We start from the raw sequence: 114,300 nt of genomic DNA on the forward strand, positions 1-114,300 counted from the left end.
TCGCCAACGATGTCACGGCCCGCGAGCAGCAGAAGGCCGACGGGCAGTGGACGCGAGCCAAGGGGCACGACACGTTCTGCCCGCTGGGCCCGTGGATCGAGACCAACCTCGACCCGTCGAACCTGGAGCTGCGCACCGAGCTGGACGGCGAGCTCAAGCAGGACGGCAACACCAGCGACCTGCTGCACGGCGTGGGCGAGATCCTGGAGTGGATCACCGCCGGCATGACGCTGCTGCCCGGTGACGTGGTGCTCACCGGCACGCCCGCCGGCGTCGGCCCGATGACCGACGGGCAGACCGTGTCGGTGTCCGTCGAAGGGATCGGCACACTCACCAACAAGGTTGCCGCCGTCTAGGCGCGTTGGCCCATGATCGAAGGGCCGGTCGGCGCAACTTCGCGCTGACCGGCCCTTCGGCGGCTTCCGCTGCTGAACCATGGCGTGCTATCCCGCGTTGAGCCGATTGCGAAACCAGTGAGGTCAGCAATCTGGCCCCGACCGGTTCGCCGCGGCGCAGCGGAGGTGATCGCATGGTGGTCCCCGACCCCGCAAGGGTGCTGCTGGTCGACGCCTCTCAGCTGATCACCGAGGGGCTGCGCGTCTGCTTGCAGCGCACCCAGCGTTTCCGGGTGGTGGGTGTGGCCCACACCTCGTCCGAGGCGCTGCGCTGCCTGCGCGGGCTGCTCGTCGACCTGGTCGTGACCGACCTGGCGGTGCCCGGCGCGGGAGCGCTGCGCACGGTTCGCGACGTGCGGGCGCAGCGCCCGTCGGCGACCACCGTGGTGGTCAGCGAGATGGACAGCCCGGAGTGGGCCAAGGCGGCGCTGAACCAGGGCGCCGCCGCGTACCTGCTGAAGACGACGCCGCTGCGGGAACTGCTCTCGGTGTTCAACGAGGTCCTCGCCGGCGCCACGCACGTGCTCGACCCCCGCCTGGGCGGGCAGGTGCAGCTGTCCGCCGACCTGCCGCCGCACGCCGTGCTGCCGCAGCTGTCCGCCCGCGAGTTCGACGTGCTGGCCGAGATGATCAAGGGCCTGGACAACCAGACCATCGCGCACCACCTGTTCATCAGCACGGACACCGTGAAGACGCACGTGAAGGCGATTCTGCGCAAACTCGGCGCCAAGGACCGCGCGCAAGTGGTGGCAATGGTCCTCAGTGGACGAGTGCCGCGGTGAATTGCCCCGCCTTCGGCGGGGCCTCGCAGTCTCCTGTGCCGGAGGAGGCGGGCCCCGCGCGGCAAAGGCACGGCATCAGCGGCGGGCGAATTCCGGCGCGTGTTCGGGACGGAAGCCGATCGCGACCAGATATGCCGGAATCAGTCCCAGCTTCGGGAACCGGTTCAGCAGTCGCAATGCGAGCGGCGTTCGCTTCGACAGGTCGATACGGCCGCTCAACGCGGGACCGACAGCGTTGTCATGCATCAGCCGCTGCATGCCCTGCGTGACGGTGGTCGCGGGGCCGCGACGGCGTTGCACCTTGGCCAGATCGGCGGTCGTGACCGTGCCTCGGCGCAGCGGCCCGGCCAGGATCCGTGCCGCCGCAACGGCATCCTGCACGGCCAGGTTGATGCCGACGCCGCCGACCGGTGACATGGCGTGCGCGGCGTCGCCGATGCACAGCAAACCGTCGCTGTACCAGGTAGTCAGCCGGTCCAGTTTCACGTCGAGCAGCTTGGCGTCGTCGAGCGACTCGATGGAGTCGACCCGATCCGCCAGCCACGGCACGAGCTCGGCGAGGCTGTCCCGGAACGACTGCAGGCCGGCCTCCCGCCACCGCGCGTCCGAGCCCTTCTCGATCAGGAAGGCCAGCTGGAAGTAGTCGCCGCGGTCGATGTACACCACCATGCGCTTGCTACCGATCATGCCGCCGAGGCCGCTCGGGTCGCCCTCGTGCCGCGGCACCCGCAGCCACCAGCAGTCCATCGGCACCCGCCAGCTGCGAATGCCCAGCCCCAGGGCGCTGCGCAGCACCGAACGCCGGCCGTCGCACGCGACGGTGAGGTCGGCGGCGATCTCACCGGTCTCGCCGTCCCTGGTGCGGTAGGTGATGCCGGTGACGCGGCCGTCCTTCGTGGTCAGGCCGGTTGCCTCGGTGTTCATCCGGAGGTGGAAGCTGGGCTCCTCGGCCGCGGCGTCGGCGATCATGTCGAGGAAGTCCCACTGCGGCACCATCGCGATGTGCTTGTGCGGGCCCGGTAGACCGGCCAGGTCGACGACCGCGGTGGTCCGCGGCCCCACCGGGAATCCAAGCCGCTTCACGAGCTGGTGCGGCACCTTGGCGAACCGCTCGGTCAGCCCCAGCTCGTCCAGCAACCGCAGCGTCGAAGCGTGCACCGTGTCGCCGCGGAAGTCCCGCAGGAAGTCGCCGTGCTTCTCCAGCACCGTCACGTCCACTCCGGCCCTGGCCAGCAGCAGTCCGAGCACCATGCCGGCCGGGCCGCCACCCACCACGCAGCACGTCGTCCGTTCCATCGTCACCCTCTTTTCAACGCTTGTTGAATAATCTCAGGATGCTCCCGGTGACCACCGCCGTCAAGGCGGTTCACCCGGACAGGTCGACGTGACGCGCGGCACCCTCACCCGATCGCGCGCCGTCACCGATGAGCCACGACTCGGAGAAACCGTTGGCGGGCACCGGGAAACGCGCCATATCGGACGCGCAGCGGAATCGGAGGACGGCGGAGAGTGACCGCATCAAGGGGCAGCTTCACCTTGATAGCCGAATCGCGGACATGGGATCCGCACCTAGCCTCTCCTGGTGACGCCAGTTCTCTCCGCATTCACCACCCGCAAGACCGTCGAAATCCGTGCGGTTTGCCTGGACATCGACGACACGCTGATTGACTACGACGGATCGGCGAGAACCGCGTTGACCGCCCTTGTCGGACACGACGACGCATGGCCCGCCTGGCAGCGCACCACCGACGAGCACGTCGCCCGCGCCATCTCCGGCGAGTTCGACTACGACACCATGCGCTGGGAGCGCACCAAGGCGTTCTTCGCCGTACTCGGCGAACACCTCGACGACGCCGAGGTGCGCCGGCGCGAGGACAGCCGCCTCGCCGTCATGGAACGGTCCTGGCGCGTCTTCGACGACACCCTGCCGCTGCTCGACTGGCTGCGCGCCAGCGGCATCAAGGTCGCCGCCGTGACCAACGCCTCAGGCGCCCGGCAGCGCGCCAAGATCGCCGCCGTCGGCCTGTCCGAATTCTTCGACGACGTTGTCATCGCAGGTGAACTGGGCGTCGCCAAGCCCGATCCCGTGATCTTCCACACCGCCTGCCTCGACCTCGACGTGCTGCCCGCCGAGACCGTGCACGTCGGTGACCGGCTCGACCTCGACGCCATCGGCGCCCGCGACGCCGGCATGCACGGCGTGTGGCTCAACCGCGACGGGGCCAGCGACCAGACCGCGCCCGCCGGTGTGTGGACCATCACCAGCCTCGCCGACCTGCCCGAGCTGCTCGTCTGCGAGCTCTCCACGCCCGGCGTCGATGCCCTCTGACCTGCGCGATCCGGTTGCGCCCGGGGGCGATTTCGTGATCCGGCCAGCCATGGTCTAGTATTCATTCCGGCAGGGCGGACAGCGGCCGGCAACACCAAAGCTGATCCAGAATGCCAATGGGGTATGGTGTAATTGGCAGCACGACTGATTCTGGTTCAGTTAGTCTAGGTTCGAGTCCTGGTACCCCAGCGAGAGGCACCCAAAGCGATGTGCTAGGGTACCTCCCAGCAAGAAAAACCAGTCCTGGCCCCGTCGTCTAGCGGCCTAGGACGCCGCCCTCTCAAGGCGGTAGCGCGGGTTCGAATCCCGTCGGGGCTACAGATCGGGAGATCCCTGTGCGTCTGAGGACGCACAGGGATCTTTCGCTTTGTCCTGTGGGGCTCTCGCCCCACACCCCAAGGCAGGAGGGGCTTCGCCCCCCTGCACCCCCCTTCGGGCTCGGCTTCGCCGTCGCCCTCGGATCGTGGTGGCTGGGTTGGGTGTGGTCGGCTCGGCTTCGCTTCGCTCGCCTGCGGGTGGCTTCGCTGCGCTTGCCTATCGGCGAGTCGCGCTCTCGGACACGGCGAGTTGCGTTCTCGGGCAGTTGAGTACCACTCAGTCGTGGCCGAGTCGCCATGGACTCGGCCACGAATCGGTGCTTGGGGTCAGAGGCGGTTTTGGAGGGCTTCGGCGGCGGCCAGGAGGTCGGCGGCCCAGCGGCCGCCGGGCCGGCGGCCAATGCGGTCCACGGGGCCGGAAACGGAGACCGCCGCGATGACGGTGCCGGAGGAATCGCGGACAGGGGCGGAGACGGAGGCGACACCGGGTTCGCGTTCGCCCACGGACTGGGCCCAGCCGCGACGGCGGACCTCCAGGAGGGTGCGTTCGCCGAAGAGGGCGTCCGTGAGAAGGGCGCGCTGGGTGGGGGAGTCGGCCCACGCGGCGAGGACCTTGGCGCCGGAGCCGGCAGTCATGGGAAGGCGGGCGCCGACGGGGACGGTGTCGCGAAGGCCGGAAGGAGGCTCGGCGGCGGCGACGCAGATGCGCTGCATGCCGTCACGGCGATAGAGCTGCACGGACTCGCCGGTGATGTCGCGAAGGCGAGGCAGGACGGACGAGGCCGCGTCGAGCAGGGGGTCGGTGGCGCCGCCGGCCAGTTCCGCCAGGGCAGCGCCGGGGCGCCAGCGGCCATCGGAACCGCGGCGCAGCAAGCGATGCACCTCAAGCCCCACGGCGAGGCGGTGCGCGGTGGCGCGAGGAAGACCCGTCCGGTTGCAGAGTTCGGCCAGACCGCAGGGGTCCTTCGCGACGGCACTGAGCACCGCCACAGCCTTGTCCAGAACGCCGATCCCGCTATGCTGTCCCACGTCGCGATACTAGCTTCCCGCGATGTGGGAAGTCCAGCCGCGCCAGCATCTGAGAAACCCGATCTGACACGACATCCCCGAAGGGGGAGGAGCCATGGGCCGCACGCTCGCGGAGAAAGTCTGGGACGCGCATCTGGTGCGCAAGGGCGACGGAGCCGAACCGGACCTCATCTACATCGACCTGCACCTGGTGCACGAAGTCACCAGCCCGCAGGCGTTCGACGGGCTGCGGCTCGCGGGTCGCCAGGTCCGTCGGCCGGACCTGACGATCGCCACCGAGGACCACAACGTTCCCACGGTGGACATCGAACTCCCGATCGCCGACCCGGTGTCCCGCACCCAGGTGGAGACGCTTCGCCGCAACTGCGCGGAGTTCGGCGTCCGCCTGCACCCGATGGGCGACGCCGAGCAGGGCATCGTGCACGTGGTGGGCCCGCAGCTCGGCCTGACGCAGCCCGGCATGACCGTCGTCTGCGGCGACAGCCACACCTCCACGCACGGCGCGTTCGGCTCGATCGCCTTCGGCATCGGCACCTCCGAGGTGGAGCACGTGCTCGCCACCCAGACACTGCCGCTCAAGCCGTTCAAGACGATGGCGGTCAACGTCAACGGCACGCTGCGCCCGGGCGTGACGGCCAAGGACGTGATCCTGGCGGTGATCGCGAAGATCGGAACCGGTGGCGGCCAGGGCTACATCCTGGAGTACCGCGGCGACGCCATCGAGGCGATGTCGATGGAAGCCCGGATGACGGTGTGCAACATGTCGATCGAGGCGGGCGCCCGCGCCGGCATGATCGCCCCGGACGACACGACCTTCGACTACATCAAGGGCCGCCCGCACGCGCCGAAGGGCGCGGACTGGGACGCCGCGGTCGAGTACTGGCGAACGCTCCGCACGGACGACGACGCCACCTTCGACACCGAGGTGGACATCGACGCGGACGCGCTGACGCCGTTCGTCACCTGGGGCACGAACCCGGGACAGGGCCTGCCCCTGGGCGACCGGGTGCCCGACCCGGAGGACTTCGGCGACGAGAACGCGAAGGTGGCGGCCGAGAAGGCGCTGGCCTACATGGGCCTGGAGCCGGGCACGCCGCTGCGTGAGATCCACGTGGACACCGTCTTCCTCGGCTCCTGCACCAACGGGCGCATCGAGGACCTCCGCGCGGCAGCGGACATCCTGCGCGGCCGCAAGGTCGCCTCCGACGTACGCATGCTGGTGGTGCCGGGTTCTATGCGGGTGCGGGCGCAGGCGGAGTCCGAGGGACTGGACAAGGTCTTCACGGAGGCCGGCGCCGAGTGGCGGTCCGCGGGCTGCTCCATGTGCCTGGGCATGAACCCCGATCAGCTCAAGCCGGGCGAGCGCAGCGCCTCCACCTCCAACCGCAACTTCGAGGGCCGCCAGGGCAAGGGCGGCCGCACCCACCTGGTGTCGCCGCTGGTCGCCGCGGCCACCGCGGTGCGCGGCACGCTGTCGTCGCCGGCCGACCTGGACTGAGAGAGCAGGGAAGAGGACCCATGGAACCGTTCACCAGCCACACCGGGGTCGGCGTCCCGCTGCGCCGGTCCAACGTGGACACCGACCAGATCATCCCGGCCGTCTACCTCAAGCGGGTCACCCGCACGGGATTCGAGGACGGCCTGTTCGCCGCCTGGCGCGCGGACGAGAACTTCATCCTCAACCACGAGCCCTTCCGCGGCGGCAGCGTTCTGGTCGCGGGCCCCGACTTCGGCACCGGCTCGTCCCGCGAGCACGCCGTCTGGGCGCTGATGGACTACGGCTTCCGGGTGGTGCTGTCGTCCCGGTTCGCCGACATCTTCCGCGGCAACGCCGGCAAGCAGGGCCTCGTGGCGGCGCAGTGTGAGCAGTCCGACATCGAACTGTTGTGGAAGCTGCTGGAGAACGAGCCCGGCACCGAGGTCACCGTCGACCTGTCCGCGAAGACGGTCCGCGCCAAGGACTTCTCGGCCCCCTTCCAGATCGACGACTACACCCGTTGGCGGCTGCTGGAAGGACTCGACGATATCGGCCTGACCTTGCGAAACGTCGACGCGATCGGGGAATTCGAGGCCGCCCGCCCGACTTGGCTGCCCACAACGAACCCCGTCGCCGCCGGCTGAACGCGGGGGCCGCCGGGACGGGATTCCGGCGGCCCCCGAACCCTCCCTCGCCGCTTCGAAAACCGGGCTTATGTCCCCCGGTGGGGCGGAACCAACGCGCCATCAACAAAAAAATGGGCGTGGCGCGTGGAAATTCTTGGCGCGTTGGCTTACCGTGTGCCAGAAGTGGCCCAACTACAGGGCCGATGGTGTCCTGGGAGGGACTGAAGTGAACAAGGCCCAACTCATTGAGGCTCTGGCCGAGCGTCTCGGCGACAAGAAGGCCGCGAGCTCGGCCGTCGACGGCATCGTCGACATCGTGGTCCGCACCGTCCAAAAGGGCGAGAAGGTCAACGTCACGGGCTTCGGTGTGTTCGAGAAGCGGGCTCGCGCGGCTCGCACCGCGCGCAACCCGCGCACGGGCGAGACCGTGAAGGTCAAGAAGACCAACGTTCCCGCCTTCCGTGCCGGCACGACGTTCAAGGACGTCATCAGCGGCGCCAAGAAGCTGCCGAAGGTTGCCGCCGCGAAGCCGGCCGCCGCCAAGGCGACCACGACCGCTGCCGCCGCCAAGCCGGCCACCACGCGCCGCACCGCGGCCGCGAAGGCGACCACCGCGGCTGCCGCGAAGCCGGCCACCACGCGTCGCACCGCTGCCGCCAAGCCGGCCGCTGCCGCCGCGAAGCCCGCCACCACGCGGAAGGCCGCGCCGAAGCGCACCACGGCCGCCGCCAAGCCGGCCGCCGCTGCCGCCACCACCGCTGCCGCGAAGCCGGCCGCGACCAAGGCCGCCCCGAAGAAGGCTGCCGCCACCGCGAAGAAGGCCGCGCCGAGGAAGGCCGCTGCCGCCAAGAAGTGACCATGCGCGGCCGAGTCACCCGCTCGGCCGGGCGTGATCCGACGAAGTGATACGAACCCGGTGCACGACCCGCGCGTACCGGATCGTTCGGAACTCGCGAGTGAGCGAGGTCTGCGCGCAGAGAGCGCGCAGACCTCGCTCGCGGCGTTTTCTGGGGGACACCCCCAGACCCCCGGCCCGCGCCATCGGCGCGGGCCCCTGATCCCGTTACGGGGCCTGAAGAGTAGGGAAAACCCCAGCGCCCCAGGGGGATGACCACAACCCCTGGGGGCCAACGGGTCTCGGTGACCCCAGAACTAGCGGCCGGACGGTTTCGGCAGCGGGCTGGGAAAGTAGTCGGCGGCGACCAGACGGGGCTCCCGCTCGCTGGTCGGCGGCAGGAACGACAGCACCCAGAAACTGCCCTTCTTGCTGGCGATCTCGTCCAGGCGAACGCCGTTCATGTCGGCCAGACGGGCGACAACGTCCGGGATGACACCGCCCTGGCTGCTCACCACCGGAGTGCCGCCGGCGGCCACGATGTCCAGCAGTCGCGCCACCCCCGCCGACGGGCTCACCCAGTAGCCCTCCTCGGACAGCAGCGGCTCGCTGCGGATCTCCAGGCCCAGCCCCGCCACCGTGTCCACGCACCGCGTACGCGGGGCCGCAAAGGCGCGATCAGCCCCGAACAGGGGCAGAACCCGGGCCAGTGCCTCGGCCTGCCGCCGCCCCGACGGGCTGAGCGGCCGCAGGTCGTCGTCGCCGTCCCACTCGTCGCGCTTGCCGGCCTTGGCGTGCCGTACCAGCAGCAACGTGCTCAAACGGGCCGGCAGCGCGGCGAACTCGGCCAGCACCACGCGGTCGTGCTGGTAGCGAAGGAGATCCCCGGCGGCATCGGGGGAAACCCATTTCAGCCGGTCCACCTCGTCGTTGGCCTCGAACTCGCCACTCGAGAAGCGCGCCGCGAAGTACTCGACGACCTTCCGACTGCCGTCCACCTTGTATTCGGCGGACGGCAGTCGACGGCCCAAGGCGATGGAGAAGCCGGTCTCCTCCAGCACTTCTCGAACCGCCGCGGCCGGCGTCGTTTCGTCAGCGTCCAATTTTCCCTTGGGCAGTGACCAATCGTCATATCGTGGTCGATGCACCACAGCGACTTCCACCTGGTCGGTCACACTGCTGGGACGCCACACAACGGCGCCGGCGGCTCGGATAGTCACACCTGCTGTTCCTTCGCACTGTGGAGTTTCATCAGTTCCACCTGGTGATCGCGAACCTGGGAACCGTCCGCCGGGGACGGATCCCAGTTCCCGCTGGGGGCCAGCACCCAACACCGGGTGGCCGGATCCATCGCCGAATCCAGCACGCTGTCCAACTGCGCGACCAGTTTCGGGTCGGTCACCTTCACGAGCACCTCGACCCGGCGGTCCAGATTGCGGTGCATCATGTCCGCGCTGCCGATCCACAGTTCGTCCGAACCGGCGAACCGCACGATCCGGGAGTGCTCCAGGAAACGTCCCAGGATCGACCGGACCTTGATGTTCTCGGACAGTCCGGGCACTCCCGGCTTGAGCGCGCAGATCCCGCGCACCACCACCTCGACCGGCACGCCGGCCTGCGACGCGCGATACATGGCGTCGATGACCTGTTCGTCCACGAGCGAGTTCACCTTGAGCCGGATACCCGACTTCCGGCCCGCCCGCGCGTGCTCGATCTCCTGCTCGATCCGCCGAACGATGCCGCGCCGCACGCCGTAGGGCGCGACCATCAGGCTGCGGTAGTTGTCCTGCCGGGCATAGCCGGTCAGCACGTTGAACAGGTCGGTGAGGTCCGCGCCGATCGCCGGCTCCGCGGTCAGGATGCCCACGTCCTCGTACAGCCGCGCGGTCTTCGGGTTGTAGTTGCCCGTGCCGATGTGGCAGTACCGCTTGATGGACGAGCCCTCCTGGCGGATCACCAGCGCCGTCTTGCAGTGCGTCTTCAGGCCGACGAGACCGTAGACCACGTGCACGCCGGCCTTCTCCAGCGCACGGGCCCACTTGATGTTGGCCTCCTCGTCGAACCGCGCCTTGAGTTCGACCAGTGCCACCACCTGCTTGCCCGCCTCGGCCGCGTCCATCAGCGCGTCGACGATCGGCGAGTCACCGGAGGTGCGGTACAGCGTCTGCTTGATGGCGAGCACGTTCGGGTCGGCGGCGGCCTGCTCGATGAAACGCTGCACGCTGGTGGAGAAGGAGTCGTACGGGTGGTGCACGAGCACGTCCCCGTCCCGCAGCGTCGCGAACACGCTGCGCGGCGTCTCCCGCTCGGCGAACGCGGGATGCGTCGCCGGCACGAACGGCGGGTCCTTGAGCTCCTTGCGGTCCACCCCGTACACCTGCCACAGGCAGGACAGATCCAGCAGGCCGGGAACCTCGACGACCTCGTCCGGCTCCACGTCCATCTCCCGCAGCAGCAGGCGAAGCACGTGGTCGGTCATGTCGTCGCCGACCTCGAGCCGCACCGGCGGGCCGAACCGGCGCCGGGCCAGTTCCCGTTCCAGCGCCTTGAGCAGGTCCTCGTCCTGGTCCTCCTCGACCTCCAGGTCGGCGTTGCGGGTGATGCGGAAGCTGTGGCACTCGATGATGTCCATGCCGGCGAACAGCTCGCCCAGGTGCGCGGCGATCAGTTCCTCCAACGGCAGGAACGTCGCGGTGCCGCTGCGCCGGTCGGCCTCGACGCGGATCAGCCGCGGCACGTTGTCCGGCACCTTCACCCGGGCGAACTGCTCGGGCCCGCCCTCGGGCGACCGCACCGTGACGGCGAGGTTCAGCGACAGCCCGGAGATATAAGGGAAGGGGTGCGCCGGGTCGACCGCGAGCGGCGTGAGCACCGGGAAGACCTGTTCGCTGAAGTAGTTGGACAGCCGCAGCTGGTCGGGCTCCTCCAGGTCCTGCCAGGACACGATGCGCACGCCGTGCTGCTCCAGTCCCGGGCGGATCTCGTTGAGGAACGCCTTGGCGTGCTGGTCGACCAGTTCCTGGGTGCGGGCGGCGATCCGGCTCAGCTGTTCGCTCGGCGCCAGGCCGTCGGCGCTGCGCACGGTCAGGCCGGTCTCCTCGCGGCGCTTCAGGCCGGCCACCCGCACCATGTAGAACTCGTCCAGGTTCGACGCGAAGATGGCGAGGAACTTGGCCCGCTCCAGCAGCGGCTGCGAGGCGTCCTCGGCCAGCGCCAGCACGCGGGCGTTGAAGTCCAGCCACGACAGCTCGCGGTTGAAGTAGCGGTCGTCGGGCAGGTCCGTCTCGTCGATCGGCTGCGTGACGGCCGGCGGCGTGATGACCCGGTGCGCCTGGGCGTCCGGACGCGGCCGCCGCGTGCGTTCAGCCGGCGGAACCGGCGTCACGATGGCGGTCTTGCCGTCGGTCAGCGGGACGGGGTCCGCCTTCGCTTCGACGACGGGCGGGGCCACTTCCACGACGGGCGGGGCCGGGGTGGCGCGGGTCCGTTGCGTTCGGGTCCTCGGCGCGGCCGTGTTGTCGGCCGGGGTCTTCGGCTGTGCCGTAGTGGTCTTGACGGCCGGCGACTTCGCGGCAGTCGTGTTGGCAGCCGCAGTTGTCTTCGTGGCCGAGGCCGCAGGTGTCTTCGGCGCTGCCGCGGCGGTCGTCTTTGCGGCCGGTGTCTTCGGGGCCGCCGCCGTCTTGGCCCGGCTGCGCGTCGCGCGCACCGGCTTCTCGGCCGCCGCCGGTTCCGTGTCCGCCTTGGCGGCGCGGCCGCGTGCGGCGCGAGGCTTCGTCGCCTGTTCGGCCGAGGGTTCCGCCTTCGCGGTGCTGCGCCGCCGGGTGGGCGCAGGAGTGTCCGCCGCGGCCTTGGCGGTGGCCGCGGTGCTACGGGTGCTCGTCCGCCTCGGGGTCGCTCGTGGCTGGCGCGTCCTGGCGGTGGCGGGCTGGGTCTGCTCGTCGTTGTCGTCCGTATGCACGCTGGCCATTGTTCCCCAGCGTGGCGGAAAAGGCGCAGCTCGCGAGGAACGACACGGTGAACACACAGAGCTACGACGTCGATCTTCCGTGGGGCGGCGACATCCCGACAACCACGCCGTTCTCCCGGCGCAGCGTCACCCGCTGCCCCGGCCGCGGCGCGCGCCAGCCGCCGGCCACAACCGCCGCCGCGGGCACGTCGACCAGCAGACCGTCGTCCCGGAGCACGGTCGCCGAGCCGTCTGATCCGACGGTGTGCACGGTGGCCTGCTCCATGGCACGCAGCCTAGCGCGGTCCACTGTGGATCAGGCCGACAGCCGGAACCGCTGCCGGGTGCGTGGCCCGAGACCGAGCCCGGCGGCGATGGCCAGATCCGCCTCCGTGTCCACGTCACAGCGCAGCGACGGCCAGTCCTCGGTGAGTTCGATCGCCCCGGACGCACGGTGCGCTTCGGCGGAGCCGACGCCGAACCGCGGGTCCAGCGGCTCGCCGGGGGCGCCGATCAGCAGCGTGGTGCCGGTGCCCTGGCGGTCGGCGACGAACGCCCGCCTGCCGTCGGCGGTCGCGACGGCGGCGGACAGGTCGGCCGACCGCAGCGCCGGCAGGTCCGCCTGCAGCGCCCCGACGTGCCGGCCGAGTAGCGAGGCCCCGTGCCGGTAGGCCTCGTTCAGGCCCGGCTCCGCCTCGGGCACGCACCGAATTCCCTCGGTCCGCAACACCGCCGTGAGCATGGCGTCGGACGTGACGACCACCACGTCCCCGACGCCGTCGGCGTTCGCCGCCGCGGTGATCGTGTCCAGCGCGAGCGCCACCACGAGGTCCGCGTGCGCCGCCCGGTCGCCGATGCCGCCGTCGGCCGCCCCGACCAGCCGGGACTTGGCCCGGTCCAGCCGCTTCACCGGCACCACGAGGTCGAGGTAGCTCCGCACATCTCCATCATGCAGACTCGGGCCGACGATTTCGAACGTGAGGGAGAGCGATGCGCAAGGAGAAGGGCGGGCCGTGGATCAGGATGTGCGCCATCGTCCTGTATCCGACGGTGAAGCTGCTGGCGCGCCGGGTGTCGACGGGCCCCAAGCTGCCCCGGCACGGCGGCGTGCTGCTGGTGATGAACCACGTCTCGCACCTCGACCCGGTGTTCGACGCCGTGCTCGTGCACAACAACGAACGGGTGCCGCGCTTCCTCGCCAAGAGCTCGCTGTGGAAGATCCCGGTGCTCGGCAAGATCATGGCCGGTGCCGGCCAGGTCCCGGTCTTCCGTGGCACGGCCGACGCCAAGGAGAGCCTGCGCGCCGCCAATGAGGGCCTGGAGCAGGGCAAGCTGCTGGTGATCTACCCGGAGGGCACGATCACCAAGGACCCGGACGGCTGGCCGATGGCCTCCCGCACCGGCGTGGCCCGGCTGGCGCTGGCCAACGACGTGCCGGTGATCCCGGCCGCGCGCTGGGGCACCCGGGCGATTCTGGACAAGTACAACAAGAAGTTCCGGCCGTTCCCGCGCAAGACCGTCACCACGATCTTCGGCGAGCCGATCGACCTGTCCGCCTATCGGGACCAGCCGGTCACCACGCAGGTGCTGCGCGAGGTGACGGACCTGCTGATGGAGCGGGTCAAGGAGCTGCTGGAGCAGGCGCGCGGCGAGCAGGCGCCCGCCGGCTTCTACTCCCCGGCCAGGGCCAAGCAGAACGGGGAGTGACATGGAGCTGCAGCGGATCGCGGTGCTGGGGGCCGGGTCGTGGGGGACCACGTTCGCGAAGGTGCTCGCCGACGCGGGCCGCGACGTCGTGCTGTGGGCGCGCCGGCCGGAGGTGGCCGACGAGATCACCAACCACAAGCTGAACACCGGTTATCTGCCGGGCATCCGGCTGCCGGAGACGCTGCGGGCGACCGCCGACCCGCTGCTCGCGCTGGATGGCGCCGAGGCCGTGGTGCTGGCGGTGCCGAGCCAGACGCTGCGGGCGAACCTGGCCGCCTGGCGGGAGTTGCTGCCGGAGGGAGCGACGCTGGTCAGCCTGGCCAAGGGCATCGAGTTGGGCACCGGCAAGCGGATGAGCGAGGTCGTCGCCGAGGTCGCTCAGGTGCCGGCGGAGCAGGTGGCGGTGGTGTCGGGGCCGAACCTGGCGCGGGAGATCGCCGCGCAGCAGCCGACCGCGACCGTCATCGCGTGCACGGACCACGAGCGTGCGGTGGCGGTGCAGCGCGCGAGCGCCAATGGCTACTTCCGGCCGTACACCATTACCGACGTCGTCGGCTGTGAGCTCGGCGGCGCGTGCAAGAACGTGATCGCCCTGGCCTGCGGCATCGCCCACGGGCTCGGCTTCGGCGACAACACGATGGCGTCGCTGATCACCCGTGGCCTGGCGGAGACCGCCCGGTTGGGCGCGGCGCTCGGCGCCGATCCGTTGACGTTCGCGGGGCTGGCGGGCCTCGGCGACCTGGTGGCCACCTGTGCCTCCCCGCTGTCCCGGAACCGCAGCTTCGGCGAGCGTCTGGGCAAGGGCGAAACGCTGGCGCAGGCGCAGGAGGCCACGCACGGGCAGGTGGCCGAGGGCGTGAAGTCGTGCTCGTCGATCCGGACCCTGGGCGAGCTGCACGGGGTGGACATGCCGATCACCGACGGGGTGCACCGGGTCTGCCACGACAGCCTGAACCCGCGGCAGATGGCGGCGGAACTGCTGGGGCGCGCCCAGAAGGCGGAGCGATGACAGAAGGCGGAGCGGCCATGGCCGAATGGGGCGACGGCACTCGGTGCGTGCACGCGGGTTCGGCCGAACCCGTTGCCGGGCAACCCTTCCTCGCGGGCCCGGTGCTGGCCGCCCCGTTCCACCTCGGCGCGGACGACTTCTACGGCCGCGCCGGCAATCCCACCTGGCGTGCGCTGGAGTCGGCGATCGGCGCGCTGGACGGCGGTCTGTGCACGGTGTTCCCGTCCGGCATGGCCGCGATCACCACGTTGCTGCGGACGCTGTTGTCGCCCGGGGACGTGCTCGTCGTGCCGTCCGACGGCTACTACCTGGTGCGAACGTTCCTCACCGGCATGGACGTCCGGGTCCGCGAGGTGCCGACCGTCGGCCCGTGGACGACGGAAGTCGTGGCGGGCGCGCGGCTGGTGCTGCTGGAGACGCCGTCCAACCCGGGCCTGGACGTCTGCGACATCAGGGCGATCGCCGAGTTGGCGCATGCCGCCGGCGCGCTTGTCGCCGTGGACAACACCACCGCGACGCCGCTGGGCCAGCGGCCGCTGGAGCTCGGCGCGGACGTGTCCGTGGCCAGCGACACCAAGGCGGTCGCCGGCCACAGCGATGTCCTTTTCGGACACATTTCCGTCACCGACGAGGCGCTGTGGACGGAGTTGCAGCGGCAGCGGACCGTCAGCGGCGCGATCCCCGGCCCGTTCGAGACGTGGATGGCGCACCGCGGGCTGGGCACGCTGGACGTGCGGCTGGCCCGGCAGGCGGAGAACGCCGCCGCGCTGGTGGAGAAGCTGCGCGGGCACGAGGGCGTGTCGAACGTGCGCTGGCCGGGATCGCCGGACGACCCGTCGTACGCCATCGCCTCCCGACAGATGCGCCGGTTCGGCGGCGTCTTCACGTTCGAGCTGGCGTCGGCCGAGCTGGTGACGCGGTTCGTCGAGGCGAGCCGGCTGGTGTCGGCGGCGACGAGCTTCGGCGGCCTGCACAGCACCGCGGACCGGCGGGCGCACTGGGGCGACCCGGTGCCGGAGGGTCTGATCCGGTTTTCGGCCGGCCTGGAGGATTCCCACGATCTGGTACACGACGTGACGGCCGCGCTTGACCGGGCGCTGGAGCTGCCGGTTCAATAGCGGCCATGTTGCTGCGTGCCATGACCGAACGGCGGGGTCACATCGACCTCTGCCGGGTCTGTGGCGCGCTGTGTCTTCCCCGGTGATCTGCCCGCGCACTCACCCGTACCCACAGGAAGACACAAGTTCATGTTCGCCGTTCCGGAAAACACCGTGCTGTCGGCCGTCCGCACCGCGCCGCAGCAGCCCACCAACATCCTCCGCGAGGTCGTCGCCGACCGCTCCAGCTGGGCGCACCTGCTGCGCTACGACCCGGTCGAGCGCTGGACCGCGCTGGTTCGGAGCACGTCCAGCTACGAGGTGTGGCTGATGAGCTGGCTGCCCGGGCAGGGCGCCGAGCTGCACGACCACGGCGGCGCCGAGGGCGCGTTCACCGTCGTCTCCGGCGTGCTGACCGAGCTGGTCGGCCGGCCCGGACACGCCGGCGAGGCGATGCACGTGCTGCACCCGGGCCAGTCCCGGGTGTTCGGGCCGAACTACGTGCACCAGATGCGCAACGCCGGGGTGGATCCGGCGGTGAGCATCCACGTGTTCGGCCCGACCCGTCAGCGCATGACGCCGTACCGTTTCGACCCGGTGCAGGGGCCCGTCACCGCTTGAGCACGTGCTCCGGCACGGGGAGCGGGGACGCCGACTCGGGCACGCCCCAGCCGGTGGTCACCGGCAGCACACCGGCCCAGGCGGTGTTGGCCTCGACGTCGAAGTCCTCGTCGTTGGGCGGCGCGTTGCGGATCTTCACCGATGCCTCGGTGAGGTCCAGCGCCAGCACGACGGTGGCCGCCAGCTCCTTCTTGTTGGGCAGCCGCGCGTGGCCCCAGGACCCGGGCGCGAGGTGCTCGGTGATGACCTCCAGGCCGCGCAGCTTCTCCTCGGGGTCGTCGACCAGCCGCGTGGTGCCCAGGACGACGGCACTGCGGTAGTTCATGGAGTGGTGCATGACCGACCGGGCGTAGATGATGCCGTCCACGATCGTCACAGTGACGCACACGGGGCCGGGGCCCATGCTCCGTGATCCGGTGGATCCGTGCAGGTAGAGGGTGTCGCCGTCGCGGCCGTAGCCGGTCGGCAGCACCACCGGCGCGCCGTCGAACAGCACGCCGAGGTGGCAGATGAGCGCGGAGTCGAGCACGTCGTCGAGCGCCGCGCGGTCGGTGGCGGCGCGCTCCCGATGTCGGTTGACGACGGTCCGTGGTGTCGGTGACAGTGGTGTTCGGCTCACGTCCACCAGCCTCGGGCGGCGAGTGGCATCATGGAAGTGCCACTACTTGCCGAAATAAGAAGGCCACTTTGCCGGAGTCGGACGACGCCCTGCTGATCACGCTGGACCGCGAGTCCCGCACCCCGCTCGCCGTGCAGCTGGCGGACGCCCTGCGCGCGGCGGCGGCCGCCGGGCAGCTGCGGGCCGGCGACCGGCTGCCGTCGACCCGCACCCTGGCCAGTCACCTCAAGGTCAGCCGGACCGTCACCGCGGCGGCCTACGACCAGCTGCTCGCCGAGGGGTGGATCGTCGGCAAGCACGGCTCCGGCACGTACGTGACGACCGCGCCGCCGGGATCCTCGCCGGTGCCGGCCGACCGTTCCCGCGCCGACGCGCCGGAACAGGACGTCGTCTCCCTGGAACTGGGCCGGCCCTGGGTCGGCGGGCTGGACCGGGCCGCCTGGCGCCGGGCCTGGCGGTCCGCCGCCGACTCGGACCCGTTGGTACGCCACCATCCCGCCGGGCTGCCGGAATACCGCGAGGCGGTGGCGGAACACCTGCTGCGGCACCGCGGCCTGACGATCCGAGGGGGCCTCGCGACCGAGGCGGTGCTGGCCACCGGCGGCACCAGCGCGGCCGTCGCCGAGCTGGCGGTCAGCGTGTTCCGGCCCGGCGACACCGTCGCCGTCGAGGAACCCGGCTACCAGCGGGCGGTCGAGGCACTGCGGGCCGCCGGCGTCCAGGTGCTGCCCGCGCCGCTCGACCGCGACGGCATCCTCGTCGACCAGATCCCGTCGGGCATCCGGGCCGTCTACTGCTCGCCGGCGCACCAGTACCCGCTGGGCAGCCGGCTGCCGGCGGCCCGTCGCGTCGCCCTCGTGGAACGCGCCCGCCGCGAGGGCTGGCTGATCATCGAGGACGACTACGACGGCGAACTCCGCTACGACGTGGCCCCGCTGCCGCTGCTCGCCGCGCTGGCGCCGGACGTCGTCGTGCATCTGGGCACCACGAGCAAGATTCTCACCCCGACGCTCGGCGCCGGCTGGCTCGTCGCGCCGCCGGAGGTCGCCGGCACGCTGCTGGCCTACCGGGAACGCACCGGCACCGGCCCCGCGCCGGCCGGGCAGCGGGTGCTGGTCGAGTTGGCCCGCAACGGAGATCTCGGCCGGCACCTGCGCCGGCTGCGCCGCGAGCTGTCCGAGCGGCGGGTGCTCGTGGTGGAAACCCTTCGGTCGGCCGGGATTCCGGTGCTCGGCGACGACGCCGGCTCGCACGTGGTGGTGCTGCTGCCGTCGGTGGAGAAGGAACGTGCGGCGGTGCGGCAGGCGACCCGGCTCGGCGTCCGAATGGACGGCCTGGAGCGGCACCACACCGGGCCGTCCCGCTGGCACGGCGTCGCGGTCGGCTACACGGCCTGCTCGCGGGACCAGTTGATCAGCGTCCTGCCGCCGCTCATCGACCTCTTGACCACGTAGCCGATCAGGAACAGCAGGCTCAGCGCCGGCATCGGGTAGCCCAGCGAGTAGCCGATGACCAGATCCGCCAACGGCACCAATGTGATCGCCGCGAAGACCCAGCCCGGAGCGGTCGGCAGCTTCGAGTACAGCGGCGTGCGCCCCCACGGCTTGGCCACGGAAACCCAGGCCTGGAAGGCGATCGCGCCGGCCATCAGCGCCGCGCCGATCGGCATCGACACGGTCGGATGCCCCTCACGCAGCGCGGGCGCCAGCACGAAGATGCCCAGGTACAGCTGGACGGTTGAGATCAGGAACTTGACCAGCACCCACCAGTGCTTGAAGAAACCCCACGCCGTCGCGGCGGCCAGCATGAAGCCCGTGAACGTGGACACGTTCGCCGCCTGCGCCAACAGGGTCATGTCGAGCCGGTTGGCCATCGCCACCGCCGCCGGCAGCTGGGCCGGCCGCGCCAACCCGAACGCGAGCAGGCTGACCAGCGCCAACGCCTGGGCCATCCAGCCGACGCCGGACACCACGTGCAGCCACAACGCGAGCTGCCGCCATCTTTTTGCCGTCATGGCAACAACTCTGGGACGCGGTGCGGCGTCAGACATCCGTGAGGGCCCTTAGGTGGGCGGGACCATCTGTCATACCCGGGAGGTAGCGGTCGGTATGAGTTCACCACTCACGGCCACCAGTTGGTGGCTCGGTGCCACCCTTCGGCCAGACGGGTATGGTCGCTGCCTATGAACCAGCCCAGGATTCGTGTCGCCGTCGTCTTCGGCGGCCGCAGCACCGAGCACGGCGTGTCGTGCGTGTCCGCCGGCAGCGTGCTCAAGCACCTGGACCGGGAGCGCTACGAGGTGGTCCCGGTCGGCATCACCACCGAGGGCACCTGGGTGCTGGGCTCGGCCGACCACCTCGCGGTGACCGACCGCAAGATGCCCGAGGTCGACTCGGGCGCGGAGCTGACGCTGGTCAACCACGGCCTGGTCGCGCTGGAGCCGTCGCGCGGCGGTGAGGTGCTGGCGCAGGTCGACGTCGTGTTCCCCGTGCTGCACGGCGCGTACGGCGAGGACGGCACCATCCAGGGGCTGCTGGAACTGGTCGACATCCCGTACGTCGGGCCGGGCGTGCTGTCCAGCGCGGTGGCGATGGACAAGGAGTACACCAAGAAGCTGCTCGTCGCCGAGGGGCTGCCGGTCGGCCCGTACGCGGTGGTTCGCCGTGGCCAGCAGACGTTGTCGCAGGCCGACCGGGACCGGCTCGGGCTGCCGGTGTTCGTGAAGCCGGCGCGGGCCGGGTCGTCCACCGGCATCACCAAGGTCAACTCCTGGGACGAGCTGGACTCGGCGATCGACTTCGCCCGCGCCGTCGACCCCAAGGTGCTGGTGGAGGCGGCCATCGTGGGCCGCGAGGTCGAGTGCGGCGTGCTGGAGTTCCCCGACGGCCGCGTCGAGGCCTCGCTGCCGGCGGAGATCCGGATGGTCAGCGACAAGGTCGACTGGTACGACTTCGACTCCAAGTACCTCGACACCGACGACGCCTGCGAGTTCGACATCCCGGCCAAGCTGGACGACGACGTCACCGAGCGGCTGCGGGAGATGGCCGTGCGGGCGTTCACCGCGCTGGACTGCCAGGGCCTGGCCCGGGTCGACTTCTTCGTCACCCCGGACAACGAGCTGGTGATCAACGAGCTGAACACCATGCCCGGCTTCACCAACGTGTCCATGTACCCGAAGATGTGGGCCGTCACCGGCGTCGACTACCCGACCCTGCTGACCACCCTCGTCGAAACCGCCATCGCCCGCGGCACCGGCCTCCGCTGACCTGTCAACCCCTTGACGTTCGGAACGGACCATTCCTCAACTCGGAGTTTAGGAATGGTCCGTTCCGAGCCTCGAACTCAGCCCGGGTTGGGGGAGACCGGTTGAGCGGGCAGCGTCGCCGTGACGGCCGCGGACACCGATTGCACCGGGCCGGTGCCGGCGTCCTTGGACTCGGTCAGCGCGACGTACACGGATCGGTCCACGACGTAGTGCGTGACCGTGCCGGCGTCGCCGACGACGTCCAGCCACTGCACGCCGTTGACGCTGCCCAGCTGCGCGGTCTGGACCAGCTCCGGCGGCTTGTTCATGCCGCAGCGCAGCACGATCGGCTCGTGCTGGGCGTCGCCCCAGGCCACGGTCGCCGGCGGCGCGGGCTTGGCCAGCTCGCGGCGGGGCACCTTCTCGCCGGCGTCGGTGATCTGCTGCGGCAGCGCCTTGATCAGGTCGGTGCACGCCTGCGTGCCGGCGCCGGGCGCGTCGATGGAGACCAGCGCCAGCGGGCCGGTCCTGTCGTCGCCGGGCGGGTTCTGCGGCACGCCGGTCGACCCGCCGGTCAGGCCGATCACCGCCACGACGACGGCGAGCAGCGCCGGCAGGCCGATCGCGACGGCCAGCACGGGCTTGGACGGGGTGACGCTCACCCCGCTACTCCATCACAGGTGCACAACCGGACAGGTCAGGGTCCGGGTGATGCCCTCCACGTTCTGGATCCGGGCCACCACCAGCTGTCCCAGCTGGTCGACGGTGTCGGCGTCGGCGCGCACGATCACGTCGTAGGGGCCGGTGACGTCCTCCGCCGTGGTGACGCCGGGTATGCCGGAGATCTCAGCTGCGACCGCAGCCGCCTTTCCGACCTCGGTTTGGATCAGGATGTACGCGTGGACCACGGCGCGCCCCTTCGTCTCGATCAGCCGGCACGGGGTAGGAACGTGGCCAGAACGTACCTCAGTCGGGGTTCCGACTGCTCATGATCGGAGGCAATTTTGCGCCCGGAGCCGCCCCCAGACGCGGACACGGTCGCCGGAGTGGGTGAGTTCGGTCTCATCAGGCGGGTGACGCGCGGCCGCGCGCAGCCGTCCTCGACCCTGCTCGGCCCCGGCGACGACGCCGCGGTGGTGGCCGCCCCCGACGGTCGGGTGGTGGCCAGCACGGACGTGCTCGTCGAGGGTGTCCACTTCCGACTGGACTGGTCGTCTCCCGAGCAGGTCGGACGCAAGGCGGCCGCGGTCAATCTCGCCGACGTCGCCGCCATGGGGGCCGCCCCGACGGCCCTGCTGGTGGGCATGGCGTGCCCCGCCGACACGCCCACTTCCCTCATCGACGGCATCACCAACGGGCTGTGGGAGGAGGCCCGGCGGGCCGGCGCCGGGGTGGTCGGCGGCGACATGGTCAGCTGCCCGACCGTAGTGATATCGATTACAGCCCTCGGTGACATGCGGGGACTGGCTCCGGTTACCCGTTCGGGCGCCGCGCCCGGCGACGTGCTGGCGGTGTGCGGGCGGCTCGGCTGGGCGGCCGCCGGTCTCGCGGTGCTCGGCCGCGGGTTCCGCTCACCGGTCGCGATCGTCGGCGCGCAGCAGGCGCCGCAGCCGCCGTACGAGGCCGGGCCGCAGGCGGCCGAGGCCGGCGCGTCGGCGATGTTGGACGTCTCCGACGGGCTGCTCAGTGACGTGGGACACATCGCGGACGCCTCCGGTGTGGCGATCGACATCCGCACCGACCTGCTCCCCGTGCACCAGCGGCTGATCGACGTCGGCTCGGCGCTCGGCGCGAACCCGCGGCACTGGGTGCTCACCGGCGGCGAGGACCACGCGCTGGCGGCCACCTTCCCCGAGCCGGCCGACGTGCCGGACGGCTGGGCCACGATCGGCACCGTCCGCCGCGGCGCCGGCGTGACCGTGGACGGCCGGCCGTACGAGGGCACCTCGGGCTGGGAGCACTGGCGTTGACCCCTGGCAGCAAAGAATCCCTGGCAGCAAAGGAAACCGTCCGTGGCGATCTACGCGTTGGGTGACAAGGTCCCGTCCATTCACCCGGATGCCTACGTGCACCCGGACGCCACCGTGATCGGCGCGGTGACCATCGGCGCCGAGTCCTCGGTGTGGCCGCAGGCGGTGCTGCGCGGCGACTACGGCCGGATCGAGGTCGGCGAGCGGACCAGCATCCAGGACGGCACGGTCCTGCACTGCACCCAGTTCCACGCCACGGTCATCGGCTCCGATTGCGTGATCGGGCACAACGCGCACGTCGAGGGCGCGACCGTCGGCGACGGCTGCCTGATCGCCTCGGGTTCGGTGGTGCTCAACGGTTCCGTCGTCGGCGACGGCGCGGTGGTGGGGGCGGGCGCGGTGGTGTCGTTCAACGGCGTCGTGCCGCCGCGGGCGATGGCTCTGGGCGTGCCGGCGCGGGTCCGCGAGGGGCACGAGGTCCCCGAGGACATGACGAAGGGCATCGTCGAGCTTTATGTCGGCAACGCGCGGGCGTATCGCCACGGTCTTCGCCGCCTCGACTAGTACCCTTCCGGGGGACACTGGAAAGGGGCGTTGTGGCCACCGCCGAGGACGACGCGTTACCAGATGAGCTGGTGTTGCCGGCGCGGTTCGACGCACCGCCGCCGATCACCCACTCCCGGGTGCCGCTGTGGTTACGTGTGGTCGGCTCGCTTGTCCTCATCGTGGTGTCCGGCTGGCTGCCGTTGTGGCTGGTGCTGGTCGGGTCGGCGGCCGCACTCGGCGCCACCGGTTGGTCCCTGATCCGCGGCGACAGCGCCCGTGAACCCCGCCGCAACGAGCTGATCTCGCTGGTCGCGCACCGCGAGCCGCGGCGCCGCGTCTACGCCCAGATGCGCTGGTACAGCCCGGGCGGCCCGGCGCTGCCGGAGATCTCCGTCGCCACCGAGCAGGGCGGCCACGTCGAGCAGTTGTTCGGGGTGCCGGAGGGTATCGACCTCGGTGGCCTGCGGGTGGACGGAGAGCCCGCGCCGGCGACGCTTCTCGGCGACGTCGACCACGGCCGGCACGGGGTGCTCGTGCTGGACGGCAACGAGCAGGTGCTGCCGTTGTCACTGCCGTACCAACCGAAGGGGCGCAAGTTCCTGCGCCCGCGACAGTTCGGTCACGTGTTCCAGGCGCCCGGTCCGACCGCGCCGCTGCTGGTGCCACTTCGGTTGCGCGGCAAGGCCGCCATGGCGGCGAAGTGGCTGCAGGACGGTCCTGATTGGACGGACGTGCGGCTGCTGCCGGTGCGCGGCGACTGGACCCGTGTCGTGCTGGCCGATCCCGACGACGGCGCCCTGCTCGCGCACGCCCGGCTGCCGTGGGCCGCGCGCCGGCTGGCCACCCGGCCGCTGGCCGCGCTGGTCGCCGTCCGGCAGAAGTGGCGCATGGACCCCGAAGCGCCCGGTAACGTCGAAGTACTTCTTTACGGCGCAGATTGGCCGGCCGTTGTGCTCACGCGGGTTAGTGGTCGGCTTCGCTGACACGCTGAGTAGACGTGAGAGTCACTCGGTTGGACTATGGTGACGCCGATCGGGCGCGTTTTACCGTGGGCATCGGGCCGTCGCCGTTGGCCGGTCCGGTGGTTGCGAAACCCATTCCGACCAATCGGTGTTCCACATCGCATACCGATTTTACCCAGGTTTTACGGTAGACATTTACAACTTTTCTTGCGCGCATGGTGGCGTGATGATAGGTACTGCAAAAGAGTGGCAACTGGCTACTGTGAGTGACGCTCACGTAGGATGTTTGCCCGATTGGACGCTGGTCGTCCGGATCTGCGGTCACTACCGTCGGCGGTGACGGTCAAGGTAATGTTCTCTTGACCTTCGCGGTTCGAATGCATCTCACTGTGGGGCAATGAGACGTCTTCGCTCATTCAAAGGGGCTTACGCATGACTTACGGCAGCGCTCTGCGCCGCGACGTGCAAAGCGACAGCATCACGCCACTGATCGGCGTGTTCGACATGTTCTCCGCGTCGCTGGCGGCACAGCACTATGGCGGCATGTTCGTCTCCGGTTTCGGTTTCGCGGCGTCCTACTACGGACTCCCGGACATCGGGTTCATCGCGTGGCCGGACATGGTCAACTTCGTGCAGCGGCTGCGGCTGGCGTTCCCGCAGCAGCACCTGCTCGTCGACATCGACGACGGCTACGTGGATCCCGAGGTGGCCTGCCACGTCGTGGAGAACCTGGAGCGCATCGGCGCGTCCGGCGTGATCCTGGAGGACCAGAAGCGGCCGCGCCGCTGCGGCCACGTCGACGGCAAGCAGATCCTCCCGCTCGAGGAGTACCTGGAGAAGCTCAACCTGGTCCTGGAGACCCGTCGCGACCTGGTCGTCGTCGCCCGCACCGACGCCACCGAGGAGTCGGAGATCCTGCGCCGCGCCGAGGCGCTCGCCGCCACCGACGCCGACGTGTTGCTGGTCGACGGCGTGCGCAGCGTCGACTGGATCAGCAAGGTTCGGGCCGTGATCGGCGACAAGCCGCTGCTGTTCAACCAGATCGCCGGCGGCAAGTCGCCGCGGCTGTCGCTGACCGAGCTGGAGAACCTCGGCGTCAACGTCGCGATCTACTCCACGCCGTGCCTGTTCGCCGCGCACACCGCGATCGACAACGCGCTGCTGGAGCTGCGGGCCAACGACGGCCGGCTGCCGGAGGTCAAGGCGGGTGACGTGGGCGTCGCCGCCTCGATCGAGCTGTTGGAGCGCAACATCTCCCGGCACCACCCCCGGCAGGACCGCGTCGATGTCACGGTTGCGGGTTGATCCGTACATCGTGGCGTTGCTGTTGACGGTGGCCGTCGCCTCGCTGCTCCCGGCGAGCGGGGCGGTGGCCACCGGCTTCGGTCACGCGACGACGATCGCCATCGGTCTGCTGTTCTTCCTCTACGGGGCAAGGCTTTCCACCCGTGAGGCGCTGGACGGGCTGAAGCACTGGCGGCTGCACGGCCTGGTGTTTCTCGCCACCTACGTGCTGTTTCCGTTGCTGGGCCTGCTGTGTCGGCTGCTCGTGCCGTGGGCGCTCACCCCGGAGCTGTGGACCGGGTTGATGTTCCTGTGCTGCCTGCCGTCGACCGTGCAGTCCTCGATCGCGTTCACCTCGATCGCCCGGGGCAACGTCGCCGCCGCGATCTGCAGCGCCTCCTTCTCCAACCTGGTCGGCATCGTGCTCACGCCGCTGCTGGTCACCGTGTTCCTCTTCACCGGCACCGGCGGGATGTCCCTCGGCGCCGTGCGGGACATCATGCTGCAGCTCTTGGCGCCTTTCGTGGCCGGGCAACTCCTCCGGCGCTGGGTCGGCGGTTTCGTCACCCGGCACAAGAAGATCCTCGGCTACGTCGACCGCGGTTCGATCCTGCTGGTGGTGTACGCCGCCTTCAGCGAGGGCGTCGTGGCCGGCATCTGGGGGCGGCTGTCCTGGGTGTCGCTGGTGGTCCTGCTCGCCGTCAACGCCGTTCTGTTGGCGGTGGTCATGCTCCTGACCACCTTCACCGCCCGCCGGCTTCGTTTCTCCACCGAAGACGAGATCGCCATCGTCTTCTGCGGTTCCAAGAAGTCCCTGGCCAGCGGCCTGCCCATGGGAACGGTCCTGTTCCCCGCCGCCACCGTGGGCCTGGCCGTGTTGCCGCTGATGCTTTTCCACCAGCTGCAACTCATGGTGTGCGCTTGGCTCGCACGACGGTACGGCGCCCGCAAGGATGCCGTCGTGCTCGCCGGCGCCTGAAAGTCGGGCGGGTGGTTCCACTGGTCCTGGGGCATCGCCCGCCCGGCCCCATTCCGGCGGCGCAGGCGGCTGCCGCGCCGCCGGGGCGCGGTTTTTCCGCACCTGAGTGGCTCACTTGCCTTCCGGGGGCAGGTGAGCCACTCAAGTGGCAGGCTCTTGCTCGTCCCGCACCCCCGCGCCCCGTCGGGAACTGTCAGTCCCGCCGGATACAGTTCGAGGCATGGTTTCCCGTCCGTTGAACGAAGTTGTCGAAGCCGGCTGGGCGCAGGCGTTGGAGCCGGTCGCCGACCGGATCGCCGCGATGGGCGACTTCCTGCGCGCCGAGGTGGCCGCGGGGCGCACCTACCTGCCGGCCGGTGAGAACGTGTTGCGCGCGTTCAAGCAGCCGTTCGCGGACGTCCGGGTGCTCATCGTCGGCCAGGACCCGTACCCGACGCCGGGGCACGCGGTGGGCCTGAGCTTCTCGGTGGCGCCGGAGGTGCGGCCGATTCCGCGCAGCCTGGCCAACATCTACCAGGAACTGGAGTCCGACCTCGGCCTGCCGAGGCCGTCGAACGGCGACCTGTCGCCCTGGGCGGAGCAGGGGGTGCTGCTGCTCAACAGGTCCCTGACGGTCGCGCCCGGCCGCCCCAACTCCCACAAGGGCAAGGGCTGGGAGGAAGTCACCGAGCAGGCCATCCGTGCGCTCGCGGCCCGCCGCACGCCGCTGGTGGCGATCCTGTGGGGCAGCAACGCCCGCAGCCTCGCGCCGCTGCTGTCGGGCGTGCCGTGCATCGAGTCCGCCCACCCCAGCCCGATGTCGGCCGACCGCGGCTTCTTCGGCTCACGCCCGTTCAGCCGCGCGAACGACCTGCTCACCCGCCAGGGCGCGCAGCCCATCGACTGGAAGCTGCCGTGACGGCGCGTTAGTGCTGGCCGCGGACCTCCAGGGACGACAGCAGCTCGGCGGTGGCCGCGGCGACGGCGTCGACGGCCTTGGCGAACGCCTCGGCGTTGTGCGCGGCGGGCTGGCGGAAGCCGGAGAGCTTGCGGACGTACTGCAGGGCGGCGGCGCGGATGTCGGCGTCGGTGACGTGGTCGGCGAACGGCGGGCGCAGCGTCTTGATGCTTCGGCACATGCCGGCCATTGTGCGCGAGGGGTCTGACTTATCACGTTTCGTGAACACAGTCAGAGCGGTTAGCGTGTTTCCGAATCGCTGTTCTGCATCGATCCTGGATGCATGCGTCGAATCGACCCCTACATCGTTGCCATCCTCTGCACGGTCGCGCTGGCCACTCTGCTGCCGGCGCGCGGGCTGTGGGTACCGGTGTTCGGCGACGCGACGACGGTGGCGATCGGCCTGCTGTTCTTCCTGTACGGCATCCGCCTGTCGCCGCAGGACGCGCTCGCCGGCATCAAGCACTGGCGGCTGCACGGCATCGTGTTCGCCGCCACCTTCGTGCTGTTCCCGCTGCTGGGGCTGGCCCTGCGGGTGCTGGTGCCCGGCGTGATCTCGCCGGAGCTCTACATCGGCCTGCTCTACGTGTGCTGCCTGCCCTCGACCGTGCAGTCCTCGATCGCGTTCACGTCCATCGCCCGCGGCAACGTCTCCGCGGCGATCTGCGCGGCCTCGTTCTCCAACCTGGTCGGCATCGTGCTCACGCCGCTGCTGGTCGGCGCGCTGATGACCACCCGCGGCGGCGGCTTCTCCGGTCACGCGCTCGTCGACATCGTGCTGCAGCTGCTGCTGCCGTTCGTGCTCGGGCAGCTGGCCCGGCGCTGGCTGGTCGGCTTCGTCAACCGGCACAAGTCGGTGCTGGGCCTGGTCGACCGCGGCTCGGTGCTGCTGGTCGTCTACACCGCGTTCAGCGAGGGCGTCGTCGCCGGCATCTGGGGCCAGCTGTCGGTGGCGAGCCTGCTCGCGCTGGTCGGCGTGAACATCGCGCTGCTGGCGGTGGTGCTCGCGGTCACCTGGTTCGGGCCGAAGCTGCTCGGCTTCTCCCGCGAGGACCGGATCACGATCATGTTCGCCGGCTCGAAGAAGTCACTGGCCAGCGGCCTGCCGATGGCGAGCGTGCTGTTCGCCGGGCAGAGCGTGGGCCTGATCGTGCTACCGCTGATGTTGTTCCACCAGATCCAGCTCATGGTCTGTGCCTGGCTGGCCCAGCGCTTCGCCCGGACTCCCGCGCCCAGCCCGGAACCCGCGCTCGTGGCCTGAATTGAGCACAGAGAAAGGGCCGTGCGGGACTTCGTCCCGCACGGCCCTTTCGGCCTCGAACCTCAGCCGCGGACGACCTTGCCGGCCTTCAGGCAGGAGGTGCACACGTTGACCCGGGCACGCTGGCCGGGCGCGACCTTGGCGCGCACCGACTGGATGTTCGGGTTCCACCGACGGTTGGTCCGGCGGTGCGAGTGCGAGACCGACATGCCGAAGCCCGGCCCCTTGCCGCAGACGTCGCAGACGGCAGCCATGTCAGACACTCCTTCAAGTAAATACGAGTCCTCAGGTGGCATCCGACCGAGCGTTGCCACCGGTGCGGACGCGCTGATCCGGGCCAACCACGGACCAGAGCAACCAGGACAGGGTAACCGGTGATCCGGCGCCGCTCCAAACCGGCCCCGCTACCCTCGCCGGCGGAGGGCTGCGAGAGGAGGGGCCGGACGTGCTTCAGGCGCTGGACGCCGACGCGGTCCGCCGGTGGGCGGCGGCCGGGGTGCGCGCGCTGGACGCGGACCGCGAGGCCATCGACCGGATCAACGTCTACCCGGTCGCCGACGGCGACACCGGCACGAACCTGCTGCACACCATGCGGTCGGCGCTGGACGCCCTGGTCCACGAGCCGGCGGACGCGGTCGGCGCGGCGGTGTCCGCCCTGGCCAAGGGGGCGGTGGCGGGGGCACGCGGCAACTCGGGCGTGATCCTCTCGCAGGTGCTGCGCGGGCTGGCCGAGAGCTGGGACGGCGCCCGCACCGTCGGTGGCACCGCCCTGCGGACAGCCCTCCGGCGAGCCGACGAACTGGCCACCGCCGCGGTGTCCAAGCCGGTCGCCGGCACCGTGTTGTCCGTGCTCACGGCCGCTGCCGACGCCGCCGAGGAGTGCGGCTCCGACCTGCTCGACGACGTGGCGACCGCCGCCGTGAAGGCCGCCGCGCAAGCGCTTGCGGACACCCCGCGCCAGCTCGCCGTGCTGGCCGAACGTGGCGTCGTGGACGCCGGTGGCCGCGGTCTGCTGCTGATCTTGGACGCCCTGGCGACCGTGGTGGCCGAACGCCTCGACAGTGACGTCGAACACGACCTGCCTCCGGTGAGTGCGACCAAGGCCGCCTTGGTCCACGAGAGCAGCGCCTTCGAGTACGAGGTGATGTACCTCCTCGACGGCCTCGCCGACGAGCAGGCGTTGCGCGACCGGCTGGCCGGGCTCGGCGACAGCGTCGTGGTGGCCGGCGACGGCCACGGGCTGTGGTCCGTCCACGTGCACTGCGACGACATCGGCGCGGCGATCGAGGTCGGCATCGAGAACGGCCGCCCGCACCGCATCACCGTCACCCGGTTCGCCGACCAGAAGGCCCGCTTCGCGCGGGACCGGGCGGTCGTCGCCATCGTGGCCGGCGAGGACGCCGCCGAGCTGTTCCGGGCCGAGGGCGCCTCGGTGCTCGTGCTGCGTCCCGACCGCGAGCCGGCCGTCACCGATCTGCTCGACGTGCTCGCCGAAACCGGCGCGGCGCAGGTTGTCGTGCTGCCCAACGACAGTGAGCTGGCTGATCTCGTCGCGCAGGCGGCCGAGCACGCCGACCGGGACGGCCGCGACGTTGTTGTCGTGCCGACGGCCTCGCCGGTGCAGGGCCTGGCCGCCCTCGCCGTGCACGACCCGAGCCGGCGGTCCGGCGACGACGTCGTCGCGATGGCCGAGGCCGCCGCCGCGACCAGGCGTGGCGAACTCGTGATCGCCAAGCGCGAGGCCATGACCTGGGTCGGGCGCTGCCAGCCCGGCGACGCGCTGGGCATGATCGACGGCGAGGTGGTGCTGATCGAGCCCGCGCCGGCCGATCTGGTCGCGGCCGCGTGCCGTCTCGTCGACCGGATGCTGGATGCCGGCGGCGAGTTGGTGACGGTCTTCGCCGGTGCGGACGCCCCCGTCGGCCTCGACGACGAACTGGGCCGGCACCTGCGGCTGAGCCATCCCGAGGTCGAGCTCACCGGCTATCCCGGCGGCCAGCCGGAGACCGTGGCCCTCATCGGCGTCGAATAGTCCCTTGTGGACTGTTCTCTTCGAATCGTCCACAGTGGAGCGCCATGGTGACAGGGTGATCACCGAGCGCGACCGTCGTGGGAGCGTGCGCACGGATCGTCGCCGCGGCCTCACCACCAGTCGCGGCCCCGATGGTGTCCGGCAGCTGACGCCTCGGTTGCGGTCGGAGCGCGTTGATTGACACATCAGTCAGCTGTCGGGTCAACTGTGCGGTACCTGCATATCCGCACGTCACCAGCGAGGAGGTGGCCAGGTGCGTGAACCCTACCTTCAGGTCACCTGGACCGACCCCGTGACCGGCTGCCACGGCTATCTCGTGATCGACCGGTTGGTGCGCGGCGTGAGCAGTGGCGGGCTGCGGATGCGCGCCGGCTGCACCCTCGACGAGGTGCGCGGACTGGCCGCCGGCATGTCCGTGCGGGAGGCGCTGAACTACGACCCGTCCGGTCGCTACATCCCGTTGGGCGGCGCGAAAGGCGGCATCGACTGGGATCCGTACGACCCGCGGGCGACCGATGTGCTGCGCCGTTACCTGACCGCGATGCGGCCCTACGTCGAGCGGTTCTGGACCATGGGCGAGGATCTCGGGCTGCGACAGTCCACGATCGACAAGGTGCTCGCCGAACTCGGCTTCTCCTCGTCGATCCAGGCCGTGTACCCGCTGCTCGACGACGAGCGGGCCGCGCGGGCGCGGCTGCGCAAGGCTTCTCAGGTGCGGGTCGGCGGTCTGCGGCTCAAGGAGCTCGTCGGCGGCTGCGGCGTCGCCGAGGCCGCCCTCGTGGCGCTCGACCGGCTTTCCCTTCCCACTGGTGAGGTGCGTGCCTTCGTCCAGGGCTTCGGCGCCATCGGCGGCTCCACCGCCCGGTTCCTGTCCGAGGCCGGCGTGCGGGTCGTCGGCATCGCCGACGTGAAGGGCATCGTGGCCAATCAGGACGGTCTCGACGTCGAGCGGCTGCTGCGCGGGCGGGACGCCCACGGCACCGTCGACCGTGACGACCTCGCCCCCGGCGACCACCTGCTGCCCGGCGACCAGTGGCTCGACGTCGACGCCGAGGTCCTCGTGCCCGCCGCCGTGTCGTATGCCGTCGACGAGCGCAACGTCGACGAGGTCCGGGCTCGCGTCGTCGTCGAGGCCGCCAACATGCCCGTGCTGCCCGAGGCCGAACGCCGCCTCGTGCACCGCGGCGTGCTGGTCATCCCCGACGTCGTCGCCAACTCCACCAGCAGCACCTGGTGGTGGTGGACCCTCTTCGGCGACGTCCAACCCGACTCCGACAGCGCCTTCACCAAGATCCGCAGCACCATGCGCCGCCTCGTCGCCGCCGTCCTCGACGAGGCCGACCACGCCGCCATCACTCCCCGTGCCGCCGCCGCCCGCATCGCCGACCTGGCGGTTCGCGACATCGACGCCAAGTTCGGCACCGCGGCGTGAGCGCTCACCGCGCCTGATCCTGCCGCCCTCGGTCAGCGGACCGGGGTGCGGGCCAGGACGGTGTCGACGAAGGCCAGGCAGGTGGTGCGCATCCGGCCGGCGGTGAGGCTGTGGGAGCCGGCGAGGACCTGCACGGCCAGGCCGTCGATCATGCCGACGAGCATGTTGGCCAGCACGAGGGGGTCGCCGTCGGTGAGCTGGCCCCGGGACTGGCCGTCGCGGACGATGTCAGCGACGATGCGGCGCCAGTCGCCGTAGAGGCGTTCGTTGAGTTCACGCAGGCGAGGGGAGCGGGGGCTCTCGGCCCATAACTCGATCCAGACCTTCCACGCCTCGACGGTCTCGGGGGTGCCGGGCACGTAGGAGTGGACGATCTGGCGCAGGCGGGTGAGGGCGTCGGCCCGGGAGTCGAGCAGCCAGCGCCGGCGCTCCAACGATCTTTCGAAGCAGTCCTCGAAGGCGGCCTGGGCGAGGTCCTGCTTGGTGTCGAAGTAGTAGTGCACGGTCCCGCCCGACACCCCGGCCCGGCGGGCGACGTCGGAGATCCGCAGGTTGCGCAGCCCGCTCTCGGCAATGACCTGGCAGGTGGCGCGCAGGATCTGCGCCCGCCGCTCGGCCTCGACGCTGGGGCGCGGCATGGGGCGGCTCCTGGCTGTGTCCGGAGTTCGACGGGCGGTCAGATTAGCGGTGTCAGGGGTACGGGGTTGAATAGCACCCGATGACTGCCATCGACGACTCCCTCGAACCGCTGCTGGGCAAGAAGTCGGCGGACGCGCTGGCCGACGGACTCGGCCTGCGCACGGTCGGCGACCTGCTGCGGCACTACCCGCGTCGCTACGACGAGCGCGGAAAGCTGACCTCGATCGCCAGCCTCGAGCTGGACGAGCACGTCACGGTGCTCGCGGACGTGGCCAAGGTGACGCGCAAGCCGATGCGGGCCCGGCGCGGCACCATGACCGAGGTGATCGTCACCGACGGCACGCGGCCGCTGAGCCTGGTCTTCTTCAGTCAGAAGATCCCCAACCTGAGCAAGCTGGTGCCGGGCGCGCGGGGGCTGTTCGCCGGCAAGGTCAGCAAGTTCAACAAGACGATGCAGCTGGCCCACCCGGAGTTCCAGCTGCTCGACGACGAGGACGGCGAGCAGGCGGTGGCCTCCTTCGCCCGCAAGCTGATCCCGGTCTACCCGGCGGTCAGCGGCCTGCCGACGTGGAGCATCGCCCGCTGCGTCGAGCAGGTGCTGGGAATGTGGGACGGCGTGGTCGACCCGCTGCCGGGCGACCTGATCAAGCGCTACGGCCTGCTCGACCTGATGTCGGCGCTGAAGCTGATCCACCTGCCGGACAGCCAGTCGGCGATCGACGAGGCGAAGCGCCGCCTGCGCTGGGACGAGGCGCTGGCGATCCAGTTGGCGCTGGCCCAGCGCCGGCGGTCGGCCGCGGCCCGGCCGGCGACGCCGAGCCCGCGACGGCCGGGCGGCCTGCTGGACGCGTTCGACGAGCGGCTGCCGTTCCAGCTGACCAACGGCCAGCGCGAGATCGGCGAGGTGCTCGCCGAGGAGCTCGGCGGCACGCACCCGATGAACCGGCTGCTGCAGGGCGAGGTCGGCTCGGGCAAGACGCTGGTGGCGCTGCGCGGAATGCTGCAGGTCGTCGACGCCGGCAGGCAGGCGGCGATGCTGGCGCCGACGGAAGTCCTTGCGGCGCAGCACGCCCGCTCGCTGCGGGACATGCTCGGCGACCTGGCGACGGCCGGCGAGCTGGGTGCGCCGGAGCAGGCGACCCGGGTGGTGCTGCTGACGGGGTCCATGAACACCGCGCAGCGCCGGCAGGCGTTGCTGGACATCGCCTCCGGCACGGCCGGCATCGTCGTCGGCACGCACGCGCTGATCCAGGACAAGGTGTCGTTCGCGGAACTGGGTTTTGTCGTCGTCGACGAGCAGCACCGGTTCGGCGTCGAGCAGCGGGACGCGTTGCGGGGCAAGTCGGGGGAGGGCGTCAGCCCGCACGTGCTGGTCATGACGGCCACGCCGATTCCGCGCACGGTGGCCATGACGGTGTACGGCGACCTCGAGGTGTCCGCGCTGCGTGAGCTGCCGCAGGGACGGTCGCCGATCACCAGCTCGGTCGTGCCGGTGGCGGAGAAGCCGGCGTGGCTGGGGCGGGCGTGGGAGCGGATCCGCGAGGAGGTCGCGGCCGGGCACCAGGCGTACGTGGTGTGCCCGCGCATCGGCGACGACGAGGACGCCGAGCCCAAGGGCGCCGGCTCCGACCAGCGGCCGCCGCTCGCCGTCACCGACGTGCTGCCGAAGCTGGCCGGCGGTCCGCTCAAGGGGCTGCGGGTGGAGATGCTGCACGGCCGGATGGCGCCGGAGGACAAGGACGCCGTGATGCGGGCCTTCGCCGCCGGTGACGTGCAGGTCCTGGTCGCCACGACGGTGATCGAGGTCGGCGTGAACGTGCCGAACGCGACCGTCATGGTGATCATGGACGCCGACCGGTTCGGCGTCAGCCAGCTGCACCAGCTGCGCGGCCGCGTCGGCCGGGGCAGTGCCGCCGGCCTGTGCCTGCTCGTCTCCGAGGTGCCCGCCGGCACGTCGACCATGCAGCGGCTGCAGGCCGTCGCCGACACCCTCGACGGCTTCGAGCTGGCCCAGATGGATCTCGAACTCCGCCGCGAGGGCGACATCCTCGGCGCCGCCCAGTCCGGCCTGAAGTCCGGCCTGAAGATGCTGTCCCTGCTCGACGACCTCGACGTGATCGAGGAGGCCCGGGCGGAGGCGCAGCGCGTCATCGGCGAGGACCCGGACCTGGCCGAGCACCCCGGCCTCGCGCAGATGGTGCGGGAGGTGGTGGACGCCAGCCGCGCCGAGTACCTGGAGAAGAGCTGAGCTGACGCTCCGCGCCCGTGGGCACGATGGTGTGCACCGCGGGCGGCGTCTTCGCCGGCTAGCTGTGGGCGGCCAGGTGGTAGAGGGCGGAGGCGCCGGGACGCAGGGACACGGAGATGCCGCCGGCGTCCCGCTGGGCGGTGACCTTGCGGGACCTGCTGTCGAACTGGGACACCCGGGCCACGGCTGAGGAGCGGAGCCTGAGGGTGGCTTTGGCGGCGGTGCGGTGCGAGCGGTTGACGACGAAGAGCCAGCGGTCGCCGGCCTTGTCGACGAAGCGGCTGAGCACGACGGCGTCGCCGGAGGCGTCGGTGAGGTAGTTGTCGGGGCCGAAGCGGGCGGTGCGCGCGGGGGCGACGGAGTCGTTGGCGTGCGTGACGGACTCGGACCTCATGGTCCGCAGCTGGTTGCCGACGCCGGAGAGGGTGCCGTTGTTGATGTCCTGCACGTCGTAGTAGTGCTGGGTGCGCCGGCCGAGGAGATCGATCATGGCGGGCTGGAAGTTGCCGCCCCGGTCGGGGCCGGGCGTCCAGTACGGGAAGTACTGCACGCCCTTGGCCCCGTAGGCGAGGCTGGTGTTGACCTGCCAGGCGATGTCGTCGTAACTGGGCGAGCGGTGCCCGTCGAAGCCGCAGGTCTGGATGTAGCCCCACGCCGGCAGCCCCGTCTGCGCGGCGGCGGCCCGCATGTCGGCCCAGTTGCTGACGTAGCCGGCGTCGTTGGTGCCGTCGGCCATGATCGGGTACCGGTCGAACGACAGCATCTGTGCGCCGACCTTGCCGGCGTAGTCGACGACGGAGGCCTGGTAGCCGGGGCCGGAGCCGGGCGGCAGGTTGCTGTACCGCAGGTAGTACGGGTTGGCCGCGCGCAGCGCGGTGACCACGGCGTTGAGGTTGCCGTACGTCCACGGCTCGGTGTCCTCCAGCAGCGAGAAGCCGGCGAAGGACGGGTACGCGGCGTAGGTGCCGAACGCGCGGTTGGCCATGGCGACGGCGTCGGAGGGGCTGATGGACATCGGCACGGCCCGGTTGTCGGTGATGGTGAACCACCGCGCCAGGTTGGCCACGTCGTGGTCGTCGCGGACGATCACGTGCAGGCCGCCGACGGCATCGGCGACACCGAGGGTGTAGGTGACGATGTTGCCGTCGTCGAGGTAATTGCCGGTGATGAAGAAGTTGATGCCGGCGTTTTTCATCTCCTGCAGCCGGGACTGGGTGATCTGGGTCGGTGGCGGCGGCCAGATCGCGCCGATCGGGAACTGTTCGCCGGACAGGATCGGAGTGAGGGTGACCTGGCGGCCGGGGGGAATGGCCGGGCCGATGGGCAGCGGCGGCGGCTTGGCGATCGCGACGCCGGTTCCGGCGGCGACGGCCGGCAGCGCCGCGGCGAGGGCGCCGGCGGCGCGCAGCGCGCCGCGGCGGGTCATACCCGACGACTCCGATGAAGTGGCCATGCGGTGCTCCCCTCAGCGGCCGAAAAGCCGATGTTAAGAGCAGATGACCTTGACAGGTGATCGATTTCCACAGGGCTTGTGGAAAAAAGACCCGTTCGAGTGGTTTGGTTGACGGCTTTGACGGGTATAACTCCCGTTTTTCTCGCTGTTGCCAACGGTTTCCGATGTGGACGGCGCCGCGTCGTGACCGTAACCCCGCCGCGCCGGATCGGCGGGAACCTCCTGCGCCGACGGGGTGTCGGCCCGGCCCCGCAGGAGGCAGACTGGCCGCGTGCGCGACTTCGATGTGCTGGTTCTGGGCTCCGGCCCCGGTGGGCAGAAGGCCGCCATCGCGACGGCCAAGCTGGGCAAGAAGGCCGCGGTCGTGGAGCGGCGGGACATGGTGGGCGGGGTGTGCATCCAGACCGGCACGATCCCGTCCAAGACACTGCGGGAGGCGGTTCTCTACCTCACCGGACTCAACCAGCGCGAGATGTACGGCGCGAGCTACCAGGTCAAGGAGGACATCACCGTCGCCGACCTGCTGGCCCGCACCAATCACGTGATCGGCCGCGAGGTCGAGGTGATCCGCAGCCAGCTCACCCGCAACCATGTCGCGATGCTGCCGGGCATGGGGCATTTCCTGGACGAGCACACGGTCGAGGTGGTGGACGGCTCCGGGCGGGAGCTGACGGTCACCGCCGACAAGATCGTGATCGCCACCGGCACCCAGCCGGCGCGGCCGGCCACTGTGGACTTCGACGGCAGGACGATCATCGACTCGGACGGCATCCTGTCGCTGGAGCGGGTGCCGCAGTCGATGGTGGTCGTCGGCGCGGGTGTGATCGGCATCGAGTACGCGTCCATGTTCGCCGCCCTGGGCACCAAGGTCACCGTGGTGGAGTCGCGGGAGCGGATGCTGGAGTTCTGCGACGGCGAGGTCGTCGAGGCGCTCAAGTACCACCTGCGTGATCTGGCCGTGACGTTCCGGTTCCGCGAGACGGTAGCCGCGGTCGAGCGGCACGAGCGCGGCGCGATCGCCGTGCTGGAGAGCGGCAAGAAGATCCCGGCCGAGGTGGTCATGTACTCCGCCGGCCGGCAGGGCATGACCGAGACGCTGCAGCTGGACAAGGCCGGCCTGCAGGCCGACAAGCGCGGCCGGATCGAGGTCGACGAGTACTTCCGCACCTCGGTGCCGCACATCTACGCGGTCGGCGACGTGATCGGCTTTCCCGCGCTGGCCGCGACCTCGATGGAGCAGGGCCGGCTGGCGGCGTACCACGCGTGCGGCGAGCCGGTGCAGGCGATGTCCACGCTGCAGCCGATCGGCATCTACACCATTCCGGAGATCAGCTTCATCGGGCGGACCGAGGACCAGCTGACCAACGACCGCATCCCGTTCGAGGTCGGCGTGTCCCGGTACCGGGAGCTGGCCCGCGGCCAGATCATCGGCGACTCCTACGGCGTGCTCAAGCTGCTGGTGTCGCCGGAGGACCGGTCGCTGCTGGGCGTGCACGTGTTCGGCACCGGGGCGACGGAGCTGATCCACATCGGCCAGGCCGTGATGGGCTGCGGCGGCACCGTCGACTACCTGGTGGACGCGGTGTTCAACTACCCGACGCTCGCGGAGTCGTACAAGGTCGCCGCCCTCGACGCCATGAACAAGATCCGCCAGATCGAGCGCCTCTCGCAGTGACAGTGACCGCCACGTGAGTGGCTCATTTTCGCTCTAGGGGCACCTGAGCCACTCAGGTGCCGCACAATGCGAAGTGAGCCACTCACGTGGCGGAGGGGGTTCTACTTGACGGAGTCGTTGTAGTCCTTGATGGGCTGGGTCAGGGAGTTGGCGGCGTCGGTGAGGGCCTGCTTGGGGTCCTTGCCCTGCAGCACGGCCGCCTGCATGGCGTTCTCCGCCGCCTTGCGCACCTGCGGCATCACGCCGAACAGGCAGCCCTGGGTCGCGGTCGAAAGCTTGGTGTTCTGCAGCTGCGTGATCGCCGTCTGGAACTGCGGCTTGGCCGCCACCCACTGCTTGTCCACGTCGGTGTCCAGCGCGCCCTTGCTGACCGGGAAGTAGCCGGTGGACGTGTGCCAGGTGGCCTGCGAGTCCTTGCTCTCCAGGAACTTCACGAACTCCCAGGACGCCCGCTTGTGGGCGTCGTCCTTGCCCTTGCCGACGATCCACAGCGACGCGCCGCCGATGATCGGGCCGCCCGCGTCGGAGGCGTTGATCTTCGGGTAGAAGCCGGTGCCGACCTGGAAGCCGGCCTTGGTGAAGTCGCCGAGCGAGCCGGTGGACTCCAGGGTGATGGCGTCCTTGCCGGCCACGAACGCGGAGTCGCCGTTCTTGGTGTCGCTGTCCAGCTTGAGCGCCAGGCCCTGGTCGACCATGTCCTTCCACCAGGTCAGCAGCTTCACGTTGTTGTCGGACGCGAAGTTGGCGGCGGTGGCGCGGCCCTTGCGGCCGTTGTCGGGGTTGCAGTACTGGGCTCCGGCCACGGCCGTCCACTGCTCGAGGAACCAGCCGTAGAGCGAGGCGCCGAAGCCGTACTGCGTGGTGTTGCCGCCGGCGTCCTTGACGGTCAGCTTCTTGGCGTCGGCCATGATCTCGTCGAGCGTGGCCGGCGGCTTGTTCGGGTCGAGCCCGGCCTTGGCGAACGCGTCCTTGTTGATGTACAGCAGCGGCATCGACGTGTTGAACGGCATCGAGTACAGCTTGTTGTCGATCGAGTAGTAGCCGGCGATGTTGGGCTGGATGTCGCTCACGTCGTAGGAGTCGACGTCGATGAACGACTGCGCCGGCACGGTCGCCTTGGAGTCGATCATGAACTGGGTGCCGATGTCGTAGACCTGCAGCAGGTCGGGCAGCTCGCCGCCCTTGAGCGCGTTCTTGTACGCCGACAGCGTGTCGTCGTAGTTGTTCTTGAACGCCAGCGTGACCTTGATCTTGCCCTGGTTGGCCGCGTTGAACTGGTCGGTGAGCTTCTTCAGCGTCTCGCCGTTGGTCCCGGTCATCGCGTGCCAGAACGTGATGTCCGTTTCGCCCTTGCCGTCCAGCGCGCTGGCGGCCGGCGCGGACAGCCCGTCGCCGCCGGACCCGGAGGACCCGGAGCTGGCGGCCGAGCTGCACGCGGTGACGGCGGTGGCCGCGGCGACGGCGGCGGCCAGCAGCCCCAACTTGGTACGCACCTGAATTCTCCCTCGGTAGGTCATTTCACGGCCCCGGCCGTGAAGCCGCGGACCAGCCAGCGCTGGCCGAACAGCACGAGCAGCAGGGTCGGCAGCAGCGTGATCGTGATGCCGGCCAGCAACAGGCCCGGATCGGCGCTGTCGTTGCTGCGCAGGGCGAACACCGCGGTCTGCAGGGTGTTCAGCGAGTTGTTGGTGGACGAGATGATCAAGGGCCAGAAGTACATGTTCCAGCCCTGCAGGAACGACCAGACGGCCAGCGCGGCGATCGCCGGCCGGCAGCCCGGAAGCAGGATGGTGAACAGGAAGCGGAAGTGCCCGCAGCCGTCGATGGTGGCGGCGTCCCGCAGCTCGCCCGGGAACTGCCGGAACGCCTGCCGCAGCAGGAACACCCCGAACCCGTTGGCCAGGAACGGCAGCACCAGCGCGAACCGGCTGTCGCCGATGCCCAGGCTGCGCACGAACAGCGCGTTGGGCACGACGATCGCCTCGTACGGGACCATGATCGTGGCCAGGAACAGCCAGAACAGCGGGGTCCGCAGCGGCGTGCGCAGGAACACCAGCGCGTAGGCGGCCAGGCACGAGGTGACCAGGTGCGCGACCATGATCACCAGGCCGACGAACAGCGAGTTGCCGAACGCCGGCAGCAGCGGCACCACGGTCTGCCGCAGCGCGCCGAGGTAGCTGTCCACGGTGTAGTGGCCGAGCAGGTTCGGCGGCTGGCGCAGCAGGTCGATCGACGGCAGGAAGCCGCCGAGCACGGTCAGCAGCACCGGGAACAGCAGCACGACCGCCGCCACGACCAGCCAGACGTAGGTCAGCGTGCTCGTGACGCGCCCGGGACGGTTGAGTCGACTCACCGGTAGTGCACCCGCCTCTCGATGACGCCGAACTGCACCGCGGCCAGCAGCACGCCGACGATCAGCAGCACCAGGCCCTGGGCGCTGGCCAGGCCGTAGTTGCTGTTGTTGTTGTGGAACGCCTGGTTGAAGATCGAGTAGACCAGCGTGCTGGTCGCGCCGTTCGGGCCGCCGTCGGTCATCACCTGCGGCTGGCCCAGGCTCTGCAGCGCGGTCAGTGTGGTCGTGACGATCACGAAGAACAGGCTGGGCGAGATCATCGGCAGCACGATGCTGGTGAAGTTGCGGACGCCGCTGGCGCCGTCGATGCGGGCCGCCTCCAGCACCTGCTCGTCCAGCCCGGCCAGCCCCGCCGCGAGCACCAGCAGGTTGAAGCCGGACACCATCCACACCGTCACGCCGGCCACCGTGACCAGCGCCCAGCCGGAGTCGGTGGTCCAGCCGGGGGCCGTCACGCCGATCAGCTGCAGCACCCAGTTCACCGGGGACATCGCCGGGTTGAGCATGAGCAGCCACACCACCGACGCCGCCGACGCGGAGTAGGCGAACGGCAGCGTGAACAGGGTGCGGAAGATCCGCATGCCGGGCAGCCGCTGGCTCAGCGGCACCGCGAGGGCCATCGGCAGCAGCACGCCGGCGACCACCACCATCAGGGTGAAGCCGGCCGTGCGGGCCAGCACCGCGCCGAACTCGGGGGTGAACAGCTCCTCGAAGTGCTGGAAGCCGACGAAGCGGGTGGGGTTGCCGAGGATGTCGCTGCCCATGGTCGCCAGGTACACCGCCTGGAACAGCGGGAAGATCACGAAGGCGCCGAGCCCGGCGACCGCGGGCGCCAGGAACAGCACGGTGAGCGCGAGCTCCCGCGGGTTCCAGCGGCTGATGACTGACTGTGACACAGGTGCGGAGTCTGTGGCGGTCACTAGGCCATCCGGGGGGCCTACGGTGAACTCCGCATTACTGACGGTCGACGCGGGGCTGACGTCACCGTCGGTCGTGAGGTCGTCACGGGACATTCCGCGCAGGCTAGGCCAAGGAACGTGACCGCGCTCACCTTTGCGGTTTCTTCAGGTCGGCCGGGCACGGCCCGCGCGCCAAAAGGGACGTCCATCACTCGGGATGGTTCTCCCACATGAATGGATGGCAACGGTAACGTGCCGACCTGGACGATCCCCAGGAAAACGGGAGGAACGCCAGATGTTCACCAAGGTGCTCGTCGCCAACCGCGGCGAGATCGCCATCCGCGCCTTCCGCGCCGCCTACGAGTTGGGCGCCGGCACGGTCGCGGTGTTCCCCCACGAGGACCGCAACTCGTTGCACCGGCTCAAGGCCGACGAGGCGTACGAGATCGGCGAGCCGGGTCACCCGGTGCGGGCCTACCTGTCGGTCGACGAGATCGTGGAGGCCGCCCGCAAGGCCGGCGCGGACGCGATCTACCCCGGCTACGGCTTCCTGTCGGAGAACCCGGAGCTGGCCTCGGCCTGCGCGGCGGCCGGCATCACCTTCGTCGGCCCGCCGACCGAGGTGCTGGAGCTGACCGGCAACAAGGCGCGGGCGATCGCCGCGGCCAAGGCCGCCGGCCTGCCCACGCTGAAGTCCTCGGAGCCGTCCAGCGACGTGGACGCGCTGCTGGCGGCGGCCGACGAGGTCGGCTTCCCGATCTTCGTGAAGGCGGTCGCCGGCGGCGGCGGGCGCGGCATGCGCCGGGTCACCGAGCCGGCCCAGCTGCGCGAGTCGATCGAGGCCGCGATGCGCGAGGCCGAGTCGGCCTTCGGCGACCCGACCGTGTTCCTGGAGCAGGCGGTCGTGCAGCCCCGGCACATCGAGGTGCAGATCCTCGCCGACGGCGCCGGCAACGTCATCCACCTCTACGAGCGCGACTGCTCGGTGCAGCGGCGGCACCAGAAGGTGATCGAGCTGGCCCCGGCGCCGAACCTGGACCCGGCGGTCCGGGACCGGATCTGCGCCGACGCGGTGGCGTTCGCCAGGCAGATCGGCTACCGCAACGCCGGCACCGTCGAGTTCCTGCTCGACCAGCGCGGCAACCACGTCTTCATCGAGATGAACCCCCGCATCCAGGTCGAGCACACGGTCACCGAGGAGGTCACCGACGTCGACCTGGTGCAGTCGCAGCTGCGCATCGCCTCCGGCGAGACGCTGGCCGACCTGGGCCTCAGCCAGGATGCGATCTACCTGCGCGGCAACGCGCTGCAGTGCCGGATCACCACCGAGGACCCGGTGAACGGCTTCCGCCCGGACACCGGCGTGATCAGCGCTTACCGCTCGCCCGGCGGCTCGGGCATCCGGCTGGACGGCGGCGCGATCGGCGCCGGCAGCACCGTCGGGGCGCACTTCGACTCCATGCTGGTGAAGCTGACCTGCCGCGGCCGCAACTTCGAGGCGGCGGTGGCCCGGGCCCGGCGCGCGGTCGCCGAGTTCCGCATCCGCGGCGTCTCCACGAACATCCCGTTCCTGCAGGCCGTCCTCGACGACCCGGACTTCCGCGCCGGCCGCGTGACCACGGCGTTCATCGAGGAGCGGCCGGAGCTGCTGACCGCGCGGCAGTCGGCCGACCGCGGCACCAAGCTGCTGACGTACCTGGCCGACGTCACGGTGAACAAGCCGAACGGTCCCCGGCCGGGCGTGATCGACCCGTGGGCGAAGCTGCCGAAGCTGGACCTGTCCACGGAGCCGCCCGCCGGCTCCAAGCAGCGGCTGACCGAGCTGGGCCCGGAGGGCTTCGCCGCCTGGCTGCGCAACGAGCCGGGCGTGCTGGTCACCGACACCACCTTCCGTGACGCCCACCAGTCGCTGCTGGCGACCCGCGTGCGGACCAAGGACCTGCTGCAGGTCGCGCCGTACGTGGCGCGGATGAACCCGGAGCTGCTGTCGCTGGAGTGCTGGGGCGGCGCGACCTACGACGTGGCGCTGCGCTTCCTGGCCGAGGACCCGTGGGAGCGGCTGGCGGCGCTGCGCGAGGCCGTGCCGAACCTGTGCCTGCAGATGCTGCTGCGCGGCCGCAACACCGTCGGCTACACGCCGTACCCGGAGGCGGTCACGCGGGCGTTCGTCGAGGAGGCCACCAACACCGGCATCGACATCTTCCGCATCTTCGACGCCCTCAACGACATCGAGCAGATGCGGCCGGCGATCGAGGCCGTGCGGGAGACCGGCAAGTCGATCGCCGAGGTGTCGCTCTGCTACACCGCCGACCTGTCCGACCCCGGCGAGCAGCTGTACACCCTGGACTACTACCTCAAGCTCGCCGAGCAGATCGTCGGCGCCGGCGCGCACGTGCTGGCGATCAAGGACATGGCCGGCCTGCTCCGCCCGCCGGCCGCCGCGCGGCTGGTCACGGCGCTGCGCAAGGAGTTCGACCTGCCGGTCCACCTGCACACGCACGACACCGCGGGCGGGCAGTTGGCCACCTACCTGGCGGCGATCCAGGCCGGGGTGGACGCCATCGACGGCGCGACCGCGTCGATCGCCGGCACCACCTCGCAGCCGTCGCTGTCGGCGATCGTCGCCGCGACCGACCACTCGGCCCGCACCACCGGCCTCGACCTGCAGGCCGTCTGCGATCTTGAGCCGTACTGGGAGGCCGTGCGCCGGGTGTACGCGCCGTTCGAGGCGGGCCTGCCGTCGCCGACCGGCCGCGTGTACCACCACGAGATCCCCGGCGGCCAGCTGTCCAACCTGCGCCAGCAGGCGATCGCGCTGGGCCTGGGCGACCGGTTCGAGGACATCGAGGCCACCTACGCGGCGGCCGACCGGATGCTGGGCCGGCTGGTCAAGGTCACGCCGTCGTCCAAGGTCGTCGGCGACCTGGCGCTGCACCTGGTCGGCGCGGGCGTGGACCCGGCCGAGTTCGAGGCCGACCCGGGCCGGTTCGACATCCCCGACTCGGTGATCGGCTTCCTGCACGGCGAGCTGGGCGACCCGCCCGGCGGCTGGCCGGAGCCGTTCCGGACGAAGGCGCTCAGCGGCCGGTCCGCGCCCAAGGCGGTGGCGGAGCTGTCCGACGAGGACGTCGAGGGGCTGGCCGGCGACCGGCGGGCGACGCTGAACCGGCTGCTGTTCCCGGCGCCGACCAGGGAGTTCCTGGCTCACCGGGACGCGTTCGGCGACACCAGCGTGCTGCGCACCAAGGACTGGCTGTACGGCCTGCGGCCGGGCGAGGAGTACTCGGTGGATCTCGGCCGCGGCGTGCGGTTGTTGATCACGCTGGAGGCCATCGGCGAGGCGGACGAGCGCGGCATGCGCACCGTGATGGCCGTCCTCAATGGACAGTTGCGGCCGATCCAGGTGCGGGACCGCTCGGTCGCCGCCGACGTGCCGGCGGCGGAGAAGGCCGACCGCGGCAACAGCAACCACGTCGCTGCGCCGTTCGCGGGTGTGGTCACGGTCGCCGTCGCCGAGGGTGACAGCGTCTCGGCCGGACAGACCGTGGCGACGATCGAGGCGATGAAGATGGAGGCGGCGATCACCGCGCCGAAGACGGGCACCGTGCAGCGCCTGGCGATCGGCTCGCAGCAGCAGGTGGAGGGTGGCGATCTGCTGATCGTCCTGTCCTGACCGCTCCGGTGCCCCCGTGCCGTCGAGGCCGGGGGCACCGGTGTGTCCACAGTGGACCAAAGTCTTCACGGCGCCGTCATGCTTCACCCGGTAGAGTGACGAGATGTTCCCCGTGTTGCCGTCTGGTGGCGCGATCTCGTTGGCTGGCAAGGTGTGAGTCGTGCTGGAGTTGCAGTCCGTGGCCCAGCGTCAGGGCGCGGTCGTCCCGAAGTCCCCGTGGTTGCCTACCGGTTGCCAGGCGCTCGCCGAGCTCGCCGGCCGAGTGCTCGGCCTGGACGTGCGCAGAGTGCCGGTGCGCGCCGGCACGTCCAAACTCGTCGGCGGCATCCACAATCGCGAAGTGCTGATGGCCAACCGCGCGTTCCAGGCGCAGGCGCTCCGGCACGCGCAGGGGCCGGTGCTGACCATCGGCGGCGACTGTGGCGTCGAGACCGTGCCGCTCGGCTTTGCCCGCAAGCGTTTCGGGCCGGCGCTGGGCGTGCTGTGGTTCGACGCGCACGGTGATCTCAACACTCCGGCGACCTCGCCCTCCGGCGCTTACCACGGCATGGCCTTGCGCCACGCCTTCGGCGAGGGCGACCGCGACTTCGTGCTCGACACGCCGATCGTGTCCCGCCGCGTCGTGCTGGCCGGCGCCCGGGCGCTCGACCCCGGTGAGCAGGCCATGATCGACCGCGGGCTCGTCCACCACGTGCCGATCGAGCGCGACTACGACACCTCGTGGGTCCTCGACGCCGTGATCGCCTCCCGCGCGCCGCAGTTCTATCTGCACGTCGATCTCGACGTGCTGGACCCGAGCGAGTTCCCCGACGTGACCTGTCCGGTGCCCGGCGGGCTGCTGATCAGCGAGCTGGTGGACGCGATCCGGGCGGTGGCGGCGATCCGTCCGATCATCGGCGCCGGGATCACCGAGTGCGCCACCGACAATCCCGAGCGGCTGAAGGTGCTGGTGCCGATCCTGCGGGCGGTCGGGGCCGCGCTGCACGCCCACTCGACCGCGCTGCCGGTGCAGCCGGTGCCGTCGAGGGCCCATCCGGTACGCCAGTGACGACGCCCCTCCTCCGCCTTCTTTCGTCACGTGAGTGGCTCAGTTGGCCCGGGGGAGCACCTGAGCCACTCAGGTGCTCCCCACCCGGTGCACCTGAGACCGATTTGTCCCCGAAACCGGTCCCGGAAGTGAAGACCTTTCATCTATTGTCTCGCTGGTGATCATGCCCTCGGCCCGCCGGTTCGACCAGGCGGCGGCCTTCCCGGAGCTTGTCGAGCTGCGCGAGTCGGTGCGCGCCGCCGACTGGACGGCCATCGAGCTGTTCTTCGCCGGTCTGTCCGACGTCGACATGACCGCCTTCGCCGTGAACGTGGTCGGCCAGGTCGAGGGGGCCGAGGACTTCCTGGCGGGCCTGCCGCCGACGCCGCTGGCCCGGCGGCTGCACGCGGCCCGTCGCATCGCCAAGGCCTGGGAGATCCGCACCGGCTACCGGGCCCAGCACGTCAAGCGCGAGCAGTTCGAGGGCATGCACGCGCAGCTGCGCATCGCCGAGCCGATCCTGATCGAGCTGACGGCGGAGGATCCGTCCGACACGGTGGCCTGGTGCCTGCGGCTCAACACGGCGCTGGGCCTGCAGCTGGGACAGAGCGAGGCCCGCCGCCGCTACGACCGGCTGGCCCGGTTCGCGCCGCACTGCTTCACCGCCCAGAGCCGGCTGGCCCAGCAACTGTGCCCGAAGTGGGGCGGCAACTGGGAAGCGCTGCACGCGTTCGGCCAGGAGTGCATGGAGTCGGCCCCGCCCGGCTCGCTGAGCCCGACCGTCGCCGCCGAGGCGCACCTGGAGCACTTCTTCGACGAGGGCGACGGCTACCTGCGCAAGGTCACCGTGCAGCGGGAGATCGTCGCGGCGGCCGAGAAGTCGGTGCTGCACCCGGACTTCGCCGGCGGCTACCACTGGCCCCGCGCGCACGGCGTCTACGCGCTGCTGTTCGCGACGATGGGCCAGCACGACCGCGCCGCCGTGCACTTCACCGCCCTCGGCGACGCGGGCAGCGAATACCCCTGGCAGAGCGCGTCCGGCTCGCCGGAGTCGCATTTCCGCACGTTGCGCGACAAGGCCCTCGGCGGTGTGAAGTGATCAAGGAAACCGAGGTCTGCGGCATCCGGACCCTCGTCGCCCCGGGCAACGGGCCACTCGCGGCCGGCCTGGCCTTCCGCGTCGGCTGCGCGGACGAGCCGCTGTCCCGGCGCGGCCTGACACACCTGGTCGAGCACCTGGCGTTGCACCGGCACGGCCTGATCGAGCACGACGCCAACGCGGCCACCGGCGTCACCATCACGCACTTCTTCACCAGCGGCAGCGAGCAGGCCGTGGTGAGCTACCTGACCAGCGTCTGCGACTCGCTGCGTGACCTGCCGCTGGAGCGGATCGCCACGGAGAAGACGATCCTGCGCACCGAGCAGGCCGGTCGCCCGCACGACAGCCTGCTGGTCTGGCGGTACGGCGCGGTCGGCTTCGGCGCGGCGGGCTACCCGGAGTGGGGCCTGGAGGCGATCACCGACGCCGACGTGCGCGACTGGGCGGCGACCCGGTTCACGCGGGAGAACGCGGTGCTGTGGATCGCCGGCGAGGTGCCGGAGGGGTTGAACCTGACGCTGCCGTCCGGATCCCCGCAGCCGCTGCCGGAGCTGACCTCCGCCCTGCCGACCACGCCGGCGTACTTCACCGAAGGCAGCGGCAAGGTCACCTTCAGCGCGATCGTGGAACGGTCGGCGCGGGCGTCGCTGTTCGCGATGGTGTTGGAGCGGGCGCTGTTCCGGGCGCTGCGCACCGAGGACGGCAACTCCTACGCGGTCGCCACGGCGTACATGCCGCGGGACGGCGAGCACGCGACCATCACCGCGATGGCCGACGCGCTGCCGGAGAAGCAGGACGCGGTGCTCGGCGGACTGATCGACGTGCTGGCGGCGTTCCGCGTCGGCCGTGTCGACGCCGACGAGCTGGAAACGGTGCGGGACAAGGCGTCCACCTCGCTCGACCGGCCGGAAGCCGGCAAGGCGATCCTGTTCACCGAGGCCGTCGACGTCCTCTATGGCCGGACGCGGGCCTCGCTGACGGACTTCCGGGCCGAGCTGGCGGCGGTCACTGTCGAGGACCTGCGCGACATGGCCGTGCAGGCGATGGACACCCTGTTGTTGCAGGTCCCGCGGGGCAACCAGGCCGACTGGGCCGGCTTCGCCGAGGCGCCGATGTGGTCGGAGAAGGCCACCGTCGGCGAGAAGTACCCGTCGCTGCAGAACGGCGACTTCTCCCTCGTCCTCGGCTACGACGGCGTGAGCATGGAGTCCCCGCACGGCGCGCTGACCGTGCGGTACCGCGAGTGCGTGCTGATGCAGTGCTGGCCCGACGGGGCGCGCCGGCTGGTCGGCCCGGACGGCGTCAGCGTCAGCATCGAGCCGACCCTGCACGACGTGCCGGAGCGGGCGATCGCCCGGCTCGACAAGCAGATCGGCGACGAGCTCAAGGTGTGGCAGCCGGCCCGGCCGGCCGACCGGATCCCGCAGCCGCCGGCTCCGGCCCCGGTCCAGCCCGTGATGAAGGTCGAGATCCCGCTCAAGGCCAAGCTCACCCTCGCCCTCATCGCGCTGCTGTGTCCGGTGCTGGCGCTGGTGGCGACCGCCGCCCTGGTCACCAGCGACAACGTGGGGCACGCCCTGCTGCACTTCGCCCTGCCCGCCTGGGGCGCCTTCGGCGCCGGGGCGGCGGCCTTCCGTCTGGCCAAAGCCCTGGGCTACTTCGGCCGCGACGAGTCCGATACGCGACGATGACCCGGTGACCAGGATCGTGGCCGGCGCGGCCGGGGGACGTCGGCTGGAGGTGCCGCCCAGCGGCACCCGCCCGACCTCGGACCGTGTCCGGGAGGCACTGTTCAGCGCGTTGGAGGCGGCGGTCGACCTGGACGGCGCGCGGGTGCTCGACCTGTATGCCGGTTCGGGCGCACTGGGGCTGGAGGCGCTGTCGCGTGGCGCGACGAAGGCGACCTTCGTGGAGTCCGACCGCCGTGCGGCCGACATCCTCCGCCGCAACACCAAGGCCCTCGGGCTGCCTGGCGCCGACGTGCGGCACGGCACCGTGCAGTCGGTGCTGGCCACGACTCCGGGCGACCGCTACGACGTGATCTTCGTCGACCCGCCGTACGCGCTGGGGGAGCGGGAACTGGGCGAGGTCCTGGAAGCCCTGCGGTCCTGGGCCGCTGAGGAGGCGACGCTCGTGGTGGAACGGTCCTCCCGCGGGGAGGATCCCAGTTGGCCCGAGGGCGTGGAACCGATCCGCAGCAAGAAGTACGGGGAGACCACGCTGCACTGGGCCGTGATCACCGCCACGCGGTGAGCCGGCGGCATCCCTGTTACGGTCCGCCCATGAGGCGTGCGGTATCCCCCGGCTCCTACGACCCGGTGACCAACGGCCACCTGGACATCATCACCCGTGCCGCCGACGTCTTCGACGAGTTGATCATCCTGGTGGCGGTCAACAAGAACAAGAAGACCCTGTTCACGGTGGACGAGCGCGTGGAGATGATCCGCGAGGTCACCGCGCACCTGCCCAACGTGCGGGTCGACACCTCGCACGTGCTGCTCGTGGACTACTGCCGGGCCAACGACGCCAAGGTGATCGTGAAGGGCCAGCGCGCGGTCAGCGACTTCGACTACGAGCTCCAGATGGCGCAGATGAACCACCAGCTGTCCGGGGTGGAGACGCTGTTCATGCCGACCAACCCGCTCTACAGCTTCCTGTCCAGCTCGCTGGTCAAGGAGGTCGCCAGCTACCACGGCGACGTCGCGCACCTGCTGCCGGAACCGGTCCACGAACGGCTGATGCGGCGGCTCGCCGAACGGGCCTGACCATCGGGCCGGCGATGGGATGACAAGACTGTCAACCTGTCAACAGTTGTTCGAGCCTGGCTCCTTCTTGTGACCACCCGATCGCGTTACGTTGCCGGGCATGAGCTACCTCACGTCACGAGCCGTGAAGGCCCTGCTTGCTCTCGCCATCGCCGTGCTCGGCGCCGTCGGCCTGGCCACCGTCAGCACCGCCGCGCCGGTCGCCCACCCGGCGGCCGCGCAGGTGGCCTGCGGCAACACCAGCAGCTACAAGAAGGTCAACCTGTCCAGCCTGCCCGCCCAGGCCGCGACCACCGTCAAGCTGATCAAACAGGGCGGACCGTTCCCGTACCCCCGCAACGACGGCGTCGTCTTCCGCAACGACGAGCACATCCTGCCCCTGTGCTCCGCCGGCTACTACCACGAGTACACGGTGCCGACGCCCGGCTCCTCCACCCGCGGCGCTCGCCGCATGATCACCGGATCCGCCGGCGAGTACTTCTACACCGGCGACCACTACGCGTCGTTCTCCCTGGTCGACATCAACCGCTGAGCCCGCGCCGGCGCCCGGTCGACAAGATCGGGCGCCGGACACGCCACCGAATCTCCCGGCGTACGGCGGGTCGAGCGGGCAGACTGGACACTGCCAGCCGTATAGGCATGCCGAAGACCTGCTTGCAGGGTCGAGCATCGATAGGGAGTGCGACGTGTACCGGGTGTTCGAGGCCCTCGACGAACTCGTCACGATTGTCGAGGAAGCGCGCGGCGTGCCGATGACCTCCGGCTGTGTCGTGCCCCGTGGCGACCTGCTTGAGCTGCTCGACGACATCAGGGACGCCATTCCCCGCGAGCTGGACGACGCGCAGGACGTGCTCGACCACCGCGACAGCATGATCTCCAAGGCCCAGCACGAGAGCGAGCAGGGCGTCGGCAAGGCCCGCGAGGAGTCCGAGCGGATGCTGGCCGAGGCCCGCGCCGAGGCCGAGCGCATGGTCGCCGACGCCCGCGCGCACGCCGAGCGGCTGGTCGCCGAGGCCGAGGACGAGGCCGAGCGGGTCGTCACCGCCGGCCGGCACGAGTACGAGGACCTGACCAGCCGGGCCCGTGCCGAGGCCGACCGCATGGTGCAGGCCGGCCGCGCCTCCTACGAGCGGGCCGTCGAGGACGGCCGCAACGAGCAGCACCGGCTCGTCCAGCAGACCGAGGTCGTGCAGGCCGCGCACGCGGAGTCCGCGCGCATCCTGGACGCCGCCACCGGCGAGGCCAACCGCCTGCGCGGCGAGTGCGACGCCTACGTCGACGCCAAGCTGGCCGACTTCGAGGACCTGCTGGCCCACACGCTGCGCACCGTGGGCAAGGGCCGGGCCAGCCTGCGCGCCCCGATGACCAGCAGCAGCGCCTCCGGCGCGCCCTTCGACTACGCACGGGACTGATGCAGACGCGAGGCGCCGGCCACGAAGGGCCGAGCCCCGCGCGGAACGCGCGGCACAGGCACTGACCAGCTGATTTTCCTTCTGGCCACCTTCTTGAGTACGCTTGAGCGGCTGGCCACGGTAAGTCACCCCACCAGCGACACAACCACCATGTCTAAGCAACGATCACACGCGCGCCCTCAGCAGACCGCCGGACCCTGGGTCATCGACACCAGGGATATCGGTCGTCGACCCGGCTCCAGCCGCAGCTACCACCGGGTGGCCCCGGCTCCGGCGGGTCTCGGCTTCCCCGATGTCATGGGGGTCGAGGTCGGCAGCGACGTCGTGCTTGACCTGCTGGTCGAGTCGGTAGTGGAGGGCGTCCTCGCCACCGGGACCGCGAAGGCGGAGACGGTCGGCGAGTGCTCGCGGTGTCTTGATCCGCTGTCCGGCACGGTCGAGGTCCGCTTCACCGAGCTGTTCGCCTACCCGGACAGCGCGACCGAGGCGACCACGGACGAAGACGAGGTGTCTCGCCTCGTCGACGACCTCATCGACCTGGAACCGGCGGTGCGCGACGCGGTTGTGCTCGCGCTGCCGCAGGTTCCGCTGTGCTCGCCGGACTGTCGTGGACTGTGCGCCGAGTGCGGCGTCAAGTGGGCCGAACTGGGCCCCGACCACGCGCATGAGACGATTGATCCTCGCTGGGCTGCTCTGAAGGAGAAGTTCGGCGGGACCGAGGAGGAGAGCTAGTCGTGGCCGTCCCGAAGCGGAAGATGTCCCGCTCCAACACCCGTACGCGCCGTTCGCAGTGGAAGGCCGTCGCCCCGAACCTGGTGGCCTGCTCCAACCGCGCCTGCCGCCAGCCGAAGCTGCCGCACATCGCGTGCCCGGCCTGCGGCCAGTACGACGGCCGCCAGGTCGTCCAGCCGGCCTGACCGCCGCCTCCCGGCGAGAAGGCTGAGCGCGGTGGGAGGTAAGGGATCACGGGGCCCGGCACCGGATCGGACCCCGCTACTTGAGGCGCTCGGTGTTCAGTTGGACGCCGAGCTTCTCGTGTTGGCCCTCACTCACAGGTCCTACGCGTACGAGAACGGCGGCCTGCCGCCGAACGAGCGTCTCGAGTTCCTCGGTGACGCCGTCCTCGGACTCGTGGTGACGGACCACCTCTATCGCAGCCACCCCGACCTGCCCGAGGGGCAGTTGGCGAAGCTGCGCGCGAGCGTGGTGAACATGATGGCGCTGGCCGGCGTGGCCCGCGATCTCGGCGAGGGCGGCCTTGGCGCGCACCTGCTGCTGGGGCGCGGCGAGGAGCTGACCGGCGGCCGTGACAAGGCGAGCATCCTGGCCGACGGCCTCGAGGCGATGATCGGCGCCGTCTACCTGGCGCACGGCATCGACGTGGCCCGGGGCCTGGTGCACCGGCTGTTCGACCCGCTGCTGGAGGCCGCGCCGCTCAAGGGCGCGGGCCTGGACTGGAAGACCAGCCTCCAGGAGCTGACCGCCGCGCAGGGCCTCGGCGTGCCCGAGTACCGGGTCGACGACGAGGGCCCGGACCACCGCAAGGAGTTCACCGCCACCGTGTACGTCGGCGGGCGGGCCCTGGGCACCGGCGGCGGCCGGACCAAGAAGGAAGCCGAGCAGAAGGCGGCCGAGGCCGCCTACACCACGCTCAAGGCCGAGACGCCGCCGGCGGAGGACGCCGCGGGCTGAGCTCACCTGTCGAAGTGGTGCCCGGAAGGGGGCATTCCAGGCGTCAGACGCCAGGAATGCCCCCTTCTGAGTCTTTGTTGGTGCCTGGCGGGAAGGGGTTGTCATGCCGGAGTTGCCCGAGGTCGAAGTCGTCCGCCGTGGCCTGGACGCGCACGTCACCGGTCGGCGGATCACGGCCGTCGAGGTGCTGCACCCGCGGGCGACCCGCCGGCACGAGCCCGGTCCCGTCGACTTCGCCGACCGGCTGGCCGGCCGGTCCGTGGTGGCGGCCAGCCGCCGCGGCAAGTACCTGTGGCTGGAGCTCGAAGGCGCCGAGGCGGTCATCGCTCACCTCGGCATGAGCGGCCAGATGCTGGTGCAGCCCGAGGGAGCCGCCGACGAGAAGCACCTGCGGGTCCGGCTGCGCTTCGACGACGGCGGCCCGGAGCTGCGCTTCGTCGACCAGCGCACGTTCGGCGGCCTGGCCCTGGCCGACCTGGTCCAGGTGGACGGCACCGCCCTGCCGGCCCCGGTCGCGCACATCGCCCGCGACCCGATGGACCCCGCCTTCGACGCCGACGCGGCCGTGACCGCGTTGCGGCGCAAGCGCACCGGCGTGAAGCGTGCGTTGCTCGACCAGACGCTCGTGTCCGGTGTGGGCAACATCTACGCCGACGAGTCGTTGTGGCGCACCAGGTTGCACTGGGCGCGGCCGACGGAGAAACTGACCCGTGCTCAGGCCGGGGAGCTGCTCGTCGCCGCCACCGACGTGATGACCGAGGCCCTCGCCGCCGGCGGCACCTCCTTCGACGCCTTGTACGTCAACGTGAACGGCCAGTCCGGCTACTTCGACCGGGCCCTGGCCGTGTACGGCCAAGAGGGCAAGGCGTGTCGGCGGTGCGGCAGCGTCATCCGCCGTGACCCCTTCATGAACCGCTCCTCCTTCTCCTGCCCCAAGTGCCAGCCGATGCCGAGGAACCCCCACATCTGACCCGCCCCGCCGCCAGCTCGTGCCACATGCGGTGCGCGGGCGTCGCCTGGAGGCAAGTACGGCGCGCATGGGGCATTTCGTCGGGGCCTGGAGGCCCGGGTTGCGTAGTAGTGCGCATTGCGGAATAGTGTGGCCAGCGCATCACCGGGAGGATCGGTTGGACACCAGCCAGCTGCTCAAGGGCGTCCTGGACCTCGCGGTCCTGGCCGTGCTCCGGGAGGAGGACGGCTACGGCTACGACGTGCTGCGCCGGCTGCGCCAGAGTGGCCTGGACGAGGTGGCCGACGCCTCCGTGTACGGCACGCTGCGCCGGCTGTACAAGGCCGACCTGCTCACCTCCTACGTCGTGCCGAGCGAGGAGGGACCGCACCGCAAGTACTACCGCGTCAGCGAGTCGGGACGCGTTCGACTGGAGGAGTCGTGCAGGACGTGGCGGACGTTCGCGAAGACGATGGATCAACTACTGAGCGCTTCCTGACCCGGATGCGGGCCGCCCTGTCCGATCTGCCGCCGGCGGAGGTGGACGAGCTGCTCGAGGACACCGAGGAGCACGTCCGCGAGCTGGCGCGGGAGCACGGCGAGGACCAGCTGGAGCTGCGTCTGGGCAGTCCGGAGGCGTACGCGGCGGAGCTGCGCTCGGCGGCCGGCTACCCGCCCCCGCCCGAGCCGGAGCAGCCCGCCCAGCAGCCCAAGACGCCGCGCAACGACGGCGTCGAGGTGCTGGCGCTGGCCGGCCTGATCGTCACCACCGCCAGCGCGATGCTGTTCGGCGCGTCGATCCGCAGCTACCACTCGATGCCGCTGTTCCTGCTGACCGGGCTGGTCGGCCTGGCCATCTCGCTGCCGATGCTGGTTCGCGGCCCCGGCGCCCTGCACGGCATCGCCGAGTTGCCGACGGTCCGGGCGCTGACCCCGTACCTGACGCCGGACGAGTCCACGCTGACCGGCAAGGTGCTGGCCTACGTCTACAGCCTGCAGCCGGCCTGGTGGCTGCTGCGGGTGCTGCCGATCGTGCTGCTCAGCCGGGCCGGCCTGGTCGGGCTGGTCGTCCTGGGCCTGCCGGCGGCGGTGATCTCGATCCTGGTCGGCCACTACAGCCGAGTCGACCGCCGCCTGCTGTGGCTGGTGGTGCCGGGCAACGCGCTGGTCGGCACGATCCTGCTGTACTACTTCGTCGCGTTCTGATCGACGCGCTGACCGGACAGCCGGTCCAGCAGCGGCACCACCGCCAGCACCTGGGCGGCCTCCTCGGGCGTCAGCTCGGCCAGCCGCTTGGCGATGATCTCCGCCTCGCCGTGGGCGACCGAGATGATCGTCTCGCGGCCCTGCTCGGTCAGCGTCACCTGGATGGCACGGCCGTCCGACGGGTCCGGCTCGCGGGCGACCAGGCCCATCGCCTCCAGGTGGGTGACCATGGTGGTCGCGGTCGGCTGCGAGCACGGCACCTGCGCGGCCAGCTCGCCGACCCGCATCGGGCCGCACTGCAGCAGTTGGGAAAGCACGATGAGCTGGGTCGGGTACAGCCCGGCGGGCGCGGCCTGGCGGACCGTGCGCAGCAACCGGTGCAGGGAGATCAGCAGCTGGAGCGACTGCTGCTGATCGCTGCCCTGGCGCTCGGCGGTCACGACAGCAGCCCCCTCCTGACGAACCGGTCACATCGGTCCGTCAGAGTATCCGCTGCCGTGAAGCGGGCCGCCGAGCGCCGAGGGAAGCGGGGTGGTCCACCCAACCCCCCGGCGGATGGACCACCCTTGCCTACCCCTCTCCCCCTGCGATCAAGAGTGGCCTTCGGCGTAGGGGCGTGACATCCGCGCGATGGCGTAGGTGATGGCGTACCCCGCCGACGACTAGGGTTGGAGCATGGCGCGCGGATCGCTCCCCACCGAGATCAGCTCGTTCGTCGGGCGGCGTGACGATCTTGCTGCGCTGCGGCGGCTGCTGTCGTCGGCGCACCTGGTGACGGTGACCGGCGCGGGCGGCGTGGGCAAGACCCGGCTGAGCCTGCGGGTCGCGCACGAGCTGCGCCGATCCTTCGCCGACGGCGCGTGGTGGGCGGACCTGTCCACGCTGCACGTCGGCGCCGACGCGCAGCTGGTCAGCGAGACGATCGCCAAGGGCCTCGGCGTCCACGACCACTCCACCCGCGCCACCCTGGACCTGCTGCTCGACCACGTCCGCGACCGGCGGCTGCTGCTCGTGCTGGACAACTGCGAGCACCTCGTCGACACCGTCGGCCCCATCGTGCAGGCCATGCTGTCCGCGGCGGCCGGCCTGCGGGTGATCGCCACCAGCCGGCAGCCGCTGGCCATCGCCGGCGAGCACGTCGTCGACCTGCGCCCGCTTACGTCCGAGGCGGTCGATCTGCTGGTCGACCGGATGCGGGCGACGATGCCGGACTTCGAGCCGTCCGGCAGCGACCGGGACACGGCGCTGCGGCTGTGCCAGCGGCTGGAGGGGCTGCCGCTGGCGATCGAGCTGGCCGCGGCGCAGCTGCGCTCGATCGGCATGGCCACCATGCTGGAGCGCCTCGACGACCGGTTCCGGCTGCTCACCGGCCTCGCGGCGGCGCTGGACTGGAGCTACCAGCTGTGCACCGAGCACCAGCGGCTGCTGTGGGCGCGGCTGTCGGTGTTCGCGGGCGATCTCGACCTGGCCGCCGCCGAGCAGGTGTGCGCCGACGAGCGGCTGCCACGCGAGGACGTGCTGGCCGCGCTGGCCGGCCTGGCCGAGCGGTCGCTGCTGACCAGCGAGCACCGCGGCGGCCGCGTCCGGTACCGGATGCTGGAGACGATAAGGGAGTACGGCGCCGGCAAGCTGGCCGAGCTGGACGACCCGGAGGCGGTGCGGACCCGGCACCGGGACTACTTCCGGTGGCTCGCCCGCGAGGCCGCCACCCACTGGCTCGGCCCGGAGGAGCTGCGCTGGCTGGAGCGCATCCGGGCCGAGCTGCCCAACGTGCTGGCCTCGATGGACTGGAGCCTTCGCACGCCCGGCGAGTCGGTCGCCGCCCTGGACATGGCGATCTCGCTGGTGCAGTCGCACTGCTGGTACGTGATCGGCGGCCTCGGCGAGGGACTGCGCTGGCTGCGGCTGGCCCTGGCCAGCGGCGAGCCGCAGCCGCGGCCGCTGCGGGCCATCGGCCTGGCCCGGGCGTCGATGATCGCGACGTTCCTCGGCGAGCCAGCGCTGGCGGCCGAGCTGATGCCCGACACCGGGGACGACCTCGCCGATGCGAACACGCTGACGGCGATGGCGATCCGGGCCTGGATCGTGGAGGTCGACCCGTCGGCGGTGGTCGGGTACCTCACCCGGGCCCGCGACCTGTACGCCAAGCTGGGCGTGGACGGCGGGGTGTTCTCCGCCGACATGTGGCTGGCGTGGAACGGTCCGGCGGAGAACCTCGAGGCCGCCTGCGAGGAGCTGGTCGCGCGGGCGGAGAGCCGGCAGGCCGGCTACTCGCTGGCCAGCGCGTTGTGGACGCTCGGCGCGGCCCGTATGCGCACCGATCCGGAGCGGGCGATCCCGCTGGTCGAGGATGCGCTGCGGCGGTTCCAGGCGGTCGACGACATGTGGGGCTGTGGCTGGACCATGGAGACGCTGTCCTGGGCGTACGCCGCGGCCGGCCACCACGAGCGGGCGGCGCTGCTGATGGGCGCCTCCGGCCAGCTGTGGTCGGACATCGGCCTGCGCCTGTACCGGCCGGGTCCGTTCGCGGTCGGGCACCAGCGGGCCGCCACCATGCTCAAGGAGGCACTGGGCGAGCGGGCGTTCGAGGCGGCCATGGACGAGGGCGCCGAGCTCGGCTTCGACCGGGCGGTGGCGATGGGCTCCCGCGTGGGGCTGCCGATGCGGTCGGTGGCGCCGCCCACGCCCGAGCTGACCGCCCGCGAGCGGGAGGTGGCCGAGCTGGTCGCCGCGGGACTGACGAATCCTCAGATCGCGGCGAAGTTGTTCCTCGGCTCGCGAACCGTGCAGACGCACCTGCGCAGCATCATGAACAAGCTCGGCGTCAACAACCGGACCCAGGTCGCCGCGCACATCACCCAGCAGTCCATCGACGAGCGCTGACCTCTCGCCACCGTCGGTGACGATCTTGACGCCTATGACGGCGCCGTCACCGCGCTGACCCGCGCCTGCGCCGGGGCCGCCCGGTAAATCGGTCACGCTCTGCGCATTCGTCGCCCGATCGGGTGGAGACCTGGCTCACCGGTCGCGTCAATTTCGCGTCAATGCCGTGCAGCGGCGCGTCAAGACGCCATCAGGCGACGTCGCGGCGGGTCGTTGCGGATGCACGCTCATCCCGATCGCGGTCGCCGTGGGGGTGACCGCAGGGGTGAGGGGAGCGGCGCGACATGGCCGACCTGGCCTACGCCGTGCTGGTCATCGGCGTCTTCGGAGTGCTGGCACTCATGGTGCGTGGATTGGAGCGGCTGTGAACGGGGCCGGTGTCGTGGCGAACGCCGTCGGCGGCGTGCTCGCCCTGCTGTTGCTCGTCTACCTGTTCGTCGCCCTGATCAAGCCGGAGAAGTTCTGACATGCGGCTCGACGTGTATGCCTCAGCGGAGGGCCTCTCATGACTGACACTGTGGCCGGCCTGCTCCAGGTGGCCCTGCTGCTGGCCGCGCTCGCGGCGGTGTACAAGCCGCTCGGCGACTACATGGCCCGCGCCTACCTGAGCACGAAGCACTGGCGGGTGGAACGCGCCCTGTACAAGGTGGTCCGCGTCGACGCGGAGTCCGACCAGCGCTGGACCACCTACGCCTACGGCGTGATCGGGTTCTCCTTCGTCTCCGTGGTCGTGCTGTACCTGCTGCAGCGCCTGCAGACCGTGCTGCCGCTCGGGCTCGGCCGGCCGGAGATCAACCCCGCGACCGCGTTCAACACCGCGATCAGCTTCGTCACCAACACCAACTGGCAGTCCTACGTGCCGGAGCAGGCCTTCGGCCACCTGGTGCAGATGGCCGGCCTGACCGTGCAGAACTTCGTGTCCGCCGCGATCGGCATCTGCGTGGCGGTCGCGCTGGTCCGCGGCTTCATGCGCGCCGGCACCGACCGAGTCGGCAACCTCTGGGTGGACCTGACCCGCACCGTGGTCCGGATCCTGCTGCCGATCGCGTTCGTGTTCGCGATCGTCCTGATCGGACTCGGCGTCGTGGACAGCCTGTCCGGCGGCATCGCCGTCACCACGCTCGACGGCGGCCAGCACACCATCGCGCTCGCGCCGGCGGCCAGCCAGGAGGCCATCAAGGAACTCGGCACGAACGGCGGCGGCATCTTCAACGCCAACTCGGCCCACCCGTTCGAGAACCCCAACGCCTGGACCAACCTCGTCGAGATCTTCCTGCTGCTGGTGATCCCGGTCAGCCTGACCCGCACCTTCGGCGTGATGGTGGCGGACCGCAAGCAGGGCTACACCATCCTGTCGGTGATGGCGTTGCTGTGGGCCGGCGTGCTCGCGGTGATCTGGTGGGCCGAGGCCCACCCGAACGGCCCGGCCGCGCTGCTGGCGGGTTCGGCCATGGAGGGCAAGGAAAGCAGGTTCGGCATCCCCGGCTCGGCGCTGTTCGCGGACTCGACGACCGGCACGTCCACCGGCGCGGTCAACTCCGCCCACGACAGCTTCACCGGCCTCGGCGGCGGCGGCGCGATGCTGAACATGTTGTTCAGCGAGATCTCGCCCGGCGGCACCGGCACCGGCCTCTACAGCATCCTGGTGTTCGCCGTCATCGCCGTGTTCCTCGCCGGCCTGATGGTCGGCCGCACGCCCGAGTACCTGGGCAAGAAGCTGGGGCGCAAGGAGGTCACCATGGCCTCCATCGCGATGCTGGCCATGCCCACCCTGGTCCTGGTGCTCGCCGGCATTGCCGTCGTGCTGCCCGGCACCGCGTCGGCCCTGACCAACAGCGGCGCCCACGGCCTGTCCGAGGTCCTCTACGCGTACGCGTCGGCGTCCAACAACAACGGCAGCGCCTTCGGCGGTCTGACTGTCACCAGCGACTGGTTCCAGTCCACCCTGGGCGTCGCCATGGCGTTCGGCCGGTTCATCCCCATCCTCGCGGTGCTCTGCCTCGCCGGCGGCCTCGCCGCCCAGAAGAAGGTGCCGCCCTCGGCCGGCACGCTGCCCACCAGCGGACCGCTGTTCGCGTCCATGGTGGCCGGCACCGTACTCCTCGTCGCCGCGCTGACCTTCGTGCCCGCGCTCGCACTCGGACCCATCGCGGAGGCGATGTCATGACCACGACCACCGACAACTCGCAGCGGACGGTGGAGGAGGTGGACCGCCGCCACGCGGAGAACACCGGCCGCCGGCTTTCCGCCGGCGCCTTCAACCCGCGGCAGTTGGTGAGCTCGTTGCCGGAGGCGCTGCGGAAGCTCAACCCGCGGCACCAGATGAAGAACCCGGTCATGTTCGTGGTGTGGATCGGGTCGGCACTGTCCACGGTGTTCGCCATCACCCAGCCGTCGGTGTTCTCGATCGTGGCCACGATCTGGCTGTGGTTCACGGTGTTGTTCGCGAACCTGGCCGAGGCCGTCGCCGAGGGCAGGGGCAAGGCGCAGGCGGAGTCGTTGCGGCGTACCAAGAAGGAGTCGGTCGCGCGGCGATTGCGTGAGGACGGCTCTGAGGAGCGGGTGCCGGGCACCGAACTGACCATCGGCGACCTTGTCGTCGTCGAGGCCGGCGAGGTGATTCCCGGTGACGGAGATGTGGTCGAGGGCATCGCGACCGTCGACGAGTCGGCGATCACCGGCGAGTCGGCCCCGGTCATCCGGGAATCCGGCGGTGACCGCAGCGCGGTCACCGGCGGCACCACGGTGCTGTCCGACCGGATCGTCGTGAAGATCACGACCCGGCCGGGCGAGTCCTTCGTGGACCGGATGATCGCGTTGGTGGAAGGCGCTTCCCGGCAGAAGACGCCGAACGAGATCGCGCTGACCATCCTGCTCGCGGTGCTGACGATCATCTTCCTGCTCGCGGTGGTCGCGCTGCAGCCGATGGCGGTCTACTCCGGCAGCGAGCAGTCGGTGATCGTGTTGACCGCGCTGCTGGTGTGCCTGATCCCGACGACCATCGGCGCGCTGCTGTCGGCGATCGGCATCGCCGGCATGGACCGGTTGGTGCAGCGCAACGTGCTGGCCATGTCCGGTCGTGCCGTCGAGGCCGCGGGTGACGTGGACACGCTGCTGCTGGACAAGACCGGCACCATCACCTTCGGCAACCGGCGCGCCACCGAGCTGATCCCGGTCGGATCGTCCACAAAGGACGAATTAGCGGCCACGGCCCGGCTGTCCAGCCTCGCCGACGGCACGCCCGAGGGCCGCAGCATCGTCGAGCTGTGCACGACGGAGTTCGGCCTGGCGGCCGAGCCCAGCAACGCCGAGAAGTCGGCCGAGTTCGTGCCGTTCACCGCGCAGACCCGGATGTCCGGCATCGACATCGACGGCCGCCAGGTGCGCAAGGGCGCGGCCAGCGCGGTCCGGGCCTGGGTGCTGGAGCACAACGGTCAGGTTCCGGACGAGGTGCACGAGGTCGTCGACCGGATCAGCCAGGACGGCGGAACGCCGCTGGTGTGCGCGGAGCTGTCCGGCGGCGTTGCGGTGGTGCGTGGCGTGATCCGACTGTCCGATGTGGTCAAGCCAGGCATGAGGGAGCGCTTCGACGAGCTGCGCGCCATGGGCATCAAGACGGTGATGATCACCGGCGACAACCCGCTGACCGCGCGGGCCATCGCCGCCGAGGCCGGCGTCGACGACTTCCTGGCCGAGGCCAAGCCCGAGGACAAGATGGCCCTGATCCGCCAGGAGCAGGAGGGCGGCAAGCTGGTCGCGATGACCGGCGACGGCACCAACGACGCGCCCGCGCTGGCCCAGGCCGACGTCGGCGTGGCGATGAACACCGGGACGTCGGCCGCCAAGGAGGCCGGCAACATGGTCGACCTCGACTCGGACCCGACCAAGCTGATCGAGATCGTCGAGATCGGCAAGCAGCTGCTGATCACCCGCGGCGCGCTGACCACCTTCAGCATCGCCAACGACCTGGCCAAGTACTTCGCCATCCTGCCGGCCATGTTCGCGGCGATCTACCCGGGGCTGGGCCGGCTGAACATCATGCACCTGGCCACGCCGACCTCGGCCATCCTGTCCGCGGTCATCTTCAACGCCCTGATCATCGTGCTGCTGATCCCGCTGGCCCTGCGCGGCGTGCGGTACCGGCCGTCCAGCGCGTCCAAGCTGTTGCGCCGCAACCTGCTGATCTACGGCGTCGGCGGCGTGATCACGCCGTTCGCCGGGATCTGGCTCATCGACCTCGTGATCCGTCTCATCCCTGGAATCGGGTGATCTCGTCATGCGTTGGCTGTCAGGACTGGTCAAGCAGACCGCCGCGGGCCTGCGGATGGTGCTGGTGATGACCGTGCTGCTGGGGATCGCGTATCCCCTCGTCGTGTGGGGGATCGGCCAGATCCCGGGGTTGTCGGCCCAGGCAGGAGGCTCCGTCGTGACCGTGAACGGCAAGCCGGTGGGCTCCTCGTTGATCGGGCTCAACCCGGTGGCCAAGGACCCGGACAACGACCCGTACTTCCACACCCGGCCGTCCGCGACCGCGTCGGACTTCTCCGCCACCGACAACACCAAGCTGGGCCTGGCCGACAACGACGCGGCCACCTCGGCCCCGTCCAACCTGGCCGCGGACAATCAGGTGCTGGTGGCGCAGGTCAAGGCCCGCAGGGAGACCATCGCCAAGCGCGAGGGCGTGTCCCCGGACCAGGTGCCGGCCGACGCGGTGACCGCGTCCGGCTCGGGCCTGGACCCGTCGATCAGCCCGGCGTACGCGAAACTGCAGATCGCCCGGGTGGCCCGGGTGAACGGGCTGCCCGTCGACCAGGTGACGAAGATCGTCGAGGACAACACCGCGGGGCGGGGCGCCGGCTTCCTCGGCGAGCCCACGGTGAACGTGCTGGCGCTGAACCTGGCCGTCCAGGCAGCGAAGCGCTGACCAGGGCAGACTGAGTCACGTGCAACCGGAGACACCGCGGCGCGGCGAGCTGCGCATCTACCTCGGGGCGGCGCCGGGGGTCGGCAAGACCTTCGCGATGCTCGGCGAGGCGCGCCGCCGCGCCGACCGCGGCACCGACGTGGTCGTCGGACTCGTCGAGACGCACGGCCGCGAGAAGACCGCGCAGCTGCTGGACGGCCTGGAGGTCGTGCCGCGCCGGCAGCTGACCCACCGCGGCCTGGACTTCGACGAGATGGACGTCGACGCGATCCTGGCCCGCAAGCCGGAGGTCGCGCTCGTCGACGAGCTGGCGCACACCAACGTGCCCGGCTCGCGCAACGACAAGCGCTGGCAGGACATCGAGGAGCTGCTCGACGCCGGCATCGACGTGCTGTCCACGGTCAACGTGCAGCACCTGGAGAGCCTCAACGACGTGGTCGAGCGGATCACCGGGGTGCCCCAGCACGAGACCGTGCCCGACCAGTTCGTGCGCTCGGCCGAGCAGATCGAGCTGGTCGACATCACGCCGGAGGCGCTGCGCCGCCGGCTCGCGCACGGCAACGTCTACCCGGCCCGCAAGATCGATGCCGCGCTGGGCAACTACTTCCGGGTCGGCAACCTGACCGCGCTGCGCGAGCTGGCGCTGCTGTGGGTGGCCGACCAGGTGGACGTGGCGCTGCAGCGGTACCGGTCCGAACAGAAGATCACCGAGACCTGGGAGACCCGGGAGCGGGTGGTGGTGGCGATCACCGCCGGGCCGGAGAGCGAGACGCTGATCCGGCGGGCCCGGCGGATCGCCACCCGGGCCGGCGCCGAGCTGCTCGTGCTGCACATCCTGCGCGGTGACGGGCTGGCCGGCGCGCCCGCCGACAAGGTGGCCAAGTACCGGCGGCTGGCCGACGACGTCGGCGCGACCTTCCACACGGTCGTCGGCGACGACGTGCCGACGGCGCTGCTGGACTTCGCCCGCGGCGTGAACGCCACCCAGCTGGTGCTCGGCACCTCCCGGCGGTCGCGGGTCGCGCGGCTGTTCGAGGAGGGCATCGGCGCCACCGTCGTGCAGGAGTCCGGGCCGATCGACGTGCACATGGTCACCCACAGCGAGGCCAAGCGGGCCTTCAAGTGGCGGTTCGGCCGCAGCCCGCTGACGGCGCGGCGGCGGATCCTGGGCTGGGTGCTGTCGCTGGTGATCCCGTCCCTGGCGACCGCCGTCGGCGTGCTCCTGCACGGCACGGTGTCGATCTCCACCGACACCGTCGACTACTTCCTCGCCACGGTGATCGTGGCGCTGGTCGGCGGTGTCGGGCCGGCCGTCGTCGCCGCCGCACTGTCCGCCGGGCTGCTGAACTTCTTCTTCACGCCGCCGCTGTACTCGCTCACCGTGGCCGACGGCGAGAACGTGATCACTCTCATCGCCATGGTCGTCGTCGCCGTGATGGTGGCGCTGGTGGTGGACCGGGCCGCGCGGCGGGCCGAGCAGGCGGCTCGGGCCCGGACCGAGGCCGCGCTTCTGGCGTCGTACGCGCGGACCGTGCTCACCAGCCCGTATCCGTTGGTGCGGCTGCTGGAGAAGGTGCGGGAGAACTTCGGGCTCACCTCCGTGGCGCTGCTGGAGCACCGGCACGGCAAGTGGGAGCGGGTCGCCTGCGTCGGGCCGCAGCCGTGCGACGATCCCGATGAGGCCGATGTGGACGTTCCCGTGACGCCCGAGGTGCATCTGGCGTTGCGGGGCAAGGCTTTGCCGGCCGCCGACCGCCGCGCGCTGGAGGCCGCCGCCGGGCAGGCGCTGCTGGCGTTGCGGCAGCAGCGGATGGCCGCGCAGACCGCCGACGCGCAACGCCGGGCCGAGACCACCGAGCTGCGGACCGCGCTGCTGTCCGCCGTCGGGCACGACCTGCGCACGCCGCTGACCTCGATCAAGGCCGCCGCCGGCAGCCTGCGCGATCCGGAGCTGCATCTGTCCGAGGAGGACACCGGCGAGCTGCTGGCCACCGTCGAGGAGTCAGCCGACCGGCTCGCCGGGCTCGTGGACAACCTGCTCGACTCGTCCCGGATTGCCACCGGCGCCGTGCAGCCGCAGCTGCGGCCCGTCGCGTACTACGAGATCGTGGCGCGGGCCCTGTCCGGCATCGACGACCGCCGCAACGTGCTCGTCGACGTCGACGAGCGGCTGCCGTTGGTGCTGGCCGACCCGGGGCTGCTCGAACGGGTGGTGGCCAACGTGATCGACAACGCCTTGCGCCACGGCAGGCCGGCGAGCAGCGTGAACGGCGAGCCCGCCGTCGAGGTCCGGGCCAGCGCACACGCGTCGCAGGTGGAGCTGCGGGTCGTGGACCGGGGCCGGGGGTTGCCCAAGGGGACCGGTGACGCGCTGTTCCAGCCGTTTCAGCGGCTGGGGGACCGGGACGCGACCAGCGGGGTCGGACTGGGGTTGAGCGTGGCGAGGGGATTCACCGAGGCCATGGGCGGCGCCATCGCCGCCGAGGACACGCCCGGCGGCGGGCTGACCGTGGTGATCTCGTTGCCGGCCAAGGAGGAACACTGATGACCAAGGTGCTGGTTGTCGACGACGAGCCGCAGATCGTGCGGGCGCTGCGGATCAACCTTTCGGCGCGGGGCTACCAGGTCCTCACCGCCCACGACGGCGCCAGCGCCCTGCGCGCCGCCGCCGAGACCAAGCCCGACGTCGTCGTGCTGGATCTGGGGCTGCCCGACCTGGACGGCACCGACGTCATCGCCGGGCTTCGCGGCTGGACCACCGTGCCCATCCTCGTGCTCTCCGCCCGCACCGACTCCTCCGACAAGGTCGAGGCCCTCGACGCCGGCGCCGACGACTACGTCACCAAGCCCTTCGGCATGGACGAGTTGCTGGCCCGGCTCCGCGCCGCCGTCCGCCGCTCCGCCACCTCCAACGCCGACGGCGAGGAGGCCGTCGTCGAGACCGCGTCCTTCACCGTCGACCTGGCGGCCAAGAAGGTCCACCGCGACGGCGAGGAGGTCCACCTCACCCCCACCGAGTGGGGAGTGCTGGAGGTCCTCGTCCGCAACCGCGGCCGCCTCGTCGCCCAGAAGCAGCTCCTCCAGGACGTCTGGGGTCCCCAGTACGCCACCGAGTCCCACTACCTCCGCGTCTACCTCGCCCAGCTCCGCCGCAAGCTCGAGCCCGAACCCTCCCGCCCCCGCCACCTGCTCACCGAGCCCGGCATGGGCTACCGCTTCGAAACCTGAGCCTCACCGCCAGTTCGAAGGCCGCTTGAACGTCAGGCCGGTCACCGGGTCGATCACCGCGTCGGGCAGGAGGGAGCCGCGGATCATCGCGTGGCCGATGACGAACGACGCCGGCACCAGCGAGCGGATCTCGAACGAGCTTCGGGCCGGCGGGAAGGCAGCGATCACCTCCCGGTGTGGGTCGAGCCGATACGAGGTCCGGATCGCGGGACACAGGTCGCTGTCGGCAGAGAGGACAAACGCGATGTCCGACGCCTGCTCGGCCGTGTCGGCGATGAGCGAGGCCGCGATGTTGACGTCTGGTCTCCTTCTCCTCGTACTTGATCCGCTGATGCCCGCACTGCAAGCAAGCGACCTTCGACCGCTGGTAACGCCCCAACACGACGGCCATCTTCTTGCCGCTGTGAGCGTTGAGGGCGTTGAGGTAGTTCTGCTGGCGGAGGACCGCGGCGTCGTCGTCGAGGACCAGCGCGGTGAAGTACTTGATCGCGACGATCTCATCGTTGCGACGCATGCGCTGGACGAGATGCTCCAGATCCAGCCAGAGGTAGCGGCGGCGATACTTGGTGTGCAGGCCGTAGTACAGGTTGAAGCCGTCGATGTAGGCGATGACGCGAGCCACTGAGTGTCCTAATTTGTGCGGCCGTGGAGGCTGTGTGTAAGCTGTCCATACCCCGTCGACCGGTAACAGGGTCGACCCGACGGCCCCGTGAGGGGCCGTTTTCCTTTTCCGGGGTTCCATGCGGCCATCGGCCTGCGTGATCCATCGAGTGTACGGCCTGTGACCGACCGGCCGCGTTGAGCTACCCGGAGTCATCGCCTGGTCGGCCTGTGCGCCCGGGACCCGGTGCGGCCGAACGGAGCTCAGGGTCGTGGACTGACGCCGGATGGGCGATCGACAACCCTGCGTCATCTAGTTGACCGGGCTACCACCTTTACAAATGGTGACAACTTGTCCCGATTGATGACACAACATCACCCGTTTGGACGCAAACTCGACAGTTAGAGTGCGTAACAACTGCGGTGCGTACACCTATGTTCTACGTGATCGTGCGAGAGGTGCGGCTACCCCCAGGATCCCGGCCGCGACGACCAGCCTCTCGCAGGGAGGAGTTGGCCATGAGCTCACCAGAGGGCCACGAGGTGTCCTGTCTCGGATTCGGCAAGAAGCGCCGGGCCCTGCGCGTGTGGTCTGCTGGCGACAAGGTGGTGCTGCAGGCGCCCCCGGGCGAGGTCGCGTTCCTCTCCGACGAGGAGGTCGACCTGGTCATCTCCGCGTTGCTGGAGGCCCGCAAGCAGGCCAGGCAGACCGGCGCCCAGTGGATCGCGAACAGCGGCGGGGCCGCCTGAGATTCATCACCCGAAACGGTGATGGGCGAGACCCGGGTCGGCCGTCCGCCAGCGGTCGGCCCGGCACGCTCGCGTTCGGGTCGCGTCAGGGTTTCCGGCCGTGCCGGCCGATTCCGTTGACGCGCCTTTACCCTCGGCAGCGTGGGCAAGGTCAAGCACCGCAGGCTCGACCAGCTGGCCGACCTGTGCCGTCAGGTCGGGGACGCCATGCAGCGCGCGAGTGTCGCGCTGCTCGACGCCGACCGGGCGATGGCGGAGAAGGTCATCACCGGCGACGCGGCACTGGCCCGCGCCCGGGCGTCGTGCGAGGAACAGCTGCTCGCCGCAACGGATCTTCGCGTCGTCCTGACGGCCGTGCACGCAGTCGACACCCTTGAGCGCATGGGCGATCTGGCCCTGCACATCGCCCGTGCGGCGCGCAGACGCCACCCGGCGCACGTGTTGCCCGACGAGCTGCGCGTCCCCTTCGCGGACATGGGCCAGCTCGCGATCACCCTGGCCAACACGGCGGAACAGGTGATCCGCACCGGCGACCCGGAGCTGGCGGCGTTTCTCGACGCCAGCGACGACACCATGGACGACCTGCACCGCGCGGTGTTCGCGACGGTGACGCGTGCGGACTGGCCGCACGGCGTCGCCACCGCGGTGGACGCCACCGTGCTCAGCCAGAACTACGAGCGCTTCGCCGACTACGCGGTCGCGCTGGCCCGCCGCACGAGCGTCATCGCCCGCAGCGAGCTGGCGGCCTGATCACTGAGCTCCGCCACCAGGCGGGGGCGGCTGGCTCGTGGACGTGGTGGTCGGGACCGTGGTCGTCGTGGTCGTCGTGGTGGTGGTCGTCGTCGTATGGGTGGGCGACGTCGGGCTGTTGCCGCCCGGCTGAGTGATCGGCGTGGTGCCGTCCGGCGGGTTGCTGCCGCCCTGGGACGACGTCGTGGTGGTCGTCTTGGACGTCGTGCTCGTCTTCGACTTCGACGTGCTGCTGGTCGCCGAGCTGCTGGTGGTGTCGCCGCCGCCGCTGGTGGTGTTGCCGTCCGCGTCGGTGGTCTGCGTCGACCCGCCGAACTGCTGCGACGCGGGGTCCACGTTCTGGTTCTGGGACTGCGGCGCGGCACCCTGCCCGGCCGCCATCGTGGCCACCGAGGCGAACGCGGTCGCCACCACGACCCCGGCCGCGGCCATCAAGACCTTGGCCGACTGTCGCGGCGCGCCGCTCCGCTTGGGCGGGCTCAGCAGTGCCCGCTCGGGCTCGCTCACGTGACCTCCTCGTTACCGCCCCGGCCAGAGAATACGGGTCGTGTCGGCGTTCGTGAAAAGCACTCAGGACGGGCGTCACGCGATCCGGTGAAGCGACTTCCCTCCACCCGGTTACCTGCCGAAGTCCTGCACCCAGTACCACCCCTTGGTGGTCACGCCGATCCCGATCGTGGTGAAGCTGCAGTCGAGGATGTTGCGCCGGTGCCCGTCGGAGTGCATCCAGCCGTCCATCACGGCGTCCGCGCTGGTGTAGCCCTCGGCGATGTTCTCGCCGCCGGGGCTGGGGTAGCCGGCCTGCTTCTCGCGGTCGACGAACGAGCGGCCGTCCTGCGAGGTGTGCGAGAAGTAGCTGTGCGCCGCCATGTCGTCGCTGTGCCCCTGGGCGGCGGTGTCCAGCCGCTTGTCCTCGGTCAGCGGCTGGCAGCCGGCGCCGGCGCGGGCCTGGTTGACCAGGTCCAGCACGCGGGCGGCGGACCCGGCGTTGACCGGCGGCTTGCTGGCGGTCGTGGTCGGCGCCGCGGTGGTGGTGCTGGTCGGCGGGGCCGAGGTGGTCGTGGTGGTGCTGGTCGTCGTGGTGGTGCTGGTGGTCGTGGTCGGCGACGCCGAAGTGGTGTCCGCGGGCGCGCCGGCGGTGGAGGTGACCAGGCGGTTGTTCTGCTCGTGTCCGGCGGCGTTGCCCAGCTGCTGCGACACGGACGGGGCCGTGGGCAGCGGGCTCGCCTCGCCCAGGAGCACTCCGGTCAGGGTCGCGGGCCCGACGGCGACCGACGCGCCACCGGCGCACGCGGCGCCGAGGGTCAGTCCGACGAGCATGCCGGCGGTCGCCGGTCGTCTGCTGCGGGGGCTCACGGCGCGCGACCGTACCACTAATGGGTGACACACGGGCGGGCGAACGGGGTACAACCGGACGCGGTGCCCCTTCCGGGCAGGTGGGAGGCGGTGCGCGGGATCATTGCCAGATGACAGAACAGAGCGTCCGACTCACCGCCTGGGTGCACGGTCGCGTGCAGGGCGTCGGTTTCCGGTGGTGGACCCGGAGCCGGGCGCTCGAGCTCGGTCTCGACGGCGCGGCGACCAATCTGGCCGACGGCCGCGTGCAGGTCGTCGCCGAGGGACCCGAATCCGTCTGCCGCGAGTTGCTGGCCGCGTTGAACTCCGGCGCCACCCCTGGACGTGTGGACTTGGTCGTCGAGAGGTGGTCGGAGGCCAGGGGTGTCCCAAAAGGTTTTGAAGAACGCTGAACCGCCCGCGACCCGGCTCCGTATTGGACGTTCGTGGGTCAGAGCGCGAAGCGTAGTGACGAGTTGGCACGGCAGCTGTACGGCCGCTACCGGCGGCCGCTACTGGGCTACGTGCTTCGGGCGGTGCGAGGCGATTACCAGTACGCCGAGGACATCGTGCAGGAGACGCTGCTACGCGCGTGGAAGCACTCCGACTCGCTGGAACCCGAGCAGGCCGGCCCGTGGCTGTACACGGTCGCGCGCAACCTCATCATCTCCGGTCACCGCCGCAAGGAGGCCAGAGCACCCGAGGTTCCGCTGGAGACCGATGAGCTCCCGTCGGGCTCCGACGAACTGGATCACGTATTGCAGGCCTGGCAGATTGCCGAGGCGATGCGGTCGCTCAGTCATGACCATCGCCAGGTCATCGTGGAGCTGTACTACTGCCGTCGGACCGTGTCCGAGGCTGCAACCGTGCTGGGCGTCCCCGCGGGCACGGTCAAGTCGCGCTGCTTCTACGCGTTGCGCGCGCTTCGGGGAGCGTTGGAGGAGCGGGGGGTGACCGAGCTATGAGTTGCCAGCACTCTGTGTCCCTTGGCGTCTACGTGCTTGGCTCCCTCGAACCGGGGGAGCGCTCGCAGATGGAGCGCCATCTCGCCGGATGTCCGTTCTGCCAGCAGGAACTGGTGCGGTTCTCGCCGCTGCCGGGGCTGCTGGGGCGGATCTCCTTGGCCGACTTGGAGGACATCGACGGGTTCGACCTGGACCCGAGTTCACTCGGGCCACCGGGCGACCCCGGCCTGCCCGAGCATCCGTCCATGCCGCTGCCCCGGCCGCGGCCGACCAACCGAAACCCCATGCCGGACATGGGCCGGATGCCCGACCCGAACCTGGGCCGGCATCTGGTGCCGCCGGTGCCGGAGCAGCCCCGGCCGCCGCAGCGGCCGGCCCCGCAGCGTCCGGAACCGCCCGCGCAGCAACCGAAGTCGAAGGGCCCGGCCAACCGGCGTCGCAAGGACGCCGACAAGCGCAACGGCCGGCGCAACTTCCTGACCATGGCGGCGGTTCTGGTGGCGGCGGTGGCGGTGAGCGCCGTGTTCGTGCAGCGCTCGCTGACCAGCACGCCGGTCGCCGAGCAGCCGACCGCGGTGTGGCAGGCCACCGACCAGACCAGCAAGGTCGCGGCCAGCGCCGACCTGACCACGAAGGCCTGGGGCACCCAGATCAGCCTCAAGGTGTCCAACCTGCCGGCCGGTCAGGTGTGCCAGCTGTTGGTGCACAACAAGAACGGCCAGACGCAGAGCGCCGGCTGGTGGCGCAACGGCACGGAGACGGACAGCCAGGTGCCGGCGGCCACCTCGTTCTCGGTCAACGACATCGACCGGATGGACGTGGTGACCGTCGACCAGAAGTTCCTGGTGGACCTGACCCCGAAGTCCTGACGGGGACAGGGGAAAGGGCCGACCTCAGCCAGAGGCCGGCCCTTCCCGCCGTTCCTACCAAGCGGGCAGCAGCTGCACGTCGTCGGCGTTGACGTACTCGACGCGGTGCCCGTACTGGATCTCGTAGTAGCGCATCTTGCCGACCACCGGCTTGTTCTTCGTGCCGGTCGGGTCCCAGACCGTCGGCAGGTACAGCGCCGGCGCGACACCGCCGAACACGTAACGCTGTCCGGCGCCCAGCACGTACGGCTGCGGCACGATCGCCTGCGGCGTCACACCCCCCGGGTACGCCGAGGCCTCCGGGTAGGCGCGGCCGTAGATCGGCACGGATGCCGTGCCGGGCTTGGGAGCCACCACGAAGCCGGCCGCGAACACCGCGTCCTTGGCGTGGAACCACCCCTTCTGCCCGAGGTACCAGATGGCGACCCAATCGCCCTGGCGGTCGGCGATCGCGTACTGCTGCCCGGTGGACACGCGGCTGCCGACGTCGTTGACGTCCATGGTCTGCGGCGTGCCGGTCGGGTGCAGGCCGATGTCGGTCAGCAGCGGCGAGGTGTCACTGGGCTGCGAGTGCAGCACGACCTCGCTGGAACCCCTTGCCGGGCAAGGCGTTCCGGCCTTGGTGCAGCCGGTGAACGCAACGTTGTTGCTGGCCATGTCCGGCCGGATGGTCAGCATGCCGAACGGCGGCGCCGGCAGCGACGGGAACCGCGGCGCGCCGAGCAGGTCGAAGTAGTGGGCCCAGTCCCAGTACGGGCCGGGGTCGGTGTGCTGGCCCGGGATGTTCGGCCCGGTGATGCCGGGCACGTTGTCGTGGCCCAGGATGTGTTGCCGGTCAAGGGGAATCTGGTACCTGGCGGCCAGGTAGCGCACCAGCTTGGCCGACGAGCGGTACATCGCCTCGGTGTACCAGCCGGTCTGGGCCAGGAAGCCCTCGTGCTCGATGCCGATGGAGCGGGAGTTGACGTACCAGTTGCCCGCGTGCCAGGCCACGTTCTTGGCCAGCACGTGCTGGTCGACATGCCCGTCCTGGGACCGGATCGTGTAGTTCCAGCTGACGTACTTGGGGTCCTGGATCAGCTTGAGCGTGGTGGCCCAGTCCGCCTCGGTGTCGTGGATGACGATGTAGTCGATCTTCTGCGTGGCCGGCCGGTTCGACGTGTCGTAGTTGCCGTAGTCGTCCGGGCCGGGGCCGTACTGCGCGTAGGCGGCCGGGTCGAGCTCGCACGACAGGCCGCGCGGGCACTCGGTGCCGTTGGACCTGGTCGTCGTCAGGTGCAGGTCGGCCAGCTGTCCGGTGTTCGGCGTGACGGAGGCGTCGGCACGCAGCGTGATCAGCTGTCCGTCGTCTGTGGTCCGCGTCTCACCCTGTTGGATGGTCTCGAAGACCTCGTCCGCGAAGTCCGCCGCGGAGCCGCTGTCGGTGGCGCCGCTGTACTTGGCGACGGCCGCGTACCAGTCACCGGCGTTGCTGCTGCGCTGCTTCTGGTACGAGGCGAGCAACGCGGCGCCGGCGCGGATGTTCTGCGTGGGGTCGCTGCGCACCGCCGCCGGCGTGGTGCCGGCCAGCTGCGCGGCCTGCTGGACGGTCTGAAGCGCCGCCGGCGGCACGTCGACCGGCGCGGGCGCGGGGTGCAGCGCCGGGCGGCTGTCGTCGCCGCGACCGTCGCTGTCGTCGAACTCGGTGCCCCGCGCGGTGTTCGCGGTGGCGAAGTCGGTGAGGTGCATGGGGCCGTAGCCGGCGGCCACGCTGGGCGTGCCGGCGTAGGTGTTCCACTGCGATTCCAGGTACGACACGCCGAGGAGGACCTCGGCCGGCACGCCGAATTCGGCGGCCGCCGCGTCGTACGCCTGCTGTCGGGCGGAGGTGGCGGAGGTGTTCGAGGGGGCTGCAGGGGCCGTGCCGGCGAACGGCAGCAACAGCGCTAGGCTGGCCGAAGTCGCCACCACGGCGAGGATTCTGGGCATGGCGGGATTCTCCTGGGTAGCCGGAACACCGCTTACCGTGACGCCGGTCACCATTGCCGTCAAGATCTGCCACACAATTGGCCCGGATCAGTTCATTTTTCACCGTTCGGCCCAGCGTGCGACTGGTCCGGCCGCCCGGCGGGTACCCTCTGCCGATAACCCACCCGGAGCAGACCCGCGACGAAGGTATACCGACGTGCACCTCAAGAGCCTGACGCTGAAGGGCTTCAAGTCCTTCGCCTCGGCGACGACGCTGCGCTTCGAGCCGGGCATCACCTGTGTCGTCGGCCCCAACGGCTCCGGCAAGTCCAACGTGCTGGACGCGCTGCGCTGGGTGATGGGCGAGGGCAGCGCCAAGGGTTTGCGCGGCGGCAAGATGGAGGACGTCATCTTCGCCGGCACCGCCGGCCGCGCGCCGCTCGGCCGCGCCGAGGTGACGCTGACCATCGACAACTCCGACGGCGCGCTGCCGATCGAGTACACCGAGGTGTCGATCACCCGCCGGATGTTCCGCGAGGGCGCGACCGAGTACGAGATCAACGGCAACTCCTGCCGGCTGCTGGACATCCAGGAGCTGCTGTCCGACTCAGGCATCGGCCGCGAGATGCACGTCATCGTCGGACAGGGGCAGCTGTCGGCCATCCTGGAGTCCAAGCCGGAGGAGCGCCGCGCGTTCGTCGAGGAGGCCGCGGGCGTCCTCAAGCACCGCAAGCGCAAGGAGAAGGCGCTCCGCAAGCTGGACGCGATGCAGGCCAACCTGACCCGGTTGACCGACCTGACCGCGGAGCTGCGCCGCCAGCTCAAGCCGCTGGGCAAGCAGGCCGAGATCGCCCGCAAGGCGCAGGCCGTGCAGGCCGAGCTGCGCGACTCCCGGCTCCGCCTGCACGCCGACGACCTGGTCACCCAGCGCGGCGAGCTGCACCGCGACGAGGCCGACGAGGCGGCGGCCCGCGCCCGGCGCACCGAGGTCGAGCAGCTGCTGCAGCAGGCCTCGGCCAAGCAGTCCGAGCTGGAGCAGCTGGTCGCCGACGACGCGCCGATCCTGCAGCAGGCCCAGGACACCTGGTACCGGCTGTCCGCGCTGGAGGAACGGCTGCGCGGCACCGTGCGGCTGGCCATGGAGCGTGCCCGGCACCTGTCCGCGGCGCCGGAGGCCTCCCGCGCCGGCCGTGACCCGGACGAGCTGGACGCCGAGGCCGAGCAGACCGCCGAGCGTGAGGCGGAGCTGAACGAGGCCGTCACCGAGGCCCGGATCGTGCTGGCCGAGAGCAGCGAGCGCCGCGCCGAGCTGGAACGCATGGTCACCGCCGCGGAGAAGGCGCACCTGGCCGCGGTCCGGCTGATCGCCGACCGGCGGGAGGGCCTGGCCCGGCTGACCGGCCAGGTGGAGGCGCTGCGCAGCAAGAACAACGCGTCCGCGGAGGAGATCGAGCGGCTGTCCACCTCGCTCGCCGAGGCCAACGAGCGGGCCGAGATCGCCCGTATCGAGCTGGCCGAGCAGCAGGAGGTCACCGGCACCGAGGACGAGGGCGACGCCGGCGTCGAGGAGCGGCACCTGCAGGCCGTCGAGGCCGAGAAGGCCGCGAGGGCGCGGGTCGAGGAGCTGGTCAAGGCCGAGCGGACCGCCGACAAGGAGATCTCGTCCTGGAAGGCCCGCGTCGACGCGCTGTCCCTGGGGCTCACCCGCAAGGACGGCGCCGGGGCGCTGCTGGCGGCCGGCGACCGGCTGCCCGGCCTGCTCGGCTCCGTCGCCGCGCTGCTGACCGTCGAGGCCGGGGCGGAAGTGGCGTTGGCCGCGGCCCTCGGTCCGGTTGCCGACGCCATCGCCGTGAACGGCGGTTCGGACGCTGTCGCCGCGCTGGAGCTGCTGCGGTCGTCCGACGCCGGCCGCGCGGGCCTGCTGATCGGCACCGGCGGGCCGGTGCCGGACCGGTCGACCTGGCCGGCGCTGCCGCCAGGGGCGCGGTGGGCCGTCGACCTCGTACGGGCCCCGGAGGCGCTGCGGCCGGCTGTGGAACGTGCCCTGGAGAAGATGGCCGTCGTCGACGACCTGGCGACCGCCCGGTCACTCGTCGCGCTCGGGCTGCGCGCCGCCACCCGTGAGGGTGACGTGCTCGGGTCCGATTGGGCGATCGGCGGTTCGGGGCGTGCGCAGAGCACCATCGAGGTGCAGGCCGCCGTCGATGAGGCGCAGGACAAGCTGGGCGCGGCCGAGCGGGCGCTGGAGCACGCGAGCGCCGCGCTGGCCGGCGCCCGGGCCGAGCAGCAGACCCGGCGCAACGAGGCCGCCGAGCTCAAGGAGCAGCTGAACGAGGCCAAGGTCCGGCGGGCCCGGTCCGGCGAGCGGATCAACCGGCTCAAGCAGGCCGTGCGGTCGGCCGAGGCCGAGGTGGAGCGGATCAGCGCCCAGCGGGTGAAGCTGGAGCAGGCCCGCGAGGACGCCGTCGGCAAGCTGGCGGAGCTGGAGGAGCGGCTCGCGGCCGTGCAGGAGGAGGCCGTCGAGGAGGAGCCCGACACGGCCGAGCGGGACGAGGCCGCCAACCAGCTCAACCACGCCCGGCAGGCCGAGATGGACGCCCGACTGGCGTTGCGGACCGCCGAGGAGCGGGCACGGGCGTTGCAGGGCAAGGCCGAGCAGCTGCGCCGGGCCGCCCGGGCCGAGCGGGAGGCCCGCGAACGGGCCGAACGGGCTCGCGCCGCCCGGGTTCGCGGCGCTGCCGTCGCCAACGCCGTCGTGTCCGGCGGTGAAACCGCGCTGGAGCGCATCGCGTCGTCGCTGCACCGCGCCGCCGCCGACCGGGACGCCGCGCAGGCCCGCCGCGCCGACCGCGAGGCCGCGCTGGGCACCGTGCGCGGGCGGGTCCGTGAGCTGACGACCGAGCTGGAGAAGCTGACCGACGCCGTGCACCGCGACGAGGTGGTGCGGGCCGAGCAGCGGCTGCGGCTGGAGCAGCTGGAGACCCGGATCGCCGAGGAGTTCGGCATCGGCCTCGACGACCTCGTCGCCGAGTACGGCCCGGACGTGATGGTCCCGCCGACGCCGACCGAGCTGGCCGAGTACGAGGCGGCCAAGGAGCAGGGCGAGCAGGTCACCGCGCCGCAGCCGATGCCGTACAACCGGGACGTGCAGGCCCGGCGGGCCAAGCGGGCCGAGCGGGACCTGGCCCAACTGGGCAAGGTCAACCCGCTGGCGCTGGAGGAGTTCGCCGCGCTGGAGGAGCGCTACAAGTTCCTCTCCACGCAGCTGGAGGACCTCAAGGCCACCCGGCGCGACCTGCTGACCGTGGTCAAGGAGGTCGACGACAAGATCCTGGAGGTCTTCACCGAGGCCTACTGGGACGTCGCCCGCGAGTTCGAGACCGTGTTCAAGGTGCTGTTCCCGGGCGGCGAGGGCAAGCTCATCCTCACCGAGCCCGAGGACATGCTCACCACCGGCATCGAGCTGGAGGCCCGCCCGCCCGGCAAGAAGGTCAAGCGGCTGTCGCTGCTCTCCGGTGGCGAGAAGTCGCTCGCCGCGGTGGCCATGCTGGTGGCCATCTTCCGGGCCCGCCCCTCGCCCTTCTACGTCATGGACGAGGTCGAGGCGGCGCTGGACGACACCAACCTGCGCCGGCTGATCTCCCTGTTCGAGCAACTGCGCGAGAAGTCGCAGCTGCTGATCATCACGCACCAGAAGCCGACCATGGAGATCGCCGACGCGCTCTACGGCGTCAGCATGCGTGGCGACGGCATCAGCGCGGTGATCTCCCAGCGGCTGCGCGGCGGCAAGGTGGAGAAGGCCCCCGAGCAGCCGACCCCGCAGCTCCCAGCCGCCGACGCCCCAGCCACCGACGCCTCCTCGGAACCGGCAACCGAGACCCGGTCGGAATCCGCGGTCGAGGCCGCCCCGGTTGCGGAATCCACGCCGGATTCGCCCTCAGAGTCCTGATTTCCGTGATCCCGGTGGGGACGCCCTACTCTCATGCCCCATGGGGATGCGGTTCCGTCTGCTCGGCCCGGTCGAGCTGGTCCGTGACGGCGAGCCGGTGGCGGTGCGGGCCGGCAAGCACCGGATCGTGCTGGCGACCCTGCTGCTGCACACGGGCCGCACGGTCGGCGCGCAGGAGCTGATCGACAACCTGTGGGACGAGGACCCGCCGGACGGGGCGCGGACCACGTTGCGCGCCTACGTGATGCGGCTGCGGCAGGCCATCGGCGTGCCGGACCTGATCACGACGGTGACCGACGGCTACCGCGTGGACGTGCCGCCGGACGACGTGGACGCGTGCCGCTTCGACCGGCTGCTGGCGCAGGCGAAGACGGCGAAACCGGGCCGGGCGATCGACCTGCTCACGGAGGCGTTGGCGTTGTGGCGCGGCCCGGCGCTGGCGGATGTGCCGAGTACTCGCCTGCGGCAGAACGAGGCGACGGCGCTGGACGAGCGCCGGCTGCAGGCGGCGGAGCTGCGCACGGACGCGCAACTCCAGCTCGGCCGGCACCAGGAGCTGATCACCGAGCTGCGCGCGCTGACGACGGCGAACCCGCTGCGGGAACGGTTCTGGGCCCAGCTGATGCTGGCGCTGTACCGGTCGGACCGGCAGGCCGAGGCGTTGACGATCTACCACCAGGTGCGCCGGCTGCTGGCCGACGAGCTGGCCGTGGAGCCGAGCGCGGAGCTGCGCGAGCTGCACCAGTCGATCCTGACCAGCGACCCGAAGCTGGCCCCGCCGGCGCCCAGCGTCAGCTCGCAGGCGCCGGTGTTCCGGATGCCGGCGCACGGCGGCGAGTTCGTCGGCCGCGAGACGGAACTGGCCCGGGTGAAGGCGTTGCTGGCGCCGGCGGAGCTGGATCTGGCGGTGCCGGTGGTGACGCTGTCGGGTCCGGCCGGCGTCGGCAAGACCGCCTTGGCGGTGCGAGCCGCAACGGATCTCCGCCCTCGTTTTCCGGACGGCCAGCTGTTCGTGCATCTCCGCGGACAGGCGCCCGCGCATCCGCTCACTCCGGCGGAGGTGCTGCCGCGGCTGCTGCGTGCGCTGGGCGTTGCGCCCAGCCAGATTCCCGCGGACGAAGACGAGCAGATCTCGCTCTACCGCTCGCAGCTGGCCGGCAAGCGAGTGTTGTTGGTTCTCGACAACGCTGTCACGCCGGATCAGGTCCGCCCGCTGCTTCCCGGCGAACCCGGCTGCGCGGTGCTGATCACCAGCCGAAACGCGCTGCGCGGCCTGATCGTGCTGCAGGGCGCGAGTCCGCTGAGCCTGGACGTGTTGGCCGCCAACGATTCCTGTGCGCTGCTGGCCGGGATGCTCGGCGAACGGGCGGTGAGCGCCGAGCCGGAGGCCGCTGCCGAGCTGGCCACGCTGTGCGCGCACCTGCCGCAGGCGCTGCGCATCGCCGCCGGCACGATCACCAACAACATCGCCGATTACGTCCGCCGGCTGCGCAAGGGCAGCCTGCTGGCGGCGCTCGACATCGAGGGCGACGAGGAAGCGGCCGTGCACGCGACCTTCGACCTCGCCTACGAGTCGCTGCCGCCGGCGGCCAGACAGATGCTGCGGCTGCTCGGACTCACGCCCATTCTGGAGTTCGGCGTGCTGGCAGCCGCGGCGCTCGCGAAGCTCAGCTCGGACGAGGCCGAGGTGCTGCTGGACGTCCTCGACCGGGCGCACCTGGTCGATCAGCACCAGTCCGGCCGGTTCCACCTCGACGACCTGGTCCGCCGCTACGCCGGACGCCACGCCGAGGCCGACGAGGGCGACCAGGCCCTGACCCGCTTGCGGGACAGCTACCTGCACTCCGCCGCCGTGGCCGTCGAGGTCCTCGGCCTCGCTCCGCCGTTCGACATCGGACTGCCGGCGCCGGCGGACGGCACGCCCGTGTGTCGGACGTCCGATCGCGACCTGGCGGCGGCCTGGCTCGGCGACGAACGGGCCACCCTCGTCGCCCTGGTCCGGGATGCCGCCGACAACGGCCTCCCGATGGGCTGGCGGCTGGCCGTGGTGATCAGCCGTTTCCTTGTCACGAACCGACATTCGGCCGATGCCGTGGCCACCGCACAGGCGGCCCGCCGACTGGCCGCACAGCTCGGCGACGTCTTCGGTGAGGCCGCCGCCAACTACTGCCTCGCCACGGCGCACGCCGACCTCGGCCAGACCCGGCCGGCCCTGGACCATCTGGAACAGGCCGTCGAGTTGTTCCGGGAGACGGGTTCGACCGCCGGCGAGGCCGCCGCCCTGAGCGCGTTGGCCGCCACCCACGCGGAGTTGGGCGTCACGGAGCGGGCCGCGCCGAACGCGACCGACGCGCTGTCGCTGGCCCGCGCGGCCGGCGCGACCGAGACCGAGGCCAAGACCCTGTCCCGGCTCGGCTACATCTACTTCGACCTGGGCCACTTCGACGAGTCGGTGGCGTTCCTGGAGCAGGCCCTGGACTGCTACCGGCAGATCGGGTCGCTGCCCGGGGAGGCCCTGGTGCGCAACAACCTGGCCAACTCCTACCGCGAGCTCGGCCGGTACGACGACGCGATCGCGCAGATGACCGAGTCGCTGCGGATCCGCCGCGAACTGGGCGGCGAGGACGAATTCGACGTTCTGGACACGTGTGCCGGGGTACACCTGGACATGGGCCGGCACGACCTCGCGCGGCGCGAGGCGGAGGAGTCGCACGCGCTCGCGGTCCGCGCCGGGGCGCGCGGCGCGACCGTGAACGCGCTGAACACGTTGGGCGCGCTCGATCTGGCCACCGGCCGGCCCGATGCGGCCCTCAAGCGGCACGGCGAGGCGTTGCAGCTCAGCCGCGGCATCGGCTTCGGCAACGGCGAGCTTCAGTCACAACTCGGCCTGGCCCGGGCCAAGCTGGCGCTGGGCGAGCTGTCCCCGGCCCTGGTCCATGCCCGGCAGGCGCTGGACATCGGCGACGCGGCGACGATGCGCTGCGCCGAGGCGGCGACACTGCACGTGATGGCCGAGATTCAGTTGGCGTCAGGGGAGTCGGGCCCGGCCGCCGGCCGCGCCGAGGCCGCGGTGGCGCTGGCCGCGCGGACGGGCCAGCGTCTCGTCGAGGGCAGGGCGCTGCTCACAGCGGGTCGGGGACACCGGGCGCTGGGCGCGACCGGGGCGGCCAGGCGGGCATGGGAACGGGCGGCGCAGGTGCTCGGCGCACTCGGGGTGCCCGAGGCGGGGGCGGCCGTCGACCTGCTTCGTGGTGACGGAGCGTGAAGACGCGCGGTGCGGGTACCCGTTCCGAGGGACGGGCGACGCAGCGCCGTCTGGGCGAGAATAGGGAGCTCAGCCTTCGCGGGTCGCCATGGTTGGTCGCCTCCTCCGGGTACATCGGACGTACGGCCGACTACGCTGACGGCAGACACGTCGGGTGGTTGTCGATGCGGAGCGGTCGAACTAGAGGGGGTGTCGGGTTCCATTATGGCACTTCTCGGTATCGCGTTGCGCACAAGTCTCGCACGATTGCGTGACCTGAGCGTCGCGGTGCCGAACTGGGACATGTGGAAGCAGTCGCCCCGCTGGCTCACATTCGCGCTCGCGTGCGAGATCGCGGCGGTCGTGCTGCCGATTACCGACGCCACGCAGTTTCCGCAGCGCGGAATGGATTTGTGCTGGTTGGGCGTGCTGCTGGTGCTCGGCATCGGCCAAGCCGAGCTGTCCGCGCGGATCGAGCGGATGCGCCGCTGGATGTCCGGCGAGACGCACATCAACATGACCTCGGTCTGGTACCTGGCCGGCGCGGTGCTGCTGACCCCGGCGATGGTGTCGCTGCTCGCCGCGCTTCTGTATCTCCACCTGTGGATCCGGGTCTGGCGGCACGTTCGCGCCCGGCCGCCGCACCGGGTCGCGGTGAGCACGGCGTGGGCGCTGCTGTCGTGTTTCGCCGCCTCGTCGGTGCTGCGCGTGACCGGTCTCGGCTCGCTGGACGCCGGCACGCCGTCCACCTGGCAGGCCGCGGCGATCGTGCTGACAGCCGCTCTGGTGTTCGAATTGGTCAACGCCTGCTTGGCCGCGACCGGTATTTTCCTGTACGGCCGGAAACGGTCGAGACAGGCGCTGTTCGGCACCTGGAGCGACAACGCACTCGAAACGGTAACGCTGTGTCTCGGTGGTCTGGCCGCCCTCGCATTGGTCTACCAACCCGTGCTCGTGCTCCTCGTGCTGCCGCCGTTGTTGATGTTGCACAGAAGTGTCCTCGTGAAGCAGTTGGAAGTCGCGGCGAGCACCGACGATAAAACGGGATTGCTCAATGCACTTGCATGGCATGATTCCGCACAACGTGAATACTCCAGAGCGATACGCGAGAATAGAACCTTCGGCGTACTGATGGTCGACCTCGACTACTTCAAACGGGTGAACGACACCTACGGGCACGTGGCCGGCGACGTGGTGCTCAGGGCGGTCGCCGACACCCTGCGCGGGCAGGTCCGCGACTACGACGTGGTCGGCCGCTTCGGCGGCGAGGAGTTCGCCATCCTGCTGCCCGGCACCTCCGAGCCGGGCTCGCTCACCGTCGGCGAGCGGATCCGCGGCGCCATCGCCGACCTGGTGGTCTCCGTCCCGCTGGACGGCACGGACGCCGAGGTCGACGGCCTGACCGTGTCCATCGGCATCGCCGTGCACCCGCGCGCCGGCGACACCCTGGAGAAGCTGCTGCTCGCCGCGGACACCGCGCTGTACCGGGCGAAAAGCGCTGGCCGCAACTGTGTCGTGAGCAGTACACAGACACCGTGAGGGCGTACTACACGGCGGCCACGCTGGCCCGCCTCGGCGACGAGATGGTCGGCACCGCCCTCGCGGTCTACCTGCTCACCCGCGGCATCGACCCCGCGCTGACCGGTATCACGCTCTCCGCCTACGCACTGCCGTCCATGCTCACCGGTCCGCTGCTCGGGTCCTGGTTGGACGGCACCCGCTACCGCCGGGCCGCGTTGGCGTCCAACCAGTTCGCGCTCGCGGCCGCCATGGTCGGCATCGTCGTCACGCCGGGTTGGGCCGCGCCGCCGCTGGCCGCCCTGGCGGGCCTGGCGCTGCCGATGACCAGTGCGGGCTTCTCCGCGATGGTGCCGGGGCTCGCCGGCCCGGCCCGGTTGACCCGGGCGAATTCCCTGGACTCGCTGTCGTTCAGCGCGGCGGCCATGGCCGGGCCCGCGGTTGCCGGCCTGCTGGCCAAGCTGATCACGCCGACGGGGTCGGTGCTGGCCATCGCGGCCGCCGCCATCGGCAGCGTCGTCGCGCTGGCGTTCATCGCGCCGGTGCCACCCAGCCCGCACGGCCGTCAGCCGGTGTTGACCGGGCTGCGGCACATGGTCCGCACGCCGAAGCTGCGCGCCGTCACGCTGGCGACCGTTCTCGGCTGGGGCGCGATGGGGCTGCTGATCGTGCCGCTGACCGAACGCACCGACCAGCTGGGCGTCGGCGAGGACTCGTCCGGCTTTGTCCTCACTGCCGTCGAAATCGGCTGTGTCATCACAAATGTCGCGTTGATCCGGCTCCAGGGGCGGTGGTGGACCGTGCTGGTCTCGCTGGCCGGCTACGGCGTCGCGCTGTCTACCTGGTCGCTCGCCGGCACGTTCCCGGTGTTGCTGGCGCTGGCCCTGGTCGCCGGCCTGGCCCTCGGCCCGCAGTTCCCGGCGCTGCTGGCCGCGCGCCAGCGGTACAGTCCGCCGGAGCTGCTCAGCCAGGTCGGCGCGACCGGCGCCAGCCTGAAGATCGGCGCCTACGCGCTCGGTGCCGCGTTGGTCGGCCCGCTGCGGACGGTGCTCAGCCCGGTCGGCGTGATCGCCGTGGTCGGCGTCATGCAGGTCGTGGCCGCCGCGCTGGGCTGGGTGGTCAGCCGACCGTCTCGGCGAGCACCGGAGCCCGGTGCCGTAGCGACAGCAGACCGCCGACGATCAGCGTGATGATCATGCCGGTCAGCGTGTACCAGGGGAAGGCCAGCCCGACCGACTTGCCGCTGACGGAGAACTTCAGCGACACGATGACCGCCATGGCCGCGACGGTGACCAGGAAGGCCACCACCGCGTCGGCCTGGCTGGCCCGCTTGACCAGCAGCCCGAGCGCGAACGAGCCGAGCAGCGCGCCGTAGGTGTAGCCGGTGATGCCCAGCCCGAGCTCGATGACCGGGCCCTTCGTGCTGGAGAACATCGAGCCGAACACCACGAACACCGCCGCCCACACCAGTGTCCAGACCCGCCCGTGCCGCAGCGCGGAGTCGTCCGGCAGCGGCTGTTTCCGGAACCTCAGGTACAGGTCGCTGACCGTCGACGTGGACAGCGCGTTCAGCGCGGACGCCAGCGCGCCCATGGTGGAGGCCAGGATGCCGGCGATCAGCAGGCCGGCCACGCCGACCGGCAGGTCCTCGACGATGAACTTGGAGAAGAAGCCGTCGGTGTTGGTCAGCCCCAGGGAGGCCGGTGTCGCGCCGCGGTACAGCACCCACAGACCGGCGCCGACGAGCAGGAACAGTCCGAACTGGATGAACACGATGATGCCGCTGCCGATCAGCGCCTTCTGCCCGTCGCGGAGGCTGCGGGTGGCCAGCAGTCGTTGCACGATCAGCTGATCCGTGCCGTGCGAGGCCATCGCGAACACCGCGCCGCCGACGATCGCCGTCACGAACGCGTACTGGCTGAACAGCGGGTTCGACGTGAAGTCGAAGAACTGGAGGCGGTTCCCGGCCGCGGCGATCGACAACCAGTTGCCGGGCAGGCGGCTGGCCAGCACGCCGACCGCCACCAACGCACCGCCGAGGTAGAGCGCCAGCTGCACCACGTCCACCCAGACCACGGACCGCACGCCGCCGACGTACGTGTAGATCACGGTGAGCACGGTCAGACCCAGCACGATGTGCCAGTAGGCAGTGTGAATCCCGTAACTGGCCAGGATTGCCTGGATCGGGATCGCGCCGGCGAACAGCCGCACGCCTTCCGCCAGCAGCCGCGTCACGACGAACGCCAGCGACGCGACGCCCTGCGCCGCGTTGCCGAAGCGCTCGCCCAGGAACGCGTACGCGGTGACCAGATTTCCCTTGAAGTAGCGGGGAAGCAGGATCAGCGACACCAGGATGCGGCCGATGATGTAGCCCAGCGCCAGCTGCAGGTAGGTGAAACCGGTGCCCCACACCAGGCCCGGCGTGCTGATCACCGTCAGCGTCGAGGTCTCGGTCGCCACCACCGACAGGCACACCGCCCACCACGGCAGGTTCCGGCCGCCGACGAAGTAGTCCGCGCCGGTGCGCTGCTTGCCGCGCAGCAGCAGGCCGATGACCGGCATGGCGAGCAGGTACAGCACGATGATGACCAGGTCAGCCGGATGCATCGGGCGCCTCCACTACACGCAGCTTCGACACGGGAACCTCGGGCGGTGGCGGCGGGCGCAGCGGCCCGCGGCCGGGTGTCACGGAGCCGAGCAGGCAGCCGTTGGCCGGCACGCCCTGCCAGGTCAGGAAGCCGAGCAGCGCCGTCAGGTAGCCCTCCTTGGCGTCGCTCGGCAGGCCGAAGTCGTCGCTCACACACAGTTCCGCCGGCGCGAGGCGGCTGGCGAGGGCCCGCATCAGCGTCGGATTGCGCACGCCGCCGCCGGAGGCGACGACCACGTCCGCGCCGTGCTTGCGGCACGCGTCGGCGACCGTGATCGCGGTCAGCTCGACCAGCGTGGCCATCACGTCCTCGACGGCCCGGTGCTCGGTGCCGTCGAGGTAGCCGACGTGGAACAGCTCCTTGCCGGTCGACTTCGGCGCCGGCCGCGCGTAGTACGGCTCTCGCAGCAGGAGCTTCAGCAGGTCTTCTTGCACGGTCCCGCCGGCGGCCAGCTCGCCGTCCTCGTCCCGCTGGAGGCCGACCCGGCGGGCGACAAGATCCAGCAGCGCGTTGCCCGGACCGGTGTCGTACGCGATCGGCTCGCGGCCCGGCGCGACCACGGTGACGTTGGCGATGCCGCCGATGTTCAGGGCGACCCAGGTGCGGTCGTCACGGCCGCCGAGCCAGAGCGCGTCGAGGATCGCGGCCAGCGGCGCACCATGACCGCCGCGGGCGACGTCACGGGCCCGGATGTCGGCGACCGTCGGCAGCCCCGTCGCCTCGGCGATCCACGCCGGCTGGCCGAGCTGCAGCGTGCCGAGGCAGCGGTCGCCGTCGACCCAGTGATAGATGGTCTGGCCGAGCGAGGCGACAAGGTCCAGGTCCGGGTAGCGGGCAAGCGCTTGCGATGCGGCGTCCGCGAAGGCCTGCCCGACCCAGGTGTCCAGCTGACACATCTTCGCGGCGGTGCAGTCACGCGGCGGCAGCGCGGCGAGCAGGTCGGCGTGCACGTGTTCGGGATAGGGGACGGCGTCGGCGTGCAGCGGCGTCAGCTCGACGGTGTCATCGGCCAGGCGCAGATCGGCCACGGCCACGTCGATGCCGTCCATCGACGTGCCGGAAATCAGGCCGAGCACCTTCATGCACGTTTCTTACCAAATCGAGCGCCGATGCGTTAGATGTTGACAAGGGTCGGGATGCGAGGATGGGACGGTGTTGGACTCCACCTCGCTGCTCGTGATCGGCATCGTCGTCCTGGCGGTGCTGCTCGTCGCCCTGGTGGTCGGGCTGGTGCTCGCCCGGCGCCGCCGGATCAGCATGTCGAAGAAGGAGGAGCTGGAGAAGCCCCGGACCGGCTACCAGGCCGGTGGCGGCTTCAACCTGTCCACAGGCGGTGGCACGGCCACCGCCGAACCCGTCGAACATCCGGTCGCCGACCGCACCGAGGTCGACGGCCAGCCCGGCGTCGGCGACGACGCCGCCGTGCCCCGTGACTCCGAGCGCCGCACGCTCGTCGACGTCGACCTGCCCGAACCCGTTGTCGAACCGGCGCCCGTGGCGGAGCCGGAACCCGTCGTCGAGGCCGAACCCGAGCCCGAGCTCGACGAGATCGCGCCGACCGAGGGTCGGATGCAGCGGCTGCGCGGCCGGCTGGCCCGCTCGCAGACGATGTTCGGCAAGAGCCTGCTCGGCCTGCTCGGCGCCGGCGACCTCGACGAGGACTCGTGGGAGTCGATCGAGGACCAGCTGCTGATGGCCGACCTGGGCGCGGCCACCGCCGCGGAGATCGTCGGCTCGCTGCGGACGAAGATCGTGTCGCAGGGCGTGCGCGACGCCGACCACGCGCGGGCGCTGCTGCGTGAGGTGCTGATCGAGGCGCTGCACCCCGACATGGAACGGTCCGTGCGGGCGCTGCCCAACGACGGCCGGCCGGCCGTGCTGCTGGTCGTCGGCGTCAACGGCACCGGCAAGACCACCACCACCGGCAAGCTCGCCCGCGTGCTCGTCGCCGACGGCCGGACCGTGCTGCTCGGCGCCGCCGACACCTTCCGTGCCGCCGCGGCCGAGCAGTTGGCCACCTGGGGTTCCCGCGTCGGCGCCGAGATCGTGCGCGGTCGCGAGGGCGCCGACCCCGCCGCCGTCGCGTTCGACGCCGTCAAGCAGGGCGTGGACTCGAAGGTCGACGCCGTGCTGGTGGACACCGCCGGCCGGCTGCACACCAAGACCGGCCTGATGGACGAGCTGGGCAAGGTCAAGCGGGTGGTGGAGAAGCAGGCCCTCGTCGACGAGGTGCTGCTCGTGCTGGACGCCACCACCGGCCAGAACGGCCTCACCCAGGCCCGGGTGTTCGGCGAGGTCGTCGACGTGACGGGTGTCGTGCTGACCAAGCTCGACGGCACCGCCAAGGGCGGCATCGTGTTCCAGGTGCAGCGGGAACTCGGCGTCCCGGTCAAGCTCGTCGGCCTCGGCGAGGGCCCCGACGACCTGGCCCCGTTCGAGCCGGCCGCCTTCGTCGACGCCCTGCTCGGCTGACCGGACTTCCCGTTTTGCCGTTCGGAACGGACCGTTCCTCTACTCGGAGTTTGGGAATGGTCCGTTCCCAGCTTCGGGGCGGGCGCGTTTCGGGCCGGTGACGGGGCGTGGGCGGGTCTTGACACACCGTCGGGGTGCAACGTTGGATTCTCCCCAAACCTGGACGTCGGGTTCCGTATCGTGGAATGAGCCGGGCCGCGGGGAGGCTCCATGCGACTGCGCCACCTGCTGGGCGTGCTGCCGGTGCTGGGGATGCTCGGCGGCGCCTGGTTCGCCGACCGGACCGAGCCGTACGTGCTCGGCCTGCCGTTCATCCTGTTCTGGATGCTCGCCTGGGTCGTGCTGACCTCCGTCATCCTGGCCGTGATCTACAAGCTCGACCCGGCGAACCGGAGCGGCGAGTGACCGCGCTGCTGGTGGTCGCGGCCACCGTGCTGGTCGCGGTCGTGCTGGCGGTGCGCGCCCGTCGCGGCCGGGACATGAACCTGGAGCAGTGGAGCGTCGGCGGTCGCGGCTTCGGCTCGATCTTCGTGTTCCTGCTGATGGCCGGCGAGATCTACACGACCTTCACCTTCCTCGGCGGCTCCGGCTGGGCCTACGGCAAGGGCGGCCCCGCCTTCTACATCCTCTGCTACGGCTCGTTGGCGTTTGTCATGTCGTACTGGCTGCTGCCGGCGCTGTGGCGGTACGCCAAGCGCAAGGAACTGCTGTCCCAGGCCGACTTCTTCACCGCCAAGTTCGACAGCCCGGCGCTGGGCGTGCTGGTGTCGCTGGTCGGCGTGGTGGCGCTGGTGCCGTACCTGGTGCTGCAGCTCAAGGGCCTGGGCATCATCGTCTCCGAGACCTCCGGCGGCCGGATCCCGTACGCGGTCTCGATCATCGCCGGCACGGTGGTGCTCGCGGCGTACGTGACGATCTCCGGCGTGCGGGGGTCGGCGTGGACGGCGGCGCTCAAGGACGTGATGATCCTGGTGGTCGTCGTGTTCCTGGGGATCTATCTGCCGCTGCACTACTTCGGCGGCTTCGGGGCGATGTTCCACGCGATCGACGCCGCCAAGCCGGGCTTCCTCACACTGCCGGCCAAGGGCATGAGCCCCAGTTGGTTCGTGTCCACGGTGTTGCTGTCGGCCTTCGGCTTCTACATGTGGCCGCATTCCTTCAGCGCCGTCTACACCGCCCGCGACGAGCGGGTGTTCCGCCGCAACGCGGTCGTGCTGCCGCTGTACCAGCTGATCCTGCTGTTCGTGTTCTTCGCCGGCTTCGCCGCCGTGCTGGTGGTGCCCGGCCTGAAGGGCAGCGACGGCGACCTGTCGCTGCTGCGGATCACCACCAAGACGTTCGACCCGTGGTTCGTGGGCGTCGTCGGCGGCGCCGGCGTGCTGACCGCCTTGGTGCCGGGCTCGCTGATCCTGATGACGGCGGCGACGATGCTGGCCAAGAACGTCTACCGGGTGGCCCGGCCGGCGACCTCCGACCGGCAGGTCGGTGTGCTGGCCAAGATCCTCGTGCCGGTCGTCGCCGTGGTCGCGCTGTACTTCACGTTCAACGGCGGCGACACCATCGTCTCGCTGCTGCTGATGGGCTATTCGCTGGTTACGCAGCTGTTCCCGGCGATGGTGCTCAGCCTGTGCCGCCGCCGTGTGGTCAACACGGTCGGCGCGGCCGCGGGCATCGTGGTCGGCGTGGCGATCGTCGCGGCGTTCACCGTCAGTGGGGCGACGCTGGCGGGGCTGGCGCCGTGGCTGCCGCAGCCGCTCAAGGACCTGAACACCGGCGTTGTCGCCCTGGTCGCGAACGTGCTGGTGCTCGGCGTCGTCACGATGATCACCCGTCGCCACCGTGCGGTGCGAGGTGCTCCGACCGAGTCGGTCACGGCCTGAGACCGCCACTGGATCGGGCGACGCACAGCATGCCACCCGTTGACGGAACGTCACCGAAATCGGACGGGTAGCGCGGCGGAAATGCCCTGTTAACACCGGACCGCCGACAGTTCACGCCCGCGAAACATGGCGCGAAGGCCGGTGAAACAGCCGCTGACGAAGCTTCCGTGCAACTGGCGCCCGCATGGGAGGACGATGTGAACACAGGAGACACCGCCTGGGTGTTGGCCAGCGCCGCGCTGGTCATGCTGATGACACCGGGACTCGCGTTCTTCTACGGCGGCATGGTCCGCTCCAAGAGCGTGCTGAACATGCTCATGCTGAACTTCATCGCGCTCGCCGTGGTCACCGTGCTGTGGATGCTGTACGGCTACAGCGAGGCGTTCGGCAACGACGCGTTCGCCGGACTGGTCGGCAACTTCGACAGCGCCGGGCTCGCCGGCACCGTCGGCCAGCTGACCGGGCCGAAGGACCATCAGATCCCGGTGCTGGCGTTCGTCATGTTCCAGCTGATGTTCGCGGTGATCACTCCGGCGCTGATCTCCGGCGCCATCGCCGACCGCACCAAGTTCTGGTCCTGGGTGATCTTCCTGATCGTCTGGGTCACCGTCGTCTACTTCCCGGTGGCGCACTGGGTGTTCGCCTTCGACTCCGCCGACGGCTCCACCCTCGGCGGCTGGCTGGCCAACCGGATCAAGGCCCTCGACTTCGCCGGTGGCACCGCGGTCCACATCAACGCCGGCGCCGCCGGTCTCGCGCTGGCCCTGGTTCTCGGCCGCCGCAAGGGCTGGCCGAAGGAGCCGATGCGTCCCCACAACGTGCCGTTCGTGCTGCTGGGCGCCAGCCTGCTGTGGTTCGGCTGGTACGGCTTCAACGCCGGCTCCGCGCTGGCGGCGAGCGACCTCGCCTCCGTCGCGTTCACCACGACCACCGTGGCCACCGCCGCCGCCGTGCTCGGCTGGCTGATCACCGAGCAGGTCCGCGACGGCAAGCCCACCACCCTCGGCGCGGCCTCCGGCGCGGTCGCCGGCCTGGTCGCCATCACCCCCGCCTGTGCCTTCGTCAACCCGCTCGGCGCGGCCGCCATCGGCCTGATCGCCGGCGTGGTCTGCGCGCTGGCCGTCGGCCTGAAGTTCCGGCTCGGCTTCGACGACTCCCTCGACGTGGTCGGCGTGCACCTGGTCGGCGGCATCGTCGGCACGCTGCTGATCGGCTTCTTCGGCACCACCAGCGTCAACTCCGCCGGGGCCGACGGCCTGTTCTACGGCGGCGGTTTCACCCAGTTGGGCAAGCAGGCCATCGGCGCGTTCTCCGTGCTGGCGTACTCGTTCGTGATCACCTTCATCCTCGGCTGGATCATCAAGAAGACGATCGGGTTCCGGGTCGACGCCGAGGCCGAGGTCACCGGCATCGACGAGAGCGAGCACGCGGAGACCGCCTACGAGTTCGGCGGCATCACGGGCGGCGGCCGGATCGCGGGCAAGGTGTCGGGCGTCAGCACTGTCCTGGAGGGAAGCAAGTCATGAAGCTGGTGACCGCGATCATCAAGCCGTTCGTGCTGGACGACGTGAAGGCGTCGCTGGAGCGGCTGGGCGTGCTGGGCATGACGGTCAGCGAGGTGCAGGGCTTCGGCCGGCAGAAGGGCCACACCGAGGTCTACCGCGGCGCCGAGTACGCCGTGGACTTCGTGCCGAAGCTGCGGGTCGAGGTGCTCGTCGACGACCTGACCGCGGACAAGGTGGTGGACGCCGTGGTCGAGGCGGCCCGCACCGGCAAGATCGGCGACGGCAAGGTCTGGGTCGTGCCGGTGGAAACCGTCGTGAGGGTGCGGACCGGGGAACGCGGCAACGACGCATTGTGAAAGGCGTGGCATGACCGATCTGGGGGCTGTCACGGCCGATGACCTGGTGCGGGCCAGGGATCTCCTGCTCAAGCCCGCACCGGGTCACCGCCGACTACCGGCCGAGGCGCTCCGTGAAGCGTTGGTCGACCTGCACGAGTTCTGGCTCACCGCCCACGCCGGCGCCGCTGGCGTGGGCGGTGGGGCCGCGCTGGTGGCCGTCGGCGCGTTGGGGCGGCGGGAATTCGTCCCGGGCTCGGACCTCGACCTCGTTCTCGTCCACAATGGACGCAAGGACATCGACTCCGTCGCCGAGAAGCTGTGGTACCCGCTGTGGAACTCCGGCATCGGGCTGGACCACTCGGTGCGGACCGTCGGCGAGGCGCTGCGCGTCGCCGGCAGCGACCTGCGGGTGGCTCTGGGGCTGCTGGAGGCCCGGTTCCTGGCCGGTGACCAGGAGGTCGCCGAGCGGCTGATCAACTCGGCCCGGCAGCAGTGGCGGGCCGGCATCCGGGACCGCCTCGACGAGCTCGCCGACCAGGCCAAGCGCCGGTGGACGGCGTCGGGCGAGGTGGCGCACCGGGTCGAGCCGGACATCAAGCACGGGCGCGGCGGGTTGCGGGACGTGCAGCTCGTGGACGCCCTGGCCGTCGCGCAGGTGATCGACCGTCCCGGCGCGGACGTCGAGCAGGCACGGGAGTTGCTGCTCGACGTGCGTACGGAATTGCGGCGTGCCAGTGGAAAGCCGCGGGACGTGCTGCATGCCCAGGAGGGCGACGAGGTCGCCGCCGCGCTGTCCATGGGCGATCGTTTCGGTCTCGCCCGCGCCTTGTCCTCGGCCGGGCGGACCGTCGTCTACGCCGTCGACGTAGCCCTGCGATCCGCCCGGGCGGCCGCGCCCCGTAAGGGAATCGGCGCGTTCGGGCGGTCGGCGTTGCGGCGTGGCCCGGCAAGGCGGCCGTTGGACGACGGCGTTGTCCTGCACGGCAACGAAGTCGCGTTGGCCCGGGACGCCGTGCCCAGCCGTGACGCCGGGCTGCTGCTCCGCGTCGCCGGGGCTGCCGCCCGTACCAACAGTCCTATCGCTCCGGGAACCTTGACCCGGCTCGCCGACTCCTCGCCGGAGCTGCGCAAGCCGTGGCCGCGAGAGGCCCGGGACGAGTTGTTCGAGCTGCTGGGCACCGGTCCCGGGCTGATCGACGTCGTCGAGGCGTACGACCGAACCGGCTTGTGGGGCCGGCTTTTCCCGGAGTGGGGCGCCGTTCGGGACCTGCCGCCGCGGGACCTCGCCCACACGTGGACCGTCGACCGGCACCTCGTGCAGGCCACCGCCCAGGCCGCCCGGCTCGCCACCACCGTCTCCCGGCCGGATCTCCTGCTGCTGGCGGCTTTGCTCCACGACATCGGCAAGGGGCGGGACGCCGACCACTCCGAGGTCGGTGCCGCCCTGGCCACCCAGATCGGTGAGCGCCTCGGCCTGTGGCCCGACGACGTCCGGCTTCTGTCGTCGGCCGTTCGGCACCACTTGTTGTTGCCGCACACCGCGACCCGTCGTGACGTCGAGGACGAGGCCACCGTCGCCCGGGTCGTCGAGACCCTCGGCGGCGATCCCGCTCTGCTGGAGATCCTGCACGCCCTGGCCGAGGCCGATTCCCTCGCCACCGGTCCCGGCGTGTGGACCGACTGGAAGGCCGGGCTCATCGCCGACCTGGTTCGGCGCTGCCGCTCCGCCATGGCCGGCGAGCCCTCGCCGCGTCCCGAGCCCCTCGACGCTTCGCAGCAAGCCCTGGCCCAGAAGGTTTCCCTGTCCGGCAAGCCCGATGTGCTCATCACCGAGGACGGTCAGTCCGCCACCGTCACCGTCGTCGCCCCCGACCGCCCCGGCCTTCTGTCGCGGGCCGCCGGCGTGCTTGCCTTGAACTCCCTGGAGGTCCATTCCGCCGCCCTGCGCAGCCACTCCGACGTCGCCGTCGACGTCTTCTCCGTGTCGCCGCGCTTCGGCTCCCTCCCCGACCCCGGTCTCGTCCGCGAGCAACTCACCCGGGCCATCGCCGGCGAGCTTCCCCTCGGCGAACGCCTCACCGCCAAGGAACGCGACTACGGCGGCCCTCCCGCCGACGCGCCGCCCCCTCGTGTCCTCTGGTTCGACGACGAGGCCTCCGGCGCCATCGTCCTGGAACTCCGCGCCGCCGACCGCATCGGCCTGCTCCATGGCGTAGCCGCCACCCTCGAAGGCAACAAGCTGGACGTCCGGTGGGCCAAGGTCGCCACCCTCGGCGGCACCGTCGTCGACTCCTTCTGCCTCGTCCCCCAGGACGGCGAGCAGTTGGACCCCGCCCGCCGCCGCGCCATCGAACGCGCCGTCCTCACCGCCGCCAGGGGCTGACGCCGTCCGGCCAACCCCCTGATGCTCGGAAAGGACCATTCCTGTCGTTCAACGTCAGCAATGGTCCTTTCACCCAGGTCAGGTCGCCAGCCCCTGGGCGTCGAGGCGGTCGCGAAGGCGGGCGGCGAGGTCGGCGTGGCCGAAGGTGGCCAGCGTCTTCGCCAGCTGGTCGCCGAGCAGCGGGCGGTTCCACTCGTCGAGCTCGGCGAACAACTGCTCGGCGGCCGCCAGCAGCTGATCCTCCGCAGAAACCTCCGCCGGCGCCTCGGCGGGGCCGTGGATCGCCGCGCTGAGCCGGGCGATCGGCTCGATCATGCCCACGGCCTGCGCCACCTGCTGCGGATTGCGCGATAACCACCATGCGACCGCGCGGTTGGGATCGGTGAGCATCTCGGCGGTGAACTCGCACTCCCGCCGCTCCATCTCCTTCTCGTGTTGCCACACCTGCAGCTTGCGCTGCAGGTCGTGCCGCTGGTGGACGGCTTGCAGATCCGCGTCGTCGACGCTGACGACAACATCTGTCGCCCACACGCGGAGTTGACCGTTCAACTCGTGGCAGGGCACGCCCAATTGTGTCGCCAGCTGAGCCTGCAACGCCGCACCCCCAGTCAGTTCCACGGCTGCCGCGACCGGCATGACCTGTCGGAGGATTCCGTGCTTGGCGGCTTCCAGCGGCGCGGGATGGGCTTGTGCGCCGGGGTGGGTCAGCTGGTGCAGCACCGTGCAGGAGAACCAGAAGTGGTAATCCTGGGTCGCACTGCGCACCGGCACGTTCTCGATGCGGCCCTGCCATGTGGGCGGCATGACGTACGGCTCGGCCGTGGCCAGGAACTTGGCGAAGAAACCGCGGGCCATGGGGTCATTCCTCCCTGCCCGACGCCGGACGCGCCAGGCCCATCGCAGAATCGATCTTGGTGTCGAGCAGTAGCCCGGCCTGGCGTCGAGAAGCCGGGTCCTCGGCGACCCACGCCACGGCGGCCGCCCGCAGCCGGCCGAGCAGAGCGGTTCGCCCGTCGCAGGCACTGACCAGCAGGTCCAGCCCGATCTCGGTGGAGGCGGACAGCCACGCCCATAGCAACGGGACGCTCTCCGGCCGGGCCAGCGCCCCACGCCAACCAACCCTGATCAGGTCGAGCTCCGTCGCGCCGTACGGCAGTGTCGGGTCGACGAGCCGGCCGAACAACTCGACGTCGCGGCCGGGTTCGCCGTTGTCGAGCCTGGCCACCACCCGTCCGAGCAGCCACGACCGGGTCTGGGGACCCGACACCAGCCGCAGCAGTGCCTCGACCGCCGCCAATCCGATGGTCTCGTCGCGGTGTCGGGTCAGATGGTGCAGCCGAACCATGGCGGCCTCGGGATAGGCCGGTCCGAGCACGTTCTCGCACACGGACATGACCACGCCGGCCAACCGCGGCGAAACCGATCCGTCTCGTGCCCAGGCATAGACCCTTCGCCGGAACTGCCATCCCGAGGCGGGATCCAGCACAGCAGTGCCCAGCACCTGCACCGCGAGCGCGGTGGTCCTGTTGTCGCCGACGCTGGCCCAGCCCCGCGCGGCCTGCAGGAGGTCGTTCACCATGCCGTGCCGCAGTGACAACGTGGTGAACCGGTCGGCGAGCACGGTCCGATCGCCGTCGACCAAGCTCGTCCTGGCCAGTCGCGGCAACTGCTCGATCCAGCGGGCCAGCATCGACCGTAACCCGGGGAAGTTCCGCCACACGTGGTTCAGCACCGCATCCGCGTAGCGCGGTCGGGAGAACCGCACCCGGCCGTCGACGATCTCGGCGCCGATGTCGGCCAGCCGCTCGGTGAGCCCTGGCCGTGCGAACGGGTGCTCCTCGACGTCCGGGAACTCCAGCAGCCTGGCCAGCTCCCGATCCGCCTCGAACACCGCGTCCGACGGGCAGCCGGACAGCAACGCCGCGGACAGCAGCAGGCTGCGCCACGCGGCATCGGGGTGCTCGGCGAACGTCTCGGTCAGCTCGGCCGACCAGTTGGACAGCGCGCCGAGCGCGACTACGAGCGACTCGTCCCAGCCGCCGGTCGTGGCCATGGACTCCGCGACGAGGTGGGCAAGTTCAGCCAGCTCGCCGGCTCGCGGATGGTCGAACATCGCCGTCAGCAACGGGTTCGAGCCGCCCGGCGACACGCCGCGCGCCTTCAGGTGGAACTCGAAGACGTCGCGGGCCAGTCTCGGCGTCAGCAGGAGCTCGACCCGAAGCCCGCGCAGATTCGAGCTGGGCACCTGACGCTCGTAGTCCGGCAGCACCACGGCCAGCAGGCTGCCGACCTCGGCGACGCGGTCCACCAGCGCGCCCAGTTCCCGGATCGCCCTCAGGTAGTCAGGAAGGTCCACTGTGGACAGGTCGAGCAGCAACGACTCGCCCTGACGCACCTGGTCCGTGTCGAGCACGGGCTGGCCCTCGTCGCCGAGGTCGATGTCGACCTGCCTGATCCGGCTCGCACCGCCGACGCGGTGCAGGAGCATCGCGGCGGCGGTCAGCCGGCCGGCGCCGGCCGGCCCGGCGATCAACACCGACTGCTTCTCGGCGAGAACCGCCTGTGCCTGAACGAATCCGTCCGGCTCGACGAAGCACGCGGCGAGCGCGGAGAGCCTGCGCGTCGAGAACCACTGCATGGCACGAACACGACGACCGGCCTCTTGGCCGGCGATCTGCAGGACCAGCATGGTGTCGGCGGTGAACTTGTCGCCCGCCACCTGGTCCGCGGACAGCTGATCGACCTCGCTGTTGGTGACCTGCGCACCGCTGCCCGTCAGCACAGGGCCCTCGCTGGCGCCGATCACGGTTCCCGAGTTGTGGTCGATGTCGTTCAGCTCGAACCGCGAGGTCATTTGCGCCCACTCCTCTTGTCGCGCATGACTGTTCCGTGCACGGTTGAGCCATTGACCTGGACGCCGTCGCCGGTCTGCACGGGTCCCTGGTTGCTGCCGATCACCGTGCCCCGGTTGCCACTGATGTCACGGATTTGCACCGACGCCGGTTCCGCCGGCTCGGTTGCGTGCTCGGCGACCTGGGGCGGCTCGGGCAGCGTGAACCCGTTCGCCAGCAGGTCGCCCGACGGCAGCGGCACATGCAGGTACGCGCTGCCCTCGTAGGACTTCACCTTGACCGGCGCCTCGACGAACTGGTCTTCGCGCAGTTCGGAGTACCCGCCGGCGACGACGTCCTCGTACACCCGGGCCGAGATGATCGTGGCCACCAGCGTGACCTGCGGGTTGGATCGGGCGAGCAGGTCGCGTACGGGCGCGGAGTCCAGCAGTCGGTGGGTCTCGATCCGGGCCGCCCCCTGGCCGTCCCGGATCCGTGGGCCCGCGTCATCGGTCAGTGGGCCGACACTGAGGCTCACCCGCATCCGTTGCGGTGCACCGGTCCGCCTGCCCACGTCGGCGAGCTCCTGTTGCAGCGTCGAGGAAAATCCATCGACCAGCACCGGCAGATGCTTGGTGCGGAAGCCCATCGCGTAACCGTCACCCGTGTGGTCGGTGAACTTGGCCTCGGCCCACAGGTAGCCGTGGCCCATGCGCTGGAACGTGTCGCGCAACAGCTCGGGGATCCGGCCGCCGATCACGCCCTGTTCGGCGGCGGGCACGCCGCTGAAGTCCTTGAGATCGACGACGAGCATCGCGCGGTAGGGCGGCAAACTCCGGTGTGGCATCGACATCCTCCTGTTCGGACGAGGTTGGCGTTGAGCCTCGACCACGCCAGGAGGCGTCGTTGTCCGTCGACGGACAGTTACGCGGTGATAGGGATCACACTCGTTCGGAGGTGTACCGCAGCAGCCGTTCGGGATCGGCGACGGTCAGTCGTGGTCCCGGCCCGAGCACGCCTTCGCGCCGCAGGTCGGCGACGAACGAGCTGACCGAGCTGCGTGCCACGCCGAGCGCCGTCGCGATCTGCTCCTGTGACAACGGGATCAGCATGGGATCGGCCAGCTCGGGCCCGGCGAGCATGACGAGTTCGGCCAGCAGCCGTGCGATTCGCTGTGGCGGCTTGAAGTGCACCAGCTGTACCCGGAACGGCACGCTTTCGGACAGCTTGAGCACGACGTAGTCGGTGAGCTTCCGGGCCGCGGGCAGCCGGTCGAACGCCTCCACGGTCAGGTAATGCGCGTAGCAGTCGTCAAGGGCGACGACCGATGCGCTGCGCACGCCACCGCCACCGTGCGCAGCCATCTCCCCGACCAGGTCGCCGGCCGCGCGCAGCGCCACGAGCAGGCGTTGCTCGCCGCCTTGCTCCGAACGCAGCACCTGCACCCGGCCACCGGTCAGCGCGAGCAAGTAGCCACCGGAATAGCCCTGCCGCATGAGTTCGGAGCCGCGTGGATACTGACGGGGATGACCCGCCGCCAAGAGCGCGGCCCACTCCTCGTCGCCGATCAGAGCTCGGAATCCCCCATGGGGCACGCCTTTGTTCTCTACACCCCGTCGGGCGTCAGCACCAGGCGGATGGGGTCGTTGACCTTCTCGGCGAGCTGGCGTACGGCCTCGGCGGCGTCCTCGAACTTGAAGTGGCCGCTGATGGAGCCGGAGAAGTCCAGCCGGCCGTGGCCGGCGAGCTTGATGAGCTCCTCCAGGTGCACGGGCAGGCCGCCGTAGTGGCCGAGCACGCGGTGCCGTCCGGCGCTGAAGGCGGTGTCGTTGGGGATGGTGAGGGCCTGCCCGGACAGGCCGACGAGCACCAGGGCGCCGTTGCGGGCGAGGACGCTGTCGGCCTGGGTGCGTACGGCCGGCACGCCGGCGAAGTCGAAGGCGTAGTCGAGACCGAGGCCGTCGGTGGCGGCGAGGACCTGCTCCCGGAAGTCGGCGGCCATGGGGTCGAGGGCGACGTCGGCGCCGAGCTTGAGGGCGCGTTCACGGGCGTTGGGCAGCGGGTCGACGGCGATGACGGGCGTGGCGCCGGCGAAGCGCAGCAGCTGCACGCCGTGTGCGCCGAGACCACCGACGCCCCAGATGCCGGCGGACTGTGCGGGGCGCAAGCCGGCGGTCTGGGTGATGGCCGCGTACGGAGTGGAGACGGCGTCGGGGATGATCGCGGCCTGCTCGATGGGCAGGCTGTCGGGGATGGCGTACACGGTTTCGAAGCGCGCCAGCGTGTAGTGCGCCCAACCGCCGTCGAACTCGACGCCACGGGTGAGACCGCGCAGGCAGCCGGGCCGACGCCGCACGCAGTTGGCGCACCGCCCGCACGCCATGCCGGCCAGCAGCAGCACCCGCTGCCCCTCGCGGTACACGTCCGGCACCCCGTCGCCCAGTTCGGCGATCGTGCCGGCGACCTCGTGCCCGAGCGTCACCTTCTCCAGGTCGTTGCCGGGCAGTCGCAGCGTGCCGTCGATCAGGTGGATGTCGGACAGGCACACGCCCGCGGCCTCCACCTTCACCAGCACCTCGCCGCGCCCCGGGGTAGGCACGGGCACCTCCTCCACGGCGAACTGGAGGGTGCGGAGGTTGAGCCGTCCGGCCGGCATCGTGGCGCTCATGAGACTGGTGGGTACCGCGCCGGTTACCCTCGACGCAACACCACCGTCTAGTTGCGAGGTCGTGCGGACTGTGTTCGACACCCTTTCTGACCGGCTCTCGTCGGTTCTGGCGAACCTGCGTGGCAAGGGACGCCTCACCGACGCGGACATCGACGCCACCTGCCGGGAGATCCGGATCGCCCTGCTGGAGGCGGACGTCGCGCTGCCGGTGGTGCGCACGTTCATCGCGGGCATCAAGGAGCGGGCCAAGGGCGCGGAGGTCTCCGCGGCGCTGAACCCGGCCCAGCAGGTCGTCAAGATCGTCAACGAGGAGCTGATCGGCATCCTCGGCGGCGAGACGCGCCGGCTGAACCTGGCCAAGACGCCGCCCACGGTGATCATGCTCGCCGGCCTCCAGGGCGCCGGCAAGACGACGCTGGCCGGCAAGCTGGCGGGCTGGCTGCGCAAGCAGGGCCACACCCCGATGCTGGTCGCCTGCGACCTCCAGCGCCCCAACGCCGTCACCCAGCTGCAGGTCGTCGGTGAGCGCGCCGGCGTGCCGGTGTTCGCGCCGGAGCCGGGCAACGGCGTCGGCGACCCGGTGCGGGTGGCCAAGGCCGGCCTCGACGAGGCCAAGCGGGCCCAGCACGACGTCGTCGTCGTCGACACCGCCGGCCGGCTGGGCATCGACGAGGAGCTGATGCGGCAGGCCGCCGACATCAAGGCCGCCGTGCAGCCCGACGAGGTGCTGTTCGTGGTCGACGCGATGATCGGCCAGGACGCGGTGACCACCGCCGAGGCCTTCCGCGACGGCGTCGGCTTCACCGGTGTCGTGCTGACCAAGCTCGACGGCGACGCCCGAGGCGGCGCCGCGCTGTCCGTGCGCGAGGTGACCGGCCAACCGATCCTGTTCGCCTCCAACGGCGAGAAGCTGGAGGACTTCGACGTCTTCCACCCGGACCGGATGGCCAGCCGGATCCTGGGCATGGGCGACCTGCTCACCCTGATCGAGCAGGCCGAGCAGCACTTCGACCAGGAGAAGGCGCAGCAGACCGCGGCCAAGCTGGGCACCGGCGAGCTGACCCTGGAGGACTTCCTCGAGCAGATGCTCGCCGTCCGCAAGATGGGCCCGATCGCCAACCTGCTGGGCATGCTGCCCGGCGCCGGCCAGATGAAGGACCAGCTGGCCAACTTCGACGAGAAGAAGCTGGACCGGCTGCAGGCCATCATCCGTGGCATGACGCCGGCCGAGCGGGCCGATCCGAAGATCATCAACGGCTCGCGGCGGCTGCGCATCTCCAAGGGCTCCGGCGTGTCCGTGAGCGAGGTGAACGACCTGGTCACCCGCTTCTTCGAGGCCCGCAAGATGATGAAGCAGATGGCCGGCCGGTTCGGCTTCGCCGGCGGCGGTGGCGGCAGCCGCAAGGGCAAGAAGGGGAAGAAGGGCAAGGGCAACCGCGGCCCGACCCAGCCGAAGATGCGCGGCGGCTTCCCGGGCCTGCCGGGTGGTCTCCCCGGGGGCATGCCCGACTTGTCCAACCTGCCCCCGGGCCTGCAGGAGCTGCCGCCCGGCCTGGCCGGCCTCGACCAGCTGCCGCCCGGCTTCGACCCGAAGAAGTTCAAGTTCGGCAAGGACAAATGACCGGCTTCCACCTGCGCGGCGTCGTCCTGCCGGACGGCGAGGAGCGCGACCTGTGGGTCGTCAACGGGCGGGTGCGCACGAAGCTCGTGCCGGGCGCGGAGACCGTCGTGGACGGTGGTTTCCTGCTGCCCGGCATGGTCGACGCGCACTGCCACGTCGGCCTCGGCCCGTCCGGCGGGACGACCCTGGAGGAGGCGGCCGAGCAGGCCGAGCTCGACCGGGACAACGGCACGCTGTTGATCCGCGACTGCGGCGTGCCGATCGACACCCGGTCGCTGCAGGAACGGCTCGACCTGCCCCGGATCGTGCGCGCCGGCCGTCACCTGGCCCGGCCGCGGCGCTACATCCGGCACATCGGCGTCGAACTGGAGGACCCGTCGCTGCTGCCGGCCGCGGTGGCCGAGCAGGCGGCCGACGGTGACGGCTGGGTGAAGCTGGTCGGTGACTGGATCGACCGCGACCTCGGCGACCTGGCCCCGCTGTGGCCGGACGAGGTGCTCAAGGAGGCCATCGACGTCGCGCACGCGGCCGGCGTCAAGGTCACCGCGCACACGTTCGGCGAGGACGCGCTGCCCGGCCTGATCAACGCCGGCATCGACTGCATCGAGCACGGCACCGGGCTGACCGATGACACCATCGCCGAGATGGCCCGCCGCGGCACGGCACTGGTGCCGACCCTGATCAACATCGAGCTGTTCCCGTCCATTGCCGACGGTGCGGCCAAGTACCCGGTCTACGCCGCCCACATGCGTGAGCTGCACGCCCGCGTGCGACACACCGTGAGTAGCGCCGTGGAGGCCGGCGTGCCGGTCTACGCGGGCACCGACGCGGGCGGCGGCATCAAGCACGGCCGGCTCGTCGACGAGGTGATCGCCCTGCACGAGGCGGGTATGAGCCGCGAACAGGCGCTCGGCGCGGCGTCCTGGTCGGCCCGGTCCTGGCTCGGCTGGCCGGGACTGACCGAGGGATCACCCGCTGACCTGCTGGTATTCGCCGACGACCCACGAGATGATCTCCGGGTGCTGCGTGATCCGTCCATGATCATGCTGCGCGGACGGGTGGTTCGCTAGCGACTGGGGAGTGCCGGTGGACGAGCAGCGACAACAGGATCCGCCGGTCGGCCAGGCCTGGGGGCTGCCCGCGTTCCTGCTCGGCTTCGCCGCGTACTACCTGGTGTCGCTGCTGCTCATCGGCTTCCTGCCGGCGCCGGACGGGCCTCGTTCGGGGGCCCGCCTGCTGCTGCCGTTCATCGCCAACGTGTTCCTGGGCCTGGTGCCCTGGTGGTACTCGCGCCGCTTCGGCCGCGGCGTGCGGGCGGACTTCGGCTTCCTGCCCGACCGCCGGGACTTCTCGGTCGGGCTGAGCTGCGGCGTCGTGTCCGTGATCGCCGGCCTGGTGATCTCGCTGCTGCTCTCGCACATCATCCCGCCGCAGGCCTCGCCGGTCAGCACCCACCTCGACGGGTGGCTCGTCGGATACGTGGCGTTCCTGGTGATCGGCGCCCCGATCACGGAGGAACTGCTCGTGCGCGGCGCCCTGTGGGGCGCGCTGGAGCACTACGGCGTGCCGCGGCTGACCATCCTCGCCCTCACCGCCCTGGTCTTCGCCTTCCTGCATCTCGACCCGAGCCGACTGGCGTCGCTGTTCGCGCAGGGCCTGGCCATCGGCGCCGCCCGGCTGGTCACCGGGCGGATCGGCGCGAGCATGGTCGCGCACGCCACCAACAACCTGCTGCCGGGGATCTTCACGCTCGCGGGGATCTGACGCCAACGTTGACTACGCTCGTCAGCCGTCGGACCGAGGAGGCCCGGTGACGCCACCGACAACACAGGTCGACTCACCCCCGTCCCACAGATGGGGCTTCGGCGCGTTCGTGCTCGCCGAGCTGGTGCTCATCCTGTCCGCGGTCTTCCTGTCCGCGGCCGCCGGCCCGGTCGGTGTCGACGAGCCCATTCCGCCGATCGTGATCGTCGTGGTCACCGCGCTGCCCACGATGCTCGCCGCCGGTGTCGCCGTGCTCGCGACGCTGCTGCGCGGCAACGGTCCCGTGACCGACCTGCGGCTGCGCTGGAGCTGGCCGGACGTGCGCGCCGGCCTCAAGCTCGGCCTCGCCGGCCTGGTGCTGACCGCCATCGCCGGCGTGATCTGGGCCCGGACGGTCGGCAAGCTCGACCCGTCCTCGGCGCTGGCCTCCGTGGTCGACACCCAGCCGCTGCCGCTCGCCCTCGGCATCGTGATGTTCGTCTACACCTGGCTGATCGGCCCCGCCTGCGAGGAGATGATCTACCGCGGGCTGCTGTGGGGGGCCATCGAGCGGCTGCGCTGGAGCCGCTGGGCCGCGTTCGTGCTGAGCACCGCGATCTTCGCCGTCAGCCACCTCGAGCCGCTGCGCACGTCGTTGCTGCTGGTGATCGCCATCCCGATCGGCTGGGCCCGGCTGGTCACCGGCCGGCTGCCCGCCAGCATCGTCGCCCACCAGATCAACAACTTCGTGCCGGCCGTCGGCATCCTGCTCATGTCCCTCGGCATCTGGCGGTGAACCCCGGCGAGTCACGCTCTCCGGCACCCCGAATGTAGGTTTCGGGCAGGGGGCGATTGGTGTCCCCGCGTCCTCGTCTGGCAGAATGGACGGCTGTCCGCCATTGCCGGTCCCTCTCGCTGTGCCGTGGCGTCCTGAAACCTGAGCTCGACCGCTGTGTCCCCACGCGGCCGGCCGTGCTCGACCCGGAGCAACGAGAGCCTGAGGAGTACCACCACCCGTGGCCGTCAAGATCAAGCTGCAGCGGCTCGGCAAGATCCGCCAGCCCCAGTACCGGATCATCGTCGCCGACTCGCGCGCCCGCCGTAGCGGCAAGGCGATCGAGACGATCGGCAAGTACCACCCGCTGCAGGAGCCCAGCTTCATCGAGGTCGACACCGAGCGGGCGCAGTACTGGCTGGGTGTCGGCGCGCAGCCGACCGAGCCGGTGCAGCGCATCCTGGAGATCACCGGCGACTGGCAGAAGTTCAAGGGCCTGCCGGGCGCCGAGGGCACGCTCAAGCACGCCGAGCCGAAGCCGGACAAGCAGGCGCTGTTCAACGCCGCGCTGGCCGCCGCGGGCGAGGAGCCCACGACCGAGGCCACCACGCCGAAGAAGAAGGCGTCCGCCAAGAAGGCCGAGTCCAAGGACGAGGCCGCCGCTGAGGAGAAGTCCGAGGGCGGCGAGGCGTGAGTTTGCTCGCGGACGCGCTCGAGCACCTCGTCCGGGGCATCGTCGATCACCCTGACGACGTTCGGGTCAACCTGCTGACCACCCGCCGCGGTCGCACCCTCGAGGTGCACGTCCACCCGGACGACCTCGGCAAGGTGATCGGCCGGGGCGGTCGGACCGCCACCGCCCTGCGCACCGTGATGGCCGGCATCGGCGGTCGCGGCGTGCGCGTGGACGTGGTGGACACCGACCGTTGAGCAGTCCCGACGTTCGCGTCGTCGGACGGGTCGTCAAGCCGCACGGCATCCGCGGCGAACTCGTCGTGGACGTGCACACCGACTCCCCCGAGGAGCGGTTCGCGCCGGGGTCCGTGCTGGTCACCCGCGCGCGTGACGGCGCATCCGGAACAGTCACCATCGCAGCCGTCCGGCCTCACACCGGGCGGCTGCTGGTGACGTTCGAGGGTGTCGCCGGCCGGGACGCCGCCGAGGCGATGCGTGGCCTGCTGCTGCTGGTCGACGCGTCGGAGATCGCGCCGTCCGACGATCCCGAGGAGTTCTACGACCACGAGCTGGAAGGGCTCGAGGTCGTGGACGTGCAGGGCAACCGCGTCGGCGTGGTCGCCGAGGTGCTGCACACCGCCGCCAGCGACCTGCTGGCCGTGCGCAGGGACGGCGGCGGCGAGGCGCTGGTGCCGTTCGTCACGGAGATCGTGCCGACCGTGGACGTCGCGGCCGGCCGCGTGGTCGTGGACCCGCCCGAGGGACTACTGGACGCGTGATGCGCATCGACGTGCTGACCATCTTCCCGGAGTACCTCGAACCGCTGCGGGCCGCGCTGCTCGGCAAGGCCATCGACAAGAAGCTGATCAGCGTCGACGTGCACGACCTGCGGGACTACACGCACGACGTGCACAAGGCCGTTGACGACAGCCCCTACGGCGGCGGTCCCGGCATGGTGATGAAGCCCCAGGTCTGGGGCGAGGCCCTGGACGACGTGTGCAAGCCGGACGCCGACGGCACGCTGCCCCGGCTGATCGTGCCCACTCCCGCCGGCCAACCGTTCACCCAGGAAACGGCCCGCGAGTACGCCAGGCTGCCGTGGCTGGCCTTCGCCTGCGGCCGCTACGAGGGCATCGACCAGCGGGTCGTGGACGACGCCGCGGGCCGGATGCAGGTCGACGAGGTCTCCATCGGCGACTACGTGCTGGTCGGCGGCGAAGTCGCGGTGCTGGTCATGGTCGAGGCCGTGGCCCGGCTGCTGCCCGGCGTGCTGGGCAACCCGGCGTCCGCCGAGCAGGACTCGTTCTCCGACGGGCTGCTGGAGGGCCCCAGCTACACCCGTCCCGAGCTCTGGCGCGGCCTGGCCGTGCCGGACGTGCTGCGCTCGGGCAACCACAAGCTGATCGACCGCTGGCGGCGCGACCAGGCGCTGGAGCGCACCTTCGCGCGCCGGCCCGAGCTGCTCGACCGACTGGCCGACGACCAGCTCGACAAGCACGACCGGGCGCTGCTGGACCGCCTGCGCGACCCGGACCACCCCTGACCCCCGATTTGGGCCTGCCGACCTCGTCTGGCACACTGGACAGGTTGCTGCACCCGGCCGTCTAGGTCGGCGTGCGCCAGTTGGGCCAGACCCCCAGGCAGGACCAGCACCCGGATTCCGGCAGTGGAGTTCGTCCGTGCGCTTCGCGGGGGTTGTACGACAGACACCCGAAGGACGAGGACGGACCACCGATGAACACCCTGGACGCTCTGGACGCTCAGTCGCTGCGTTCCGACATCCCGGACTTCCGCCCGGGCGACACCCTGAAGGTCCACGTCCGCGTCATCGAGGGCTCCCGCGAGCGGGTCCAGGTGTTCCAGGGCGTCGTGATCCGTCGCCAGGGCGGCGGCGTGCGCGAGACCTTCACCGTGCGCAAGATCTCGTTCGGCGTCGGCGTCGAGCGCACCTTCCCGGTGCACTCCCCGAACATCGCCAAGATCGAGCGCGTCACCCGCGGTGACGTCCGCCGCGCCAAGCTGTACTACCTGCGTGACCTGCGCGGCAAGGCCGCCAAGATCAAGGAGAAGCGGGACGCGATCCCGGCCAACTCCTGATCGAACCCTCGTATCGCCCCGGTGAGCGCCGACGAGTCCCGGGACGAGCACGACGACGCGGAACGGCCCTTGCCGCCATCGAAGGATGGCGGCAAGGGCCGTAAGCGCGCCGGCTCCTTTCTCAAGGAGACGGGCATCCTGATCGGGATCGCTCTCGTGCTGACCGTCCTCATCCAGACCTTCCTGGCCAAGGTCTACGTCATCCCGTCCGGCTCCATGGAGCAGACGCTGCACGGCTGCGCCGGCTGCACCGACGACCGCGTGCTGGTCGACAAGGTCATCTACCGCTTCCGCGACCCGTCGCCCGGCGACGTCGTGGTGTTCCGCGGCCCGGAAGCGTGGACGCACAACGACTTCACCACCGAGCACAGCGACAACCCGATCGTGCAAGGACTGCAGGCGCTCGGCTCGCTCGTCGGGCTGGCGCAGGTCGACGAGCGCGACTTCGTCAAGCGGGTCATCGCCGTCGGCGGGCAGACCGTGCAGTGCTGCGACGCGAAGAACCGGGTGGTGGTGGACGGCAAGCCGCTGGACGAGCCGTACATCTACTACCTGCCGGGGCGGCAGCCGAAGATGGAGGACTTCGCGCCGGTCAAGGTGCCGGCGGGTCGGCTGTTCGTGATGGGCGACAGCCGGGTCAACTCCAACGACTCCCGGTACCAGGGCGGCGGCGGGGTGAACGGCACCATCGGCGTCAGCGACGTGATCGGCAAGGCCCGCGTGATCGTGCTGCCGCCGGGCCGGTGGGGCTTCATCTCCGACCACGATCCGCAGGTCGCCGCGGGTGGTCTCGCCCTGCTGTGGTGGCGGCGTCGCAATTGGGCGGATTCGCTACTACCCGTGTAGGGGACCGTACGGCCAGCTGTACCTCGACCCCACCAGCGCTAGCGTAACCTGGCCCGGTGACCGACGTCGTGCCCTCGCAGAACCAGCAGAGCAACCCGGACCCGGAGGAACCCAAGGCGACTTCTTCCGAGACCGAGCAGGCCGAGTCGGAGCCGGGCCTTCTCGAGGGCGCCAGCACGTCGCGCACGCGCCGGCGGCGTAAGCCCGAGAAGAAGCGGTCGTTCTGGAAGGAACTGCCGATCCTGATCGTCACCGCGCTGGTGCTGACGATCCTGATCCAGACGTTCCTCGCGCGCGTCTACGTCATCCCGTCCGAGTCGATGGAGATGACCCTCATCGGCTGCGACGGCTGCACCGACGACCGGGTCCTCGTCGACAAGCTGACCTACGACTTCGCGAACGTGTCGCCGGGCGACGTGATCGTGTTCAAGGCGCCGGACAACTGGGACAAGAGCGAGTTCCAGGCGCAGCAGTCGAGCAACCCGATCGTGCGGGGCTTCGAGAACTTCGCGTCGGCCATCTCGCTGTACCCGCCCAACGAGTACGACCTGATCAAGCGAGTGATCGCGGTCGGCGGGCAGACCGTGCAGTGCTGTGACAACAACCGGGTCGTGGTGGACGGCAAGCCGCTCAACGAGCCGTACATCTACTGGCGGCCCGACTATCCGCCGACACAGATGACGTTCGGGCCGGTGAAGGTGCCTGACGGCAAGCTCTGGGTGATGGGCGACAACCGCAACAACTCCGACGACTCCCGGCTGCAGGGGCACGGCGACCTGCTGGCCGGCGCGGTGCCGGTGTCCAACGTGATCGGCAAGGCACGGCTGATCGTGTTGCCGCCGCAGCGGTGGGGCGGCGTGACCACCGTCGACCCGCAGGCCCAGGCGTCCGCGCTGCACGCACCCGCCTGGCAGGAGGGGCTGCCGGCCGGCGTCGGTCTCGCCGCCGCGTTCCCGACCCTGTGGGTCGGCCGGCGGATACGGCGCAAGCTGTTCGGACTGTTCGCCCGGGGCGACCGCTGAGGTGGTAGTCGCGGGTGACGCGCTCCGGCCGCAGCGGGCGGTCATCCGGAGCAGTACGGGCAACTGGGCTTTGCAGTCGGCGCTGGACCGGCGGGGGTTAGGCCCGGTCGCCGGCGTGGACGAGGCCGGTCGCGGTGCGTGCGCCGGGCCGCTGGTGGTGGCGTCGTGCGTGCTGCGGGCCGGCGACGCCCGCAAGCTGGAGGGGCTCACCGACTCCAAGCTGCTCACCGAGGCCGCCCGGGAGCGGATGTACGACCTGGTGCTGGCCCGGGCGCTGGACTTCGCTGTGATCGTCATCCCGCCCGCCGAGGTCGATCGCATCGGTGTGCACGTGGCCAACATCGAGGGCATGCGGCGCGCGGTGGCCCAGCTCACCACCCATCCGGGTTATGTTCTGGTCGACGGCTTCAAGGTGCCCGGGCTGACCGCGCCCAGCACCGCCGTGATCAAGGGGGACCAGGTGGTCGCGTGCGTGGCCGCCGCTTCCGTGCTCGCGAAGGTGACCAGGGACCGGATCATGACGGAATTGCACGACAGGCTGCCGCGTTACGGCTTTGACGTGCACAAGGGCTACTGCACCGCCGAGCACACCGCCGCGCTGAACGAGCACGGCCCGACCGGCGAGCACCGCTGGTCGTACGTGAACGTCGCCGCGGCCGGCCGGTTGCACAACATGTGCCCTCCGCACGAGGTGGCACGCCGGGTGGTTCAGAATGGAGCGTCCCCGGAGGTCGGGGTACCTGGCTCACGACGAGGAGGGACGCGGGTCCGATGAGCGCGGAGGATCTCGAGAAGTACGAGACCGAGATGGAGCTTCAGCTCTACAAGGAGTACCGCGACATCGTCGGTCAGTTCTCGTACGTGGTGGAGACCGAACGCCGGTTCTACCTGGCCAACGCCGTCGACGTGCAGGTTCGCAACGCCGAGGGCGAGGTGTACTTCGAGGTGCGGATGTCCGACGCCTGGGTGTGGGACATGTACCGCCCTGCCCGGTTCGTGAAGAACGTCCGGGTCATCACCTTCAAGGACGTCAACGTGGAGGAGCTCGACAAGCCCGACCTGCGTCTCCCCGAAGACGGCCCCTTCGGGGCCGGCGGCGGCCCGGCCACGTAACCGGCCCCGCCACCCAGTTCTGCCGACAAGGGGCTTTCCCGCATTCGCCGCGGGAAAGCCCCTTTGCTTTGCCCGGCCAGAGCCCCTGCCCTCGATCCGCCCGGGCCCGGCCCGGTCTTAGTCGCGGCCGAGCTTCCGCCCCCGACCCGGGCCAGCTTCCGCCGCGGGCATGGCCGAGCCTTCGCTCCGGCCCGGGCCAGCTTCCGCCTGGGCGCTGTCCAGCCTTCGCCCCGGGCCCAGCCCAGCTTCCGTGTCGGGCGCTCCCTCGTCCTGGCCCGGCTGCTTTGTCCCGCCTCGGCCTCCGAATATGCGCGCCAAACGGGTGGTCCGCTGACCTGCTCCCGATCCGGTCCGCCCCTGCTTCAACCCGATCCTCGGTCCTGGGCGTGCCCCTCAGTCCGTCCTAACCAATTGATTCCCCGCTTCGCCGGCGCAAGAGGTCCCCGGCCAGCCAACCACATCTCACCGGGTGTGCGGAGCCGGTTGGGGATCGCCTGTGGACAACTCCCGAGCTGTCCACAGCTCGGCAAACGGCGTAGCGGGCGTAGGGCTGTTCGGCGCAGTGTCGACGCATGACCCGCGATCGATGCAGCGCACCCAGTCCGGCCGAGCTGGGCAGGATGGGCGAGGATTTGGCGGCCCTCTTCCTGGAGGGCCAAGGGTTGGTCGTGCTGTCCAGGAACTGGCGATGTCCCGAGGGCGAGCTGGACATCGTGGCCGCCGACCGCGGCGGTCGCCTCGTGGTGTGCGAGGTGAAGACCCGCTCGGGCCCCGACTTCGGCAAGCCGTCCGAGGCGGTCGACTACGTGAAGGCCACTCGGATCCGCCGGCTCACGCACCGATGGCGAGCCGCGCACAAGGTCGCGTACTGCGACACGCGCTTCGACATCATCTCCATCCTGTGGCCGGGGTACGGACCGGCGAGGGTGGAGCATCTACGGGGAGCGTTCTGATGCCGCTCTCGCGCACGTGGTCGGTGGCGTTGCTCGGCGTGGACGGGCTGCCGGTGGAGATCGAGGCCGACGTCGGTCAGGGCAAGCCCAAGGTGCAGCTGCTGGGGCTGCCCGACCCGGCCCTGAACGAGTCCAAGGACAGGGTGCGGGCCGCCGTCCGGAACTCCGGGCTTGACTGGCCGGACCAGGTCACGCTGGCACTGTCGCCGGCGGACCTGCCCAAGGGCGGTTCCGGCTACGACCTGGGCCTTGCGTGCGCTGTGCTGGCGGGTGCCGGCAGCGTGCCGCAGACCAAGCTCGGCGGCACGGTGTTGATCGGCGAGCTGGCCCTGGACGGCCGAATCAGGCCGGTTCGAGGTGTGCTGCCGCGGCTGCTCGCCGCGAAGCGGGCCGGGCTGAAGTGCGCCGTCGTGCCGGTGGAGACGCTCGCCGAGGCCGCTCTCGTCGACGGCATCCAGGCGCGCGGAGCCAACCGCCTCGTTGATGTGTTGTCGTGGCTGAAGGACGAGGAGTCGGCGCTGGTCGAGCCCAGTCCGCCCAGCTCGGTCACCAGGGCAACGACATCGGACCTCGTCGACGTCGTCGGCCAGCCGGAGGCCCGGTGGGCGTTGGAGGTCGCCGCCGCCGGCGCGCACAACCTGCTGCTCGTCGGTCCGCCGGGCACAGGCAAGACCATGTTGGCCGAACGCATCGTCGGACTGTTGCCGCAGCTCACGCCGGACGAGGCGCTGGAGGTGACGGCCATCCACTCCATCGCCGGCACGTTGTCCGCCGACGTGCCGCTGGTGACGCTGCCGCCGTTCATCGCCCCACATCACTCGGCGTCCATTCCAGCCCTCGTCGGTGGTGGGGTTGGCCTGGCCAGACCCGGCGCGGTCAGCATGGCTCATCGCGGCGTGCTCTTCCTCGACGAAGCCTGCGAGTTCGGCACGCCCCACCTGGAAGCGCTGCGCACTGCCATCGAGGAGGGCGAGATCCGACTGGCGCGGCGGGACGGCGTCGCACGCTATCCCGCCCGGTTCCAGCTGGTACTGGCGACGAACCCGTGTCCCTGTGCGCCGATCAGGGATGTCGACTGCAGATGCACGCCGAACGAGCGGCGGCGGTACTTCTCGCGGCTGTCCGGCCCGCTGCTGGACCGGATCGACATCCGCACCCGGATGCGGCCCATCCACGCCATGCACAACAGCGATGTAGGGCCGCCGGAGAGTTCCGTGACCGTGCGAGAACGGGTCGCCAAGGCTCGCGTGCGGGCCGTCGAGCGGTGGGCCGCGCACGGCTGGCAGACGAATGCCGAGGTGCCGGGCCCCGCGCTGCGGCGGCACTTCCGGCCGCCGGCCAAGGCCATGCGGCTGCTCGACCGCGGCCTCGAAACCGGCTTCGTCAGTGCGCGAGGCGCCGACCGGTGCATTCGGATCGCTTGGACGCTGGCGGACCTGGCGGAGAAGGACTGCCCCGACAGCGACGACGTGGCGGCCGCCCTGGAATTCCGGGATCGGAGGGCGGCATGACGACCGACGAAACCCGGCTGGCCAGGGCCTATCTGTTGCGGGTCGCGGAGCCGCCAGCGCCTGAGGTGGTGTCGCTGGTGGCGGATTTCGGGCCGGTTCGGGCGGCTGAGCTGGTCCGAGCCGGCAAGGCGGCCAACGACGAGACGGCGGCGCGGCGGCACCTGGACGTCGCCGCGCGGGACCTTGAGGAGGCTTCGGGCCGGCAAGCCCGTTTGGTGATTCCGGAGGACGACGAATGGCCGGCATGGCAGCTGTTGGCGCTGGCCAACGCCGCGGCTCGGGGCGTGCCTGGCATGACGGAGCCGTTGGGGCTGTGGGTGCGGAGCCACGCCCGGCTCGACGAGCTCGTCCAGGAGGCGGTCGCGGTGATCGGCGCCCGCGCGGCCACCAGCTACGGCGAGCAAGTGGCCGGGGAAATCGCCTACGACCTCGCCCAGCGATCCGTGACGGTCGTTTCCGGTGCAGCGTACGGAATCGATGGCTGCGCGCACCGCGGCGCCCTCGGGGCCAACGGCTCCACGGTCGCGGTGCTGGCCTGTGGTGTCGACGTGGCCTATCCGGCGGGCCACACCGACCTGCTCAGCAGGATCGCGGTCGACGGGGCGGTGGTCAGTGAGTATCCGCCGGGCACCCGACCGGCAAGACATCGCTTCCTCGTGCGGAACCGGCTGATCGCGGCGCTGGCGGCGGGCACGGTCGTGGTGGAGGCGGGCCGTCGAAGCGGTTCGAGAAACACCGCGGCGACAACAAGTGCGTTGGGGCGTCCGCTGATGGCTGTACCCGGGCCGGTCACGTCCGCGATGTCGGTCGGCTGCCACGACCTGTTGCGCACGGCAGGGGCGACGGCGGTGTGCACCGCGGAGGACGTGCTGGCCGATGCCGGACGGATCGGTGTCGACGCAACTACTCGATCGGATGAACCCATGCGGTCAACTGATGGCCTCGATCGGGTGATGCTTCGCGTGCACGAGGAGTTGCCATCGCGGGGTGGTTTCAGCGCGGAGCGCATCGCTGTCGGCTCCGGCGTCCCATTGCCGCGGGTCAGAGCGTTGCTGCCGGAGCTGGAACTGTTGGGGCTAGTCCAAAAGTGTGAAGCGGGGTGGTGCCGTAGACAGGGATGAACGGGCAGAGGCCACTCCAACGGGTGTGGCGATGCTTGACCACGAACGGGTTGCGGCGCACCGTGTTGGGCTATGCGCCGTCACACGAGGGTCATCCGCGCGGGTGGACATCACGGGATCGGGCGGGTCGTTTCGCTGAGGCCGCACGTCGCCTCGCCGCTCGCGGGGATGTGACACGCGTTCGATGCCCTCTTCACGACGGCCGGCTGGGCAGGAGCTGATCCGGCTCCGCGAGCGGCTGCCCGCAGACGTCGAGGCGGTGCTCGCGGACTACGAGCGGCACCTCCGGCTGGAACGCAACCTCTCCGAGCACACCGTGCGCGCCTACCTCGGCGATGTGGTGTCCCTGCTGGGACATCTGGCTCCGCCCACACCATCGGACGATCGGATCGGTGAGGCCCGCGCCCGCCGCGGCCACACCGACGGTGATCACGGCGGCGGCGCTGACTCCACCCGCCCCGGTTCCGACGCGGTCACCCGAGCCACCGACACGATCCGCTCCGGTGCCGGCGTGGAAGGCCGGACTACCGAGGTGACCCGCCTCGGCGTGGACAGTCAGGCCGCCGACACCGTTGACGAGCCGCCGCTGCCGGTCGCGGTGGCGGACATCGACCTGGCCGCGCTGCGCGGCTGGCTCGGCGGGCTGCGGGCCGCCGGGGCGAGCCGGTCGACGCTGGCCAGGCGGTCGGCGGCGGCCCGGACGTTCACCGCATGGGCTCGTCGTCGCGGGCATCTGGCGACCGATCCGGGGCAGCTGCTGATGGCGCCGCGTCCGCACCGGACGCTGCCCGGAGTGCTGCGCAAGGAGCAGGCCGCGGCGATGCTGGACGCCGCCGAGAGCGGGGCCGCGGAGGGCGCGGCGGTTGCTCTGCGTGACCAAGCTCTGTTGGAGCTGCTCTACGCCACTGGGGTCCGGGTGTCCGAACTCTGTGGCCTGAACCTGGGCGACGTGGACTACTCCAGCCGAGTGATTCGCGTGCTCGGCAAGGGTGGCCGCGAGCGTGTCGTGCCCTTCGGCGCACCGGCAGAGCGGGCGCTCCGCCGTTGGCTGGACGAGGGGCGATCCGCCCTGGTCAGGCCCGATTCGCCGGCCGCTTTGCTGCTCGGCGCGCGAGGCGGCCGGCTTGATCAGCGAACGGCCCGCAAGATCGTGCACGGCGCCGTCGGTGCGGTACCCGGAGCAGTCGACACGGGGCCGCACGGGCTAAGGCATTCCGCCGCCACGCATCTGCTGGAAGGGGGAGCGGACCTGCGGACCGTCCAAGAGCTTCTCGGTCACGCTACGCTAGCCACCACGCAGCTCTATACCCACGTCACCGTCGAACGGCTTAAGGCGATCCATGAGCGAACCCACCCCCGTTCCTGAGGACGCCGGGGGAGGTTCCCGCACGGCAACCGTGCCCTCCCTGGAGACACGCGCCCCGGAGACGACAGCGATGCGCAACGGCAGCCACGGCCCGGCCGCCGGTGGCTCGCGGGGCTCGTATGGTGCGGGCCAGCCCGACGGGGTCCTTCCCGGTGATCAGCGCACCGCCGACGACGTCGAGGCGGGCATCGTCGCGTTGTGGCGCAGGTACGGCGCCAGCCGGGCGCAGGAGTTGCGGGACCGTCTCGTGCTGCACTACGCGCCGCTGGTCAAGTACGTCGCCGGACGGGTCGGCACCGGCCTGCCGGCGCACGTCGACGTCGGCGACCTGATCCAGTCCGGCATCTTCGGCCTTGTCGACGCCATCGAGAAGTTCGAGCCCGAGCGCGGTCTCAAGTTCGAGACCTACGCCATGCAGCGCATCCGCGGCGCCATCCTCGACGACCTGCGCTCCCAGGACTGGGTGCCCCGCTCCGTCCGCAGCCGCGCCCGCGACGTCGAACGCGCCCTGGAACGCCTCGGCGGACGTCTGCAGCGCACCCCCACCGACTCCGAGCTGGCCAACGAGCTGTCGATCACCATCAGCGAACTGCGTGAGCTTTATGCCCAGCTCCAGCTGACCAGCGTCGTCGCCCTCGACGAGCTGATCGCCGCCGGCCGTGGCACGGCCTCTTTGGCCGAGACCCTCCCCGACGACTACGCCGAGGACCCCGTCGCCAACCTCGTCGACCAGGACAGCCGCCGCCAACTCGCCGACGCCATCGCGCAGTTGGCCGAGCGGGATCGCATCGTCGTGACGCTGTACTACTTCGAGAACCTCACCCTCGCCGAGATCGGCCGGGTTCTCGGCGTCACCGAATCCCGCGTCTGCCAACTGCACACCCGCGCCGTCCTGCGCCTGCGCACCAAACTCGCCGAGCAGTCCGAGAGCTGAGTTGCCCGAGTCCTGAACGGAACAGCTGGGATGGATGCGGCCGGCAACCGCACTGCCCAGCTGATTCCGCTCACGCGCGGCACTGGTGGCAGGCACTTGTCCCGCCGCTCCCGCGGGGCTTTCGCAACTGCCCTTGAACATCCCGGCCGCCTTTCAGTGCGTGTGCCAAACCCCCAGGCCAGCAACCGGATACCGCGTGCCGGGTTACCGACCGCGCGCGTGGCCACCGACCGAGCACGGCGTGCGGCGCGGATTCAGCTTGGCGTATGGCCGTCTCTGTTCCGGTCATGCGGCGCTGCTGATGCTGGCC

General features: G+C 70.7%; 105 protein-coding genes, 2 tRNA genes and 1 pseudogene (1 of these 108 cut by a window edge). 80 read left to right on the forward strand and 28 right to left on the reverse strand.

Annotation, left to right across the window (positions count from 1 at the left end):
- Together BJ998_RS25980 and BJ998_RS25985 are read left to right on the forward strand one after the other, a co-directional pair.
- Positions 1 to 356 carry the end of a fumarylacetoacetate hydrolase family protein gene (locus BJ998_RS25980; protein ID WP_184865747.1) on the forward strand. 418 nt of this gene lie to the left of the window's left edge, so 356 of the gene's 774 nt are visible here — the last part of the coding sequence; its start codon lies off the left edge, out of view; its stop codon occupies positions 354 to 356.
- A gap of 173 nt (positions 357 to 529) precedes the next feature.
- A complete protein-coding gene (locus BJ998_RS25985; protein WP_184865749.1) occupies positions 530 to 1,177 on the forward strand; it encodes a LuxR C-terminal-related transcriptional regulator in 648 nt (215 codons plus the stop codon).
- A gap of 75 nt (positions 1,178 to 1,252) precedes the next feature.
- On the opposite strand, the gene BJ998_RS25990 is transcribed toward BJ998_RS25985, so the two are convergent.
- Positions 1,253 to 2,473 carry an FAD-dependent oxidoreductase gene (locus tag BJ998_RS25990; protein WP_184865751.1) on the reverse strand — a complete coding sequence of 407 codons (1,221 nt, stop codon included), beginning with the start codon at positions 2,471 to 2,473 and terminating at the stop codon, positions 1,253 to 1,255.
- A 286-nt stretch (positions 2,474 to 2,759) separates the two neighbouring features.
- Between BJ998_RS25990 and BJ998_RS25995 the strand changes: the two genes are divergently transcribed.
- The 3 genes from BJ998_RS25995 (at position 2,760) to BJ998_RS26005 (ending at position 3,824) form a co-directional block, all read left to right on the forward strand.
- Positions 2,760 to 3,506: an HAD family hydrolase gene (locus tag BJ998_RS25995; RefSeq protein ID WP_184865753.1), complete on the forward strand. Its 747-nt coding sequence runs from the start codon at positions 2,760 to 2,762 to the stop codon at positions 3,504 to 3,506.
- A 117-nt stretch (positions 3,507 to 3,623) separates the two neighbouring features.
- A tRNA-Gln gene (locus BJ998_RS26000) sits at positions 3,624 to 3,695 on the forward strand.
- A gap of 56 nt (positions 3,696 to 3,751) precedes the next feature.
- Positions 3,752 to 3,824, forward strand: a tRNA-Glu gene (locus tag BJ998_RS26005).
- Positions 3,825 to 4,150: 326 nt separating this feature from the next.
- Here BJ998_RS26005 and BJ998_RS26010 read toward each other — a convergent pair.
- On the reverse strand, positions 4,151 to 4,852 hold the full coding sequence (locus tag BJ998_RS26010) for an IclR family transcriptional regulator (protein WP_052395712.1): 702 nt from the start codon (positions 4,850 to 4,852) through the stop codon (positions 4,151 to 4,153).
- A 94-nt stretch (positions 4,853 to 4,946) separates the two neighbouring features.
- On the opposite strand from BJ998_RS26010, the gene leuC reads away from it, so the two are divergent.
- The 3 genes from leuC (at position 4,947) to BJ998_RS26025 (ending at position 7,811) form a co-directional block, all read left to right on the forward strand.
- Complete coding sequence (gene leuC / locus BJ998_RS26015; RefSeq protein ID WP_184865754.1) at positions 4,947 to 6,350, forward strand: 3-isopropylmalate dehydratase large subunit; 1,404 nt, start codon at positions 4,947 to 4,949, stop codon at positions 6,348 to 6,350.
- 20 nt (positions 6,351 to 6,370) lie between these two features.
- A complete protein-coding gene (gene leuD / locus BJ998_RS26020) occupies positions 6,371 to 6,973 on the forward strand; it encodes a 3-isopropylmalate dehydratase small subunit (RefSeq protein ID WP_184865756.1) in 603 nt (200 codons plus the stop codon).
- 208 nt (positions 6,974 to 7,181) lie between these two features.
- Positions 7,182 to 7,811 carry an HU family DNA-binding protein gene (locus tag BJ998_RS26025; RefSeq protein ID WP_184865758.1) on the forward strand — a complete coding sequence of 210 codons (630 nt, stop codon included), beginning with the start codon at positions 7,182 to 7,184 and terminating at the stop codon, positions 7,809 to 7,811.
- A gap of 296 nt (positions 7,812 to 8,107) precedes the next feature.
- On the opposite strand, the gene BJ998_RS26030 is transcribed toward BJ998_RS26025, so the two are convergent.
- The 4 genes from BJ998_RS26030 to cofC all read right to left on the reverse strand — a co-directional run bounded on the left by BJ998_RS26030 (position 8,108) and on the right by cofC (position 12,676).
- Positions 8,108 to 9,004 (reverse strand): NUDIX hydrolase, encoded by an 897-nt coding sequence (locus BJ998_RS26030; RefSeq protein WP_184868937.1) that lies wholly within the window; start codon positions 9,002 to 9,004, stop codon positions 8,108 to 8,110.
- Between the two features lie 2 nt (positions 9,005 to 9,006).
- Positions 9,007 to 11,757 carry an RNA degradosome polyphosphate kinase gene (locus BJ998_RS26035; protein WP_184865760.1) on the reverse strand — a complete coding sequence of 917 codons (2,751 nt, stop codon included), beginning with the start codon at positions 11,755 to 11,757 and terminating at the stop codon, positions 9,007 to 9,009.
- Between the two features lie 61 nt (positions 11,758 to 11,818).
- Positions 11,819 to 12,022, reverse strand: coding sequence for a hypothetical protein (locus tag BJ998_RS26040; protein ID WP_184865763.1), 204 nt, complete (start codon positions 12,020 to 12,022; stop codon positions 11,819 to 11,821).
- 30 nt (positions 12,023 to 12,052) lie between these two features.
- A complete protein-coding gene (cofC, locus tag BJ998_RS26045; RefSeq protein ID WP_184865765.1) occupies positions 12,053 to 12,676 on the reverse strand; it encodes a 2-phospho-L-lactate guanylyltransferase in 624 nt (207 codons plus the stop codon).
- Between the two features lie 50 nt (positions 12,677 to 12,726).
- Between cofC and BJ998_RS26050 the strand changes: the two genes are divergently transcribed.
- The 4 genes from BJ998_RS26050 (at position 12,727) to BJ998_RS26065 (ending at position 16,170) form a co-directional block, all read left to right on the forward strand.
- The gene (locus BJ998_RS26050; protein ID WP_184865767.1) at positions 12,727 to 13,443 is read left to right on the forward strand and encodes a lysophospholipid acyltransferase family protein; all 717 of its coding nucleotides are present in this window, start codon (positions 12,727 to 12,729) and stop codon (positions 13,441 to 13,443) included.
- Position 13,444: 1 nt separating this feature from the next.
- Positions 13,445 to 14,452, forward strand: a complete 1,008-nt coding sequence (locus tag BJ998_RS26055; protein WP_184865769.1) for an NAD(P)H-dependent glycerol-3-phosphate dehydrogenase — start codon at positions 13,445 to 13,447, stop codon at positions 14,450 to 14,452.
- Complete coding sequence (locus BJ998_RS26060) at positions 14,449 to 15,570, forward strand: cystathionine gamma-lyase (protein ID WP_246488654.1); 1,122 nt, start codon at positions 14,449 to 14,451, stop codon at positions 15,568 to 15,570. Before BJ998_RS26055 ends, BJ998_RS26060 begins: the two co-directional genes overlap by 4 nt.
- 129 nt (positions 15,571 to 15,699) lie before the next feature.
- The gene (locus tag BJ998_RS26065; RefSeq protein WP_184865771.1) at positions 15,700 to 16,170 is read left to right on the forward strand and encodes a cysteine dioxygenase; all 471 of its coding nucleotides are present in this window, start codon (positions 15,700 to 15,702) and stop codon (positions 16,168 to 16,170) included.
- Here the strand turns inward: BJ998_RS26065 and BJ998_RS26070 are convergent.
- Complete coding sequence (locus tag BJ998_RS26070; RefSeq protein ID WP_312890330.1) at positions 16,160 to 16,789, reverse strand: pyridoxamine 5'-phosphate oxidase family protein; 630 nt, start codon at positions 16,787 to 16,789, stop codon at positions 16,160 to 16,162. The two genes, BJ998_RS26065 and BJ998_RS26070, sit on opposite strands and share 11 nt — an antisense overlap.
- Positions 16,790 to 16,857: 68 nt before the next feature.
- Between BJ998_RS26070 and pdxR the strand changes: the two genes are divergently transcribed.
- Positions 16,858 to 18,243 (forward strand): MocR-like pyridoxine biosynthesis transcription factor PdxR, encoded by a 1,386-nt coding sequence (gene pdxR / locus BJ998_RS26075; RefSeq protein ID WP_184865775.1) that lies wholly within the window; start codon positions 16,858 to 16,860, stop codon positions 18,241 to 18,243.
- On the opposite strand, the gene BJ998_RS26080 is transcribed toward pdxR, so the two are convergent.
- Positions 18,174 to 18,803 (reverse strand): hypothetical protein, encoded by a 630-nt coding sequence (locus BJ998_RS26080; RefSeq protein ID WP_184865777.1) that lies wholly within the window; start codon positions 18,801 to 18,803, stop codon positions 18,174 to 18,176. The genes pdxR and BJ998_RS26080 overlap by 70 nt on opposite strands.
- A 168-nt stretch (positions 18,804 to 18,971) precedes the next feature.
- On the opposite strand from BJ998_RS26080, the gene BJ998_RS26085 reads away from it, so the two are divergent.
- Positions 18,972 to 20,054: a D-alanine--D-alanine ligase family protein gene (locus BJ998_RS26085; RefSeq protein WP_184865779.1), complete on the forward strand. Its 1,083-nt coding sequence runs from the start codon at positions 18,972 to 18,974 to the stop codon at positions 20,052 to 20,054.
- A 77-nt stretch (positions 20,055 to 20,131) separates the two neighbouring features.
- On the opposite strand, the gene BJ998_RS26090 is transcribed toward BJ998_RS26085, so the two are convergent.
- On the reverse strand, positions 20,132 to 20,695 hold the full coding sequence (locus BJ998_RS26090) for a DUF3515 domain-containing protein (RefSeq protein WP_312890331.1): 564 nt from the start codon (positions 20,693 to 20,695) through the stop codon (positions 20,132 to 20,134).
- A gap of 12 nt (positions 20,696 to 20,707) precedes the next feature.
- A complete protein-coding gene (locus BJ998_RS26095; RefSeq protein ID WP_184865781.1) occupies positions 20,708 to 20,941 on the reverse strand; it encodes an Lrp/AsnC family transcriptional regulator in 234 nt (77 codons plus the stop codon).
- Positions 20,942 to 21,037: 96 nt separating this feature from the next.
- On the opposite strand from BJ998_RS26095, the gene BJ998_RS26100 reads away from it, so the two are divergent.
- The 6 genes and pseudogenes from BJ998_RS26100 (at position 21,038) to BJ998_RS26125 (ending at position 26,672) form a co-directional block, all read left to right on the forward strand.
- A complete protein-coding gene (locus BJ998_RS26100; RefSeq protein ID WP_184865783.1) occupies positions 21,038 to 22,003 on the forward strand; it encodes a thiamine-phosphate kinase in 966 nt (321 codons plus the stop codon).
- Positions 22,004 to 22,168: 165 nt separating this feature from the next.
- Positions 22,169 to 22,468 (forward strand): annotated as a pseudogene (locus BJ998_RS49615) (gamma carbonic anhydrase family protein); the annotation flags it as partial.
- Between the two features lie 131 nt (positions 22,469 to 22,599).
- Positions 22,600 to 23,532, forward strand: a complete 933-nt coding sequence (locus BJ998_RS26110) for a hypothetical protein (RefSeq protein WP_184865787.1) — start codon at positions 22,600 to 22,602, stop codon at positions 23,530 to 23,532.
- Between the two features lie 411 nt (positions 23,533 to 23,943).
- Entirely contained in the window at positions 23,944 to 24,816 is an 873-nt protein-coding gene (locus tag BJ998_RS26115; protein ID WP_184865789.1) for an isocitrate lyase/PEP mutase family protein, read from the forward strand.
- Positions 24,797 to 25,774 (forward strand): bile acid:sodium symporter family protein, encoded by a 978-nt coding sequence (locus BJ998_RS26120; RefSeq protein WP_184865791.1) that lies wholly within the window; start codon positions 24,797 to 24,799, stop codon positions 25,772 to 25,774. Before BJ998_RS26115 ends, BJ998_RS26120 begins: the two co-directional genes overlap by 20 nt.
- A 220-nt stretch (positions 25,775 to 25,994) precedes the next feature.
- Positions 25,995 to 26,672: a uracil-DNA glycosylase gene (locus BJ998_RS26125; protein ID WP_184865793.1), complete on the forward strand. Its 678-nt coding sequence runs from the start codon at positions 25,995 to 25,997 to the stop codon at positions 26,670 to 26,672.
- 7 nt (positions 26,673 to 26,679) lie between these two features.
- On the opposite strand, the gene BJ998_RS26130 is transcribed toward BJ998_RS26125, so the two are convergent.
- Positions 26,680 to 26,892 (reverse strand): DUF2277 family protein, encoded by a 213-nt coding sequence (locus BJ998_RS26130; RefSeq protein WP_184865795.1) that lies wholly within the window; start codon positions 26,890 to 26,892, stop codon positions 26,680 to 26,682.
- A gap of 102 nt (positions 26,893 to 26,994) precedes the next feature.
- On the opposite strand from BJ998_RS26130, the gene BJ998_RS26135 reads away from it, so the two are divergent.
- Positions 26,995 to 27,972, forward strand: a complete 978-nt coding sequence (locus BJ998_RS26135) for a bile acid:sodium symporter family protein (RefSeq protein WP_184865797.1) — start codon at positions 26,995 to 26,997, stop codon at positions 27,970 to 27,972.
- A 62-nt stretch (positions 27,973 to 28,034) separates the two neighbouring features.
- On the opposite strand, the gene rpmB is transcribed toward BJ998_RS26135, so the two are convergent.
- Complete coding sequence (gene rpmB, locus BJ998_RS26140; protein ID WP_043722728.1) at positions 28,035 to 28,226, reverse strand: 50S ribosomal protein L28; 192 nt, start codon at positions 28,224 to 28,226, stop codon at positions 28,035 to 28,037.
- 191 nt (positions 28,227 to 28,417) lie between these two features.
- Here rpmB and BJ998_RS26145 point away from each other — a divergent pair, with 191 nt between their 5' ends.
- Entirely contained in the window at positions 28,418 to 30,004 is a 1,587-nt protein-coding gene (locus BJ998_RS26145) for a fatty acid kinase ATP-binding subunit FakA (protein WP_184865799.1), read from the forward strand.
- Positions 30,005 to 30,257: 253 nt separating this feature from the next.
- A complete protein-coding gene (locus BJ998_RS26150) occupies positions 30,258 to 31,436 on the forward strand; it encodes a Glu/Leu/Phe/Val dehydrogenase dimerization domain-containing protein (RefSeq protein ID WP_184865801.1) in 1,179 nt (392 codons plus the stop codon).
- A gap of 32 nt (positions 31,437 to 31,468) precedes the next feature.
- On the opposite strand, the gene BJ998_RS26155 is transcribed toward BJ998_RS26150, so the two are convergent.
- Entirely contained in the window at positions 31,469 to 32,074 is a 606-nt protein-coding gene (locus BJ998_RS26155) for a TetR/AcrR family transcriptional regulator (RefSeq protein WP_184865803.1), read from the reverse strand.
- An 80-nt stretch (positions 32,075 to 32,154) separates the two neighbouring features.
- On the opposite strand from BJ998_RS26155, the gene recG reads away from it, so the two are divergent.
- Positions 32,155 to 34,323, forward strand: a complete 2,169-nt coding sequence (recG, locus tag BJ998_RS26160; protein ID WP_184865805.1) for an ATP-dependent DNA helicase RecG — start codon at positions 32,155 to 32,157, stop codon at positions 34,321 to 34,323.
- Between the two features lie 58 nt (positions 34,324 to 34,381).
- On the opposite strand, the gene BJ998_RS26165 is transcribed toward recG, so the two are convergent.
- Positions 34,382 to 35,776: a hypothetical protein gene (locus BJ998_RS26165; RefSeq protein ID WP_184865807.1), complete on the reverse strand. Its 1,395-nt coding sequence runs from the start codon at positions 35,774 to 35,776 to the stop codon at positions 34,382 to 34,384.
- A gap of 271 nt (positions 35,777 to 36,047) precedes the next feature.
- Between BJ998_RS26165 and sthA the strand changes: the two genes are divergently transcribed.
- The gene (gene sthA, locus BJ998_RS26170) at positions 36,048 to 37,451 is read left to right on the forward strand and encodes a Si-specific NAD(P)(+) transhydrogenase (RefSeq protein ID WP_184865809.1); all 1,404 of its coding nucleotides are present in this window, start codon (positions 36,048 to 36,050) and stop codon (positions 37,449 to 37,451) included.
- A gap of 101 nt (positions 37,452 to 37,552) precedes the next feature.
- Here sthA and BJ998_RS26175 read toward each other — a convergent pair whose 3' ends face one another.
- From BJ998_RS26175 to BJ998_RS26185, 3 genes are read right to left on the reverse strand one after another with little or no spacing between them, the layout of a single operon-like run.
- The gene (locus BJ998_RS26175; RefSeq protein WP_221338128.1) at positions 37,553 to 38,944 is read right to left on the reverse strand and encodes an ABC transporter substrate-binding protein; all 1,392 of its coding nucleotides are present in this window, start codon (positions 38,942 to 38,944) and stop codon (positions 37,553 to 37,555) included.
- A gap of 20 nt (positions 38,945 to 38,964) precedes the next feature.
- Positions 38,965 to 39,804, reverse strand: a complete 840-nt coding sequence (locus BJ998_RS26180) for a carbohydrate ABC transporter permease (RefSeq protein ID WP_184865813.1) — start codon at positions 39,802 to 39,804, stop codon at positions 38,965 to 38,967.
- Positions 39,801 to 40,700 (reverse strand): carbohydrate ABC transporter permease, encoded by a 900-nt coding sequence (locus tag BJ998_RS26185; protein WP_312890332.1) that lies wholly within the window; start codon positions 40,698 to 40,700, stop codon positions 39,801 to 39,803. Before BJ998_RS26185 ends, BJ998_RS26180 begins: the two co-directional genes overlap by 4 nt.
- A 298-nt stretch (positions 40,701 to 40,998) precedes the next feature.
- Here BJ998_RS26185 and BJ998_RS26190 point away from each other — a divergent pair, with 298 nt between their 5' ends.
- The 14 genes from BJ998_RS26190 to BJ998_RS26255 all read left to right on the forward strand — a co-directional run bounded on the left by BJ998_RS26190 (position 40,999) and on the right by BJ998_RS26255 (position 54,526).
- A complete protein-coding gene (locus BJ998_RS26190; RefSeq protein WP_184865817.1) occupies positions 40,999 to 44,376 on the forward strand; it encodes a pyruvate carboxylase in 3,378 nt (1,125 codons plus the stop codon).
- Positions 44,377 to 44,536: 160 nt separating this feature from the next.
- Positions 44,537 to 45,424 carry an arginase family protein gene (locus tag BJ998_RS26195; protein ID WP_312890333.1) on the forward strand — a complete coding sequence of 296 codons (888 nt, stop codon included), beginning with the start codon at positions 44,537 to 44,539 and terminating at the stop codon, positions 45,422 to 45,424.
- Between the two features lie 157 nt (positions 45,425 to 45,581).
- Complete coding sequence (locus BJ998_RS26200; protein WP_184865819.1) at positions 45,582 to 46,502, forward strand: hypothetical protein; 921 nt, start codon at positions 45,582 to 45,584, stop codon at positions 46,500 to 46,502.
- Entirely contained in the window at positions 46,499 to 48,193 is a 1,695-nt protein-coding gene (locus BJ998_RS26205; RefSeq protein WP_184865821.1) for a M16 family metallopeptidase, read from the forward strand. Before BJ998_RS26200 ends, BJ998_RS26205 begins: the two co-directional genes overlap by 4 nt.
- Positions 48,194 to 48,197: 4 nt before the next feature.
- Positions 48,198 to 48,755 carry a 16S rRNA (guanine(966)-N(2))-methyltransferase RsmD gene (gene rsmD / locus BJ998_RS26210; protein WP_184865823.1) on the forward strand — a complete coding sequence of 186 codons (558 nt, stop codon included), beginning with the start codon at positions 48,198 to 48,200 and terminating at the stop codon, positions 48,753 to 48,755.
- Positions 48,756 to 48,784: 29 nt separating this feature from the next.
- On the forward strand, positions 48,785 to 49,267 hold the full coding sequence (coaD, locus tag BJ998_RS26215; RefSeq protein WP_184865825.1) for a pantetheine-phosphate adenylyltransferase: 483 nt from the start codon (positions 48,785 to 48,787) through the stop codon (positions 49,265 to 49,267).
- Between the two features lie 100 nt (positions 49,268 to 49,367).
- Positions 49,368 to 49,799 (forward strand): guanyl-specific ribonuclease, encoded by a 432-nt coding sequence (locus BJ998_RS26220; protein WP_184865827.1) that lies wholly within the window; start codon positions 49,368 to 49,370, stop codon positions 49,797 to 49,799.
- A gap of 154 nt (positions 49,800 to 49,953) precedes the next feature.
- Positions 49,954 to 50,679, forward strand: a complete 726-nt coding sequence (locus BJ998_RS26225; RefSeq protein WP_184865829.1) for a DivIVA domain-containing protein — start codon at positions 49,954 to 49,956, stop codon at positions 50,677 to 50,679.
- A 150-nt stretch (positions 50,680 to 50,829) separates the two neighbouring features.
- Complete coding sequence (locus BJ998_RS26230) at positions 50,830 to 51,411, forward strand: YceD family protein (protein ID WP_184865831.1); 582 nt, start codon at positions 50,830 to 50,832, stop codon at positions 51,409 to 51,411.
- A gap of 2 nt (positions 51,412 to 51,413) precedes the next feature.
- A complete protein-coding gene (gene rpmF / locus BJ998_RS26235; RefSeq protein WP_184865833.1) occupies positions 51,414 to 51,596 on the forward strand; it encodes a 50S ribosomal protein L32 in 183 nt (60 codons plus the stop codon).
- Positions 51,597 to 51,627: 31 nt separating this feature from the next.
- A complete protein-coding gene (gene rnc / locus BJ998_RS26240) occupies positions 51,628 to 52,371 on the forward strand; it encodes a ribonuclease III (RefSeq protein WP_184865834.1) in 744 nt (247 codons plus the stop codon).
- 103 nt (positions 52,372 to 52,474) lie between these two features.
- Entirely contained in the window at positions 52,475 to 53,341 is an 867-nt protein-coding gene (gene mutM / locus BJ998_RS26245; RefSeq protein WP_184865836.1) for a bifunctional DNA-formamidopyrimidine glycosylase/DNA-(apurinic or apyrimidinic site) lyase, read from the forward strand.
- A gap of 157 nt (positions 53,342 to 53,498) precedes the next feature.
- Positions 53,499 to 53,819 carry a PadR family transcriptional regulator gene (locus BJ998_RS26250; protein ID WP_184865838.1) on the forward strand — a complete coding sequence of 107 codons (321 nt, stop codon included), beginning with the start codon at positions 53,499 to 53,501 and terminating at the stop codon, positions 53,817 to 53,819.
- Positions 53,771 to 54,526 (forward strand): HAAS signaling domain-containing protein, encoded by a 756-nt coding sequence (locus BJ998_RS26255; RefSeq protein WP_184865840.1) that lies wholly within the window; start codon positions 53,771 to 53,773, stop codon positions 54,524 to 54,526. The genes BJ998_RS26250 and BJ998_RS26255 overlap by 49 nt, the downstream gene beginning before the upstream one ends.
- On the opposite strand, the gene BJ998_RS26260 is transcribed toward BJ998_RS26255, so the two are convergent.
- Entirely contained in the window at positions 54,508 to 54,966 is a 459-nt protein-coding gene (locus BJ998_RS26260; RefSeq protein WP_184865841.1) for a MarR family winged helix-turn-helix transcriptional regulator, read from the reverse strand. The genes BJ998_RS26255 and BJ998_RS26260 overlap by 19 nt on opposite strands.
- A 235-nt stretch (positions 54,967 to 55,201) precedes the next feature.
- Here BJ998_RS26260 and BJ998_RS26265 point away from each other — a divergent pair, with 235 nt between their 5' ends.
- The 10 genes from BJ998_RS26265 to BJ998_RS26310 all read left to right on the forward strand — a co-directional run bounded on the left by BJ998_RS26265 (position 55,202) and on the right by BJ998_RS26310 (position 67,661).
- On the forward strand, positions 55,202 to 57,409 hold the full coding sequence (locus tag BJ998_RS26265) for a helix-turn-helix transcriptional regulator (protein WP_184865843.1): 2,208 nt from the start codon (positions 55,202 to 55,204) through the stop codon (positions 57,407 to 57,409).
- 364 nt (positions 57,410 to 57,773) lie between these two features.
- Positions 57,774 to 57,875, forward strand: a complete 102-nt coding sequence (kdpF, locus tag BJ998_RS26270; RefSeq protein ID WP_184865845.1) for a K(+)-transporting ATPase subunit F — start codon at positions 57,774 to 57,776, stop codon at positions 57,873 to 57,875.
- Between the two features lie 39 nt (positions 57,876 to 57,914).
- Positions 57,915 to 59,576, forward strand: a complete 1,662-nt coding sequence (kdpA, locus tag BJ998_RS26275; protein ID WP_184865847.1) for a potassium-transporting ATPase subunit KdpA — start codon at positions 57,915 to 57,917, stop codon at positions 59,574 to 59,576.
- Positions 59,573 to 61,678: a potassium-transporting ATPase subunit KdpB gene (kdpB, locus tag BJ998_RS26280; RefSeq protein ID WP_184865849.1), complete on the forward strand. Its 2,106-nt coding sequence runs from the start codon at positions 59,573 to 59,575 to the stop codon at positions 61,676 to 61,678. Before kdpA ends, kdpB begins: the two co-directional genes overlap by 4 nt.
- Before the next feature lie 7 nt (positions 61,679 to 61,685).
- The gene (gene kdpC / locus BJ998_RS26285; RefSeq protein ID WP_184865850.1) at positions 61,686 to 62,333 is read left to right on the forward strand and encodes a K(+)-transporting ATPase subunit C; all 648 of its coding nucleotides are present in this window, start codon (positions 61,686 to 61,688) and stop codon (positions 62,331 to 62,333) included.
- Between the two features lie 19 nt (positions 62,334 to 62,352).
- Complete coding sequence (locus tag BJ998_RS26290; protein ID WP_312890334.1) at positions 62,353 to 64,878, forward strand: sensor histidine kinase; 2,526 nt, start codon at positions 62,353 to 62,355, stop codon at positions 64,876 to 64,878.
- Positions 64,878 to 65,561: a response regulator gene (locus tag BJ998_RS26295; protein WP_184865852.1), complete on the forward strand. Its 684-nt coding sequence runs from the start codon at positions 64,878 to 64,880 to the stop codon at positions 65,559 to 65,561. The genes BJ998_RS26290 and BJ998_RS26295 overlap by 1 nt, the downstream gene beginning before the upstream one ends.
- A 25-nt stretch (positions 65,562 to 65,586) precedes the next feature.
- Positions 65,587 to 66,186, forward strand: a complete 600-nt coding sequence (locus BJ998_RS26300; protein WP_184865854.1) for a hypothetical protein — start codon at positions 65,587 to 65,589, stop codon at positions 66,184 to 66,186.
- A 494-nt stretch (positions 66,187 to 66,680) separates the two neighbouring features.
- Positions 66,681 to 66,911 (forward strand): hypothetical protein, encoded by a 231-nt coding sequence (locus tag BJ998_RS26305; protein ID WP_184865856.1) that lies wholly within the window; start codon positions 66,681 to 66,683, stop codon positions 66,909 to 66,911.
- A gap of 141 nt (positions 66,912 to 67,052) precedes the next feature.
- A complete protein-coding gene (locus BJ998_RS26310) occupies positions 67,053 to 67,661 on the forward strand; it encodes a phosphate signaling complex PhoU family protein (RefSeq protein WP_312890335.1) in 609 nt (202 codons plus the stop codon).
- Here the strand turns inward: BJ998_RS26310 and BJ998_RS26315 are convergent, their stop codons facing one another.
- Together BJ998_RS26315 and BJ998_RS26320 are read right to left on the reverse strand one after the other, a co-directional pair.
- Positions 67,662 to 68,168 carry a hypothetical protein gene (locus BJ998_RS26315; protein WP_184865858.1) on the reverse strand — a complete coding sequence of 169 codons (507 nt, stop codon included), beginning with the start codon at positions 68,166 to 68,168 and terminating at the stop codon, positions 67,662 to 67,664.
- 111 nt (positions 68,169 to 68,279) lie between these two features.
- Positions 68,280 to 69,017: a CAP domain-containing protein gene (locus tag BJ998_RS26320; RefSeq protein ID WP_312890336.1), complete on the reverse strand. Its 738-nt coding sequence runs from the start codon at positions 69,015 to 69,017 to the stop codon at positions 68,280 to 68,282.
- Positions 69,018 to 69,127: 110 nt separating this feature from the next.
- Here BJ998_RS26320 and BJ998_RS26325 point away from each other — a divergent pair, with 110 nt between their 5' ends.
- From BJ998_RS26325 to BJ998_RS26335, 3 genes are read left to right on the forward strand one after another with little or no spacing between them, the layout of a single operon-like run.
- The gene (locus tag BJ998_RS26325; protein WP_184865860.1) at positions 69,128 to 69,409 is read left to right on the forward strand and encodes an acylphosphatase; all 282 of its coding nucleotides are present in this window, start codon (positions 69,128 to 69,130) and stop codon (positions 69,407 to 69,409) included.
- A gap of 33 nt (positions 69,410 to 69,442) precedes the next feature.
- A complete protein-coding gene (locus BJ998_RS26330) occupies positions 69,443 to 69,961 on the forward strand; it encodes a sigma-70 family RNA polymerase sigma factor (protein ID WP_116178414.1) in 519 nt (172 codons plus the stop codon).
- Positions 69,958 to 70,830 (forward strand): anti-sigma factor family protein, encoded by an 873-nt coding sequence (locus tag BJ998_RS26335; RefSeq protein ID WP_184865862.1) that lies wholly within the window; start codon positions 69,958 to 69,960, stop codon positions 70,828 to 70,830. The genes BJ998_RS26330 and BJ998_RS26335 overlap by 4 nt, the downstream gene beginning before the upstream one ends.
- A 54-nt stretch (positions 70,831 to 70,884) precedes the next feature.
- Here BJ998_RS26335 and BJ998_RS26340 read toward each other — a convergent pair whose 3' ends face one another.
- Complete coding sequence (locus BJ998_RS26340; protein WP_184865864.1) at positions 70,885 to 72,798, reverse strand: peptidoglycan recognition protein family protein; 1,914 nt, start codon at positions 72,796 to 72,798, stop codon at positions 70,885 to 70,887.
- 196 nt (positions 72,799 to 72,994) lie between these two features.
- Here BJ998_RS26340 and smc point away from each other — a divergent pair, with 196 nt between their 5' ends.
- The 4 genes from smc (at position 72,995) to BJ998_RS26360 (ending at position 82,678) form a co-directional block, all read left to right on the forward strand.
- Entirely contained in the window at positions 72,995 to 76,726 is a 3,732-nt protein-coding gene (smc, locus tag BJ998_RS26345; protein ID WP_184865866.1) for a chromosome segregation protein SMC, read from the forward strand.
- A 40-nt stretch (positions 76,727 to 76,766) separates the two neighbouring features.
- Positions 76,767 to 79,991: an AfsR/SARP family transcriptional regulator gene (locus BJ998_RS26350; RefSeq protein ID WP_184865868.1), complete on the forward strand. Its 3,225-nt coding sequence runs from the start codon at positions 76,767 to 76,769 to the stop codon at positions 79,989 to 79,991.
- A 246-nt stretch (positions 79,992 to 80,237) separates the two neighbouring features.
- Entirely contained in the window at positions 80,238 to 81,509 is a 1,272-nt protein-coding gene (locus BJ998_RS26355) for a GGDEF domain-containing protein (protein WP_246488656.1), read from the forward strand.
- Positions 81,506 to 82,678: an MFS transporter gene (locus tag BJ998_RS26360; RefSeq protein ID WP_184865870.1), complete on the forward strand. Its 1,173-nt coding sequence runs from the start codon at positions 81,506 to 81,508 to the stop codon at positions 82,676 to 82,678. Before BJ998_RS26355 ends, BJ998_RS26360 begins: the two co-directional genes overlap by 4 nt.
- Here BJ998_RS26360 and BJ998_RS26365 read toward each other — a convergent pair.
- Both BJ998_RS26365 and BJ998_RS26370 read right to left on the reverse strand, forming a co-directional pair.
- Entirely contained in the window at positions 82,608 to 84,095 is a 1,488-nt protein-coding gene (locus tag BJ998_RS26365; RefSeq protein WP_184865872.1) for a sodium:solute symporter, read from the reverse strand. The two genes, BJ998_RS26360 and BJ998_RS26365, sit on opposite strands and share 71 nt — an antisense overlap.
- Positions 84,082 to 85,218, reverse strand: coding sequence for an anhydro-N-acetylmuramic acid kinase (locus BJ998_RS26370; RefSeq protein WP_184865874.1), 1,137 nt, complete (start codon positions 85,216 to 85,218; stop codon positions 84,082 to 84,084). The genes BJ998_RS26365 and BJ998_RS26370 overlap by 14 nt, the downstream gene beginning before the upstream one ends.
- A 73-nt stretch (positions 85,219 to 85,291) precedes the next feature.
- On the opposite strand from BJ998_RS26370, the gene ftsY reads away from it, so the two are divergent.
- The 6 genes from ftsY (at position 85,292) to BJ998_RS26400 (ending at position 92,714) form a co-directional block, all read left to right on the forward strand.
- The gene (gene ftsY / locus BJ998_RS26375; RefSeq protein ID WP_184868945.1) at positions 85,292 to 86,608 is read left to right on the forward strand and encodes a signal recognition particle-docking protein FtsY; all 1,317 of its coding nucleotides are present in this window, start codon (positions 85,292 to 85,294) and stop codon (positions 86,606 to 86,608) included.
- A gap of 210 nt (positions 86,609 to 86,818) precedes the next feature.
- Complete coding sequence (locus BJ998_RS26380; RefSeq protein WP_184865876.1) at positions 86,819 to 87,013, forward strand: DUF3311 domain-containing protein; 195 nt, start codon at positions 86,819 to 86,821, stop codon at positions 87,011 to 87,013.
- Positions 87,010 to 88,488, forward strand: a complete 1,479-nt coding sequence (locus BJ998_RS26385) for a sodium:solute symporter family protein (protein WP_184865878.1) — start codon at positions 87,010 to 87,012, stop codon at positions 88,486 to 88,488. Before BJ998_RS26380 ends, BJ998_RS26385 begins: the two co-directional genes overlap by 4 nt.
- A 245-nt stretch (positions 88,489 to 88,733) precedes the next feature.
- Positions 88,734 to 90,014 carry an ammonium transporter gene (locus BJ998_RS26390; RefSeq protein WP_221339165.1) on the forward strand — a complete coding sequence of 427 codons (1,281 nt, stop codon included), beginning with the start codon at positions 88,734 to 88,736 and terminating at the stop codon, positions 90,012 to 90,014.
- Positions 90,011 to 90,349: a P-II family nitrogen regulator gene (locus BJ998_RS26395; RefSeq protein WP_184865882.1), complete on the forward strand. Its 339-nt coding sequence runs from the start codon at positions 90,011 to 90,013 to the stop codon at positions 90,347 to 90,349. Before BJ998_RS26390 ends, BJ998_RS26395 begins: the two co-directional genes overlap by 4 nt.
- Positions 90,350 to 90,359: 10 nt before the next feature.
- Positions 90,360 to 92,714, forward strand: coding sequence for a [protein-PII] uridylyltransferase (locus tag BJ998_RS26400; protein ID WP_184865884.1), 2,355 nt, complete (start codon positions 90,360 to 90,362; stop codon positions 92,712 to 92,714).
- Positions 92,715 to 92,792: 78 nt separating this feature from the next.
- Here the strand turns inward: BJ998_RS26400 and BJ998_RS26405 are convergent, their stop codons facing one another.
- From BJ998_RS26405 to BJ998_RS26425, 5 genes are all read right to left on the reverse strand, one after another.
- Positions 92,793 to 93,569, reverse strand: coding sequence for a hypothetical protein (locus tag BJ998_RS26405; protein ID WP_184865886.1), 777 nt, complete (start codon positions 93,567 to 93,569; stop codon positions 92,793 to 92,795).
- 4 nt (positions 93,570 to 93,573) lie between these two features.
- Positions 93,574 to 95,568, reverse strand: coding sequence for a hypothetical protein (locus tag BJ998_RS26410; RefSeq protein WP_184865888.1), 1,995 nt, complete (start codon positions 95,566 to 95,568; stop codon positions 93,574 to 93,576).
- Positions 95,565 to 96,392: a hypothetical protein gene (locus tag BJ998_RS26415; protein ID WP_184865890.1), complete on the reverse strand. Its 828-nt coding sequence runs from the start codon at positions 96,390 to 96,392 to the stop codon at positions 95,565 to 95,567. The genes BJ998_RS26410 and BJ998_RS26415 overlap by 4 nt, the downstream gene beginning before the upstream one ends.
- A 94-nt stretch (positions 96,393 to 96,486) precedes the next feature.
- Complete coding sequence (locus BJ998_RS26420) at positions 96,487 to 97,140, reverse strand: Crp/Fnr family transcriptional regulator (protein WP_184865892.1); 654 nt, start codon at positions 97,138 to 97,140, stop codon at positions 96,487 to 96,489.
- Positions 97,141 to 97,151: 11 nt separating this feature from the next.
- Positions 97,152 to 98,213, reverse strand: a complete 1,062-nt coding sequence (locus tag BJ998_RS26425; RefSeq protein WP_184865894.1) for a zinc-binding dehydrogenase — start codon at positions 98,211 to 98,213, stop codon at positions 97,152 to 97,154.
- A gap of 70 nt (positions 98,214 to 98,283) precedes the next feature.
- On the opposite strand from BJ998_RS26425, the gene ffh reads away from it, so the two are divergent.
- From ffh to BJ998_RS26515, 18 genes are all read left to right on the forward strand, one after another.
- The gene (gene ffh / locus BJ998_RS26430; RefSeq protein WP_184868946.1) at positions 98,284 to 99,834 is read left to right on the forward strand and encodes a signal recognition particle protein; all 1,551 of its coding nucleotides are present in this window, start codon (positions 98,284 to 98,286) and stop codon (positions 99,832 to 99,834) included.
- Positions 99,831 to 100,904, forward strand: coding sequence for an amidohydrolase family protein (locus tag BJ998_RS26435; protein ID WP_184865896.1), 1,074 nt, complete (start codon positions 99,831 to 99,833; stop codon positions 100,902 to 100,904). Before ffh ends, BJ998_RS26435 begins: the two co-directional genes overlap by 4 nt.
- A 16-nt stretch (positions 100,905 to 100,920) precedes the next feature.
- The gene (locus tag BJ998_RS26440) at positions 100,921 to 101,598 is read left to right on the forward strand and encodes a CPBP family intramembrane glutamic endopeptidase (RefSeq protein WP_184865898.1); all 678 of its coding nucleotides are present in this window, start codon (positions 100,921 to 100,923) and stop codon (positions 101,596 to 101,598) included.
- Between the two features lie 46 nt (positions 101,599 to 101,644).
- Entirely contained in the window at positions 101,645 to 102,373 is a 729-nt protein-coding gene (locus BJ998_RS26445; RefSeq protein WP_184865900.1) for a CPBP family intramembrane glutamic endopeptidase, read from the forward strand.
- A gap of 220 nt (positions 102,374 to 102,593) precedes the next feature.
- Positions 102,594 to 103,046, forward strand: coding sequence for a 30S ribosomal protein S16 (rpsP, locus tag BJ998_RS26450; protein WP_184865902.1), 453 nt, complete (start codon positions 102,594 to 102,596; stop codon positions 103,044 to 103,046).
- Positions 103,043 to 103,282 carry an RNA-binding protein gene (locus tag BJ998_RS26455; RefSeq protein ID WP_043722819.1) on the forward strand — a complete coding sequence of 80 codons (240 nt, stop codon included), beginning with the start codon at positions 103,043 to 103,045 and terminating at the stop codon, positions 103,280 to 103,282. The genes rpsP and BJ998_RS26455 overlap by 4 nt, the downstream gene beginning before the upstream one ends.
- Positions 103,279 to 103,806: a ribosome maturation factor RimM gene (rimM, locus tag BJ998_RS26460; protein ID WP_184865904.1), complete on the forward strand. Its 528-nt coding sequence runs from the start codon at positions 103,279 to 103,281 to the stop codon at positions 103,804 to 103,806. Before BJ998_RS26455 ends, rimM begins: the two co-directional genes overlap by 4 nt.
- The gene (trmD, locus tag BJ998_RS26465; RefSeq protein ID WP_184865906.1) at positions 103,806 to 104,570 is read left to right on the forward strand and encodes a tRNA (guanosine(37)-N1)-methyltransferase TrmD; all 765 of its coding nucleotides are present in this window, start codon (positions 103,806 to 103,808) and stop codon (positions 104,568 to 104,570) included. Before rimM ends, trmD begins: the two co-directional genes overlap by 1 nt.
- A 191-nt stretch (positions 104,571 to 104,761) precedes the next feature.
- Entirely contained in the window at positions 104,762 to 105,124 is a 363-nt protein-coding gene (gene rplS, locus BJ998_RS26470) for a 50S ribosomal protein L19 (protein ID WP_184865908.1), read from the forward strand.
- A gap of 12 nt (positions 105,125 to 105,136) precedes the next feature.
- Positions 105,137 to 105,970 (forward strand): signal peptidase I, encoded by an 834-nt coding sequence (gene lepB, locus BJ998_RS26475; protein WP_184868947.1) that lies wholly within the window; start codon positions 105,137 to 105,139, stop codon positions 105,968 to 105,970.
- A gap of 56 nt (positions 105,971 to 106,026) precedes the next feature.
- Positions 106,027 to 106,992, forward strand: coding sequence for a signal peptidase I (gene lepB / locus BJ998_RS26480; protein WP_312890337.1), 966 nt, complete (start codon positions 106,027 to 106,029; stop codon positions 106,990 to 106,992).
- Positions 106,993 to 107,035: 43 nt separating this feature from the next.
- Positions 107,036 to 107,767, forward strand: a complete 732-nt coding sequence (locus tag BJ998_RS26485) for a ribonuclease HII (RefSeq protein WP_312890569.1) — start codon at positions 107,036 to 107,038, stop codon at positions 107,765 to 107,767.
- Positions 107,764 to 108,105 (forward strand): DUF2469 domain-containing protein, encoded by a 342-nt coding sequence (locus tag BJ998_RS26490; protein ID WP_043722832.1) that lies wholly within the window; start codon positions 107,764 to 107,766, stop codon positions 108,103 to 108,105. Before BJ998_RS26485 ends, BJ998_RS26490 begins: the two co-directional genes overlap by 4 nt.
- 572 nt (positions 108,106 to 108,677) lie before the next feature.
- Positions 108,678 to 109,058: a YraN family protein gene (locus BJ998_RS26495; protein WP_184865912.1), complete on the forward strand. Its 381-nt coding sequence runs from the start codon at positions 108,678 to 108,680 to the stop codon at positions 109,056 to 109,058.
- Positions 109,058 to 110,569, forward strand: coding sequence for a YifB family Mg chelatase-like AAA ATPase (locus tag BJ998_RS26500; RefSeq protein WP_184865914.1), 1,512 nt, complete (start codon positions 109,058 to 109,060; stop codon positions 110,567 to 110,569). The genes BJ998_RS26495 and BJ998_RS26500 overlap by 1 nt, the downstream gene beginning before the upstream one ends.
- Positions 110,566 to 111,690, forward strand: coding sequence for a DNA-processing protein DprA (gene dprA / locus BJ998_RS26505; protein WP_184865916.1), 1,125 nt, complete (start codon positions 110,566 to 110,568; stop codon positions 111,688 to 111,690). Before BJ998_RS26500 ends, dprA begins: the two co-directional genes overlap by 4 nt.
- Before the next feature lie 184 nt (positions 111,691 to 111,874).
- Complete coding sequence (locus BJ998_RS26510; RefSeq protein WP_184865918.1) at positions 111,875 to 113,056, forward strand: tyrosine recombinase XerC; 1,182 nt, start codon at positions 111,875 to 111,877, stop codon at positions 113,054 to 113,056.
- A gap of 70 nt (positions 113,057 to 113,126) precedes the next feature.
- A complete protein-coding gene (locus BJ998_RS26515) occupies positions 113,127 to 113,990 on the forward strand; it encodes a FliA/WhiG family RNA polymerase sigma factor (RefSeq protein ID WP_376775906.1) in 864 nt (287 codons plus the stop codon).
- Positions 113,991 to 114,300: the final 310 nt, after the last annotated feature.

Origin of the sequence: Kutzneria kofuensis, from assembly GCF_014203355.1 — a bacterium.
Classification (GTDB): Bacteria; Actinomycetota; Actinomycetes; order Mycobacteriales; family Pseudonocardiaceae; genus Kutzneria; species Kutzneria kofuensis.

Excerpts from the sequence above, each read along its gene's own strand:
- BJ998_RS25985 (WP_184865749.1), top strand. The coding sequence starts at position 530 with ATGGTGGTCCCCGACCCCGCAAGGGTGCTGCTGGTCGACGCCTCTCAG.
- BJ998_RS25990 (WP_184865751.1), bottom strand. The coding sequence starts at position 2,473 with ATGGAACGGACGACGTGCTGCGTGGTGGGTGGCGGCCCGGCCGGCATG.
- leuC (WP_184865754.1), top strand. The coding sequence starts at position 4,947 with ATGGGCCGCACGCTCGCGGAGAAAGTCTGGGACGCGCATCTGGTGCGC.
- leuD (WP_184865756.1), top strand. The coding sequence starts at position 6,371 with ATGGAACCGTTCACCAGCCACACCGGGGTCGGCGTCCCGCTGCGCCGG.
- BJ998_RS26035 (WP_184865760.1), bottom strand. The coding sequence starts at position 11,757 with ATGGCCAGCGTGCATACGGACGACAACGACGAGCAGACCCAGCCCGCC.
- BJ998_RS26040 (WP_184865763.1), bottom strand. The coding sequence starts at position 12,022 with ATGGAGCAGGCCACCGTGCACACCGTCGGATCAGACGGCTCGGCGACC.
- BJ998_RS26050 (WP_184865767.1), top strand. The coding sequence starts at position 12,727 with ATGCGCAAGGAGAAGGGCGGGCCGTGGATCAGGATGTGCGCCATCGTC.
- BJ998_RS26055 (WP_184865769.1), top strand. The coding sequence starts at position 13,445 with ATGGAGCTGCAGCGGATCGCGGTGCTGGGGGCCGGGTCGTGGGGGACC.
- BJ998_RS26060 (WP_246488654.1), top strand. The coding sequence starts at position 14,449 with ATGACAGAAGGCGGAGCGGCCATGGCCGAATGGGGCGACGGCACTCGG.
- BJ998_RS26065 (WP_184865771.1), top strand. The coding sequence starts at position 15,700 with ATGTTCGCCGTTCCGGAAAACACCGTGCTGTCGGCCGTCCGCACCGCG.
- BJ998_RS26080 (WP_184865777.1), bottom strand. The coding sequence starts at position 18,803 with ATGACGGCAAAAAGATGGCGGCAGCTCGCGTTGTGGCTGCACGTGGTG.
- BJ998_RS26085 (WP_184865779.1), top strand. The coding sequence starts at position 18,972 with ATGAACCAGCCCAGGATTCGTGTCGCCGTCGTCTTCGGCGGCCGCAGC.
- BJ998_RS26115 (WP_184865789.1), top strand. The coding sequence starts at position 23,944 with ATGACTTACGGCAGCGCTCTGCGCCGCGACGTGCAAAGCGACAGCATC.
- BJ998_RS26120 (WP_184865791.1), top strand. The coding sequence starts at position 24,797 with ATGTCACGGTTGCGGGTTGATCCGTACATCGTGGCGTTGCTGTTGACG.
- BJ998_RS26125 (WP_184865793.1), top strand. The coding sequence starts at position 25,995 with ATGGTTTCCCGTCCGTTGAACGAAGTTGTCGAAGCCGGCTGGGCGCAG.
- BJ998_RS26130 (WP_184865795.1), bottom strand. The coding sequence starts at position 26,892 with ATGTGCCGAAGCATCAAGACGCTGCGCCCGCCGTTCGCCGACCACGTC.
- BJ998_RS26135 (WP_184865797.1), top strand. The coding sequence starts at position 26,995 with ATGCGTCGAATCGACCCCTACATCGTTGCCATCCTCTGCACGGTCGCG.
- rpmB (WP_043722728.1), bottom strand. The coding sequence starts at position 28,226 with ATGGCTGCCGTCTGCGACGTCTGCGGCAAGGGGCCGGGCTTCGGCATG.
- BJ998_RS26155 (WP_184865803.1), bottom strand. The coding sequence starts at position 32,074 with ATGCCGCGCCCCAGCGTCGAGGCCGAGCGGCGGGCGCAGATCCTGCGC.
- recG (WP_184865805.1), top strand. The coding sequence starts at position 32,155 with ATGACTGCCATCGACGACTCCCTCGAACCGCTGCTGGGCAAGAAGTCG.
- BJ998_RS26165 (WP_184865807.1), bottom strand. The coding sequence starts at position 35,776 with ATGGCCACTTCATCGGAGTCGTCGGGTATGACCCGCCGCGGCGCGCTG.
- BJ998_RS26190 (WP_184865817.1), top strand. The coding sequence starts at position 40,999 with ATGTTCACCAAGGTGCTCGTCGCCAACCGCGGCGAGATCGCCATCCGC.
- coaD (WP_184865825.1), top strand. The coding sequence starts at position 48,785 with ATGAGGCGTGCGGTATCCCCCGGCTCCTACGACCCGGTGACCAACGGC.
- BJ998_RS26220 (WP_184865827.1), top strand. The coding sequence starts at position 49,368 with ATGAGCTACCTCACGTCACGAGCCGTGAAGGCCCTGCTTGCTCTCGCC.
- BJ998_RS26230 (WP_184865831.1), top strand. The coding sequence starts at position 50,830 with ATGTCTAAGCAACGATCACACGCGCGCCCTCAGCAGACCGCCGGACCC.
- mutM (WP_184865836.1), top strand. The coding sequence starts at position 52,475 with ATGCCGGAGTTGCCCGAGGTCGAAGTCGTCCGCCGTGGCCTGGACGCG.
- BJ998_RS26265 (WP_184865843.1), top strand. The coding sequence starts at position 55,202 with ATGGCGCGCGGATCGCTCCCCACCGAGATCAGCTCGTTCGTCGGGCGG.
- kdpA (WP_184865847.1), top strand. The coding sequence starts at position 57,915 with ATGACTGACACTGTGGCCGGCCTGCTCCAGGTGGCCCTGCTGCTGGCC.
- kdpB (WP_184865849.1), top strand. The coding sequence starts at position 59,573 with ATGACCACGACCACCGACAACTCGCAGCGGACGGTGGAGGAGGTGGAC.
- kdpC (WP_184865850.1), top strand. The coding sequence starts at position 61,686 with ATGCGTTGGCTGTCAGGACTGGTCAAGCAGACCGCCGCGGGCCTGCGG.
- BJ998_RS26295 (WP_184865852.1), top strand. The coding sequence starts at position 64,878 with ATGACCAAGGTGCTGGTTGTCGACGACGAGCCGCAGATCGTGCGGGCG.
- BJ998_RS26305 (WP_184865856.1), top strand. The coding sequence starts at position 66,681 with ATGAGCTCACCAGAGGGCCACGAGGTGTCCTGTCTCGGATTCGGCAAG.
- BJ998_RS26325 (WP_184865860.1), top strand. The coding sequence starts at position 69,128 with ATGACAGAACAGAGCGTCCGACTCACCGCCTGGGTGCACGGTCGCGTG.
- BJ998_RS26335 (WP_184865862.1), top strand. The coding sequence starts at position 69,958 with ATGAGTTGCCAGCACTCTGTGTCCCTTGGCGTCTACGTGCTTGGCTCC.
- BJ998_RS26340 (WP_184865864.1), bottom strand. The coding sequence starts at position 72,798 with ATGCCCAGAATCCTCGCCGTGGTGGCGACTTCGGCCAGCCTAGCGCTG.
- BJ998_RS26350 (WP_184865868.1), top strand. The coding sequence starts at position 76,767 with ATGGGGATGCGGTTCCGTCTGCTCGGCCCGGTCGAGCTGGTCCGTGAC.
- BJ998_RS26365 (WP_184865872.1), bottom strand. The coding sequence starts at position 84,095 with ATGCATCCGGCTGACCTGGTCATCATCGTGCTGTACCTGCTCGCCATG.
- BJ998_RS26370 (WP_184865874.1), bottom strand. The coding sequence starts at position 85,218 with ATGAAGGTGCTCGGCCTGATTTCCGGCACGTCGATGGACGGCATCGAC.
- BJ998_RS26380 (WP_184865876.1), top strand. The coding sequence starts at position 86,819 with ATGCGACTGCGCCACCTGCTGGGCGTGCTGCCGGTGCTGGGGATGCTC.
- BJ998_RS26390 (WP_221339165.1), top strand. The coding sequence starts at position 88,734 with ATGCTGATGACACCGGGACTCGCGTTCTTCTACGGCGGCATGGTCCGC.
- BJ998_RS26395 (WP_184865882.1), top strand. The coding sequence starts at position 90,011 with ATGAAGCTGGTGACCGCGATCATCAAGCCGTTCGTGCTGGACGACGTG.
- BJ998_RS26400 (WP_184865884.1), top strand. The coding sequence starts at position 90,360 with ATGACCGATCTGGGGGCTGTCACGGCCGATGACCTGGTGCGGGCCAGG.
- BJ998_RS26405 (WP_184865886.1), bottom strand. The coding sequence starts at position 93,569 with ATGGCCCGCGGTTTCTTCGCCAAGTTCCTGGCCACGGCCGAGCCGTAC.
- BJ998_RS26410 (WP_184865888.1), bottom strand. The coding sequence starts at position 95,568 with ATGACCTCGCGGTTCGAGCTGAACGACATCGACCACAACTCGGGAACC.
- BJ998_RS26415 (WP_184865890.1), bottom strand. The coding sequence starts at position 96,392 with ATGCCACACCGGAGTTTGCCGCCCTACCGCGCGATGCTCGTCGTCGAT.
- BJ998_RS26425 (WP_184865894.1), bottom strand. The coding sequence starts at position 98,213 with ATGAGCGCCACGATGCCGGCCGGACGGCTCAACCTCCGCACCCTCCAG.
- BJ998_RS26435 (WP_184865896.1), top strand. The coding sequence starts at position 99,831 with ATGACCGGCTTCCACCTGCGCGGCGTCGTCCTGCCGGACGGCGAGGAG.
- trmD (WP_184865906.1), top strand. The coding sequence starts at position 103,806 with ATGCGCATCGACGTGCTGACCATCTTCCCGGAGTACCTCGAACCGCTG.
- rplS (WP_184865908.1), top strand. The coding sequence starts at position 104,762 with ATGAACACCCTGGACGCTCTGGACGCTCAGTCGCTGCGTTCCGACATC.
- BJ998_RS26490 (WP_043722832.1), top strand. The coding sequence starts at position 107,764 with ATGAGCGCGGAGGATCTCGAGAAGTACGAGACCGAGATGGAGCTTCAG.
- BJ998_RS26495 (WP_184865912.1), top strand. The coding sequence starts at position 108,678 with ATGACCCGCGATCGATGCAGCGCACCCAGTCCGGCCGAGCTGGGCAGG.
- BJ998_RS26500 (WP_184865914.1), top strand. The coding sequence starts at position 109,058 with ATGCCGCTCTCGCGCACGTGGTCGGTGGCGTTGCTCGGCGTGGACGGG.
- dprA (WP_184865916.1), top strand. The coding sequence starts at position 110,566 with ATGACGACCGACGAAACCCGGCTGGCCAGGGCCTATCTGTTGCGGGTC.
- BJ998_RS26510 (WP_184865918.1), top strand. The coding sequence starts at position 111,875 with ATGCCCTCTTCACGACGGCCGGCTGGGCAGGAGCTGATCCGGCTCCGC.
- BJ998_RS26515 (WP_376775906.1), top strand. The coding sequence starts at position 113,127 with ATGCGCAACGGCAGCCACGGCCCGGCCGCCGGTGGCTCGCGGGGCTCG.